Origin of the sequence: Citrobacter sp. RHBSTW-00859 (genome assembly GCF_013729795.1) — a bacterium.
Lineage (GTDB): Bacteria > Pseudomonadota > Gammaproteobacteria > Enterobacterales > Enterobacteriaceae > Citrobacter > Citrobacter braakii.
In genome coordinates this window covers 861,288-976,630 of sequence record NZ_CP056284.1, presented here as the reverse complement: position 1 = coordinate 976,630, position 115,343 = coordinate 861,288, and the positions used below count along the sequence as shown (strand labels likewise).

General features: G+C 52.2%; 100 protein-coding genes, 1 tRNA gene, 1 other RNA gene and 1 pseudogene (1 of these 103 only partly in view). 27 read left to right on the top strand and 76 right to left on the bottom strand.

The genetic code is table 11. The annotated features are described in order from the left end of the window. The 11 genes from recB to rppH all read right to left on the bottom strand — a co-directional run. Positions 1 to 337: the 5' end (the start) of an exodeoxyribonuclease V subunit beta gene (recB, locus tag HV302_RS04915; protein WP_181626987.1), read on the bottom strand. It extends 3,209 nt beyond the left edge of the window; the window shows 337 of its 3,546 coding nt (coding positions 1-337); it begins with the start codon at positions 335 to 337; its stop codon lies off the left edge, out of view. Further along, complete coding sequence (ptrA, locus tag HV302_RS04910; RefSeq protein ID WP_016157372.1) at positions 330 to 3,218, bottom strand: pitrilysin; 2,889 nt, start codon at positions 3,216 to 3,218, stop codon at positions 330 to 332. Before ptrA ends, recB begins: the two co-directional genes overlap by 8 nt. Before the next feature lie 185 nt (positions 3,219 to 3,403). After that, on the bottom strand, positions 3,404 to 6,766 hold the full coding sequence (recC, locus tag HV302_RS04905) for an exodeoxyribonuclease V subunit gamma (protein WP_181626986.1): 3,363 nt from the start codon (positions 6,764 to 6,766) through the stop codon (positions 3,404 to 3,406). 12 nt (positions 6,767 to 6,778) lie between these two features. Next, on the bottom strand, positions 6,779 to 7,102 hold the full coding sequence (locus HV302_RS04900) for a prepilin-type N-terminal cleavage/methylation domain-containing protein (protein WP_181626985.1): 324 nt from the start codon (positions 7,100 to 7,102) through the stop codon (positions 6,779 to 6,781). After that, positions 7,087 to 7,494 (bottom strand): DUF2509 family protein, encoded by a 408-nt coding sequence (locus tag HV302_RS04895; protein ID WP_181626984.1) that lies wholly within the window; start codon positions 7,492 to 7,494, stop codon positions 7,087 to 7,089. The genes HV302_RS04900 and HV302_RS04895 overlap by 16 nt, the downstream gene beginning before the upstream one ends. After that, positions 7,491 to 8,054 carry a prepilin peptidase-dependent protein gene (locus HV302_RS04890; protein WP_016154273.1) on the bottom strand — a complete coding sequence of 188 codons (564 nt, stop codon included), beginning with the start codon at positions 8,052 to 8,054 and terminating at the stop codon, positions 7,491 to 7,493. Before HV302_RS04890 ends, HV302_RS04895 begins: the two co-directional genes overlap by 4 nt. After that, on the bottom strand, positions 8,045 to 8,515 hold the full coding sequence (locus HV302_RS04885; RefSeq protein WP_181626983.1) for a prepilin peptidase-dependent protein: 471 nt from the start codon (positions 8,513 to 8,515) through the stop codon (positions 8,045 to 8,047). The genes HV302_RS04890 and HV302_RS04885 overlap by 10 nt, the downstream gene beginning before the upstream one ends. 182 nt (positions 8,516 to 8,697) lie before the next feature. Further along, on the bottom strand, positions 8,698 to 9,492 hold the full coding sequence (gene thyA, locus HV302_RS04880; protein ID WP_003033990.1) for a thymidylate synthase: 795 nt from the start codon (positions 9,490 to 9,492) through the stop codon (positions 8,698 to 8,700). A gap of 6 nt (positions 9,493 to 9,498) precedes the next feature. Further along, entirely contained in the window at positions 9,499 to 10,374 is an 876-nt protein-coding gene (lgt, locus tag HV302_RS04875; protein ID WP_016157378.1) for a prolipoprotein diacylglyceryl transferase, read from the bottom strand. Between the two features lie 164 nt (positions 10,375 to 10,538). Then, entirely contained in the window at positions 10,539 to 12,785 is a 2,247-nt protein-coding gene (gene ptsP, locus HV302_RS04870) for a phosphoenolpyruvate--protein phosphotransferase (protein ID WP_181626982.1), read from the bottom strand. 12 nt (positions 12,786 to 12,797) lie between these two features. Then, entirely contained in the window at positions 12,798 to 13,328 is a 531-nt protein-coding gene (gene rppH / locus HV302_RS04865) for an RNA pyrophosphohydrolase (protein WP_003825602.1), read from the bottom strand. Positions 13,329 to 14,012: 684 nt separating this feature from the next. Between rppH and mutH the strand changes: the two genes are divergently transcribed. From mutH to HV302_RS04845, 4 genes are all read left to right on the top strand, one after another. Continuing rightward, positions 14,013 to 14,708, top strand: coding sequence for a DNA mismatch repair endonuclease MutH (mutH, locus tag HV302_RS04860; protein WP_181626981.1), 696 nt, complete (start codon positions 14,013 to 14,015; stop codon positions 14,706 to 14,708). Positions 14,709 to 14,782: 74 nt separating this feature from the next. Next, positions 14,783 to 15,496 (top strand): TerC family protein, encoded by a 714-nt coding sequence (locus HV302_RS04855; protein WP_016154277.1) that lies wholly within the window; start codon positions 14,783 to 14,785, stop codon positions 15,494 to 15,496. 144 nt (positions 15,497 to 15,640) lie between these two features. Further along, positions 15,641 to 15,859, top strand: coding sequence for a lipoprotein YgdR (gene ygdR, locus HV302_RS04850; RefSeq protein WP_000758660.1), 219 nt, complete (start codon positions 15,641 to 15,643; stop codon positions 15,857 to 15,859). A 106-nt stretch (positions 15,860 to 15,965) separates the two neighbouring features. Then, complete coding sequence (locus tag HV302_RS04845) at positions 15,966 to 17,006, top strand: NADP(H)-dependent aldo-keto reductase (RefSeq protein WP_181626980.1); 1,041 nt, start codon at positions 15,966 to 15,968, stop codon at positions 17,004 to 17,006. A 100-nt stretch (positions 17,007 to 17,106) separates the two neighbouring features. Here the strand turns inward: HV302_RS04845 and lplT are convergent, their stop codons facing one another. Together lplT and aas are read right to left on the bottom strand one after the other, a co-directional pair. Next, positions 17,107 to 18,312: a lysophospholipid transporter LplT gene (gene lplT, locus HV302_RS04840; protein ID WP_016154279.1), complete on the bottom strand. Its 1,206-nt coding sequence runs from the start codon at positions 18,310 to 18,312 to the stop codon at positions 17,107 to 17,109. Further along, on the bottom strand, positions 18,305 to 20,464 hold the full coding sequence (gene aas, locus HV302_RS04835; protein ID WP_016154280.1) for a bifunctional acyl-ACP--phospholipid O-acyltransferase/long-chain-fatty-acid--ACP ligase: 2,160 nt from the start codon (positions 20,462 to 20,464) through the stop codon (positions 18,305 to 18,307). The genes lplT and aas overlap by 8 nt, the downstream gene beginning before the upstream one ends. A 598-nt stretch (positions 20,465 to 21,062) precedes the next feature. Here aas and galR point away from each other — a divergent pair. Then, complete coding sequence (galR, locus tag HV302_RS04830; protein WP_016157382.1) at positions 21,063 to 22,091, top strand: HTH-type transcriptional regulator GalR; 1,029 nt, start codon at positions 21,063 to 21,065, stop codon at positions 22,089 to 22,091. Positions 22,092 to 22,104: 13 nt separating this feature from the next. Continuing rightward, on the top strand, positions 22,105 to 23,115 hold the full coding sequence (locus HV302_RS04825) for a LacI family DNA-binding transcriptional regulator (RefSeq protein ID WP_181626979.1): 1,011 nt from the start codon (positions 22,105 to 22,107) through the stop codon (positions 23,113 to 23,115). A 51-nt stretch (positions 23,116 to 23,166) separates the two neighbouring features. Here the strand turns inward: HV302_RS04825 and lysA are convergent, their stop codons facing one another. Beyond that, the gene (gene lysA / locus HV302_RS04820) at positions 23,167 to 24,423 is read right to left on the bottom strand and encodes a diaminopimelate decarboxylase (protein ID WP_016154282.1); all 1,257 of its coding nucleotides are present in this window, start codon (positions 24,421 to 24,423) and stop codon (positions 23,167 to 23,169) included. A 118-nt stretch (positions 24,424 to 24,541) separates the two neighbouring features. Here lysA and HV302_RS04815 point away from each other — a divergent pair, with 118 nt between their 5' ends. Then, a complete protein-coding gene (locus HV302_RS04815; protein WP_181626978.1) occupies positions 24,542 to 25,477 on the top strand; it encodes a LysR family transcriptional regulator in 936 nt (311 codons plus the stop codon). Here the strand turns inward: HV302_RS04815 and HV302_RS04810 are convergent. After that, positions 25,449 to 26,156 (bottom strand): aspartate/glutamate racemase, encoded by a 708-nt coding sequence (locus HV302_RS04810; protein WP_047414387.1) that lies wholly within the window; start codon positions 26,154 to 26,156, stop codon positions 25,449 to 25,451. The genes HV302_RS04815 and HV302_RS04810 overlap by 29 nt on opposite strands. A gap of 137 nt (positions 26,157 to 26,293) precedes the next feature. On the opposite strand from HV302_RS04810, the gene HV302_RS04805 reads away from it, so the two are divergent. After that, a complete protein-coding gene (locus HV302_RS04805; protein WP_065554331.1) occupies positions 26,294 to 26,620 on the top strand; it encodes a cupin domain-containing protein in 327 nt (108 codons plus the stop codon). A gap of 144 nt (positions 26,621 to 26,764) precedes the next feature. On the opposite strand, the gene kduD is transcribed toward HV302_RS04805, so the two are convergent. From kduD to HV302_RS04785, 4 genes are all read right to left on the bottom strand, one after another. Beyond that, on the bottom strand, positions 26,765 to 27,526 hold the full coding sequence (kduD, locus tag HV302_RS04800) for a 2-dehydro-3-deoxy-D-gluconate 5-dehydrogenase KduD (RefSeq protein WP_016154286.1): 762 nt from the start codon (positions 27,524 to 27,526) through the stop codon (positions 26,765 to 26,767). A 57-nt stretch (positions 27,527 to 27,583) separates the two neighbouring features. Further along, a complete protein-coding gene (gene kduI / locus HV302_RS04795) occupies positions 27,584 to 28,420 on the bottom strand; it encodes a 5-dehydro-4-deoxy-D-glucuronate isomerase (RefSeq protein ID WP_016154287.1) in 837 nt (278 codons plus the stop codon). Between the two features lie 484 nt (positions 28,421 to 28,904). Next, positions 28,905 to 30,083, bottom strand: coding sequence for an acetyl-CoA C-acetyltransferase (locus HV302_RS04790; RefSeq protein ID WP_006686936.1), 1,179 nt, complete (start codon positions 30,081 to 30,083; stop codon positions 28,905 to 28,907). A gap of 102 nt (positions 30,084 to 30,185) precedes the next feature. After that, entirely contained in the window at positions 30,186 to 31,070 is an 885-nt protein-coding gene (locus HV302_RS04785) for a LysR family transcriptional regulator (protein WP_047357807.1), read from the bottom strand. A gap of 101 nt (positions 31,071 to 31,171) precedes the next feature. Between HV302_RS04785 and HV302_RS04780 the strand changes: the two genes are divergently transcribed. Both HV302_RS04780 and HV302_RS04775 read left to right on the top strand, forming a co-directional pair. After that, on the top strand, positions 31,172 to 31,627 hold the full coding sequence (locus tag HV302_RS04780; RefSeq protein ID WP_016154290.1) for a multidrug/biocide efflux PACE transporter: 456 nt from the start codon (positions 31,172 to 31,174) through the stop codon (positions 31,625 to 31,627). A gap of 142 nt (positions 31,628 to 31,769) precedes the next feature. Further along, positions 31,770 to 32,999 (top strand): amino acid permease, encoded by a 1,230-nt coding sequence (locus HV302_RS04775; protein WP_029139645.1) that lies wholly within the window; start codon positions 31,770 to 31,772, stop codon positions 32,997 to 32,999. Positions 33,000 to 33,052: 53 nt separating this feature from the next. Here HV302_RS04775 and rcnR read toward each other — a convergent pair whose 3' ends face one another. Beyond that, entirely contained in the window at positions 33,053 to 33,325 is a 273-nt protein-coding gene (gene rcnR / locus HV302_RS04770) for a Ni(II)/Co(II)-binding transcriptional repressor RcnR (protein WP_016154292.1), read from the bottom strand. A 120-nt stretch (positions 33,326 to 33,445) separates the two neighbouring features. On the opposite strand from rcnR, the gene HV302_RS04765 reads away from it, so the two are divergent. Further along, on the top strand, positions 33,446 to 34,333 hold the full coding sequence (locus tag HV302_RS04765) for a nickel/cobalt efflux protein RcnA (protein WP_181626977.1): 888 nt from the start codon (positions 33,446 to 33,448) through the stop codon (positions 34,331 to 34,333). A 45-nt stretch (positions 34,334 to 34,378) separates the two neighbouring features. Here the strand turns inward: HV302_RS04765 and HV302_RS04760 are convergent, their stop codons facing one another. From HV302_RS04760 to HV302_RS04730, 7 genes are all read right to left on the bottom strand, one after another. Beyond that, positions 34,379 to 35,761 carry an amidohydrolase family protein gene (locus tag HV302_RS04760; RefSeq protein ID WP_094168799.1) on the bottom strand — a complete coding sequence of 461 codons (1,383 nt, stop codon included), beginning with the start codon at positions 35,759 to 35,761 and terminating at the stop codon, positions 34,379 to 34,381. 12 nt (positions 35,762 to 35,773) lie between these two features. Beyond that, on the bottom strand, positions 35,774 to 36,724 hold the full coding sequence (locus HV302_RS04755) for a carbamate kinase family protein (protein ID WP_047499340.1): 951 nt from the start codon (positions 36,722 to 36,724) through the stop codon (positions 35,774 to 35,776). A 26-nt stretch (positions 36,725 to 36,750) separates the two neighbouring features. Further along, the gene (locus tag HV302_RS04750; protein WP_016154296.1) at positions 36,751 to 38,301 is read right to left on the bottom strand and encodes a hypothetical protein; all 1,551 of its coding nucleotides are present in this window, start codon (positions 38,299 to 38,301) and stop codon (positions 36,751 to 36,753) included. A 117-nt stretch (positions 38,302 to 38,418) separates the two neighbouring features. After that, positions 38,419 to 39,837, bottom strand: coding sequence for a DUF1116 domain-containing protein (locus HV302_RS04745; protein ID WP_016154297.1), 1,419 nt, complete (start codon positions 39,835 to 39,837; stop codon positions 38,419 to 38,421). Then, positions 39,837 to 41,384 (bottom strand): acyl-CoA synthetase FdrA, encoded by a 1,548-nt coding sequence (gene fdrA / locus HV302_RS04740; RefSeq protein ID WP_181626976.1) that lies wholly within the window; start codon positions 41,382 to 41,384, stop codon positions 39,837 to 39,839. Before fdrA ends, HV302_RS04745 begins: the two co-directional genes overlap by 1 nt. After that, positions 41,362 to 42,150, bottom strand: coding sequence for a DUF2877 domain-containing protein (locus HV302_RS04735; protein ID WP_181626975.1), 789 nt, complete (start codon positions 42,148 to 42,150; stop codon positions 41,362 to 41,364). Before HV302_RS04735 ends, fdrA begins: the two co-directional genes overlap by 23 nt. A 126-nt stretch (positions 42,151 to 42,276) precedes the next feature. Further along, the gene (locus tag HV302_RS04730) at positions 42,277 to 42,882 is read right to left on the bottom strand and encodes an ankyrin repeat domain-containing protein (protein WP_016157395.1); all 606 of its coding nucleotides are present in this window, start codon (positions 42,880 to 42,882) and stop codon (positions 42,277 to 42,279) included. A 391-nt stretch (positions 42,883 to 43,273) separates the two neighbouring features. Here HV302_RS04730 and HV302_RS04725 point away from each other — a divergent pair, with 391 nt between their 5' ends. Next, positions 43,274 to 44,203, top strand: a complete 930-nt coding sequence (locus tag HV302_RS04725; protein WP_046276120.1) for a LysR substrate-binding domain-containing protein — start codon at positions 43,274 to 43,276, stop codon at positions 44,201 to 44,203. Positions 44,204 to 44,245: 42 nt separating this feature from the next. On the opposite strand, the gene HV302_RS04720 is transcribed toward HV302_RS04725, so the two are convergent. The 7 genes from HV302_RS04720 to HV302_RS04690 form a co-directional block, all read right to left on the bottom strand. Continuing rightward, positions 44,246 to 44,518, bottom strand: a complete 273-nt coding sequence (locus tag HV302_RS04720; protein WP_016157396.1) for a GNAT family N-acetyltransferase — start codon at positions 44,516 to 44,518, stop codon at positions 44,246 to 44,248. Between the two features lie 11 nt (positions 44,519 to 44,529). Further along, positions 44,530 to 44,760 (bottom strand): 4Fe-4S mono-cluster protein YjdI, encoded by a 231-nt coding sequence (gene yjdI, locus HV302_RS04715; RefSeq protein ID WP_016154303.1) that lies wholly within the window; start codon positions 44,758 to 44,760, stop codon positions 44,530 to 44,532. Between the two features lie 82 nt (positions 44,761 to 44,842). Continuing rightward, positions 44,843 to 45,349 (bottom strand): poly-beta-1,6-N-acetyl-D-glucosamine biosynthesis protein PgaD, encoded by a 507-nt coding sequence (gene pgaD / locus HV302_RS04710; protein WP_049041934.1) that lies wholly within the window; start codon positions 45,347 to 45,349, stop codon positions 44,843 to 44,845. Beyond that, positions 45,346 to 46,680, bottom strand: coding sequence for a poly-beta-1,6-N-acetyl-D-glucosamine synthase (pgaC, locus tag HV302_RS04705; protein ID WP_016154305.1), 1,335 nt, complete (start codon positions 46,678 to 46,680; stop codon positions 45,346 to 45,348). Before pgaC ends, pgaD begins: the two co-directional genes overlap by 4 nt. After that, positions 46,677 to 48,698 carry a poly-beta-1,6-N-acetyl-D-glucosamine N-deacetylase PgaB gene (pgaB, locus tag HV302_RS04700; protein WP_016157399.1) on the bottom strand — a complete coding sequence of 674 codons (2,022 nt, stop codon included), beginning with the start codon at positions 48,696 to 48,698 and terminating at the stop codon, positions 46,677 to 46,679. Before pgaB ends, pgaC begins: the two co-directional genes overlap by 4 nt. A 9-nt stretch (positions 48,699 to 48,707) precedes the next feature. Further along, on the bottom strand, positions 48,708 to 51,170 hold the full coding sequence (gene pgaA, locus HV302_RS04695; RefSeq protein ID WP_181626973.1) for a poly-beta-1,6 N-acetyl-D-glucosamine export porin PgaA: 2,463 nt from the start codon (positions 51,168 to 51,170) through the stop codon (positions 48,708 to 48,710). A 329-nt stretch (positions 51,171 to 51,499) separates the two neighbouring features. Then, positions 51,500 to 52,197, bottom strand: a protein-coding gene (locus HV302_RS04690) for an IS1 family transposase (RefSeq protein ID WP_223429336.1) whose coding sequence is annotated in 2 segments (ribosomal slippage) — positions 51,500 to 51,948 and positions 51,948 to 52,197 — 699 coding nt in all. Because the reading frame shifts where the segments join, the coding sequence is not laid out codon by codon here. 710 nt (positions 52,198 to 52,907) lie between these two features. On the opposite strand from HV302_RS04690, the gene HV302_RS04685 reads away from it, so the two are divergent. Next, complete coding sequence (locus HV302_RS04685) at positions 52,908 to 53,444, top strand: GNAT family N-acetyltransferase (protein ID WP_016157400.1); 537 nt, start codon at positions 52,908 to 52,910, stop codon at positions 53,442 to 53,444. 228 nt (positions 53,445 to 53,672) lie between these two features. Here the strand turns inward: HV302_RS04685 and vexE are convergent, their stop codons facing one another. The 12 genes from vexE to actS all read right to left on the bottom strand — a co-directional run bounded on the left by vexE (position 53,673) and on the right by actS (position 69,160). Then, a complete protein-coding gene (gene vexE / locus HV302_RS04680; protein WP_181626972.1) occupies positions 53,673 to 55,655 on the bottom strand; it encodes a Vi polysaccharide transport protein VexE in 1,983 nt (660 codons plus the stop codon). A gap of 19 nt (positions 55,656 to 55,674) precedes the next feature. After that, the gene (gene vexD, locus HV302_RS04675) at positions 55,675 to 56,979 is read right to left on the bottom strand and encodes a Vi polysaccharide ABC transporter inner membrane protein VexD (RefSeq protein WP_016154310.1); all 1,305 of its coding nucleotides are present in this window, start codon (positions 56,977 to 56,979) and stop codon (positions 55,675 to 55,677) included. Between the two features lie 22 nt (positions 56,980 to 57,001). Further along, on the bottom strand, positions 57,002 to 57,697 hold the full coding sequence (vexC, locus tag HV302_RS04670) for a Vi polysaccharide ABC transporter ATP-binding protein VexC (RefSeq protein WP_016157403.1): 696 nt from the start codon (positions 57,695 to 57,697) through the stop codon (positions 57,002 to 57,004). Between the two features lie 25 nt (positions 57,698 to 57,722). After that, positions 57,723 to 58,517 carry a Vi polysaccharide ABC transporter inner membrane protein VexB gene (gene vexB, locus HV302_RS04665; RefSeq protein WP_181626971.1) on the bottom strand — a complete coding sequence of 265 codons (795 nt, stop codon included), beginning with the start codon at positions 58,515 to 58,517 and terminating at the stop codon, positions 57,723 to 57,725. A gap of 9 nt (positions 58,518 to 58,526) precedes the next feature. After that, positions 58,527 to 59,594, bottom strand: a complete 1,068-nt coding sequence (gene vexA, locus HV302_RS04660) for a Vi polysaccharide ABC transporter protein VexA (RefSeq protein WP_181626970.1) — start codon at positions 59,592 to 59,594, stop codon at positions 58,527 to 58,529. 45 nt (positions 59,595 to 59,639) lie between these two features. Further along, complete coding sequence (tviE, locus tag HV302_RS04655) at positions 59,640 to 61,376, bottom strand: Vi polysaccharide biosynthesis glycosyltransferase TviE (protein ID WP_016154314.1); 1,737 nt, start codon at positions 61,374 to 61,376, stop codon at positions 59,640 to 59,642. Continuing rightward, entirely contained in the window at positions 61,376 to 63,871 is a 2,496-nt protein-coding gene (tviD, locus tag HV302_RS04650; protein ID WP_181626969.1) for a Vi polysaccharide biosynthesis protein TviD, read from the bottom strand. Before tviD ends, tviE begins: the two co-directional genes overlap by 1 nt. 29 nt (positions 63,872 to 63,900) lie before the next feature. Beyond that, positions 63,901 to 64,941 carry a Vi polysaccharide biosynthesis UDP-N-acetylglucosaminuronic acid C-4 epimerase TviC gene (gene tviC, locus HV302_RS04645; protein WP_181626968.1) on the bottom strand — a complete coding sequence of 347 codons (1,041 nt, stop codon included), beginning with the start codon at positions 64,939 to 64,941 and terminating at the stop codon, positions 63,901 to 63,903. 2 nt (positions 64,942 to 64,943) lie between these two features. Continuing rightward, entirely contained in the window at positions 64,944 to 66,221 is a 1,278-nt protein-coding gene (tviB, locus tag HV302_RS04640; RefSeq protein ID WP_016157409.1) for a Vi polysaccharide biosynthesis UDP-N-acetylglucosamine C-6 dehydrogenase TviB, read from the bottom strand. Positions 66,222 to 66,478: 257 nt separating this feature from the next. Further along, entirely contained in the window at positions 66,479 to 67,006 is a 528-nt protein-coding gene (locus tag HV302_RS04635) for a Vi polysaccharide biosynthesis protein TviA (protein ID WP_046274927.1), read from the bottom strand. 1,242 nt (positions 67,007 to 68,248) lie between these two features. Next, positions 68,249 to 68,322: transfer RNA gene (locus HV302_RS04630), tRNA-Gly, on the bottom strand. Positions 68,323 to 68,401: 79 nt separating this feature from the next. Continuing rightward, entirely contained in the window at positions 68,402 to 69,160 is a 759-nt protein-coding gene (gene actS, locus HV302_RS04625; RefSeq protein WP_046274955.1) for an amidase activator ActS, read from the bottom strand. Between the two features lie 166 nt (positions 69,161 to 69,326). Here actS and idi point away from each other — a divergent pair, with 166 nt between their 5' ends. Then, entirely contained in the window at positions 69,327 to 69,875 is a 549-nt protein-coding gene (gene idi / locus HV302_RS04620) for an isopentenyl-diphosphate Delta-isomerase (RefSeq protein WP_019077626.1), read from the top strand. An 85-nt stretch (positions 69,876 to 69,960) separates the two neighbouring features. Here idi and lysS read toward each other — a convergent pair whose 3' ends face one another. From lysS to xerD, 5 genes and pseudogenes are all read right to left on the bottom strand, one after another. Continuing rightward, the gene (lysS, locus tag HV302_RS04615) at positions 69,961 to 71,478 is read right to left on the bottom strand and encodes a lysine--tRNA ligase (protein ID WP_005123357.1); all 1,518 of its coding nucleotides are present in this window, start codon (positions 71,476 to 71,478) and stop codon (positions 69,961 to 69,963) included. Between the two features lie 9 nt (positions 71,479 to 71,487). Next, positions 71,488 to 72,586 (bottom strand): peptide chain release factor 2 gene (gene prfB / locus HV302_RS04610; RefSeq protein ID WP_100250065.1). Its coding sequence is split into 2 segments (ribosomal slippage): positions 71,488 to 72,510 and positions 72,512 to 72,586, totalling 1,098 coding nucleotides; the frame shifts between segments, so codons are not numbered across the junction. Positions 72,587 to 72,803: 217 nt separating this feature from the next. Continuing rightward, entirely contained in the window at positions 72,804 to 74,537 is a 1,734-nt protein-coding gene (gene recJ, locus HV302_RS04605; protein WP_181626967.1) for a single-stranded-DNA-specific exonuclease RecJ, read from the bottom strand. Positions 74,538 to 74,542: 5 nt separating this feature from the next. Then, positions 74,543 to 75,255 (bottom strand): annotated as a pseudogene (gene dsbC, locus HV302_RS04600) (bifunctional protein-disulfide isomerase/oxidoreductase DsbC). Positions 75,256 to 75,278: 23 nt separating this feature from the next. Beyond that, entirely contained in the window at positions 75,279 to 76,175 is an 897-nt protein-coding gene (xerD, locus tag HV302_RS04595; RefSeq protein WP_181626966.1) for a site-specific tyrosine recombinase XerD, read from the bottom strand. Positions 76,176 to 76,288: 113 nt separating this feature from the next. Here xerD and fldB point away from each other — a divergent pair, with 113 nt between their 5' ends. Next, positions 76,289 to 76,810 carry a flavodoxin FldB gene (gene fldB, locus HV302_RS04590; protein WP_016154347.1) on the top strand — a complete coding sequence of 174 codons (522 nt, stop codon included), beginning with the start codon at positions 76,289 to 76,291 and terminating at the stop codon, positions 76,808 to 76,810. A 100-nt stretch (positions 76,811 to 76,910) separates the two neighbouring features. Here fldB and HV302_RS04585 read toward each other — a convergent pair whose 3' ends face one another. Continuing rightward, the gene (locus HV302_RS04585; protein WP_047357821.1) at positions 76,911 to 77,318 is read right to left on the bottom strand and encodes a protein YgfX; all 408 of its coding nucleotides are present in this window, start codon (positions 77,316 to 77,318) and stop codon (positions 76,911 to 76,913) included. Beyond that, positions 77,299 to 77,565, bottom strand: a complete 267-nt coding sequence (sdhE, locus tag HV302_RS04580) for an FAD assembly factor SdhE (protein WP_016154349.1) — start codon at positions 77,563 to 77,565, stop codon at positions 77,299 to 77,301. The genes HV302_RS04585 and sdhE overlap by 20 nt, the downstream gene beginning before the upstream one ends. A 257-nt stretch (positions 77,566 to 77,822) precedes the next feature. Here sdhE and ygfZ point away from each other — a divergent pair, with 257 nt between their 5' ends. Then, positions 77,823 to 78,803, top strand: coding sequence for a tRNA-modifying protein YgfZ (ygfZ, locus tag HV302_RS04575; RefSeq protein WP_181626965.1), 981 nt, complete (start codon positions 77,823 to 77,825; stop codon positions 78,801 to 78,803). A gap of 79 nt (positions 78,804 to 78,882) precedes the next feature. On the opposite strand, the gene trhA is transcribed toward ygfZ, so the two are convergent. Then, positions 78,883 to 79,542 carry a PAQR family membrane homeostasis protein TrhA gene (gene trhA / locus HV302_RS04570; protein WP_016154351.1) on the bottom strand — a complete coding sequence of 220 codons (660 nt, stop codon included), beginning with the start codon at positions 79,540 to 79,542 and terminating at the stop codon, positions 78,883 to 78,885. Between the two features lie 163 nt (positions 79,543 to 79,705). After that, positions 79,706 to 80,017, bottom strand: coding sequence for a N(4)-acetylcytidine aminohydrolase (gene yqfB / locus HV302_RS04565; protein ID WP_016154352.1), 312 nt, complete (start codon positions 80,015 to 80,017; stop codon positions 79,706 to 79,708). Between the two features lie 52 nt (positions 80,018 to 80,069). On the opposite strand from yqfB, the gene HV302_RS04560 reads away from it, so the two are divergent. Both HV302_RS04560 and bglA read left to right on the top strand, forming a co-directional pair. Further along, positions 80,070 to 80,798 carry a MurR/RpiR family transcriptional regulator gene (locus HV302_RS04560; RefSeq protein ID WP_003838265.1) on the top strand — a complete coding sequence of 243 codons (729 nt, stop codon included), beginning with the start codon at positions 80,070 to 80,072 and terminating at the stop codon, positions 80,796 to 80,798. Between the two features lie 121 nt (positions 80,799 to 80,919). Then, the gene (bglA, locus tag HV302_RS04555; protein ID WP_049269298.1) at positions 80,920 to 82,353 is read left to right on the top strand and encodes a 6-phospho-beta-glucosidase BglA; all 1,434 of its coding nucleotides are present in this window, start codon (positions 80,920 to 80,922) and stop codon (positions 82,351 to 82,353) included. A gap of 94 nt (positions 82,354 to 82,447) precedes the next feature. On the opposite strand, the gene HV302_RS04550 is transcribed toward bglA, so the two are convergent. The 8 genes from HV302_RS04550 to HV302_RS04515 form a co-directional block, all read right to left on the bottom strand. Beyond that, positions 82,448 to 83,191 carry an SDR family oxidoreductase gene (locus tag HV302_RS04550; protein ID WP_016154354.1) on the bottom strand — a complete coding sequence of 248 codons (744 nt, stop codon included), beginning with the start codon at positions 83,189 to 83,191 and terminating at the stop codon, positions 82,448 to 82,450. 61 nt (positions 83,192 to 83,252) lie between these two features. Further along, positions 83,253 to 86,126, bottom strand: a complete 2,874-nt coding sequence (gene gcvP / locus HV302_RS04545; RefSeq protein WP_181626964.1) for an aminomethyl-transferring glycine dehydrogenase — start codon at positions 86,124 to 86,126, stop codon at positions 83,253 to 83,255. 176 nt (positions 86,127 to 86,302) lie between these two features. Continuing rightward, on the bottom strand, positions 86,303 to 86,692 hold the full coding sequence (gcvH, locus tag HV302_RS04540; RefSeq protein WP_003026965.1) for a glycine cleavage system protein GcvH: 390 nt from the start codon (positions 86,690 to 86,692) through the stop codon (positions 86,303 to 86,305). A gap of 25 nt (positions 86,693 to 86,717) precedes the next feature. Further along, positions 86,718 to 87,812 (bottom strand): glycine cleavage system aminomethyltransferase GcvT, encoded by a 1,095-nt coding sequence (gene gcvT / locus HV302_RS04535; protein ID WP_181626963.1) that lies wholly within the window; start codon positions 87,810 to 87,812, stop codon positions 86,718 to 86,720. Positions 87,813 to 88,264: 452 nt separating this feature from the next. Then, entirely contained in the window at positions 88,265 to 89,467 is a 1,203-nt protein-coding gene (ubiI, locus tag HV302_RS04530; protein ID WP_181626962.1) for an FAD-dependent 2-octaprenylphenol hydroxylase, read from the bottom strand. Positions 89,468 to 89,606: 139 nt separating this feature from the next. Beyond that, the gene (gene ubiH / locus HV302_RS04525; RefSeq protein ID WP_019077635.1) at positions 89,607 to 90,785 is read right to left on the bottom strand and encodes a 2-octaprenyl-6-methoxyphenyl hydroxylase; all 1,179 of its coding nucleotides are present in this window, start codon (positions 90,783 to 90,785) and stop codon (positions 89,607 to 89,609) included. Then, positions 90,782 to 92,107 carry a Xaa-Pro aminopeptidase gene (gene pepP / locus HV302_RS04520; RefSeq protein WP_047357826.1) on the bottom strand — a complete coding sequence of 442 codons (1,326 nt, stop codon included), beginning with the start codon at positions 92,105 to 92,107 and terminating at the stop codon, positions 90,782 to 90,784. The genes ubiH and pepP overlap by 4 nt, the downstream gene beginning before the upstream one ends. 24 nt (positions 92,108 to 92,131) lie before the next feature. After that, a complete protein-coding gene (locus HV302_RS04515) occupies positions 92,132 to 92,710 on the bottom strand; it encodes a YecA/YgfB family protein (protein ID WP_181626961.1) in 579 nt (192 codons plus the stop codon). Between the two features lie 167 nt (positions 92,711 to 92,877). Here HV302_RS04515 and zapA point away from each other — a divergent pair, with 167 nt between their 5' ends. The 3 genes from zapA (at position 92,878) to HV302_RS04500 (ending at position 94,048) form a co-directional block, all read left to right on the top strand. Beyond that, the gene (zapA, locus tag HV302_RS04510; RefSeq protein WP_003026980.1) at positions 92,878 to 93,207 is read left to right on the top strand and encodes a cell division protein ZapA; all 330 of its coding nucleotides are present in this window, start codon (positions 92,878 to 92,880) and stop codon (positions 93,205 to 93,207) included. Between the two features lie 41 nt (positions 93,208 to 93,248). Beyond that, a non-coding RNA gene (gene ssrS, locus HV302_RS04505) (6S RNA) lies at positions 93,249 to 93,432 on the top strand. A 19-nt stretch (positions 93,433 to 93,451) separates the two neighbouring features. Continuing rightward, entirely contained in the window at positions 93,452 to 94,048 is a 597-nt protein-coding gene (locus tag HV302_RS04500) for a 5-formyltetrahydrofolate cyclo-ligase (protein WP_181626960.1), read from the top strand. Between the two features lie 381 nt (positions 94,049 to 94,429). Here HV302_RS04500 and serA read toward each other — a convergent pair whose 3' ends face one another. Continuing rightward, the gene (serA, locus tag HV302_RS04495; protein ID WP_016154363.1) at positions 94,430 to 95,662 is read right to left on the bottom strand and encodes a phosphoglycerate dehydrogenase; all 1,233 of its coding nucleotides are present in this window, start codon (positions 95,660 to 95,662) and stop codon (positions 94,430 to 94,432) included. A 271-nt stretch (positions 95,663 to 95,933) separates the two neighbouring features. Beyond that, the gene (rpiA, locus tag HV302_RS04490) at positions 95,934 to 96,593 is read right to left on the bottom strand and encodes a ribose-5-phosphate isomerase RpiA (RefSeq protein ID WP_016154364.1); all 660 of its coding nucleotides are present in this window, start codon (positions 96,591 to 96,593) and stop codon (positions 95,934 to 95,936) included. 170 nt (positions 96,594 to 96,763) lie between these two features. Here rpiA and argP point away from each other — a divergent pair, with 170 nt between their 5' ends. From argP to HV302_RS04465, 5 genes are all read left to right on the top strand, one after another. Next, entirely contained in the window at positions 96,764 to 97,657 is an 894-nt protein-coding gene (gene argP, locus HV302_RS04485) for a DNA-binding transcriptional regulator ArgP (protein ID WP_003825477.1), read from the top strand. Positions 97,658 to 97,883: 226 nt separating this feature from the next. Further along, positions 97,884 to 100,028 (top strand): methylmalonyl-CoA mutase, encoded by a 2,145-nt coding sequence (gene scpA, locus HV302_RS04480; protein WP_181626959.1) that lies wholly within the window; start codon positions 97,884 to 97,886, stop codon positions 100,026 to 100,028. Further along, the gene (gene meaB / locus HV302_RS04475) at positions 100,021 to 101,016 is read left to right on the top strand and encodes a methylmalonyl Co-A mutase-associated GTPase MeaB (RefSeq protein WP_181626958.1); all 996 of its coding nucleotides are present in this window, start codon (positions 100,021 to 100,023) and stop codon (positions 101,014 to 101,016) included. The genes scpA and meaB overlap by 8 nt, the downstream gene beginning before the upstream one ends. 10 nt (positions 101,017 to 101,026) lie before the next feature. Continuing rightward, complete coding sequence (scpB, locus tag HV302_RS04470) at positions 101,027 to 101,812, top strand: methylmalonyl-CoA decarboxylase (protein ID WP_016154367.1); 786 nt, start codon at positions 101,027 to 101,029, stop codon at positions 101,810 to 101,812. A gap of 24 nt (positions 101,813 to 101,836) precedes the next feature. Continuing rightward, on the top strand, positions 101,837 to 103,303 hold the full coding sequence (locus HV302_RS04465) for an acetyl-CoA hydrolase/transferase family protein (RefSeq protein ID WP_181626957.1): 1,467 nt from the start codon (positions 101,837 to 101,839) through the stop codon (positions 103,301 to 103,303). Here the strand turns inward: HV302_RS04465 and srsR are convergent. The 3 genes from srsR to argO all read right to left on the bottom strand — a co-directional run bounded on the left by srsR (position 103,300) and on the right by argO (position 105,834). Beyond that, a complete protein-coding gene (gene srsR, locus HV302_RS04460) occupies positions 103,300 to 104,196 on the bottom strand; it encodes a LysR family transcriptional regulator SrsR (RefSeq protein ID WP_016154369.1) in 897 nt (298 codons plus the stop codon). The genes HV302_RS04465 and srsR overlap by 4 nt on opposite strands. A gap of 186 nt (positions 104,197 to 104,382) precedes the next feature. Beyond that, complete coding sequence (locus tag HV302_RS04455) at positions 104,383 to 105,105, bottom strand: oxidative stress defense protein (RefSeq protein ID WP_029139653.1); 723 nt, start codon at positions 105,103 to 105,105, stop codon at positions 104,383 to 104,385. 93 nt (positions 105,106 to 105,198) lie between these two features. Continuing rightward, the gene (gene argO, locus HV302_RS04450; RefSeq protein ID WP_003027005.1) at positions 105,199 to 105,834 is read right to left on the bottom strand and encodes an arginine exporter ArgO; all 636 of its coding nucleotides are present in this window, start codon (positions 105,832 to 105,834) and stop codon (positions 105,199 to 105,201) included. Between the two features lie 200 nt (positions 105,835 to 106,034). Between argO and dctP the strand changes: the two genes are divergently transcribed. Next, the gene (dctP, locus tag HV302_RS04445; protein ID WP_019077644.1) at positions 106,035 to 107,081 is read left to right on the top strand and encodes a TRAP transporter substrate-binding protein DctP; all 1,047 of its coding nucleotides are present in this window, start codon (positions 106,035 to 106,037) and stop codon (positions 107,079 to 107,081) included. A 41-nt stretch (positions 107,082 to 107,122) separates the two neighbouring features. Here dctP and HV302_RS04440 read toward each other — a convergent pair whose 3' ends face one another. The 8 genes from HV302_RS04440 to HV302_RS04405 form a co-directional block, all read right to left on the bottom strand. Next, entirely contained in the window at positions 107,123 to 107,983 is an 861-nt protein-coding gene (locus HV302_RS04440; protein WP_019077645.1) for a small-conductance mechanosensitive channel MscS, read from the bottom strand. 191 nt (positions 107,984 to 108,174) lie between these two features. After that, entirely contained in the window at positions 108,175 to 109,254 is a 1,080-nt protein-coding gene (gene fbaA / locus HV302_RS04435; RefSeq protein WP_003027029.1) for a class II fructose-bisphosphate aldolase, read from the bottom strand. An 88-nt stretch (positions 109,255 to 109,342) separates the two neighbouring features. Next, a complete protein-coding gene (gene pgk, locus HV302_RS04430) occupies positions 109,343 to 110,506 on the bottom strand; it encodes a phosphoglycerate kinase (RefSeq protein WP_003027032.1) in 1,164 nt (387 codons plus the stop codon). Between the two features lie 39 nt (positions 110,507 to 110,545). Further along, positions 110,546 to 111,574 (bottom strand): erythrose-4-phosphate dehydrogenase, encoded by a 1,029-nt coding sequence (gene epd / locus HV302_RS04425; RefSeq protein WP_016154379.1) that lies wholly within the window; start codon positions 111,572 to 111,574, stop codon positions 110,546 to 110,548. Positions 111,575 to 111,861: 287 nt separating this feature from the next. Then, on the bottom strand, positions 111,862 to 112,572 hold the full coding sequence (locus HV302_RS04420; RefSeq protein WP_103928577.1) for a nucleoside/nucleotide kinase family protein: 711 nt from the start codon (positions 112,570 to 112,572) through the stop codon (positions 111,862 to 111,864). Then, positions 112,569 to 113,078 carry an MltR family transcriptional regulator gene (locus HV302_RS04415; protein WP_103284204.1) on the bottom strand — a complete coding sequence of 170 codons (510 nt, stop codon included), beginning with the start codon at positions 113,076 to 113,078 and terminating at the stop codon, positions 112,569 to 112,571. The genes HV302_RS04420 and HV302_RS04415 overlap by 4 nt, the downstream gene beginning before the upstream one ends. Before the next feature lie 15 nt (positions 113,079 to 113,093). Next, complete coding sequence (glpX, locus tag HV302_RS04410) at positions 113,094 to 114,065, bottom strand: class II fructose-bisphosphatase (protein ID WP_019077647.1); 972 nt, start codon at positions 114,063 to 114,065, stop codon at positions 113,094 to 113,096. Further along, positions 114,062 to 115,339, bottom strand: coding sequence for a zinc-binding dehydrogenase (locus HV302_RS04405; protein ID WP_016154383.1), 1,278 nt, complete (start codon positions 115,337 to 115,339; stop codon positions 114,062 to 114,064). Before HV302_RS04405 ends, glpX begins: the two co-directional genes overlap by 4 nt. Between the last annotated feature and the right edge of the window lie 4 nt (positions 115,340 to 115,343).

The following is a 115,343-nucleotide window of genomic DNA, read 5'->3' as shown; positions in this document are numbered from 1 at the left end:
ACTGAGCGGCCTGTTTTTTATCGGCGATTTCATCTAACAAACGGGCATATAGCGGGTTGTCGGTCGTTTCACGCAGGCAGGCAATTCGCAGTTCATGAATGTTGCTACGAATTCGACCACGCAACTCTTCGGTGGCCGCCTCGGTGAAGGTGACCACGAGCAGTTCTTCAACGGTCAGAGGACGAGGAAAGGCGGCAGAGCCGCCCAGTCCAAGCAGTAAACGTAAATACAGGGCGGCGATGGTAAAGGTTTTACCGGTGCCCGCAGAGGCTTCAATCAGGCGCTCGCCCGTCAGGGGCAAGCGCAGTGGATCAAGGGACTCAGCGGCATCATTCATTCTTATCACTCATCAGGGGTAAGGTTTGCTGCAACGCGCTGACGGTCTGCCACACTTTCCAGCCTTCCGGGTGCACATATTCTGCTTTCCCGTTCTGACTGCCGGAAACCTGTGACAGTATCGCCATGCCTTGCGGCTCAACCACCGCCTGATGGAAGAAGTCGGCAAGTTTTTGCGGCGTCAGCAGTTTAATCTGAGCCACTATTTTATCACGTGAATCGAAGCGCATATTGCCGCGATCAAAATCTTTGCTTAACTGTGAGGCTTCTTCCCCCAGCGTTTGCGGCGCCTGCAGCATTTGCGCAATAATCGCCTGCTGAATTTGCGCAAACTCTTCAGGTTTCATCGCCCGCAGCTTCGCTTCCGCCGTCGGGAAGAACGCTTTATAACGCTCCCAAAGATAAGACGGCTGCTTATCATTGCTTTGCAGCAGGAACCCCATTCCCCACTGACGGCCGATACTCATCGGGAAAGCAAATACAGCGTAGCCTAACTGCTCTTCAGTACGCAGTTGATTGTAGAACCACGGCTGAACAATCTGCCCTAACATGGCGCTGTAGGCTGAACTGGCGTATTCATCGTATCCGGTTGGCACAAATACCGCCGCCAGCGCGGAGTCCGTGCTACTGCCTGCTTTTTCAAAGATGACGGACTGCTTCTTGTCCACAACCACATCTTTATTGCGACACCACTGTGACCCGTTAGCGCCAAGCTGTTGTTGGATATCCCGCGCCATGGTCGTCGCCTGAGCGGCGCTCATATTACCAATTACCAGGAATTCAGGCCGCGCACCGGTTTTTAAGGCGTCGCGGTACGCCATCACCTCTTTCAGGGTGATAGAAGGCAGTAGTTTACGGCGCTCATCGCGTGAGAAGTACGGCACCTGAGAAAGCATTTGCACAGGCATAATTGCCTGATCGTAGGCTTTACCCTTCTCTGCAGAATCCATCATCTGGGCATACCAGGATTTCGCCTGTTCCAGCTGTTCATCCGTTGAGGTGTAGCTGAAATAGCCGCTCAGCAGAGCCTGAAAAAGCTGCGGCAGACGTTGGGTGTAGCCGTTGGCGTTAAGCATCAACCCATTGTTAGCGTTGGTAGAGAAACCAATTCCACCTACCGACGCCTGGTTGCTTAACTGATCGAGCGCAATCCCCGCCAGGTAATCGTTAAGTGCGAATAATACCTGGTTGCGAGCGCTGTCCATGGCCTTCGGGTTACGCAGGATCACGCTGACGTCAGCCTTCGGCTCACTGGCAAAATACTGGCTCGGCGCATACACCACGCGTAGATCCGGCTCATCAACGATCAGTTCCGGGTGAGCGTATTTTTTATCCGTTTTAATCAGCGTGAAATCATCCGGAATGTAGGGGTTCAACTCCGGTAACGACAGCGCAATGCCCTGCGCTTTTTGCTGCCAGTCGGCAAAGGTTTTGTCGCTGATTTTATCCACCTGGTAAGGCGCATCGACAAAATAAGCGGTTTTATTATGCGGTTCTTTCGCACTGATATACCAGATACGCGCATTCTGTGGCGTCATCATTGCCAGGCGTTGCTCAACGGCTTTCACATCGTACTGGTCGGCAATATTCACCGCATCCAGCGTATGTTCGACAGGAACGCGGATCATGGTATCAGCCAGCCATTCCACGTAGTCCATATCACGGGTGATGGAGGGATAACGGAAATCGAGATCCAGTACGTGCGCCAGTTCGTCAAAATAGCGTTTATCGACGCCTTTATCGCGTAACAGATTGAGATAACTGAATATTGCCGCAACAACTTCATCGCGGTTCGCCAGCCCTTTGTCGGTTAACGTCGCGGAAATGGCTAACACGCCGCTGTTCCCATTGACCACCGGATCGGAATCCGCACGAATACCTTCAACCAGTCCCTGCTTTTGCAGCCAGTCAGACAACGTGCCAGGGCTACGATTACCAATCAGATAGGTCACCAGCTCATCGGTTTTACTGCGGAACTGCGCGCTGTTGTTATCGATACGAAACTCGACGCGCAGTACTTTACGCGGCATTGCCGGAACATAGTGGATGATGACGCCCTTTTGCGCGTCGGTGACTACCGGTACGGTAATTTCAGGCTTTGCGATATTTCTGTTCGGTACGCGTCCAAAGGTGTCAGCAGCTATCCGCGCCAGCTCTGGCAGGGGCTTATTGCTATAAATCACCGCCTTCATCAGGTTCGCGGAGTAGTACTTTTCATGAAATTTTTGTAATGCCTGCACCACCGGGTTTCCCGGTTTATCGCTTAATGTCTCGAGATTTCCGCCGGAGAAACGCGAGCCAGGGTGCGCCGGGTTGATGGTCTCAGCACTCACCTGCGCCATACGCATCCCGTCTCGGGTGCGCGCCAGCGTCAGCTCGGAGTTAACCGCGTTACGCTCACGATCGGCATATTTTTTATCCAGCAACGGATCGGCAATAGCGTCTGCCAGGCGATCCACCGCCCCCACCAACGCGTCGTTTTCGACTTCAAGATAGAAGGCCGTACGGTAAGGCGCGGTGCTGGCATTGTGGCTGCCGCCGTGCATTTTCAGGAATTCAGCCAGACTGTCCGGCTGCGGGTATTTTTTCGAGCCCATCAGACACATGTGTTCGAGATAATGCGCCAGCCCCTGATGCTCGTCCGGATCTTCCAGCGAGCCCACGGGAACCACCAGTGCAGAAAGGGATTTCACGGCCTGAGGATCGGATACCAGCAACACGACCATGCCGTTATCAAGGCGCACGGCCTGATACTGGCGGGTGTCTTTATCGCTTTTACGGATGGTTTCAGCTAAAGGCTGCCAACCGGTATCTGCCTGACTTACGGGAACCCAAAGGGCGACGAACAACAGTAATGCGCTGAACCAGGTGCTGCGGGGCATTCACAAACCTCATCATTAACGTATTCACCTGTTCACAGCAAAGCACGCATAAATACGTGGTCTGAACAGGGCAAGACTATGTGCTGAACGAGCCAGCATCCTCTCTTTGTAAGAATCAGTCCGTGACAGAATGCGCATCATAGTGGAAGCCATCGAACTGCGCAATTTTTATACAATCATCATGACTAATTAAAGCGAAAAATCGGTAACAGGTAGCGCTGAGACTGTAAAACAATGGTCTCCAGCGTAGCCGCATCCAGCTGACGCCAAAGGCGCTGATACCAGATATCATCACCTTCACCCCGTACCATCATGTTACCTTCATAGGCCTGCAGAAACTTACTGCGCGCTTTTTGCAACGTTGCATCGTCATCTAACATGGCATCATTTACGGCGTCATAACAGGTTTTTATCCAGGCGCCGCCGCTTTCGGGCAATACCAGCAATGGTGACGACATGCCTTCCCGATACCCCTCAACGAGCTGCGACAGGTACAGCAGCGCCTGCTCTGCATCCAGTGGCGGAAAACGCCATTCCCCGTCTTTACGCAGGAACAACCGGCTCTCTCCCGTACCGCCACTGGCACAATAGACAAGATGTTCCAGCCAAAGTTGCACACCCTGCGCAATGCTTATCAAAGATGGGCGCCAGCGCAACAAACCGTCCTCTTGCACCTGTGGCAGCCAACCGGTGATTTGCACGCCGTTACAGTTAAGATCGATTTCCATACTCTGGCAGGGCTGACGACAGGCGATAATGCGTTCAGCCAGCGACTGCATCTCCTGACGCTGCGTATCCCACAGAATTTCGCCAAATGGCCCATAGGGAAGCGTGCCCGCCGCACGAAAACGGCGAAACAGTTGTTCAGCATCCTTCTCTTCAACCAGCGTGTTAAGCAATTGCTGATTAAGCTGATAGCGGGTTAATCCTTCAAGAGTGAACGGTTCCGTTTCCGGGATCTCACTTTCTTCAGAGCGGAAGTTGACCCTCAGCCGCATCTGGAAAAAAGCCCTTACCGGATGAGCCCAAAATCGCTGCAGCGTTTCCAGCGTCAGCGTTTCAGGCATCTCAAAGGGAAGCGTCTGGACAAAATCCGTGTGCGCTTTTCCTGACAGGCTCGCCGCAGGCAGCCATTCCCGGGCATAGCTTTGCTGTTCGCCCGGCAGATAGTTTTGTGCATCAAAGGGCATACGGGTATGCAAACGGGTAATGTGTGCTTTTACCCGGGCCTCGCTTTGATCGCAGGTCAATGATTCATCGCCCGGCAGATAGTGGCTTTGCCCGATGTAGTCCATCAGTTCCTGCACCAGTACCGACGGGAAGCGCTCGCTGTTGTCCTGAATGGAGCGGCCAATGTAGCTGATGTAGAGCGTTTGCTGTGCTGAAATCAATGCTTCAAGAAACAGGTAGCGGTCATCATCGCGACGGCTGCGATCGCCCCTCATCGGTTTTTGACTCATCAAATCAAAGCCCAACGGCGCAAGCTGACGCGGATAAACGCCATCGTTCATACCCAGCAGGCACACCACCTTGAAAGGAATAGAGCGCATCGGCATCAGCGTACAAATGTTAACTGGCCCCGCCAGGAAGCGCTGGCTAATGCGCTCCTGGTCAAGACGCTGGGCCAGCTCATCACGCAATAGAGAAAGCGGTATGGCATCACCATACTCAGCCCCCAGACCTTCAGTGATAATGGCCTGCCACTGCTGTTCAATCAGCGTCATCGCCGCTTCGGTATCTGCATCCGGCAGGAAGAAATCATTAAGCATGTCCCGACAAACGGGCAGCCACTCTTCCAGCGGGCGCTCCTGCGCTAACCCTCTACGCCAGAGATTGAGCTGCATCAGCAACGAGGCCAGATGCCCTACCAGCTCGGCAATCAAACCGTTGGACTCATCGTATGGCAATACCGATTGCCACTCGCCCTGCGCGCTTTCCATCGCGTAGCCGAGCAGCATGCGCGTTAAACCAAATTGCCAGGTATGCTGACCTGTAGGCGGAAGTTCCAGTTCACGCACGTTATCGTCGTCAATTCCCCAGCGAATCCCGGATTCATTGACCCATAACCGAAGATAGCGCAGCCCTTCTTCATCGATATTGAAACGCGCCGCCAGCACGGGCACATCCAGTAATGCCAGCACATCCTCTGAGACAAAACGGCTATCCGGCAGCGACAGCAGGCTAATAAAGGCCTGTAAGACAGGATGAGACTGGCGCGCCCGACGGTCGGAAATCGCATAAGGTAAGTAACGCTCAGCTGGCGCGCTGCCAAAGACCGACTGAATAAATGGGCTGTAGCTGTCGATATCCGCCACCATCACAATAATATCGCGCGGCGTCAGCGTGGGATCCGCTTCCAGCATTGCCAGCAGGCGGTCATGAAGAATTTCTACCTCGCGCTGTGGGCTATGACAAACATGGAAAGTCACGCTGGTGTCGTTTAGTTCAAGTCGTCGTTTATTGTCGCTACGCGAATACTCTTCAAGCGTAACGCCCGCCACGGCATGACTTTCAAGTTCCAGAATATCCGATTGAATATTATGCAAAAGATTGTCAGGCGTAATATCGACAAACGCATCCAGCTCCTGACTATTTTCCAGTTCTGAAATCAAATAAATGTAATCGCGCCCCAGTTTGCCCCACGAGGCCAGCATCGGGTTGCCCACATCCTGTTCACCATCGCTGTTAAACAATCCTTCGGCTTTCTGACTATCGCGAAACAGCGGCAGATGGCGTTCTTCAAAGCTGTGCCGACGCTGACGCGCCATCAGCTTCGCCAGCCAGGCGGGATCTTTTATATCTCCCCAGTAGTAGCGACAAGGGTTGGTAAACAGCAGATGAATATCAATGTGCTTGCCCAGCGCCTGCAATGCCTGCAAATAAACCGGCGGCAGCGCTGAAATGCCGCAAATAAAGACGCGAGAAGGCAGTCCCTGCGGGCACTCGGACGCACTTTCCAGAGTCTGAATAAATCGTTGGTATAAATTGGCGCGATGCCAGCGCGGCTGGCCCAATTCCTCGGTGTGTTCCACCAGCGCTTTCCACAACGGCGCCTGCCAGGCCTGAGATTCGCCGAGTCCCTCAACCAGTCGCCCGGCTTCCCACTGGGTCAACCACTCAGGTCGATAGACTAAATACTGGTCGAAGAGGTCAGCAGCGCGCGAGGAAAGCTGAAACAGCTTACGTTTATCGGTGTCGTCCGTCAGATAGTGGCGCAGCAATGCGAAGTCATCGCCATCCAGCAATTGCGGCAACAGCGTCATCAACTTCCAGCTCATGCTCTGTTTGCTGAACGCGCTCTCTTTCGGGATATCCGGCAGCACGCGCACAAACATATCCCAGATAAAACTCGCGGGCAGCGGAAAATCGATGTTGGCGGCAATACTAAACTTCTGTGCAAGGGTCATTTGTAGCCACTGCGCCATACCGGTACTTTGAACCAGGATCATCTCAGGTTCAAAGGGGTCGTCCAGCCGCTCGCGCTCAACGATAAATTCCATTAACGCTTCCAGCACATCCAGACGATTGGAGTGGTAGACCCTTAACATAGCGACTCCTGACTACTGACGATTCGGGCAATGCAGACGCGTCATCTGACCTTGCCTGCCCAAGGGTGAAGAAATTTTAACGTTGATGCTGACACATCCCGCGCTCGTTGTCTGCATTCGGTTAACCTGCCAGTTCAAAGGCGATGAAAACTGATACATCTGGGTTTGCTGCCAGGCGTGACGCCAGAGTTGCTGATACTGGTTTCTGATGATAAAGCTGTTCATCAGCGCCCGCTGGTATCCTGACAGCGCGGTCACAATCATGATCATCAGCACCATTGCCAGTATCACTTCCGGCAGGCTAAAGCCACGCTGTCTGTTCAGGGGATCTGACATAGTGCCTGCTCCTTTAGCGGACAAAAATCGCTCCAGCCATGCACCGAATATTCGATATTGTCATCAATAATCGCCCCCTGCCGCCATAACGATACCCCTTCATAATGGACTATTAGCAGCACGAAATTATTAGTAAGCAGTCGCAGGCAAACCGCGGCAACCTGCGTGGTATAACGCCGACACTGTACGGCGAGTTGTAAGCGCCAGGGCTGCATACGCCCCCATTCCATCGCGGATTGCACCACCGCCTGGCGCTGCAGAGCCTGACTTTGCGTGACCACTCGCGAAGCAAAACGGGACTCCTGCCTGCTAACGCCTTGCAGCAGAAGGCTACCGAGCACCAGCAGTAACAGGACCATCGCTAAAGATGAAACGCCCCGCTCACGGTTCACAGGTTGAATCCTGTCACGCTGTAGACTGCTTCAATAACCTTTTGTGGTTCGGCATTGTTCACTCCGCGCAAACGCAGCGTAAGGAGCGGGGAATATCCGCTGATATTCAGACGTTCGACCTGAAATGCCTCAATCTGTATCGTGGCTGGATCGGTCATTTTCTCCCACCCTTTTCCATTGCAGTCCGTTACTCCCCGCAGGGTCTCCAGTACCTTGTCCTGTAAACGAAATCCAATCGTATCGGCCTCTTTCGCGGGACTGCTCTCCCAAATGCCGTTGCTATTGGCATCCCAGCGCGCAATGACACAGTCGCCCTTAGCCGATATCTCCAGCCCTTCTCCGACACAGTTTCCGCGGCAGTACCCTGCCCGCTGAAGATGCTTCGCCACGGTGTATACCCGCTGCCATATTTCATCTTCAAGCGCTAACTGGCGCGTGTTGCGCAGGATCTCTCGCTGCAGCGCGGGTAAAAATCGCGCTGAGCTAAGCAATAAAACGCTGCTAATCGCCATAGCAATCAGCACCTCCAGGAGTGAAAAGCCCCGTTCATTTACTGACATAACCTGGCCTCATCTTTCTCGCAAAGCCTGATTCGCCCCCAGCCAGACACCACCACGCGCCATTCCCCTGTCGTATTTTTCAGGCGAATATGTCCAGCCCATGCCGTATTGCGCAGACCCAAAAAGGCCAGTGAAGGCGTTATCTCTGCCATTTCGACATCGTCCCAGGGCGGTGTAAAAACCAAGGGCGAAACGGGTAGACACGTGGTTTGCACAGCAGCAGAGCTGACAAAACACCAGGATGTGCCATCCCGAATCACGCTGATGACGTGATCGCGGTTACGCCAGTTAGCATCTTCACGCAGTTGCAGCAGGTAATCTCGCACCTGAATGGCGGTTTGCCATAGCCGCTGTTGCTGTTGCCAGCGCTGCCAACCATACAGCCCCGAGGCGCCAAGCGCCGCGACGATCAGCATCGCAATCAGGGTTTCGAGAAGCGTGTAGCCGTGTTGTTTTTTCATGTCGCCAGTATGGCGTGAGGAAAATGAATAACGAGCGGGAAATTCGGTTTCTACGGCGAGCTACGAGGAATATTTGTCGCGTTGCAGGTCGTTGCAATATTTCAGGAACCCACGCCGAAGAACGCGATTTGAGACAAAAAAACCGACGCACACGGGCGTCGGTTGTGACAGCATGAAGCCGGTTAGATAGCCACTGGCGCTTTAATACCAGGATGCGGATCGTAGCCTTCAATTTCGAAATCTTCGAAGCGATAGTCAAAGATAGATTCAGGCTTACGTTTGATGACCAGCTTCGGCAGCGCGCGCGGTTCGCGGCTAAGCTGCAGATGCGTTTGATCCATATGGTTGCTGTACAGGTGCGTGTCGCCGCCGGTCCAGACAAAATCACCCACTTCCAGATCACACTGCTGCGCCATCATGTGTACCAGTAAGGCGTAGCTGGCAATGTTAAACGGCAAACCGAGGAACACATCGCACGAACGCTGATACAGCTGGCAGGAGAGCTTGCCATCCGCCACGTAAAACTGGAAGAACGCGTGGCACGGCGCCAGCGCCATTTTATCCAGCTCACCGACGTTCCATGCAGAAACGATAATTCGGCGAGAGTCCGGGTCATTTTTGAGCTGGTTTAACACCGTGGTGATCTGGTCAATATGGCGACCGTCTGGCGTAGGCCACGCACGCCACTGTTTGCCATAAACCGGGCCCAGATTACCGTTTTCATCCGCCCATTCGTCCCAGATTGAGACGTTGTTTTCATGCAGGTAGGCAACGTTGGTGTCGCCCTGCAAAAACCACAGCAGTTCATGAATGATCGAGCGTAAATGACAGCGTTTAGTCGTAACCAGCGGGAACCCTTCCTGCAGATTAAAACGCATCTGATGACCAAAAATGGAAAGTGTTCCGGTTCCGGTACGGTCGTTTTTCTGTGTGCCTTCATCCAGCACTTTTTGCATCAGTTCTAAATACTGTTTCATGGTTCCTCAGGAAACGTGTTGCTGTGGGCTGCGGCGGTACGCCCAAACCATCATAATAATGCCTGCGACAATCATCGGGATTGAGAGGATCTGTCCCATGCTGATGTACTGTACCCAGGTGCCGGTAAACTGCGCATCCGGCTGGCGGAAGAATTCAACGATAATACGAAACGCGCCATAACCAATCAGGAACAGACCGGATACCGAACCCATCGGGCGCGGTTTACGAATGTACAGATTAAGAATGATAAACAGCACAACGCCTTCCAGCGCCATCTCATAAAGCTGTGAGGCATGGCGCGGCAGCGAGCCGTAGGTATCAAAAATAGACTGCCATTGCGGGTTAGTTTGCAGCAGTAAAATGTCTTCGGTACGGGAGCCCGGGAACAGCATGGTGTACTTGAAGTTCGGATCAACGCGTCCCCACAGCTCACCGTTGATAAAGTTGCCCAAACGCCCTGCGCCCAGACCAAACGGAATCAGCGGGGCAATGAAATCAGAAACCTGGAAGAACGAACGCTTGGTGCGTTTGGCGAAGATAATCATCACCAGGATCACACCAATAAGCCCACCGTGGAAGGACATCCCGCCGTCCCAAACGCGGAACAGATACAGCGGGTTATCGAGGAATAACGGGAAGTTATAGAACAGTACGTAACCAATACGCCCTCCAAGGAAAACCCCGAGGAAGCCCGCATACAGTAGATTTTCTACTTCATTTTTGGTCCAGCCACTGCCCGGACGATTAGCACGGCGCGTCGCCAGCCACATCGCAAAAATAAACCCCACCAAATACATTAAGCCGTACCAGTGAAGCGCGACGGGTCCGATTGAAAAAATGACCGGATCGAAATCCGGAAAATGCAGATAGCTACTGGTCATCTGTCACCACAAGTTCTTGTTATTTCGCTGAAGTCAGACAGCAATTGATAAGCGCGCCTGCATAATGCAGGCGCTCCAAAGGTGCGAATGATAGCACATGGGGATCGCAGCGGATGCCTATTACAGTTAAAAGATATGTATACCTACTGTTACCAGCCCTCGATTCACAATCCCCCGCGAATCAGTCCCCCCATGCCACGGCGTTCCATAAAAGCCGCCACCTGATGGCGTACTTCTGTCGCCATCTGCGCTTCCAGGCTGCGTTGCGCCAGCGTTTGCGCCTCATCAAAATCGATATGGCGCAGCAGATATTTAACGCGAGCCACGGAACGACCGTTCATCGACAAATGGCGAAAACCCAGGCCGATCAGAATGGCCACGCACATCGGGTCGCCCGCCATTTCACCGCACAATCGCAAATCGATACCGCTTCTTTCGGCTTCCTGCGCAATCATCGCCAGCACACGTAACATGCCCGGATGCAGGCTGTCATAAATGCTGGCCACCCGTGTATTGTTACGATCGACAGCCAGAATGTACTGAGTGAGATCGTTGGTTCCGACCGAGATAAAGTCTATCCGGTTTATCAGATGCGGCAGCATAAACACCATCGACGGGACTTCCAGCATGATGCCAATGCGCGGTTTTGGGATCGCGTAGCCGATCATCTCTTCCACTTCGCGTCCGGCGCGTTCAATCAAACGTCGCGCTTCGTCCACTTCATCAATGCTGGTGACCATCGGCAGCAAAATGCTCAGGTTGCCGGTTGCCGCGTTGGCACGCAGCATGGCCCGAACCTGGATCAAAAAGATCTCCGGCTGATCGAGCGTTATGCGGATCCCACGCCAGCCAAGGCACGGGTTCTCTTCACTGATCGGCATGTAGGGCAGTTGTTTATCGGCGCCGACATCCAGCGTACGCAGAGTCACCGGCTTGTCGTTAAACATTTGCAGCATGCCCTGATACTGCGCAACCTGTTCTTCTTCCGAAGGAAAACCGCTTTGCAGCATGAACGGGATTTCGGTGCGATACAGGCCAATGCCGTCGATCCGGCTCCCCAGCTTCTCTTCATGCTCCGGGCTGAGGCCCGCATTGAGCATCACCTTCACGCGCTCGCCGCTTTTCAACTGTGCAGGCTGGTTGACGTCATCTTCCGCCAGGCGGCTCAGCTCAATTTCTTCACTGATAAGACGCTGGTATTCCTGGATCAATACCGGCTCTGGATCGACCAGCAGTTCACCGCGATAACCGTCCACTACCAGCGTACGGCGATGTAACACCGATGGCTGGATATCGGCCCTCATGACGGTAGGGATACCCAGCGCACGAACCATAATAGCCGCATGAGAGTTGGCCGCGCCGTCCCGGACAACCACACCGACTAAGCGGTCCTGAGGAAGTTCCGCCAGCGTGGTGGCGGAAAGCTCATCCGCCACCAGCACAAAACGTTCCGGCCAGGTATTCGGCCCCTGGATCGAGTCGTCAAGATGGAACAGCAGACGCTGGCCCAGCGCGCGTAAATCTCCGGCCCTCTCTTTGAGGTAGTTATCACTCAGCGCGGCAAACTGTTCGGCAAACTTTTCAATGATCGTTTTAACGGCCCACTCGGCCACCGAACCGTTATCCACTTCCGCAAACAGCTCACGGCGCAGACGAGTATCGGAAAGCAAGTGTGAGTAGAGATCAAAAATCGCCGCCGTTTCTTTTTGCGCCCCAGCGGTAAAGCGTTTGCTGTAGCGGCGGAATTCATTCGCCGCCTCTTCCAGCGCACCGGTGAGTCGCTCGCGCTCAAGCACCGGATCCAGCGTTGAAGCCTGATAGACCTGCTCCATCAGCGGCAGCGTCGCATCCTGCCAGCCTTCGGCTATTGCCACGCCAGGGGCGGCGGGCAATGCGCGGATGCGCGTTTGCCGGTATTGGCCGAACAGCGCGTTAAGCTGCGACTGCGAAAGAATCGCCGCCATTTGCGTAGCGAGCGTGACGAGGAAAGACTCTTCACTTTCATCGTACTGGCGCAATTCGCGCTGCTGGACCACCAGCACACCTAACAGCTGACGGCGCTGAATAATCGGTACGCCTAAGAACGCACGAAAGCGCTCTTCTTTTACCGAAGGGATGTATTTAAAGCTGGGATGTTTTTGCGCATCGGCGAGGTTGATAGGTTCCGCCAGCCTGCCAACCAGGCCAACGATACCTTCATCAAACGCGAGTGCGACAGTACGACCACGCGGTTTCTTCAGTCCCCGGGTCGCCATGAGGTAATAACAACGTCGATCGTGATCGGCCAAGTAAACCGAACAGACCTCTGTATCCATCGCAAGACAGATGTCGGTAACCAGAATATTCAGCGCTTCATTCAGACGCGGAGCACTGGCCACCTTTTCGACTATTTCGCGCAGGCGGGTGAGCATAATTTGCGTAGCTTAACCTCTTTTACGTCTGTACGCAGGTGCGCTTTGCGGCTTAGGAGTGCTCTCCTGAAGCGCCATGACAACACTTGCGAATTCTTTCATCACCCTGCGATAGACATCGCGTTTAAATGACACCACCTGTCGAACCGGATACCAGTAACTCACCCAGCGCCAGCCGTCGAACTCAGGTGTACTGCTGGTTTGCATATTGATTTCAGCATCGCTGCTGACCAATTGCAGAAGAAACCATTTTTGTTTCTGGCCGATACAAACCGGCTTCGTGTCCCAACGCACCAAACGTTTCGGTAACTTGTAACGCAACCAGTTACGAGTAGAAGCAAGGATCCGTACATCTTTACGACTAAGACCCACTTCTTCAAAGAGTTCCCGGTACATCGCCTGCTCTGCTGTCTCTCCTGCATTTATCCCACCTTGCGGGAATTGCCAGGAGTGCTGACCAAATCGCCGGGCCCACATGACCTGCCCCTGGCGGTTACAAATTACTATCCCTACATTCGGGCGGTAGCCATCGTCATCAATCACCGGACTACCTCAATATAAACCTTATATACAAACGATTGTTTCACACTCCAGAGAGGCGGTAAACCACTCTGTTAAGGGCGCGATACTCTAATAACAATTGAATAACTCACAGCTAAGGGCGGAGTTATAAACAGAAGAAGGGCAAGCAAGGCGATTTTATTCACCTTTTCTGTGGATATAGTTGTGAAGAAGTACGGAATTACTATGGGAAAACCCAGAACAGTCCGAATAAGACATTCGTCACATATCAAAAATAGTCTTCTATATTCATAAAGTTAAAACCGTTCAGCGCAAATAAACCCATAGAAACGTGACGTATATCACGCACACGATCTTCAGGCTGATGAAAGATCGACCAGCGTTGGTTTTATCCACAGATTATGCCAATAAGTTAGGCACAATTTGTGTGAAAATTCGATTTTCGTCGCACGTCAAGGCTGTAAATTGAAACAGTAGTGGGGGTTTTTCACAGTTATCCCATCTTTCTGTGGATAACATGGTGTAAGATCCTGTTCATTGTCAGTGACCAGAATTGGAAAACCCGCTTCGCTGTTGCGCAACTCTGCGTATGTGAATCTAAAAACCAATATAAATCATAGAATTGAATAAAGCATGTGGAAAAAGATAAACTCTGTCCACACGGTATAAAATCTTTGCTCATTTTTTCACCTAAGGGTTAACCCGATGTCAGAACTCCATCCGCTGCTTTCTCCCCCTGAATCTGAAGCCCAGTTGTTGAGTCAGGCACGGCAGCTTTCGGGCTACGCGCTGGGAGAGTTGGCGGCAATGGCGGGACTCGTCGCACCCAAGGATCTCAAGCGCGATAAAGGCTGGATTGGCGTACTACTGGAAATCTGGCTTGGCGCCAGTGCGGGCAGCAAACCGGAACAGGATTTTGCGGCGCTGGGCGTGGAGCTGAAAACAATCCCAGTGGATAGCCTTGGCAGACCGCTGGAAACCACCTTTGTGTGCGTGGCACCGTTAACCGGCAATACCGGCGTTACCTGGGAAACCAGCCATGTGCGGCACAAACTTAAACGCGTTCTGTGGATCCCGGTAGAAGGCGAACGCAGCATCCCGCTGGCTGAGCGCCGCGTCGGTTCTCCCCTGCTGTGGAGCCCGAATGAAGAAGAAGACCGGCAATTGCGTCTGGACTGGGAAGAGTTGATGGACATGATAGTGTTAGGCCACGTCGAACGCATCACTGCCCGCCATGGGGAAGTGCTACAGCTGCGTCCTAAAGCCGCCAACGCCCGAGCGCTTACCGAGGCCATTGGCGCCCATGGCGAACCCATCCTGACCCTACCACGCGGTTTTTACTTGAAAAAGAACTTCACGCGCGCATTGCTTGAGCGACATTTCTTGTTCCAGGCGCAATAGCACCGTCCGGTCTTTCACCCGCCGCGTTACGGGCCTATAATTACCGCTTCTTTTTTTTGGCAGGACTTTGTTCGATGTTATTTGCATGGATAACCGATCCTAACGCCTGGCTTGCGCTCGGTACGCTGACGCTGCTGGAGATCGTTCTTGGGATCGACAATATTATTTTCCTCTCTCTGGTTGTAGCCAAACTCCCGACAGCGCAACGCAATCATGCCCGACGTATTGGGCTTGCGGCGGCGATGATCATGCGTCTGGCACTGCTCGCCTCTATTGCCTGGGTAACGCGTCTGACAAACCCGCTATTCGAAGTGTTTGGCGAGGCAATATCAGCGCGCGACCTGATCCTTCTACTCGGGGGATTGTTCCTGATCTGGAAAGCCAGTAAGGAGATCCACGAATCCATTGAAGGTGAGGAAGAGGGGCTGAAAACCCGCGTTTCCTCTTTTCTGGGCGCGATTGTGCAGATCATGTTGTTAGACATAATCTTCAGCCTGGATTCCGTGATTACTGCGGTAGGCTTGTCCGATCATCTGTTTATCATGATGGCGGCAGTGGTGATTGCCGTGGGTGTGATGATGTTTGCTGCACGCCCGATTGGCGATTTTGTCGACCGCCATCCTTCGGTAAAAATGCTGGCGCTCTCGTTCCTGATTCTGGTCGGTTTCACGCTAATTCTGGAAAGTTTCGACGTCCACGTTCCGAAAGGATATATCTATTTCGCCATGTTCTTCTCTATTGCGGTAGAGACCCTGAACCTGTGGCGTAATAAAAAAAATCCGCTCTGATGAAATCCATCGCTCCCCGCACGGGGAGCGAATGCGCGCCACACCTACCTCTTCTCACAGTTTAAGATTTTACTGCTTTCGCCATGCACAACTTCGCGTTATTACTAAACTATTGTCAGATGCAGGCCATGTGAGGATAAGCAGATGAAAAAATGGGCAGTTTTGATTTCCGCCGTAGGACTGGCTTTTGCCGTTTCCGGATGCAGCAGTGATTATGTAATGGCGACAAAAGATGGTCGAATGATCCTGACCGATGGAAAACCAGAAATTGACGATGATACCGGTCTGGTGAGCTATCACGACCAGCAAGGCAATGCGATGCAGATTAATCGCGATGATGTGTCTCAAATCATTGAACGCTGATGGTTGAGGTCAGCAGCGCGCTGGCCTTAACAATTTTACTTCCCTTTTTCTCTTCCCTCAGCCATTTTTATAATCCTTATGTCGTGATTATAAAAAGGAAACGGCTATGCAATATCACCGTATACCCCACAGCTCGCTTGAAGTCAGTACACTGGGGCTGGGCACAATGACGTTTGGTGAACAAAACAGCGAAGCCGACGCACATGCACAGCTCGATTATGCCGTAGAACAAGGCATAAATTTGATCGACGTTGCCGAGATGTATCCGGTACCGCCGCGTCCTGAAACCCAGGGTCTCACCGAAACCTACGTAGGTAACTGGCTCGCCAAACACGGCAGCCGTGAAAAGCTAATCGTTGCTTCTAAGGTGAGTGGACCTTCACGTAACAACGACAGCGGTATTCGACCGAATCAGGCGCTGGACCGTAAAAATATTCGTGAAGCGCTGCACGACAGTCTGAAAAGACTGCAAACCGATTACCTGGATCTGTATCAGGTTCACTGGCCGCAGCGCCCGACCAACTGCTTTGGTAAGTTAGGCTACAGCTGGACGGACTCTGCGCCAGTCGTTTCGCTGCTGGATACGCTGGACGCGCTGGCAGAGTTTCAGCGCGCGGGGAAAATTCGCTACATCGGCGTGTCCAATGAAACCGCGTTTGGCGTGATGCGCTACCTGCACCTGGCGGACAAACACGATCTGCCGCGCATCGCCACCATCCAGAACCCCTACAGCCTGCTGAATCGCAGCTATGAGGTTGGACTGGCGGAAGTGAGCCAGTATGAAGGCGTTGAACTGCTGGCCTACTCTTGCCTTGGCTTCGGTACATTAACCGGTAAATACCTGAACGGCGCGAAGCCAGCCGGTGCACGCAATACGCTGTTTAGCCGTTTCACGCGTTACAGCGGTGAGCAAACGCAAAAAGCCGTTGCGGCCTATGCGGATATCGCGAAACGCCATAATCTGGATCCTGCGCAAATGGCGCTGGCATTCGTGCGTCGTCAGCCGTTTGTCGCCAGCACCCTGCTGGGAGCCACGACGATGGAGCAGCTAAAAACCAACGTTGAAAGCCTGCATCTGGAGTTGAGCGAAGAAGTACTGGCAGAGATTGAAGCGGTGCATCAGGTGTATACCTATCCTGCACCGTGACGGTTAGTGCCTGATGGCGCTACGCTTATCAGACCTACAAATTGCTGCTCTCTGTAGGCCTGATAAGGCGACGCTGCCATCCGGTACATTCATTGTTCACTCATCTCGTACCAGGCTGGCGGCGCTGCCAAATCCACAGCGCCGCAATCGCCAGCGCAAACAGCGCGCCGAATCCAATACCAATCGCTACCGCCGGGATCCCCACCAGCACTGCCAGTGAGTAAATCCCAAGCATCAGCAGCATCGCGCTGTTTTCGCCCAGGTTTTGCACCGCGATCGCATTACCCGCACCAACACTTTTCTTGCCCCGCTCCTGCAGCAACGCATTCAGCGGTACCACAAAGAAGCCACCTGACACGCCGATAAGCATCAGCAACGCGTAAGCCGGAAGCAGCGCATGCTGAAGTGAGAAAATCAGCACCACGACGCCAATCAGGATCCCCGCTGGCATACAGCGCGACACGGTTTCCAGCGTCACCAGCTTCGCTGCCGCCCCCGCGCCTACGACAATCCCAATCGCTACCATAGCATTGAGGTAGGTCGGCGTAGCGTTATCGGTGATGCCGAGCGCCACCGGAACCCACAGCACCAGCAGAAAACGCAGCGTGACGCCCGCGCCCCAAAAAAGGCTGGTTCCGACCAACGAAAAACGGGTTTCACCGTTGCGCCACAGCGAAGAGGCGGCGCAGAAGAAACTGCGCGTCATTTTCCCCAGATGCCAGGATTGGCCAGGACGAGCCGCGGCCAGTTTCGGGATGTACAGGTTAGCCACCACGGCGCCAGCATAGGCCAGCGCACAGGCAGAAAGTGCGGCAATCACATGCCAGTCGGCCAGAACGCCGCCGGCGACAGAACCGAGCAAAATCGCGGCGATGGTGGAGGCTTCCATCAGGCCGTTGGCTTTCACCAGTTTGTCACCGGTGGTCAATTCACCGAGAATGCCATACTTGGCCGGTGAGTACGCGGCCGCGCCAATCCCCACCAGCGTATACCCGAGAAACGGATTAATGCCGAAGCAAATACTCGCCGCGCCCAGCAGTTTCAGGGCGTTCGCGAACATCATCACTCTGCCTTTGGCAAAGCTATCCGCCACCTGTCCAACAAATGGCGCAAACAGGATGTAAGCGCCCACAAACACCATTTGCAGGATTGGCTGGCTCCAGTCCGGATAAAATTGTTCCTTCAGCAGCGCCAGCGTGGCGAACAGCAGCGCGTTATCGCCAAACGCCGACAGAAACTGCGCGGCGATGACGGACATCATCCCTTTGGACCAGATTGAAGTGTTAGTGTGCGCTGACTCAATCATGTTGTTTTTCCGGCTCATCGACCCAGCTTTTCAGCGTAACAAAATCCGGCTTACCGCTGCCGAGTAATGGGAGTTGCTTCAGGTGGCGAATATCACGCGGTACGGCAAGTTCAGGCACGCCATGCGCTCGCGCATACTGCTGTAGTTTTTCACGCGTGAGTTCGCTGTCGGTAGTGAACAGCACCAGCGCCTCACCTTTGCTGGCATCGCTCTTGATCGCCGTGGCGTGCATTTTGTCTGCAGATACCGCCAATGCCAGTTGCTCAACCATTTCCAGCGAGACCATCTCTCCGGCAATTTTAGCAAAACGCTTGGCGCGCCCCTGGATCTGTACAAAGCCGTTTTCATCAAAGCGGACGATGTCTCCGGTGTCATACCAGCCGCGCTCAATCTCACCCTGCGCATTTTCTGCCGTCGGCACTTCCAGCACGCCAGGTTTTTCGACGCGCAAATAGCCGCTCATAATATTCGGGCCTTTCAGTTGTAAACGCCCACCGTCCTCAATACCCGGAACAGCCAGCAGTCGGGCATCCATGCCAGGCAAGATGCGCCCTACCGTTCCTGATTTTGCCGCCATCGGCACATTGATCGACACAACCGGCGCACATTCCGTCACGCCATAGCCTTCAAGGACGCGCAGGCCAAATTTCTCCTGCCATAGCTGCTTTGTGCTGTCTTGCAGTTTTTCCGCGCCTGCCACCACATAGCGCAAGCGGTGGAAATCGTACGGGTGCGCGAAACGCGCATAGTTACCGAGGAACGTTGAAGTACCAAACAACACGGTGCAGTTCCGGTCGTATACCAGCTCCGGCACAATGCGGTAATGAAGCGGGCTGGGATAAAGAAACACTTCCGCACCGGTCAGTAGCGGCGTGAATAATCCCACCGTCAGGCCAAAGGAGTGGAACAGCGGCAGTGCCGACATAAAGCGGTCATCGGCGGTGAAATCGGCAATTGTTTTAATCTGCTCAACGTTCGCCAGAATACTCTTGTGGCTGTGGACCACGCCTTTCGGATGGCCTTCCGAACCAGACGTAAAGAGGATCACAGCAGCCTCTTCCGGCTGCTGTTTCACCTGCGCCAGATGCGGTGCCAGCAGATGTGAGAAAATCCACAGCTTATCGCTCAACGTCACATCGGCTTTTAAATCTTCCAGATAAACCCAGCGTACCTGGGTGAGCTGTTCCGGTAGATGCCAGAGTTTGCCTTTATCGAGAAACTGTCGGGAAGTGAAGATCGTTTTGATTTCAGACGCAGTAATGGCGCTGGTTAACCCTTTCACGCCCGCCGTGTAGTTCATCATGGCCGGAATGCGTCGACGCGCAATGGCTCCAAAAATGACCGCCGCGCTGATCCCCGCATTTGGCAGCATCAGGCCGATTTTTTCACCTTCGGCGCTGTATTTTTCCAGAATACGGGCCACAAAGAGCGTCTTAGTCAGCAGTTTGCGGTAGCTGTCTGGCGTAAAGTTAACATCTTCAATGCAGTTTTTGCCCGCGCCAAAACGGTATTTTGCCGCCAGCAGCGACTCGTATAGCGTTTCACGCGGGCGTACCGCCATGCGTGCTTCCATCATAATTTGATGCAGCATTTCACCGGCGATTTTGCGGCGATCGCGCGCTCGCGGGGCTTCCGGCATTGGCATTTGAGTCGGCGGTAGAATGTGCAGTTGGATACGCGGGAAGAATCGCTGTTTAACCAGACCTTTCAGGCGGCTGAAGTGGGAAAGCTCTGCTCCCTCAATGCGGACAGGAACGACCGTCGCTCCCGACTTCGCGGCGACAAACCCGGCACCGTCATATATTTTCATCAACGAACCGGTGGTCGAAATGCGTCCTTCGGGAAAAATCACCACCGGACGGCCCTGCTCGACCAGACGGACCAGATGCTTAATCGACATCGGTTTGGTTGGGTCTAACGGCACGAAGTCAATCAGCGGGGTTAGCCAGCGCATATACCATTGCTGGCTGATCGAGGTGTAAACGGCGAAGACGGGACGAATCGGTAAAAATAGCGCCAGTAGGATGCCGTCTATAAATGAGACATGGTTGGGAGTGATTAGAACGCGTTCTCCCTGTAGCGCGCTGACATTGCCCGTGACGCGAACGCGGAAAAGCACGCGAAACAGATTACGAAAAAAGCCAAATAGCATCTCAACTCCCTGTGCCATTAATTATAGAAACATTAATGGTGGGAGAGTATACGAGTTGGGGAATGGGCGCGACAGGTAAACAGGTAAATACAGTCCGAAAAAAAACCTGCGCATCCGCGCAGGTCGGTGCAAGAGACAGGTACGAAGTGCGTACCGAATAATCTCACCAATCAATACCTCTGGGATCTTGATTGTGGTCGTCAGCAGCCAGATACGCCAGTACGAAAACGCAAAGGAATGAACCCAAATGCAACGAGTTGTGTAAATTATCGGTTACTGTTACAGATAGGCTGAAGGCAAAAAAAAACCTGCGCATCTGCGCAGGCTGGTGTAATTCTAGTGATCAACCCGAAAGTTGATTTCACCTATCAATACCTCTGGGATCCCAACTTTAGCAATCCGCTCAGTTCTCCCACCAGCGAACAATCGCAACAGCACATCGCAAAGTGTAAGCAAAAATTAGCATTTTCTATTTTCTGTCTTACTTCGCTCGCGCGCGCTCACATTTGCGAGGTCCTGACGGGCAATCTGCTTGAACAGCCAGCCATTTTCCGTAACACTGACGGAATGTAAGCGTTTACCCACAACAGGTACTATCATGGCGACCATAAAGGATGTAGCCCGACTAGCTGGTGTATCAGTCGCCACCGTTTCTCGAGTGATCAATGATTCCCCCAAAGCCAGCGAAGCATCGCGTCTGGCCGTAACGAGTGCAATGGAATCACTCAGCTACCACCCCAATGCGAATGCGCGTGCACTGGCGCAACAATCCACTGAAACCATCGGTCTGGTCGTTGGTGATGTGTCCGATCCATTCTTTGGGGCAATGGTTAAAGCTGTCGAGCAGGTGGCCTATAACACCGGGAATTTTTTGCTGATTGGCAACGGCTACCATAATGAACAGAAGGAACGTCAGGCGATTGAACAGCTCATTCGCCACCGCTGCGCGGCCCTTGTTGTCCATGCCAAAATCATCCCGGATGCGGATTTGGCTTCATTAATGAAGCAAATCCCCGGCATGGTATTGATTAACCGAATTCTGCCGGGATTCGAACAACGCTGCGTTGCCCTCGATGACCGTTTCGGCGCGTGGCTCGCTACCCGACACCTTATTCAACAGGGCCATACGCGCATTGGCTACCTGTGTTCCAATCACAGTATTTCTGATGCGGAAGATCGTCTGCAAGGCTATTACGACGCGCTGGCGGAGAGCAATATACCGGTAAGCGATCGACTGGTGACGTTCGGCGAACCGGATGAAAGCGGTGGTGAACAGGCCATGACTGAGTTACTTGGTCGTGGCAAAAACTTCACTGCGGTAGCCTGCTACAACGACTCAATGGCGGCTGGCGCCATGGGCGTATTGAATGATAACGGCATTGATGTGCCGGGAGAAATCTCGCTGATTGGCTTTGATGATGTGCTGATTTCCCGCTATGTGCGCCCACGTCTGACCACGGTACGCTATCCCATCGTGACGATGGCAACCCAGGCCGCCGAACTGGCGCTCGCGTTGGCGGAGAAGCGACCCGCACCTGAAATTACCCACGTCTTTAACCCAACTCTGGTGCGTCGCCATTCCGTTTCGGCGCTGACAGAGCCGGGGAACTCATCGTCAAACGATTAACCAGGATTGCGTCATGACTACGATGTTGGACGTTTCACGACACGCAGGCGTCTCAAAAGCGACCGTTTCGCGCGTACTAAATGGAACGGGTCAGGTAAAAGAGAGCACGCGCCAGAAAGTGTTCAAGGCCATGCAGGCACTCGATTATCGGCCCAACTTTTTAGCGCGCTCTTTGGCGAATCGCACCAGCAACAGCATTGGCCTGGTGGTTTCCACATTTGATGGATTCTACTTTGGCCGCCTGCTGCAACAGGCCTCGCGCCAGACGGAGTCTCACGGCAAGCAGTTGATCGTCACCGATGGTCACGACACGCCGGAGCGTGAGCAGGAAGCCGTGCAAATGCTGGCCGACAGGCAGTGCGACGCCATTATTCTCTATACCCGCTATATGAGTGAAAAGGCGATTATGTCGCTGATGAACAGCATTGCGATGCCCTTGCTGGTCATCAACCGTGATGTCAGTCAGGCCCGCGATCGCGCGATTTTCTTTGAGCAGGAAGACGCGGCGTATCAGGCGGTCAATTATCTGATCTCGCAGGGGCACAGCGATATTGCTTGTATCACCGTGCCAGGCCATACGCCTACCGGTAAATCCCGCCTGATGGGGTATCGTAAGGCTCTGGAAAAAAACGGTATTCCCTGGGATCCTGATAAGGTTAAATACGGCGACTCCACGATGACGCGAGGCTATGAAGCCTGTCGAGAACTGCTGGAGGAAGGGGTGAAATTCAGCGCCCTGTTCGCCTGTAACGATGACATGGCATTAGGTGCATCAAAAGCGTTACATCAGGCCGGACTGAGGCTCCCGACGGACGTCTCGCTGTTTGGTTTTGATGATGCGCCCAGCGCCAAATGGCTGGAACCGGGGTTATCTACCGTTTATCTGCCGATTGATACCATGATAACCACGGCAATCGACCAGGCTATACGTCTGGCCAACGGTGAGAGCGTGGAGCCGATCCCTCCGTTTACCGGCAAACTGGTATTACGTGACTCAGTAACGCTCGGACCGTACTTTAAGTAATATGAAAAAGAGCCGGATGGCGACGCAAGCACCTTATCCGGCCAGCTTTACTCAGATTAATTCCAGCGCTAACAGCTCATCAATGGTCTGGCGACGACGAATCAGTCGCGCCACGCCGTTATCAAACAAGACCTCCGGTAGCAGCGGGCGGCTATTGTAGTTTGACGACATTGACGCTCCGTACGCCCCGGTATCATGCAAAACCAGATAATCACCCGGCACCACCGCAGGCAACAGACGGGTTTCCACATTTCCGCCTTCCTGCTGGGTAAACACGTCGCCTGATTCGCACAGCGGTCCGGCCACCACGGTCTCTCGTTGAGGAGTTTGTTGCAGAGAACGACCATCTCCCGCCAGCGCGGAGATATGGTGATAGCTACCGTACATGGCCGGGCGCATCAGATCGTTGAAGCCCGCATCGATCAGCACAAAGTGACGGCTGCCCATCTCTTTTACGCTGCGCACCTGCGCCACTAACACACCAGCTTCCGCGACCAGAAAACGCCCTGGTTCGATCTCCAGTTTGACGGCATGGCCCAGATGACGCGCAATACTATCGCGCGCGGCGTTCCACAATCCAAAATAGTGATCGGTGTCGATCGCCTCTTCACCTTCGCGATACGGGATTGATAAACCGCCGCCTGCGGAGATCGCCTCCAGATCCTGACCAAATTCCACCACCTGACGCACCATCGCGCCGCACACCTGCTCCAGATGCGCGTAGTCCACGCCAGAGCCGATATGCATATGAATACCTACCAGCTTCAGCTTATAGCGCTGAATTACCTCCAGCGCCGCCGGAAGATCGCTGTACCAGATGCCGTGCTTGCTGTTCTCTCCCCCGGTATTGGTTTTCTGACTGTGTCCATGCCCAAAGCCAGGGTTTACGCGGAGCCACACGCGATGGCCCGGCGAGAGCTGGCCCAGTTGTTCCAGCATATCGACCGACCCGGCATTTACCGGAATGCTCAATTCATGCACCCGGGCGAGCGTCGCTTCATCAATCATATCGGCGGTAAAGACAATCTCATCTTTGCCCGGTACAAAACCTGCCGCCAGCGCGCGTTCAATTTCGCCAAGCGAGACGGAATCGACCTTCACGCCCTGCTCGCGCATCAGGCGCAAAATATGAATATTCGAACATGCCTTCTGGGCAAAACGCACCACGTCAAACTGACTCAGTTTGGCAATCTGCGCGCGAATAATCTGCGCATCATAGACCCACACCGGGCAGCCGAATTCGGCAGGCAGGCGCAACAGGTTGTCGGCGGTCAGGTCAGTGTCTGTGTTGTTGAGTGGGCGTGGCATGGCGTGCTCCGGTATTGGCTTTTTTATGATTACGCCACAGCTCAAAAAGAATAAAAAATATCGTTTTATCTTGAGTCTATGCAAAAATGATATGGATTAGCTCATTCGAGGATTGCTTATGCCCGCGGTTAACCTGCGCCACATTGAAATTTTTCACGCCATCATGACCGCTGGTAATCTGACGGAAGCCGCGCGCATGCTACATACCTCGCAGCCCACCGTCAGCCGTGAACTGGCCCGATTCGAAAAAGTCCTGGGATTAACGCTGTTTGAACGCACGCGTGGCCGACTGCATCCAACCGTGCAAGGCTTACGTCTGTTTGAAGAGGTACAACGTTCGTGGTACGGCCTGGACAGAATTGTGAGCGCCGCCGAAAGCCTGCGCGAATTTCGTCAAGGTGAATTGTCGATTGTTTGCCTGCCGGTATTTTCGCAGTCCTTTTTACCGCCGCTGCTGCAGCCATTTCTTGCGCGCTATCCGCAGGTCAACATTCAGATAGTGCCGCAGGAGTCACCACTGTTGGAAGAGTGGCTGTCGGCGCAGCGTCACGATCTGGGGTTAACGGAAACGCTGCATACGCCTGCCGGAACGAAACGCACCGAATTGCTGGCGCTGGATGAAGTGTGCGTACTGCCGCAGGGGCATCCGCTGACCGATAAAGCGGTATTAACGCCGCAGGATTTTCAGGGAGAGAACTATATCAGCCTGTCGCGGACCGACAGTTACCGTCAGCTACTGGACACCCTGTTTAACGAACATCAGGTGAAGCGCCGCATGGTGATTGAAACCCACAGCGCCGCTTCAATTTGTGCAATGGTGCGGGCGGGCGTGGGGATCTCGGTGGTAAACCCACTGACCGCGCTGGATTATGCCAGCAGAGGAGTGGTTATCCGCCGCTTCAGCATTTCGGTACCCTTTACGGTCAGCCTGATCCACCCACTTCATCGCCCTGCCTCGGCGCTGGTCGATGCTTTTACGGCGCATCTGCAAGCCCAACTCCCGAGACTTATCGATCCGCTGGAGGCTATTTTGTATCCACAGACGAAAGCATAAACGCCACCGCATCTTGCGCATGGATTGCCGCGGTGTCGAAAACCGGTAATGGACTTAGCTCGGCTGGAACCAGCAGACCAATCTCGGTACAGCCAAAGATAACCCCTTGAGCGCCCTGTTTAGCCAACTGATCAATTACGCTCAGGTAGTAGTCGCGGGAAGCGTTGCTGAACTCACCGAGGCACAGCTCGTCGAAAATAATCTGGTTTATTTTCTGACGGTCATCAGCCTCAGGAATAAGCGTGCTAATACCAAATTCAGTCTGTAGGCGTCCGCGGTAAAAATCCTGCTCCATGGTGTAGCGCGTACCCAGTAGCGCCACGTTGTTCAGCTGCTGTTTTTGTATGGCCCGACCCGTCGCATCGGCAATATGCAGGAACGGCACGTCACAGGCGGTTTCAATCGCCTCAGCAACTTTGTGCATGGTGTTGGTACACAGCACAATCCCTTCCGCTCCAGCTTGCTGAAGCCCTGCGGCGGCCTGCGCGAGGATCTCCCCAGCCCGCTGCCAGTCACCGCCAGACTGACAGGCTTCGATCTCGTGAAAATCTACGCTGTGCAACAGAATCTGTGCCGAGTGCAGGCCACCCAGACGCTGTTTTACCCCTTCATTAATGAGTCGATAATAAGGAATGGTGGATTCCCAGCTCATACCGCCTAACAGACCGATCGTTTTCATCATTTCCCCTGATTTGTTGTTATCTCTCCAGTGAACCAAAGATGTGATCAACTTTCCACATCTGTTGGCGTGCATTTCTTTTTTTAATTTTCTGATATAGGTTTAATGAAACATTGTTTTAATTACTGGAAGGCCAGATGTTTATTTTTCATAAAGAGACCACCCTTGAAGATCTGGGCAATGGCGTTACCCGACGCATTCTTGCTCACGACGGTAAAATGATGGCGGTTGAGGTGAACTTCGAGCAAGGCGCGATTGGTCCGATGCACAATCATCCGCATGAGCAGCTGACTTACGTTTTGTCTGGGGAGTTTGAATTTACCATCGGCGAAGAAATGCATGTCGTTAGGGCAGGCGATACCCTATATAAACAGCCCAACATTATGCATGGCTGCGTCTGTTTAAAACCGGGAACGCTACTCGATACCTTTACGCCCATGCGCGAAGATTTTCTGCCTGCGTAATTTTATCTGTTCGTAATCTGCCTGGCGGCATAATGTTGTTCCAGAGGGAATGAATATGTCGCCTCCGGTGTATTGCTACATTCACCTTATGTTTAACCGACAAAACCTGCCAAAGGGCAGGGTTTGTCAGTTCTGGAAAGCAGATTAACGCGCCAGCCAGCCGCCGTCTACCGCAACGGTATAGCCGTTGATATAGTCAGATGCGCTGGATGCCAGGAACACAATCGGCCCCATCAGGTCACTCGGCAGACCCCAACGACCCGCCGGGATACGATCGAGAATTTCTGCGCTACGCTGCTCATCAGCGCGCAGCTGTTGAGTGTTGTTCGTCGCCATGTAACCCGGCGCAATTGCGTTGACGTTGATGTTATGTTTGGCCCACTCGTTCGCCATCAGGCGGGTGACGCCCATTACGCCGCTTTTAGACGCGGTGTAAGACGGCACGCGGATCCCGCCCTGGAAAGAAAGCATAGAAGCGATGTTGATAATTTTGCCGCCGTTACCCTGAGCGATAAAGTGCTTCGCCGCGGCCTGAGACATAAAGAACACGCTCTTAATGTTCAGGTTCATCACGTCGTCCCAGTCTTTTTCGCTGAAGTCGATCGCATCGTCACGACGGATAAGACCTGCGTTGTTGACCAGAATATCGATATGACCGAATTCTGCCACTGCGCGCTCCAGCAGCGCCGGAATGCCGTCAATTTGACGCAGGTCGGCGGTCAGACTTAAAAAACGGCGCCCCAGCGCGGTCACGCGTTCGATAGTTTCCGTCGGTTCAACGATGTTGATCCCCACGATATCGCAGCCCGCTTCAGCCAAACCCAACGCCATACCCTGACCCAGGCCAGTGTCACAACCGGTCACAACGGCGACCTTACCTTCAAGAGAGAATGCATTCAAAATCATTGTAAATCCTTAATTTTTTATAATGCCCGCCGCAGCAGGCACGGCTATCGCCCGCAACTAGCGCAGATCTTTGACCGCTACATGGTCCATATCATCAAAGACCTGGTTTTCGCCGACCATGCCCCAAATGAACGTATAAGCTTTTGTGCCAACGCCGGAGTGAATTGACCAGCTCGGCGAAATCACCGCCTGCTCGTTGTGCATCACAATATGACGCGTTTCCTGAGGCTGCCCCATCATGTGGAAGACGCAGGTATCTTCTTCCATATTGAAATAGAAATAGACTTCCATACGACGTTCATGGGTATGACACGGCATGGTGTTCCACAGGTTACCCGGCGCCAGTTCGGTCAGACCCATGCTCAACTGGCAGGTTTCCAGCACATCCGGCACAAAATATTTGTTGATGGTACGACGGTTACTGGTGAGGTCATCGCCCAGCGTCACTGGTGCAACGTCTGCTGGCGTGACTTTTTTGGTTGGATAAGTCGTGTGGGCCGGCGCGCAGTTGTAGTAAAACTTCGCTGGTTTCGCCGTATCGATGCTGGCGAATACCACTTCTTTGGCCCCTTTCCCGACGTACAGCGCGTCACGATGACCAATTTCATAGCACTGGCCGTCAACGGTAATCGTGCCCGGGCCACCGATGTTAATCACCCCCAGCTCACGACGCTCGAGGAAGTAGGTTACGCCCAGCTGTTTGCCGACTTCGCCACCCACAGAGACGGTTTTGGCCACTGGCATAATGCCGCCAACAATGATGCGGTCAATGTGGCTGTAGACCATGGTGTATTCATCTGCGACAAACACTTCTTCGACCAAAAACTCATTACGCAGCTCCTGAGTATCCAGGGTTTTCGCGTGCGCACTATGGATGCTTTGTCTTACGTCCACATTTACCTCCAGTGATAAATTGACCGTGAATGCTTAAACGAATAGCAAAACGCTGTTCCGTTTTATCTTATGCACTCATGATATCCCTCCCGGAATGGGTTTTCAATTACAAATAAAACAACGTTTCACTTTTTCTGCATCTTATTATCAAAAGTGTAATTGCGATCACGCTAGCGCATATAAATCGCGGGAACGGCTTCAATAAAATTATTTAAAACAATTAGATAGATAAAAATAAACAAGAGTAGTTCATGAGGGGTAGGGATAAGACATTGAAAATACAGCCAGCCTCACATGCCGTTCACACACCTTTTCTAACAAAGTGCGCTGTTAATCACATGAAATGAAACACCGTTTTGATACGTTAGCAGAGTTTAGAGTGTATGTTTCTGTAACTGGCCTTGCCCTCCTGTTGGAGGGCTTTTTTATAGATGCAGGGGATATACAGCGGGAAAGGCGTTTAAGCAGAGAAAACTTCGGGTGGTTAATCTCGCTCGATAGCGAGCGCCACACCCTGACCACCGCCGATACATAACGTTGCCAGGCCCTTGTGCGCCCGACGCTTCACCATTTCATGCACCAGTGAAACCAGAATACGGCAGCCAGATGCGCCAATCGGATGACCGAGCGCAATGGCTCCGCCGTTCACATTCACTCGCCGTTCATCCCACTCCAGCATTTTTCCAACGGACAATGCCTGTGCGGCAAAGGCTTCGTTGGCCTCGATAAGATCAACATCAGCCAGTTGCCAGCCCACACGCTCAAGGCAACGGCGCGTCGCGTACACCGGCGCAATTCCCATGAGCGCGGGATCGACCCCGACGCTGGCAAAGGCACGAATGCGGGCCAGCACCGGCAAATTCAGCTCCTGGGCCTTAGCCTCGCTCATCATCATCACCGCAGCGGCGCCATCATTGATGGATGACGCGTTGCCCGCGGTTACTGAACCGAGCCTGTCGAAGGTCGGATCCAGACGCGCCAGCCCTTCTGCGCTGGCATCGGTGCGCGGCTGTTCGTCGGTATCCACCACGAACGATTGCCCATTACGCTGCGTTACCACCGGCACGATTTCATCTTTAAAGCGCCCGGCGTCAATTGCCATCCGCGCCTTGTGCTGCGAATGCAGTGCGTAGGCATCCTGTAGTTCACGGCTGATGCCATATTCCCGCGCCAGATTTTCCGCGGTAACGCCCATATGGTAATCGTTGAAAGCGTCCCACAGGCCGTCATGCACCAGGCTGTCGACCAGTTGACTGTTGCCCAACTGTGCGCCGGTACGGCTATCAGTAAGGACATGCGGCGCACGGCTCATATTCTCTTGTCCGCCCGCAATCACAATGTCGGCTTCGCCGCACTGGATAGCCTGGGTCGCCAGATGCAGCGCTTTCAGACCCGAGCCGCAGACATCGTTAATGGTGATGGCGGAGACGGTATTGGGTAGCCCACCATTGATGGCGGACTGACGCGCCGGGTTTTGCCCGGCACCTGCGGTAAGCACCTGTCCGAGGATCACTTCATCCACAGCGTGAACGTCCACGCCCGTGCGCTCCAGTAACGCCCTGACTACCATGCTACCTAATTCAACGGCAGAGTGGCGCGCCAGCGTCCCCTGGAAGCAGCCGATCGGTGTCCGTAACGCCCCGACTATCACAACCTCTTTCATCACCACCTCAGCGCAAAATAACACCGCAATAGTAGATGATTGTTAAAAAGAGTTATCAAGGTTGTTTAAAAACGGTGATTTTTATCACAAAGGAAATTCGTATCATTTATTGGTCATCTGAACGCCACTCTGCTGTAAATGGTCGCGCAGCCAACTTCCCGCCACGCCAGGCGGTGATTTCTTATTCCACAGCAGATCGATAGAGATAGCCTTTGGCCAGCCAGGCAGCATCAATTGAACCAGCGGTTTTTCTGCCGCAAACTCCTCCACCAGCGCACAAGGGAGCGCGCACCAGCCGAATCCCTGCACCGCCATACTCAGCAGCAACAAATAGTTAGGCGCCGACCAGACGGGGCCGCGCGCCACGTTGGTGCCGCTCTCCAGATAGGTATTCAGCCGCAGCTCTCGCCAGGTATGTAGCTGTTCCCACTGCATTTTTTCTTGAGTCGCCAGTGGATGTGATGCCGCAACGTATAATCCCATCCAGGTTTGCATCGGCAGACGCGTGACGCCCATGTCGGTCGGGTAATCCTCCCGCGCTTCGATCAACCCAACCTGAGCACGTCCTTTTTGCAGCAGATCGATAACGTCTTCATCTTCGCCAATCAGACATTCAAACTCGGTATGGGGAAACTTGTGGTCAAACTGCACCATCAATTCTTCCAGCACATCCGGATGCAGCGTGTCAGACAAAACGAAGGTCAGACGCGCTTCCGTTTCACCCGACAGCGAAATCGCTGCCTCATCAAGACGTTCGCTGGCCGTCAAAATTGCCTGCACATAGCCCAGCACCCGCTTACCTTCTTCGGTTAGCGTCGGCTGACGTGATGAGCGGTCAAACAGCGCAAAACCGAGATCGGCTTCCAGATGCGCAATGGCCGTGCTGATGGTGGACTGACTTTTACGCAGCCGCCGGGCCGCAGCAGAAAATGAGCCGCAGGAAACGGTCTCCACAAATGCCGTTAACGCTTCAGGGGAGTAACGCATGAACTATCTACTTTATCGATGGATACTATCTTTTATATATCACATAAAACGATAAAATTGCCACCATTCCGTTATCCGGGCATCAAAGAAGGTTTTAGATTATGCAACACGATACAGTCCAACGCCGCTCGTTACTGGAGCGAATTTTTCATGCCGTCTGCTTTGAAGGCATTGCCACCGCGATCCTCGCACCAACCACCGCATGGTTGATGCAGCGCTCGGTGCTGGAAATGGGCGGACTGACCATTCTTCTCGCCACGACGGCGATGATCTGGAATATCATTTATAACGCCCTGTTTGACCGACTGTGGCCGTCGCACCTGGTAAAACGTACGGCTAAAGTGCGGGCATTCCACGCCTTAGGCTTCGAGAGCGGTTTTATTGTCATCGGGGTGAGCATCGTGGCGTATGTGCTGAACGTCAGCCTGCTCCAGGCATTCACGCTGGAAATAGGTTTCTTCCTGTTCTTCCTGCCATACACCATGTTCTATAACTGGGCTTATGACACTTTACGCGAGCGCGTTATGAAGCGTCGCCAGCAGCGCGTTACTGCCTGATAATTCAAACAATAGCCGGAATCTTCTCGGTTCCGGCTTTTGATCCATTCACTCGCCCGCTTGTTGACACCTCCCCCAGCCCCTGCCATTTGTGGTAAATTGCGCTTCTTTTTGTTTATTTTATAGTTGATACGTTCAAATAATGTCGAAATTTTGGTCAAAAGAAGAGACTCTCTGGAGCTTCGCACTATATGGGACTGCCGTCGGCGCAGGAACCCTCTTCCTCCCCATACAGCTGGGTTCTGCAGGCGCGGTGGTACTGTTTATCACCGCACTCGTCGCCTGGCCTTTAACCTACTGGCCGCACAAGGCGCTGTGCCAGTTTATCCTGTCCTCAAAAACCTCGGCAGGTGAAGGGATTACTGGTGCAGTTACGCACTACTACGGCAAAAAGATAGGCAGCCTGATCACGACCCTCTATTTTATTGCCTTCTTTGTGGTGGTGCTGATCTACGCCGTGGCGATAACCAATTCACTCACTGAACAACTGGCAAAACATATCGCCATCGATCTGCGTGTTCGCATGCTGGTCAGTCTTGGCGTGGTGCTGGTGCTGAACCTGATTTTTCTGATGGGCCGACAAGCAACCATTCGGGTAATGGGCTTTCTGGTGTTCCCGCTCATCGCGTACTTTTTGTTCCTTTCGCTCTACCTGACCGGAAGCTGGCAGCCAACGCTACTCACCGGCCAGATGTCTTTCGATCAGCACACGCTTCATCAGGTTTGGATATCTATTCCCGTGATGGTTTTCGCTTTTAGCCATACGCCAATTATCTCGACGTTCGCCATCGACCGACGTGAGAAATATGGCGAGCAGGCCATGGGTAAATGCAAAAAAATCATGAAGGTAGCCTACGTCATCATCTGCCTGAGCGTGCTGTTTTTCGTCTTCAGCTGTTTGCTTTCGATTCCGACAAACTATATCGAGGACGCGAAAAATGAAGGGGTGACCATTCTGTCAGCGCTATCGATGATGCCAAATGCACCTGCATGGCTGTCGATTTCTGGGATCATTGTCGCCGTCGTGGCGATGTCAAAATCGTTCCTCGGCACCTACTTTGGCGTGATTGAAGGGGCAACCGAGGTGGTAAAAACATCGTTGCATCAGGTGGGAGTGAAGAAAAGCCGGGCCTTTAACCGCGCCCTGTCCATTATGCTGGTTTCGACCATTACGTTTATCATTTGCTGCATTAACCCTAATGCAATTTCAATGATTTACGCGATTAGCGGGCCGCTGATTGCCATGATTCTGTTTATCATGCCGACATTATCTACCTATCTGATCCCGGCGCTAAAGCCGTACCGTTCAGTGGGTAATCTGATCACCCTGATTGTCGGTCTGCTGTGCGTATCTGTGATGTTTTTTGGCTAGAACGTGTTTTTAACGGCTCATTCATCAGTATGTGGATGAGCCGTTAAACTGACTTATTTGATGTACGAATCGAGCACCTTCAAAACCACATCCAAATCTTCTTCGCGCTTAATTTCATCGCCCTGATGCACAATGTGCTCGGTCAGATGACCTTTAATCACCTCGCGCATTAACCCGTTTACCGCACCACGGATCGCCGCTATTTGCTGCAATACCGCCGCGCATTCATGCGGTTCATCCAGCATGGTTTTCAACGCCGCTACTTGCCCCTGAATCTTACTGGCTCGGGCTTTCAGCTTTTGTTTGTCGCGGATCGTATGTGACATAGCAATACCTTTTCAACGTCTGGCTGTAGCGACAATACCATCGTCATTCTACTGGGGGGTAGTATTTAATACTGGGGGGGAGTAGAATCTGGCAAAATTAAACAACGAAGAATCATTCTCATGGGTGAGTTTTCTACGCTTCTTCAGCAAGGCAACGCCTGGTTTTTCATTCCCAGCGCGATTCTATTAGGAGTGTTACACGGTCTGGAACCGGGGCATTCCAAGACGATGATGGCGGCCTTTATTATTGCCATTAAGGGGACCATCAAACAGGCGGTGATGCTGGGGCTGGCGGCAACGCTGTCGCATACCGCAGTGGTATGGCTGATTGCGCTCGGCGGGATGTATATCAGCAAAGCGTTTACTGCCCAGGCCGTTGAGCCGTGGCTGCAGTTTGTCTCGGCGATTATTATTCTCGGGACCGCATTCTGGATGTTCTGGCGAACCTGGCAGGGAGAACAGAACTGGCTGACCCAGACGCATCATGACCACGATCATGAGCATCACCATGATCATGATGACCATCACCACCATCATAACCACGGTGAAGCTCACCACCATCATCACGAACATGACCACGATCATAACCATGCTGCGTTAGCAGGGCTGAGCGAGGGTTCAAAAGCGTATCAGGATGCCCACGAGCGGGCACATGCTACCGATATTCAGCGCCGCTTTGCAGGCAAAGAGGTCACCAACGGCCAAATATTATTTTTTGGTCTGACCGGCGGGTTGATCCCCTGCCCTGCCGCCATTACGGTACTGCTGATTTGCATCCAGCTCAAAGCCTTCACGCTGGGTGCCACCATGGTGCTGTGCTTCAGCCTCGGGCTGGCGCTAACGCTGGTAACGGTGGGCGTGGGAGCGGCAATCAGCGTGCAGCAGGCGGCCAAACGCTGGAGCGGATTTAACACACTGGCACGCAAAGCCCCCTATTTTTCCAGCGCGCTTATCGCGATGGTCGGCTTATATATGGGGATTCACGGCTATATGGGTATCGTCGGTTAACGAGCAGAGAGCGCAGCAGCGATTGCCGCTGCGCATCAAACCAGGCTAGCTTGCGACGTTCCCCCACACCAGTTGGCCTTTATGGAAGGTCGCGGTGCGTGGGGAGATTCGCGCGACCGCTTCCGCTGAGCAGGAGGCATCCACCAGTACAAAGCTGGCTTCATCCTGCGCCTTCGGCCAGACGCGCTCACCTTTATCGTTAAGCGGCAGCACATCGCCGGTGGCGAGGAACAGCGCCCGCGACAGGTTGAGTTCATTGGGACGAATATAGAGCTGCGCGTACAGATTCGCCTTCTCCAGCATGTCTCCAAGCCCGTACGGCGACCAATGGTCAATCACACTGTCGGTCCCGGTAATCACTTCCACGCCTTTGTCACGCAGCTGCTTGAGCGGCATATGCAAGGTACCGATCGGCACCGTCGAGGCAATGGTAATCTGCTGCGCCGCCATGCGGCTCGCCAGCGCATCCACCTGCTGTTCGTTCAGCGTCGCCAGCGCAAATGCGTGGCTGATGGTCAGTTTGCCCTTCAACTGCGGCGTTTTCTCCACCGTTTCCACCATGTAATTCACCGCCGCAACGCCCGCCGGGCTGGTTTCATGCAGATGGATATCCACGCCTTTATCGTAATCCAGCGCAATCTGGAACATGGTGTCGAGGGATTTTTCCATCGCCCCGTCCACGCTGGTTGGGTCCAGACCGCCGACGTAATGCGCCCCCGCCTGCATTGCTTCACGCATCAACGGTTCAGACTTCGATAACAGCAGGCCATGCTGCGGAAACGCCACGATTTCACAGGCAAAACCCGGCTGGCGACGCGCCAGCACCGCCTGCAGATTTTCCAGGTTTTTCAGCCCGGAAACCGGTTCGATATTGCAGTGGCTGCGGGCGATCGAGGTGCCCTTTGATTGCAGCAGATCGATGAGCTTTTCCGCGCGCTCCTGCGTGTATGGCTGGAGTTCAGGTAGCAGCTTTTGCTCAAGGCGGATCATATCCTGAATGGTGGTGCCAGCCGGGCGATTCAGCGAACGCCAGGGACCGCCGTAAAAGGTTTTATCCAGATGGATGTGCATGTCGCGCATGGCGGGCAGCATCAGCTTTCCACCCGCATCGTAGTGCGGCAGCGTCGCATCCGGATGCTGCTTATTCTCACGCAGGGCAACAATTTTCCCGTCCTGAATTTCAACGGTTTGCAGCGCGGTACGGGTATGCACCACCACCGAGTTTTCGTAATCAAACCCCGCTTCCAGCAGGACGTTATCCAGGTAATAGTGCTTATCGTTAATCGTCATTGTGCTCTTCGTCCCGCAGGTGTTCCCGACAGGATTAGCAGCATACGCGACTGGAGCCACTGCGCCAAACAGCGCGGCAGCGGTCACCATTTTTCCGCTCTGACTTAAAAATTCACGGCGGCTGTTACTTTCCTTCATTCACATTTCCTCTCAGGAATGGACAATATGGGTGCCCGTTTCGCCGCGCAGTGCGGCCGGCAGGCATTCCGGCGTGGTGATGATCACTCGCTTACCGCCACGCGCCAGGAACGCCAGACTGGCAACGATTTTGGGTAACATGCTCCCCGGCGGGAAATGTCCCTCCTGCATGTAACGGGTCATCGTTGCGACATCCACCGTATCCAGCGCCTGCTGGTTGGGTTTGCCAAAATGAATACAGACCTGCTCGACGCCGGTGGTGATCACCAGAATGTCAGCGCGGATCTCCTGCGCCAGCAGAGCCGTGGAGAGATCTTTATCAATCACCGCATCCACGCTCTGATAATCCCCCTGATCGCTACGCACCACCGGGATCCCGCCGCCCCCCGCGCCAATCACCACAAAACCTTGCTGGGTCAGCGTTTTGATCGCCTCAGCCTCGACAATACGCTTCGGTTCCGGAGAGGCGACGACCCGGCGGTAGCCGCGTCCCGAATCTTCAACAAAGCGCCAGCCCGGATTGACCCGCTGCAGTTCATCGCGCTGCGCTTCGCTAAAGAACGCGCCGATAGGCTTGGTCGGGTTAGCGAAGCCCGGATCGTTTTTGTCGACCTCCACCTGCGTGACCACCGTAACCGCCTTCTGCTCACCACGCCGCGCCAGGCGGTTGTTCAGCGCCTGTTGGATCAGATAGCCGATCCCGCCCTGCGTATCGGCGACGCAGTTTGCCAGCGGGGTGAGCGGCAACCCTTCACGCTCATGCGCAATTTCCGCACGCCGTAGATCCAGCCCCACCTGCGGCCCGTTTCCGTGCGTCAGCACAATGTTGTAGTCCGATGCCAACATCTCCAGCACCGTATCCGCCACAGCTTTCACCGCTTCAGCCTGGTGCTCAATCGACTGGCTGGCGTTATCTTTGATAATGCTGTTGCCGCCAATGGCAACGACCACAAGTTCTTTCATAGTGTTATCTTCCGCTTACAGGCGATTCAGGTCGTTTTCGTCGGTTCCTGCTCAGGCGCAGTCACCGCTTCACGGCTATCAAGAACATGCTTGAGGACAAACATGCCGCTCATCATCAGGTAGGCCACAACAAACATCATCGAACTGCCTTCTGCAAAGCCAACCGCCGGAGAGTGAATCACACCAAACAGCGATAACAGCGCGCCAAAAGCTGCGGCAATCGCCCCACGCAGCGGCTTATTCATAATGGCGAAGATAGCGACGCAGCCCCACAGCATACTGGCCAGCGGCGCGCCGCTTCCCAGATGCACCAGCCCATCGTAATAGACACCTTTGCTGTGCAGCAGGTCGCTACCCAGTTTCCCCGCGGATGTTCCGGCGGCGCCCATCACGCTGTTGACGATGGTCAACGCCCAGTTAGCGATCCACGGGAACAAGCAGATAAAGATAACGGGAACCTCAACTTTGGGCGTCTCTCGCACCACCTGGTTGGCGGTCACCACGCCGATAAACACCAGAATCGGCACTATCGCAGTCATCGGAATAATCGCGAGCATAAACGCCCCCAGCCCAAACAGCGGTACCAGGAACATGGTGATGCCTGAAGCGAGGGTATAACCGATGCTGGCCCCCATCGCTTTCCAGCCCGCATGCCCAACATATACGGTCACCGGGAATGGGTTGCCCAGCATGCAGCCGAGCATGGAGGCAAAACCGTTCGCCATCATGACCTTACGGGTGTTGTACTCATCCCCCGCCGCATGCGCACTTTCAATATTCTCAAGGTCAAAAATGTAGTTCGCCAGACCCAAAGGAACCGCAGAAGCCAGGTACGGCAGCGCGTGCGGCAAACCCTGCAGGAAGCTGTCGACATGGATTTCCGGCGGGTTGAAGCCAAAGGAAGACATCGAAGATTTAATGGCTTCCGGGCTTTGCAAACCGGAGATCCACGCCAACGCTGTACCGGCAATCAGCAGCAGCAAACCGGTGGGGATGCGGGCAAAAATCGGCTTCTTACCGAACCAGTTAATGAAGATTAACAACAAGACGATGAAAGAGACGGTCGGCGCTTCAAATGCCTGCAGCATCGGGTTCATCGCCAGCAGCAACAGTCCCAGACCGGACAGACAAGAAAGTAATACCGTACGCGGGATCATCTTGCGGATGGTCTCGCCCAGGAAGGAGCCGCCGACCAGGATCAACGCTTCGACAAAGCACCACACCAGAGCTATCTGGATAGCAAAGTTGGCATCTTTGGTTTGCTGATATACCGGCATTAGCACCAGGAAGGTCACGGTAAAAATTGACGGTGCGCTCGGCCCGGACGGCAGCGCCGTCACGTCTTTACGCCCGGTGTGCTTTGCCATCTGCAGGCCAAACCAGGCGTAGCAGACGCTGGCCACCAGCACCGCCAGACCAAAGGCAGGCGCAATGCGACCATAGACAATTTCGGTAGGGATCCCGACGACAAAAATGAGCAGCCCCATCATTGTCAGCAGGTTAGTCAGGTTGTTGGTCATCAGCCCAAAGTAAGCAGCCCAGTCACCACGTTTCCATTCTAGTTTTATGCTGTTCATGGAATATCCTTAACAGGTTAAGCATCGTTTGCGATCCCGGGGATCGCCCAGCCCTGCAGGTAAGCAACGTTTTTTGCTTCGCTACTGTGGGGCTAACAGCGTTAGCCCCGATTGTTGTTATTGGCAGTAGCGGTCGCGCCAGTTGAGGATCGCCTTTTCAAAACAGGCGAACGGCGGATGGACTATTCCGGCGCCGATCATGCCGATCCCCGCATCTTTGTGCGCAATTGCGGTGTTAATCACCGGCAGAATGCCGGTGCTACCCACGCGCGTAATGTCGATAGCGGTCGGTACGCCCATAAAACCAAGTAACGGAATAGTAACGTTGGGGTTTTCGCCGAGAGTGATTTCACGCATCTGGCGAGAGAAATCGACCGCCTCTTCAACCGTACCGCCCACCAGCGCCACGATGGCCGGTGCCGTGGCCATGGCAAAACCGCCGATGCCGTAGGTTTCGGTAATTGCGCTATCACCGATATCACGTCCGGAATCTTCGGGCTTATAGCCCGCAAACATCGGGCCAATCACCTGCTGCGCCGGACCGGTAAACCACTGACCCGGTAAGCCGCTGATGCGCAGACCGAATTCAACGCCGTTACGCGCCATCGTCGTGACTACGGTGCTGTATTCGATCCCGTGTGCGGCGTCCATTGCGGCTTTACACATCGCCATCCAGGTCGGTCCGGAGAAGTAATCGCTGCTGAGGACGAACTCGAATACCTCACGCTGCTGCTCAACCGGATAGCCGGTCTGAATAATCCACGGCGTCAGTGCCTGTATCAGTAGCGCCGTCCCGGCATTGTTGCGGTTATGACACTCATCGCCCATGTGCAGCGCCTGCGCCAGCATCAGGCGCAGATCGATTTCGCCCGCCAGCTTCATGGCGTCGCGCAGCATCGGTCCCATCACATCGCGCATCCAGTTCAGGCGATCGATAACGCTCTGATCGTTCGCGCCCATGCGCAGGATCTTCGCCATCTGCTCGCTCATATTGGTATATGCGCGGTTGCCGTAGGTTTTGTTCTCGACGATGTGCATAAACATCGACGCCGACGTCACACCCGCCATCGAACCGACACAGTCATGCTCGTGGCACGGTGAGAAGATGATTTCACCCGAGGCGGCCAGGTCGGCGGCTTCATCCAGATCTTTCGCCAGTCCTTCAAACACCAAAGCCCCGGTGACCGCGCCCTTCATTGCGCCGCACATTTTTTCCCAGCAGATGGGCGGTCCGGCGTGCAGGATGGTGTTGCGGGTCATGCCCGGCACGACGTTGATCGCCTGGTCATAGCCAATCAGCACCGGATGCGACTGGATAATGCGTTCCAGCGCCTGCTGGTTAGCGGCAGCGATTTTGTCAGCCAGCGGCGAATCGGCAATTTCGTCCAGTGCGGCCACGACCTGCATGTTGCCCTGGCCCGGCGGCGTCCAGTCGAGCTGGGTCACGGGAACATTCTGCTTTTTCAGGTCATCGCTGAACATCGCGATGCCGACGTTAATCACGTTCAGCGGCTGGTTAAACAGTGTCTGGCTCATCAGGCTTCCTCCCCTTTACAGATAAATTCACGCGCCAGCAATCCGGTATTGGTGCTACTGCTCGCCCAGATCACGCCTGCATCGGTCAGCATCTGGCACTGTTTTTCCAGCGACGGCGTATCGAGATCGGTTCCCAGCACGTAGCCGAGGATCTCAAGCGGACGCCCCTCTGCGGCGGCGATCGCTTTGGCTTCGACGATCGCCTCGATCATCACGCCAACCGGATCTTCATGTGATCCATATCCAAGAACGAAGTCCATAACGATCACGCCGACTTCAGGATCGCGTGCTTCCTGCAACAGACGACTAATGCGGTTGGTTGGATCGATCATCGGATGCGGTTTACCGTTGGTAAAATCGTCATCTCCGAAATCAAGGAAGGTATGTCCCACGCTGCGGTTGAGATCTGTCAGGCGAAAAGCCGGATCCGGATGAATGTTGCTGTAAACTTCCGCATGTTTTTCCATGGCAGCAAACATCGCCTCATCGCACAGCGTGCCGCCACAGAACAAGCCGCGAATGTACTTTTGCTGCGGGGTCAGGCGGGCGCGGACCTCTTCAATCAGCGGCCAGTTGAGCGGATGCAGATCCAGACTCTCTTTTTTCACGCCAGTCAGCAGTACCGCTTTCAGCGCCGCCTCTTTAGTGCCGCGTGCAAACAGCAGACCGTTTTCATCCGCAGGCGCGGCTTCACGTCCGAGGAAACACACCACGACGGGCTTATGGCAGGCGCGCGCACGTTCCAGCACCTTGCGCGCCACTGTTGGCGCAGGAGGTTTGGAGATAAGCGCGATGATCTCGGTTTGCGGATCGGCCTCCAGCATGCCAATCGCGTCAAGCATCATCAGGCCGCCAATCTTTTCGCTCAGATCGCGCCCACCGGTGCCAATCAGTTGGGAAATCCCGCCGCCAAACTCGTGAATGCGTACGCTCAGCTCCTGGCTACCGGTACCGGAGGCGCCAACAATTCCGATGTTGCCGCGACGCACCGCATTGCCAAAACACAGCGCCGCGCCGTTAATAATGGCGGTTCCGCAATCGGGCCCCATCATCAGCAGCCCTTTTTCATGCGCCAGCTGCTTGAGCGCCAGTTCGTCTTCAAGAGAGACGTTGTCAGAGAACAGCATCACGTTGAGGTTATTTTGCAGCGCCTGACGCGCTTCACGCGCGGCAAACAGACCATTGACCGAGATCATCGCCAGGTTGCTGTCAGGAACATGCTTCTTCGCACTGGCGAGCGTGGCATAGCGCGCTTCATGCTGCCCCCCCTGCTCTTTATGCGTAAACAAATCTTCAATCGCCACCAGCGTCTGATCGTTCGCCGCCTCGCTGGCGCCTTTAATGACAATCATCAGGTCGCCACTTTTCGCCTCTTCAAGTTCAGGCGTGAGCAGACCGAGATTCTTCAGTACGCCCTTATTCATTTCTGTCGCCATAGCCACGAACGCCTGCTCAACGCCATCGAGCTTATTTGCGCGTGTGGAGATAGACATCAGTGAGACAGAATCAAAATACGTGTTCTTTTTAACAACTATCCTGATCGACATAATTCCCTCCGGACCTGTGGCTCAGGGCGCAGGCATCCGCCATGCCATACAGCATGTCGCAGCCAGAACTTGAGCCGATATTTTTAATGTCAGTAATATATTGCGTAGAAACGGGTTGTTGCTCAGTAATAATATGGTTCAGCAGCCGTCCGACGCTTTCCCGATAACGTTGATGAAAGGCTTCCTCTAGCGTTATTTTGCTGAGTAGCGTGGTATTATTTCCGGCACGTTGTAAGGCTGCTAAAAAATCATCACGATATTTCCCCAGCGGATGTCCAGGAATAAATAAAATAGTGCTTAAACCCACTAAATAGTCATCAGATGAGGGCGTCAGACCAATCCCCAGACCAATTAAATGGCTGACCGCTGTAGAGATATTTTCTCCTGTATGCAACGCCGCCAGTAATGTTTGTCGGCGATTAAGTAATTGGCGGGTGATTTCCAGATAAAACGGGTTATCCCCCTGGTACAGAAATAATGTGTCAGCGCTTCTTAGCTGTTGGCGGATAACCTCTTCCCAGCGCAGCCAGCGGATTGCAGCAAGGCTTATTGCATCAAGCCTCCACCGTGGTATGCGCCACGGCAGACAACCGGAAGTTTCTATCCATTTATCGTTGCCAACGGCTATCCCCGATTCGGTAAAACTGACTCTCTCACCGGGGTGAAACAGTTCTTCACAATGCGTCAGCGCCAGCCGACAGCTGTTAGGCGCGTTATCACTACCTTCACTCAGTAACGCCAGCAACCGCTGCTGTTCAGGTATCAACAGGTTTACCGCGCGGGAAAAAACCTGTTCAACCCGTCCCGTTCCCCGGAAAGCGAGAAACGCGCCGTCTGCGGTTAGCGCCCGTACGCATCGCCGTGATGGCGTAGCGATAGTAGCGCTCCTCTGTCAGGCTCCGGCCGCAATCAGCAGCTCGGCAATTTCGTGGTATCCTTTCTCCCGCGCCAGCTCCAGCGGGGTTTTACCGTATTTATCCGTCATGTGCGGGTTTGCGCCATGGTCGAGCAGCAGCTTGACGATTTCCTGCTGTTTCGCGCCGCCGTCATTAAGCACGATGGCTTCCAGTAACGGCGTCCAGCCGACAAAGTTGGTATGATTAACATTGATATCGGTACGCAGCAGCAGTTCGCGCACGATCTCTACATGACCTTTTTCGCTGGCTGGCGTAATACCGACGCCGCCAAAACGGCTCAGGCAATTGAGATCGGGGTTGGCCGGTAATACGGTACGCAGCAGCGTTAAATCGTTAGTCAGACAGCTAATCAGGAATGGATTAAAACAGGTTTGATCCTGTTTATTAATATCGGCACCGGCAGCAATCAATAAAGAAACACAGTCATAATGTTTATTCAGGCTGGCAATAATTATGGCAGTGCGCCCCTGGCGGTTAGTGGCATTAATATCCACATTTTTTGCCAGGCAGGATTTTAATCCATCGGCATCACCCTGCTCTGCCGCCAGCAGAAATTCAGTAATGAGTTCTTTCTCTGACATAATCGCTCTCCTGCAGTTTTTTAGACTTTTTAAATATCCGATAAGCTGAGAATAGCAACAGAGTGCAGAGAATAATATCCGCTTAAATTTCATTCATCGTAAGCGTGTCGATTATTGAATCAAATTTAACAATGAGAACAAAACGTGCTGTAGTGCAATCTTTTCCTTATGACAGAGCCGCTTTTAGCCATTAATCAGTTGTCAGGAAAATCAGGCGTGATGCTACACGGATAGCGGCCTGCAATTAATATACAGAAGTGTGATTGCCTTCAAATCAATTGTAAAACTAGTGTTAAATTCTGTTCAAAACTGATTGCTCTGCATAAGGATTACAAATACATTCAACAATCATCGCGTCGCGGATGCGCGTTTGTCGCCGGAGGGGAGGAAGATGAATTCAATTTTTACCGAGGAAAACCTGCTGGCATTTACGATGGCAGCCCGCTACAGCAGCTTCAGCAAGGCGGCTGAGGAACTTGGCTTAACCACATCAGCAATTAGTTACACCATTAAGCGCATGGAGGTGGGGCTCGACGTGGTGCTGTTTACCCGCAGTACCCGCAGCATTGAGCTGACCGAGTCCGGACGCTATCTGTTTCGCAAGGCGACCGACCTGCTCAACGATTTCCACGCCATCAAGCGCAGTATTGATACCATTGCTCAGGGCATTGAAGCCCGGGTACGCATCTGTATTAATCAACTGTTGTATACCCCTCAACATACGGCACGACTGCTGCAGGTACTCAAGAAACAGTTTCCAACCTGCCAGATAACCGTCACCACCGAGGTGTATAACGGCGTCTGGGATTCGATCATTAACAACCTCGCCAACATCGCTATCGGCGCGCCGGATACGTTACTGGACGGCGGGGGGATTGATTACACCGAGATCGGCGCGATCCGTTGGTCGTTTGCGATTGCCCCGGATCATCCGCTGGCTTTTATGCCTGAACCGATTTCTGAGAGCCAGCTGCGCCTGTACCCGAACATCATGGTGGAAGACACCGCGCACACCATCAACAAGAAGGTCGGCTGGCTGTTACACGGACAGGAGTCGATTCTGGTTCCTGATTTTAATACCAAATGCCAGTGCCAGATCCTGGGTGAGGGCATCGGTTTTCTGCCGGACTATATGGTACGCGAGGCGATGGAAAAGTCGTTGCTGGTCACGCGGCAGATCCACAACCCGCGTCAGGATTCAAGGATGCTGCTGGCGACCCAGCATTCGGCCACCGGTCGTGTAACCCAGTGGATTAAAAAAGAGTTTGGCCCACAAGGGGTATTGACGGGAATTTATCAGGATTTGCTGCATCGGGAGTGATGCGCCGGACGGCGGTCATGCCTTCCGGCGTACGTAAGATTATCAGGCGCGAATATCGTCATACTCGCGGGTTTTATCAAACTCATGTTTGGCAAACGGGCACAGCGGAATAACTTTGCGGTTTTCGGCGCGCATTTTCTCCACCACCTTCGCCACCAGCAGTTTACCGACCCCCTGGCCTTTCAGGCTGGGGTCGACATCGGTATGTTCAATGATGCTCAGATGCTCACCCGTCGGCACGAAGACAATCTCGGCAACCTGATTGCCTTCGGCATCGTTAACATAAAATTTGTTGTGGCCTGCAAGAATTTCCATGGTCCCCTCACTCATTTCTGGCGATATTTCAGCGCACCGCTCGGACAGGTATCAATCACTTTAATGACCGTCGCGACATCCACTTCATCCGGAATGATCCACGGTTTACGCTTCAGGTTAAAAAGCGCTGCGCTTCCCCGGACGCAGTTGCCCGAATGTTGACATATCGCCGTATTGAAGTAGACGTCAATCTTCTCGCCGGTATAGGCCCGGTAACCGGCATCCAGTAGTTCCTTATCCACGACATTGCCTCGCATTTTTTTATTGTCTGGGTCTAATCATAGACCTGTGCGAGGCTGAAGGAAGCAGCTGAAAGTAGAAATATCACTCAGGCCTTTTCTGCCACGACGGCTGCGGCTCAGGCGGCAAATACTCCAGCATCGCAGGCGTCGGCGGCGGTAGACGGTTATCGGCGATGTCCCTGTCCACATCGATATGACTGATTTCACCACTTTCATGATGGTGAACCGTCAGCACCCGCGCTTTGTTCAGCTCTGTCACCAGTTCCCGGGTAATACGTAAACTTTCCGCCAGCTCATGATCTTCCAGTCCGGGCCTGCGACTGCGACGTTCCACCCGAAAACGAAACTGGTTGTACTTTGCCCAACCAATCAGCACCAGTCCGTTGACCAGCGCGACAAGGATGTAAAACGTGACCGTATCCAGCGTGGTGAAAAAGGGTCGCACGCCTATATAAGGTGAGTGCGCCAGAGCGGTGATCAGCCCTTTATAGATCAAATATAAAAAGCCAACCCAGGCAAAAAGCGTTAACAGCACGTCAATGATGCGCGGCAGCAAACGCTGCTCCGTAAAGATCAGCGGCTGGCTCATGATTCGATCCTCCCAATTCCACGATCGGGACTCACCCAACGCGCCCTGCCGCGTTTGCGTTTGAGCATTACTTTCGGGAAAGCGACCAGCGTGGTGAACAGGCTTAGCATCCAGTACACCACCGGGAACCAGATAATCCAGAACAACGACGCGCCAATGCCTTTTTCATAGCGCCGCTCTATCATCAGACTCACCGCAAACTGCAGCAAGCACACCACACCGAGGATAAGCCCAGTAAAGGCCGGCGGGAACAGATGTTGTACATACAGCGAGTCCGGCATCGGGATCATCAGCCCTAACAGGAACAGCACGATACTGATCGCATAGGCAAACGCCCAGGTGGTAGAAAAACAGAACTCAAAAAACAGCGGCCACATACGGCGATATTCCCATGACCACAGGCGGCGCATGTTCACGATAAACACCTCCGCACCGCCTTGCGCCCAGCGCAGTCGTTGTTTCCATAACCCTCTTAACGTTTCAGGCATCAGGATCCAGCACAGTGCGCGCGGCTCAAAGAATATCGACCAGTGGCGCAATTGCAGCTTCCAACTGATATCGATGTCTTCGGTGATCATGTCCGGGCTCCAGTAACCGACCTCGGCCAGCGCGCGACGACGAAACGCAGCAACCACGCCGGAAACGGTAAAGATCTGCCCATAAACTCGCTGAGTGCGCTTAATCAAGCCGATAATGGAAGAAAACTCCCCGACCTGCACCCGACCGATTAAGGTGGAGCGGGTTCGAATACGTGGGTTCCCGGTCACCGCACCGACGCGCGGGAACTGGATCAGCGGCGCCACAATATAGGCAACGGCATCACGGTCCAGTAACGCATCGCCATCAATACACACCAGGTAATCACTGCGCGCCGCTGCTGCCCCGGTCTTGAGCGCCAGCGCTTTGCCCTGGTTTTCAGCCAGATGAATCACCCGCAGACTGGGGTATTCCACCGCCAGTTGTTCCAGCACGTCGTGGGTGTCATCCGTTGAACCATCGTTGATGGCAATCACTTCAATATTTTTATATCGCTGCGCCAGCGCGGCCTCAATGGTTTCGCGCGCATTGATCCCTTCGTTAAAACAGGGGATCAGAATGGAAACCAGCGGATTCCCCTCCAGCGTCGGTGGCGGTGTGTCATCTCCCCATTTCCAGTGACGCTCACGGTAGAACCAGAAATAGACCCCGCCGCTTATCCACAAAGCAGACATAAACAAGGGCCAGAAGAAGACGAAGTTCAACATCACTTCACCTGTAAAGATGACCGCCACGCCAAACGGCAGGCTGAACATCAGGCAAAGTATCAGGAAAGCAATTATGCGATCGGTCATTTTTGCGGGTACCAGTATGAGGAGAACGTCGAGCGAATCTCTGACATCTCAGGTTTGTCGCTGATGAAATCATCCGGGTAATAGCCGTAGTTACCCGCACCGCTTAATTTCAGCTGGCGCATCCATTCGGCTATTTGTTTTCCGCTGATTTCAGCCTCGTCCCCGGATTTACGCCAGTCTCGTGCCTGTAGTTCAAACACGGTTTTGTCCAGCGCGCCGGGCGTTTGTGCAACGGCATTCACTAATCTGTCGAGCCAGGCGTTGGCATCATTAGCCGGGATCTGCTCCATGAAAGGCATCGCCATCGGTGCCGTCCAGTCATAGGTATTGAGGAAATCATTCAGGTTCTGCGCAAACCAGGCTTCACTCTCCGGCTCCAGTACCGGCATCGCGTAAATATTGCGCGCCGTTTGCACCTGCGGACCGCGAATATTACGCACCGCCTGAGTCAGTTGTTTGGTGAAGTCGATCAGCACCTTACTTTTCAGTCGCGTCCAGCGCTCGAACGCCTGTGGATTGCTACGGATTTGCTCAATGCTTCCGGGAAGCCCTGCGGCGCGGTAGGCAGCCAACGCCTCCGGTGACGCGTCTTCAAAGTCCGTCAGGAAAGCATCGTCATGGAACAAAATCCCTTTGAAGCTGGCGTGTTTGGCCAGGTCTTCATAGATTTCAGTGATGCGCTGACGCGCTTCGCTGCTCCAGGGAGACAGACGGACATAGTTCTCGCGGTTGATCGCTGTACGTCCCGTTTTCGGATCCCAGGCGGTTACGCGTGGGATGGAAGCGTCGAGATCGAAAGCCAGAACCGGCATCCAGGCATACACCGTCACCCCTGCCCGCGTTTGTAACTGCCAGGAGATATAGTTAAAGAGGTCGGCACGCATCGGCAGCCAGCGGTTAGGGAAATAGAGCTCGCGAATATTTCCGTCGCCCTGCGGATCGGCGTAGGCCTGCAGGAAGACATGAGAAATACGCATGTCATAAACGCGCTGGATAAGCTTGTCGATGTTTCGCTTCTGCTGAGCAGGGTCCTTGTCATACACGTAATCCAGATCGACATGCATCACGCGCATCGTCTGCGGTTCACGTACCTGAGCGACCTGGCTGGCAAAGCGCTTAAGAGAGGGGTTATCAGAGATTAGCACGCGCGGGATGTCATCAAGAAACGCGGCATTCGCCAACCCTTCGTTGAGCGTGAAGGCCATCTTATAGCCATGCTCTTTAGCCAGGTTTAACGTTGTGCCATTGGCCGCACCGTACGGCCAGACCCACGCGCGCGGTGATTTCCCGGTCACCGATTTGATCTTGTTGGTGATGAGAGAGATATCCGCGTTTATACGGCGCGTGTACTGTTCATCCGTTTCGTAAGTGCCGGTTTTCTTATCATACAGGCGGTTCGCCACCGCCGGTTCTTTACTTCCCTGCGGGTTGGCTTGTGCACCGAAATGCGAATTCCAGGTGTGCGCACCGACTTCCACCAACGGTGATTTGCCCATCTCTTCGACCATTTTCCAGGTGGCGAATTTATCTCGCGCCGTCATTAAGCCGCCAAAATCGACTTTTTTGTTGGCGGGAGCATCAACCCAACTCCCCACCGGCGCCCAAAGCGCAGGCCAGTTGTAGGCTTTCAGCAGCGGCCAGACGCGGGTATAAAAACTGCTATATCCGTCATCAAAGGTGAGTAAGACCGCTTTTTCTGGCAACACGATTTTACCGTCATGGGCGTCCAGGATTTGCTGCACGCTGATCGGGTTATAGCCATTATCACGCAGCCAGGCCATTTGGTCGCTCAACGCGCTGGTGCGCACAGAAAGATAGCGCTGGTCGGCGGCACCATCCTCGACATCGTGGTAGCCGAGCACCAGGAAGCTATTTTTCGGCCACGGATGATCCGCCGTCAGCGGCGTTCTCTCTGCGGGAGGAACGTAGCGAGGCGTTGTATTGTGCGCGCTACTGCACGCGGTAATCATCAACCAGCCAGCGATTAATGCGCTAAGCCACAGGCATCTTTTCAGCATGAACAATCCTTAAAACCTGACATTTAAATCGAAAGCGAGGGAGATATTCCGCTCACGTTTACCGTCGTAGGGGCGTTTATCCCAAATCAGCATCACCCCGCCATCTACGACGTTGTTCCATTTGAGCCGTTGTCCGTATCCCACCTGAACGATGGCACCAGCGTCCTGGCCTTGCTGCCAATAGCCACCTACACCAGCCAGACCTTGCTGCGTCCACACGGTGTCATAATGGCGGTAAAGAACCTGCTCCGCGCTCAGACCAGGTACCACAGAAAAATCACTCTTCGGGTTGTAATACGGCACATTCTCTTTGGTGTTGGTGCTCCCGCCGATGCCCGGGGTAAAGTCCAGGGTGAAGCGCGGCGTTGTCCACATGCGCTCTTTTCCGCTGAGTCCGTATTCGATGCGATCGTTACCGTCTGAGAAATGTGATGCGGCAAACGACAGTTGATATTCACGTCGTTCGTTTTGATACCAGCGAACAAACATATCGCCGCCGTTGGCATACACGCCGCTACGCAGCGCGCGCAGTGGCGTATTACGCGACAAGCGCTCGGCCGAACCGCCTACGCGCCAGTTGTCATTGAAGTCATGCCAGCCGGAAAGACGACCGCCAATTTTCTGACCATCGCCATAATTTCGGCCAGAGACTTCCATTTCTGCCCAGTAGTCGCGGGAAGTCCATTCCGCCCCCGCCGCCAGATCGCGGCTGATGCCTTTACCTTCCTCAAATTCGCCAGTAGCAAAGTTGAATCCAGTAAACAATCGCCAGTTGTCGTTAATTGGCGGACTGTAAATGGCAGTATTGATGTTGAAGTCATTCTTACCGCTGACCGGGCTATCGGACGAGATCCCTTGTGTGCCGCTAATGCGCACTTCCGACATTTTGTGGACATCACGAATACGCGCGAGGCGTAGCGTCGCTTCATCATCCGGGCTACGAGCAATGACATCATCCGTCAGTTCATCGGCCTGCCTCCATTCCTGGAGATCCAACGCAACATAAGCCTGCTGACGTTCCAGTTCCAGGTTACTTGGCTCAATCACTTCCGCCAGCTTCAGCTCTTTCTCCGCCGCATGCGGCAAGCCACGCGCTTCAAGAACGGAGGCATAAGATATGCGCAGCCCCTGGTTACCTGAACCTGTTCGCGCCAGATGCTCTGCGAGCTTTTCAGCCTCAGGTAGTTCATTGGCAGCAATATAATATTGCGTCAGCATCGACTGTCCGAGCAGCCAGTTATCGTTAGGCTGTGGCGTTGGCGAACCATAGATGCGTCGCAGGTACGGACTCTCTTTGATTAAGTTTTCGGCCTGTTTTTTAGCGGCATCAAAGTTTTCATTATCGATATGCGCGTAGAACAGATCCTGTTGATCCTCAGGACCAAGCGGCGTAACGGGAATCGGTCCATTCGGGTAGTAGATGCTCATCAGCATCGCTTCGGTTTTTTCTGGCTGGCGTTCGCTTAACCATGCCGATGCTACCCAGCGTTTTGCGTAGTTTGGCACTTCGCCGCTCGCAGAAAGCGATTCGTATTCCTTAATCACTTCAGACGTTCGCTTACGAACCAGCAAAGCCCCCATGCGGTCAATTCTCGCCCGACGGACATCATTCTGCGCGGATGGCTCATCCTTCCAGGCAGCCAGCAACTGGTCATAGCGGGCCAGCGCTTTATCCGCCACGATAAACCGCTCTTCTTCATTACGTGCAGACGTATAGGAGGAGCGTACCATTTCGGCGGCCGCATCAAGCTCAAGGCGGCGCTTCACAGGATCTGCCGTAGGCACTACCTCCGCCATATTTAAGGCGGGTCCGGAAACACGGTTTGCTGACAGAGCAGACAGCAGCGTAGATTTTGCATTTTTGTTGCCAGGATCAACGTCATCCGCCTGGCTGGCAACCAACAGCGCGTCCCAGTTTTTTCCCTGAGAATGATATACGTAGGCAAGTAGCGCATCGGAGTCAGCCCCCGGATGTGCCTGTGCCCATTTATTCGCTTCAGTAAGGGCTTGCTGATTGTAGCGAGCATCTGCCAACGTCATTATCCAGCCGGTGCGTATGTCAACGTTGTCAGGCTCTTCCTGTAAAACGCTTTCCCATACCGCCAATGAATCATTCCAGTTTTTCTGGTTACGGTACGCACGTGCAGCGGCGACTTTGCCGCGCGCAGGCACATCCATCTGCCCACGATAGCGCTGCCAGATTTCAATAGTGGCTTTATCGTTGTTATCAACCCAACTGGAAACTTGCAGCCAGTCGGCAACCTGATTTGGCGTTAGCGCGCTTTGCTTTCCCTGATCCTCTAGATAACGCAATAACGGTGCACTATTACCACCCCGCGCTTCAATAACCAAAGCGTCATAATCTGATGTCGCTGCAGAGATTTGCATAGGGAAAAGAACGCTTGCCGTAAATAAACAGCTTAAAGACTTAAAACGTTTAATGAAGTTGGCATGTCGACGCATACTTAACATATCTGCCCTTATAACTTACATCAGAGTAAAAATAAGCGTTTTCAATATATTACAGTCAGTTACTTACGATACCCGACCATGTAAGATGCAATGCCGCTTATTTTGCAATAGGGTTATGAAGCAATTAATTCTTTCGTCTTATTGACTACCCGCGCCTCGCCCTCTAATCGTGGGAAAGCAGGCGTAAACTCGAAAATTTTATCACTCAGCGTAGTTCGTGGCTATGCGATACGAAAACTCTTAGACAAAAAAGTATTTTAGACTAAATAATCCTAATACTCTTGGGATTGAATTCTGGATTTAGATTAAGTTTGGGTAATGACTCCAACTTACTGATAGTGTTTTATGTTCAGATAATGCCCGATGACCTTGTCATGCAGCTCCACCGATTTTGAGAACGACAGTGACTTCCGTCCCAGCCTTGCCAGATGTTGTCTCAGATTCAGGTTATGTCGCTCAATGCGCTGAGTGTAACGCTTGCTGATTACGTGCAGCTTTCCCTTCAGGCGGGATTCATACAGCGGCCAGCCATCCGTCATCCATACCACGACCTCAAAGGCCGACAGCAGGCTCAGAAGACGCTCCAGTGTGGCCAGAGTGCGTTCACCGAAGACGTGCGCCACAACCGTCCTCCGTATCCTGTCATACGCGTAAAACAGCCAGCGCTGACGTGATTTAGCACCGACGTAGCCCCACTGTTCGTCCATTTCCGCGCAGACGATGACGTCACTGCCCGGCTGTATGCGCGAGGTTACCGACTGCGGCCTGAGTTTTTTAAGTGACGTAAAATCGTGTTGAGGCCAACGCCCATAATGCGGGCGGTTGCCCGGCATCCAACGCCATTCATGGCCATATCAATGATTTTCTGGTGCGTACCGGGTTGAGAAGCGGTGTAAGTGAACTGCAGTTGCCATGTTTTACGGCAGTGAGAGCAGAGATAGCGCTGATGTCCGGCAGTGCTTTTGCCGTTACGCACCACCCCGTCAGTAGCTGAACAGGAGGGACAGCTGATAGAAACAGAAGCCACTGGAGCACCTCAAAAACACCATCATACACTAAATCAGTAAGTTGGCAGCATCACCTAAGTTTGCATGACGAAACCTTGTGACGATGATAACTATTGCTGGTTGGCATAGCTACACCGCGCAACTGTTTGCATGGTAACTATTGTGTGCGGATAGAGAAAGTTCTGATAATAATGCCCCTGATAACAACAAAGATAACAATGTAAATAATATAACCTAATTTTAAGTTTCGAACAGGGTCGATAAAATGAAATTAAAGGTACAGTCATAAGCAGAACTAAGTACAGTAAAAAAAACAGTAAAAACTCAATAAAATCAAATGACTTCTTGACCTATCCTAGAAATCTACCAAAATTGGTATTTTGGTATCCGCCATAATACGTGCGCGAAGAATTGTGCATTGCTCAACTCGCTAAAGTATTTACCAACCTTGCGTATTATTGACAGTATCAACCACACCCCGTTTACCCTTACAATTTGAAAGCTTATTTACATTGAAAATAATTTATATACCCTAAATAATTCGAGTTACATGAAGGCGGCAAGTGAGTAAATCCCCAGGAGTTTAGCGAACTATGTGACTGAAGTGAGCTAGCGTAGCCAAGGTACATGCAGCTTAAAGAATGACGGGTATAGACACATAATTTTTTGCACTTACCTTCCCTCCAGCCTTTGAGGTAATTTGGACAAAGATGCCAATGGGAGCTGGTCAATGAAAATCGTTAACGCTGAAAAAAAACACATCCCCGCCATACGCGATATCTACGCCCATCATGTTAATCACGGTACCGGCAGCTTTGAAACTGACCCGCCGGATACCCGCGAGATGCAGGATCGTCTGGAAAAAATCCGCAGTCTGGGACTGCCATGGGTTGTCGCATTGCAAGAAGATAAGGTCATCGGGTATTGCTATCTCACCCGTTACCGCGAGCGTTATGCCTATCGCTATACCCTCGAAGATTCGATTTATATTGACCCGACGGCACAGCGTCAGGGGGTGGGAAAAGCGTTGCTACGCCATGTAATTGAGTGGGCTGAAACGCAGGGTTATCGGCAGTTGATCGCTATCGTCGGCGACAGCAATAATCAGGGATCGCTGAAAGTCCATCAGCAGGCCGGATTTACGAAAATAGGTACGCTGACGAACATTGGATTCAAGCATGGGCTCTGGCTTGATACGGTATTAATGCAACGCAGCCTGGGTACAGGTAACAGTACGCTACCAGCGGATTTCGATGCCGCTATTTAACATTGCTAAGGGATGACTTCAGGATACTGTCTTCTGGTAATCCTCAGACAAACAGAACCACAATCAGGTATAACGTAGCTATTATATAATTCTCCATTTTTCAGCTCGTTAGAACGAAAAAAGCACCCGAACGTTAATAAACGGATGCTTTCTAAATAGAATAACTCAGTTTTACTTAACGGGCAGCCCCGCCTGGTGCGCCAAAGGCATCGCGGGGCAAACGTCTTTTCAGCCCGAAGATGATTCATCCCTGCGCGTGATATTTCGCCAAATCCCCCCCGACAGTCTCAGATTTTCAGGCCCGCTATTCAGGATTTGGGTTACACATTTCAGGTAATTGTCTTTCCAGCGCTCAATAAAAGAAGACTGGCTTTCGAACCTCTGCGGATCGACCATTTTCTCCAAAACAAAATGGATGCGCCCGTCTCGCCACACCGGAACACCAAATACGGTGGGTAGGTGCATTTTCCAGGCAAGTCGAGAGCAAAAGGTGGAGTAGGTAATCTGCTGGCCGAAAAAGTCGATAGTCGGCGCGCTCAAATTCAGCGCGCCGTCGATCGCCACAACAAGCGACTGCCCACTATGTAAGGTCTGTATGCAGGCCCTGACCACGTCCGCTTCGCTTTTGTCACTAACCGAAATCAACCGCTCACCGTAGCCCCCTTTGAGCACGCCAGGCGTGGAAGCCACCCATTTGCTGTTCATTTCCAGCAAGGAGAGGATCATCGGCCCGGCATACATTGCGCCCATATGAGCCGATACAACAATGCAACCACGCTTATCGAGCTGCAGACGTTGGAAAAACTGCTCGACATGCGATATATCGGCCAACCGATACATCGGTTCGTCGGCCTGCTCTCCACGGCATTCAAGCCAGTCGAGGAGATAATTATCGGCAAGATACCCCCACTTCGCCCGGCGTTCCCATTCATCGCGCTCGATACCGGACTGTCTGCCGGCAACTTCCCATGCCCAGTCAAGGCGCTCAGGCGGTAGATTAACGGCAGATATTTGCCCATCAAGCGCCAGCAGCCCCTCTTCGAATGACTGAGGCAGATGGCTTGCTCTGGCCTGAATGTAGTGCTCAAAGACGCTTTCCGCTTCGCTTGTTTTCCCCGCCTGTAACAACGCCGCCGCGGCATAACGGTTCCATTTACTGGTCGCCCCTTTTTCCCTTGCCAGTTGTACAAACTCATCGCTGGCAGCAGCGTATTGCCCAACCTGGCGCAGTGCTCGGGCATACATGGCTCTGACATAAGGAAGATCAGGATGAGTCGCGAGCGACTGCTGCAGTAACGGAATGGCTTTCTCATTCTGACCCGTTCTGATTAAGGCATCGGCATACAGGGTCACGATCCGTAAATTATCAGGGTTAAAATCCAGGGCATGACGCCAATGCTCAGCGGCCTGAAGTTTCGCTTCCCGGCTGCGACCGGATTGATAGTAGGCAAGCCCCAGGCTACGACGCAGCGCCGCACCATCCAACCCACGGGCTAATGCGGACCCCCCAGTCTGAATGGCTTCCTGATATTTACCGACAGCGCACAGCGTATCAACCGCCAGCCCCGCCGACTCCTGCTTTTCTAACGCGAAGAAAGGGAGCAATGCGCGGGCCAGGTCATGATCTTCTGGTAGGCGGCTTTTATTTAAGAAACGGAGGCAGGTCTCAATCATATCTCCCCGCGGGGGAACTTCCTGCGCCTGTGTTCTGGCCAACGAGATTGCCTGTAACTCTTTATCCACCAGCGTCAGGCTGCGCAAATGGAGGGCAAAAATTTTGCTATTGCCCGAAAAAGCGAGCCATGCCCGCTCGGCTAAGTCAGCAACAGTCGCATATTGTTTACTCTTAAGCAGCACGCTTGCGACCAGCAGGACATCCTCCGGCTGGCACACATTCACCGCCAGCAGTTTGTTAACCACCTGTAGTACAGCGTCCCGATGATGTGATGCCAGCGGCGAAATAACCCAGCGTCGCAATAAATCACGGCTATTCTTTGCTGTCAGCACACGGTCGGACAACAAAGTCAGCGCGGCATCTGTTTCATCTTTACGCAAACACGCGATAGCGAAGAGAATAATGTTTTGCTCATTTCCAGCACTATCTCGCACTTTTTCGGGATGCTGCCCGAAATAGTGACATAGCCCCTCCCAATCCTCTTGTTTGAGCAGGGTGGTTGGCGATTTTTTTTTACATGTAGAGTGCAAGCTCATCGTATTTCCTTACTCCGCCTTATTCACGCATCCGCCTGATAGTTATCAGGAGAGAAGTCACCAGGTACGCGATGCCCAGCAACACGAAGAACAGTAACCACTTTGTTCCATCGGCATAGCGAGTGGTGTCAGACACCACCATCGGTTGAGAAATGATCAGCAAATACCGTCTCTCACGTAACGCTTGAAGCTTCCCTTGCTGTAAGGTCTGTAAGGCAGATTCCCAGCGTGTTTTGGCGATCTCACTCTGCAGGCGAAGATCTTCAAACAGGGACAGGCTTTCTGAAGAGCCTTGCGACCCTAACTTATTTGACAGGCGGTTACGTTGTTCGCCGATCTGCTTTTCCAGGACCTTGATTTTGGCCGACAGGCGAGGAATAAGGGGGTTCTGATCCAAACCATTAGCCATTAGTTGCGCGTATTCCGCTTTCGCCTCCGCCAACTGCGTTTCAAAGCCAGCAATTAATTGATAAATCGCGGTCACGGTTTCCTGCGGTTCAATATCTTTTTGTATATGCTGTATTTTTAGCAATTCAAGCCGAGCTGCCCCCAGATTTTCCTGGGCCGATTTAACATCGTTTTCCAGCCATAAAATTCGTTCCTGCTGCATCCGCGCTGAAACGGTATTAACGTGCTGTTCAGCAAAAGCCAGAATGCGCTGGGCAAAAAACTCAGCCTGTTTCGCACTCCGCGCCTTGACGTTTAAACGCAGCATGCCCTGTTGAATATCGACAGCAACCGAGACTTTCGATAAATAGTAACGATAAGGATCATCATTAATACCCAGCGGCGCGTGGTAGCGGGAAAATAATGCGATATCGTCTTGCGCGAAATAAGATAAAAAACCGAGCTCTTTTTCCATCCGCTCCATCATTTCTTTCGAAAGTATAAACTCGCGAACCTGAAAGCCCTCCGACATCTCATTGCCTGCACCAAAGAAAGCTGTTCCAGAAAAATTATCCTGGCTGGCATCAGTTTGCACAATAAAGGTGGCATCCGCGCTATAAAAACGCGAAGTTAATAGCCACGACATAAGCATAATAACCAGCAGCGGCAAAGCAATATAAAGAAAGAGCCGACGTAGCGATTGTTTGGCTTGCTGAACACGTCGCTCTTTAATAACCAATGACGCTCTACGGACGGAATCAGCATCCGTCGCGGACCACCCGGCATCTGGGCGATGATGACTTTTCGCATCGGCCGTTTTTTCCGTCTGGCGAAGGGAGCGTTCATTCTCTTTTTGTTGTAGTCGCGAGGCTCGGCTTTCTTCTGCTACCTTCGCCCTTTCCTCTTTCCATTTTTTAATACGTTCTGAATTTTCCACACTCTATCCGTATATTTTCTAATTATATATCAAAGGAATAATCATCAGTTTGAATCGTCGCCTGATTTGACTGATATTGTTCAAAAAGCGCAGATGCTTGTGCTAAATCTTCACACATCGTAATTTTTCCATGCAGCAGTACGCCAAACGCATGACAGTGTTCTTTAATAAGCCGAGGGTTGCGCGTTAGCACAATCAACCCTTTCTGTTGCAGCTCATAAGCTAGTGCCGCCTGCATACGCAACTGTGTGGCATTATCCCCGGTGTACAGCTTGTCATCGGCAATATAAAGGCGGCAGGGAAGCAGTAAATTAATGGCAAATGCCAGATGCGCTTTCATCGTGACAGAATATTCACTCACCCTGTCGGTATAGCGCTGTTCAAGCTGGGTCAATTGATAGCAGAAATGTGAAAATTCATCGCCATCCAGGCCATAAAGACTGGCCATCATGCGCGCATTCTCTTCGCCGGTTAACCCCGGCAGAACAAAAGCATTTGCCCCCAGTGGGAGCGCATCACCCCGTAGCCCAATAAAATCCCCTTCATCAGGAGCATCTATACCGCACAGCAATCGGGTTAGCGTCGTTTTGCCTGAACCAGGGGCCGCCAGAATACCGATATGCTCATGGTAATCCATGACAAAATCTGTTTTATCAAGGACCACCCGCGGGCCCTTATCAGACTCAAAATAGCGTGTACAACCTAATAAACCGAACACGAACGCGTCTCTCCTGAAGCTAAAGTCAGTGATTTTCAGTGTCACAAATCAGGTGAAAAATGATGCCCGCGAGGAATAACGTTGCGGAAAATGCCAGAGGGTAAAGAGGTTCAAGGTACAAGGAGTTATACCCCTCAAACATTCCTTCTCTGACTATCTCATTAGCATGAAGTAGAGGGTTCCAGCTGAATATGCTTAATAATGAATAGGGCAATTCATTCGCCGTATAAAAGACAGCTGAAATCAAAAACATCGGTCTTAGCACTACAGGAACGGCTTTGTAGACCAGCGGAAACCGTTCAGACAGTGCGTCACAAAAGTAACCAAACGATAATCCCAGAAGCCATGCGATAACCATCCCTTCAAAAATCAGGATCGGTTTCTGGGCTTCCCAACGGGAGAAGATAAGAAAGTTAATTAATGAAACAATAATATAAATGATAACCGCATTAACAAATTCGACTGCGGCAAGAGCAAAAATCACATGTCTTTTCTTAACCTGCGAGACAACCGCCAACGATGTAAAGAATGAACGGGTGCGCATGGTTGCGGTAATGGTATAACGAAATAACAGATACGGTAATATACCTGCAATAACAAAGCTGATATCGTCAGTGAATATTGGCACGGTGCGATTTAAATATTGAAAAGAAATAACGGTAATGGTTATCCATACCAATGGTACGGCCAGCACCATTATATAGTTTAGCAAATTATCGTTATAGCGTGTTTTGATATCGCGTGACATTAACAAAATGATTAACTCACAGACGGTAATGAGTTTCATAAAATAATAAGTATTATTTTTCAAAATATTCATATGGCGACGTTAGAAAGAATTAGAACCGCGGATCAAAAAGCTATCGAATGCGGCTTTCACCTTAGCGAAATCAGTCAAAGAGGCGTTCGAGATATAGATAACATCGCCGTCTTCTACCCGCATGGCCTGTGCTAAAAACACCGAGTCAGGTTGGCTCATATCGACATGATAGATATTCAGCTTACGCATCTGCTGTTTCGCCTGTTCCGCTTCGTCACGCTTGTACAGAAAAACCGCCTGCGGGTCGGCTAGATTGTCGTTTAATCCTTTCGCCAGCGCCAAAGCATCCACTACGCTGGAATGACGCTGAACCAGAGCATGTTTTCCCTGAACACCCGCCGCGCCGAGCACATTAACATACTCGGTCACTTGACGCAGAGTGATACGGTCATCCGGCTGTAAGACAATATCCAACCCGGGATACTGATAAATATCTGACAGTCGCGCATTGAAATAATGCTGCTGGCGCGTCACGTGAACTTCCATCATCTCTGCGCTGGTATTTTCTACTGCCGCCGCCGTTGCCAAAAAATGACTAAGACGATTCATACTCTGTTCGAGAGGGTAGCGACCCGTTTTCCCGCTGCCCTCGACCGTCACCATGGCTCCGGTGCGGGCGGTAAGCGTCACCAGCACCTGAGGATTCAGGACAACGCGCGAAAGTCGCTTTCTGATCTCTTCAGCCAGTTGTGTCACATCCAGCCCGGTAACCGGAATGATCCCGGCATAAGGCACCTGAACGATATTACCGTCAGTCACAAGAATATTTTCAAAATCCGCCCGGTCGCCGCTCGCGTTATTGGATAAATACCCCGCCCCGCCCGAGGATAAAATAGTGATATGCAGCACATCGCCTTTAGCCAAAGATGTCCAGTGCCAATTATTTTGGGCAAAGACCGGATCGACAATAGTTTTCGGCACAGTATCGGCATCACTCAGTTTTAATGTCGGCGTGACTTCGACCAGATGATAATGAGGATCGTCCTGATTAATCAGGCTGGATTTAAATACCGCCCTGGGAATAGTGCATCCCGAAAGCAGAAAAAACGTCGTTAATAATATAATAATTTTTTTCATAACTTATTTTATAAATGAAATAGCTGAAAAAATGCTGCCCATTAATTAACGAGGCTGAGAGGCAATGGTTTGTACAAACGTTCCCACCATATGTTCCACGGTGAAGCGTTCTTGTAAAAATGACTGCGTCTGTTGGCAAATACCGGTTCTGCTGCGCCATAAATTGACCAACTGTTCTGCATAGCGGCAAGCCTGGTCAAGATTGACCGTCTGTGCATCATCAAGAATGAAACCCGAAACACCCTCAATAAAGCATTCTGCCGATCCACCTGCAGGGGTTGAAATCACCGGCACCCCGACCATTTGTGCTTCAATGAGCACATTGGGTAGCCCTTCATAACGCGAAAACAAAATGAATACGTCCATTTTTTGCAGCCAATACCCCACGTCACGCGAGACGCCAACGAATAGTATTCTCTCCAGAATCCCCAACTGTTCGGCGCGTTTCTGCGCTTCAGCGCGCAAATCACCATCGCCTACCAGCACAAAGCGTGTGGCGGGGTGGTGCTGTAAATAGCGTGCTGCAAAATCAATCCATGCAAAAGGGTTCTTATCGCCTACAAAGCGGAAAACGCCACCAATAGTCGTGTCCGCATCCTGTGTTTTTTGCGTAAACTGCTGCCAGATTTTATGTGGCACCTCAGAAGAGGGTTCGGTAGATGGCGGTAAGACGCCGTTATATACAACCTGGAAGTGCTTCGCCTCCAACTTTAGCCAGTCGGCATAATGGCGGGTCACACAATGGTTGTTACTCATAAAATCAACGCCAGGCACGACCGCCAGCGCCTGGTAGAGAGGCTCATATTCCGGCTTGAACAGACGCTTTCTCACCACCGGCGGTAAGCCACGTAATCCCAGTTGAATTCTGGGCACGCCAGCAATCAGCGCTGCAAGCGCAATCATCAGACAAGCGCCATCCTGCCAAACGGAGAGATAATCCAGCTTGCGCTCGCATAAGTGGGGGACCAGATGCTTGATACCGTAGTTACACACCGGCGGCAGATGAGAGAGCAATAAGCGCAACTCCGGAGATTCTATTGTCGTATCGTCAAAGAAGTTTCCGGTAATCTTCGCGATTTCAAGCACCTCGACCTGTTCTTCCAGCACTTCTTTCAGGAAAAAGTCTTGCCTGAGTTCCGGTGCCAGGGAGCGAATAATGAGCTCTACCGGCTCTTCTACTTTCAGGCCGCCAATTTTCCCCTGTTGCCGATATTTTCTGGCGATCTCAATAGCCAGCCTGGAAATCTGACGCTCTGCACCGCCGCTACCTAGCGAGCCTGTACAGAGCGCAAGGCGACCAAAAGATCCGACGGGAAGCTGCCGCGGCTGACGATTTCGATAGAACAAGATGGCATGCTTCATTGCAATAATACGGGTGTTGGTCCCCACAGGGATCGCTTCCCCTTCAAGGCGTTCAAGCAAATCGCAGATCTTATTTATTTTGCCTAAATAATTGTTATATTTTTTCTGCACGCCGGTGCTAACCTTTTTAAGAATTAGCTGCGCATCTTTGGCTAGCCCCGTATTATATAAACGACGCGCATACTCATAACGTGCTTCATCATTGTTTTGTGCAATCAGCGTTTCGTAGAGAGCGTATGCACGCGCCGTTTCATTGAAATCATGAAGAAATTCTGCTTTTTTTAGCATCGCTAATGAAGTTAAAGCCTCAGCCGGTAATTCGCTGTCAATTAACGCAACAGCTTGCGCAAGCTTCTTCTCTTGTTTCAATGTTAAAAGCGTTTTCCCTAGCGCAGCTAACTTTTCTTCCTGCGTAATCATTACGACTTCCCTGATGTATTTTTTTGTAATGCGGTTATGCAGGTCGAGATCTGCCTTGTCACCGGCTCCGTTGGTCCATTCACTTTCTCCAGTCGCTGCCAATACTGCAAAGCCTGGGTGTAGTCGCGTAAATGCATTGCGTTTAATGCGGCATATTTCAAGGCATAGGCATTTTCACTATCAAAAACGAGTAATTTTTTCGCATAATCTAGATGTTCATAAGACGCGATAGTGCTACCGCCATCCTTCAGTGACTCATTAAATAATCTGATAATTTGCTTATATTCACGCATCAGGCGAGAAACATCAGGATCAATTCGTTTCAGGCTAATCAATACAGACAATGCTTCATCCAGACGCCCTTCAGTTTTCTTCTGGCGTACATATTTAAGGGCTCTGGTTGCAACATTGCGACACTCTTTCTCAAACAGCTCGTTCATCGAGGCATTCTGGAATGATGGAGAAATGCTCATGACGTTAGCAATCAAATCAATGAGGAACGGAATGTCGTTAATATGACGTATACTGCGTAACATAATCGACTGCAGGCTGGTAATATTCGAATTACGAATCAAGGTCATATGGGCCAACGTGCACGCGTCTTTCCAGGCACCAAGATTCACCAGCGTTCTTGCACAATATACGGTGCTAACGGGGTCGAACTCCAGAAGTGGCCACACTATTTTCGCCCCTGCCAGGATATTTTCATAATCCTCACGCTCATACATTTCTCTTAATTTCTCGCGCCATGCCATTTTAACTTCATTATTAAAGCGAGAAATACGTGCATGGGGATAAACCATAAATGCAGAGTAGCTGTAGACCAGCGAAGTACTCAGTGAGACAAAATCATCAACCGAATGTAGCGACAGCGCAGTATTGTTCCATGCCTCAAAAACGTCGTGGAGTTTATCTTTATACGAGGTGCTAAGCGCCTGATGATAGCTCATATTCTTGATGCAGAAAGCTGTGCGGATAACGAGACCGGTATCATGAATCGTCGACAATACCGTCAGCGCAAATTCTGACTCATGGCGGAGTAGCTGCTCGAGCGCATTCATGAAAATCAATTCATCACTGAATTTGATTGCCAAAGATAACGCTGTTTCCATAAACGCATCATTTAGGCGCTGCGATTGAATGCCGGCATGGAAAGCTTCGGAGAATGCGTTGCCATCATTGAAATATTGCGTGCTGCTCAGGAAATTAACCCATCCGCTTTGGGTTTCAGGATTCAATAACAGTACACGTTTCCAGTATTGATATGACTTATCAAACAGCTTTAAAGCATCGGCTGAGCCGGCGGCAACGGTAAGGACTTCTTCATCTTCAATTTCATTGGAAAGCATCATCTCGGCCGTCGATAAGGCTTCCCGCCAACGCGCTAATCCATGCAGAGACCTCAGCCGACAACGTAATGTACTGTCCGTCGTACCGATAATTTTCTCAACATCACTAATATCCTGATAAGCCTGTTCATAATAACCTAAACGGCTGAAGATTACGGACCGAAGTTGGATTAGAACAGGCTCTTGCTGCTGATTTCTTAATGCGGCAAAAAGTTGCTGTGATGCAGTAATAATGTCGCCATCGGCAAGCAGCTTAGTGATCGATAGGGTAATCTCACGTATTTGGTCCTGTTTCTCTTGTCGCCCCTCATCAAGATGATGATTAGTATTATTGATCACTCCCTTAAAAATAGCCGCAACGATCGCATCACCAAACATGTCGGTATAATGAGTAAGATCGTCGCCATTTTTTTCCAGGGCTCTTTTCTGTCCCCACTTTTCCATCAAATTTGTCGGATTAACGCAGGGAATATCCATCCTGGTGGCGATGGTCTCGACATTTTTAATCAACCGACTGCGGGACTGAATGACGGTTCCAGCACGAGTCACGGCATCAACATGGGTCATAAACATAACGCGATCGCGACCAAGCAGCTGAACGATTTCCATCATATCCTGTTCGATAGCATGCTCATCCATCTGCTCGACATTGATATTGCTTAATAAGGCACGATCGTCTTCCGACATTCCGGCAAAACAGGGATCGTCTTTGAGATAGGCCAGCAGTTTGTGTTGATTTCCTTGCGTGGCCAGCGACCAGTACACACGCGCCCGCTCTGTTTGGCTAAAAAACTCATAGAAATGACGAGTTAAATAATTTATTTGTAAGCAGAACCCATAGGCCATAATCTTCTTCTGACTTGAAATCTCAACGATATAGAAATCAGAACGACTATGAATGTCGGTGTTTGAATAATTTATGGCAGGTCTAAAAATAAAAGGCCGGACCTTTTCAGGAATATCTATCAAGCCTAAAATAAAACGAACCTGCTGTAATGCCTCGCTGCTTGTATGCGTAAAACCATATATTCTTTTAAAATTAGCCTTGAAATTAAAATAAGGCTGAGCTCGTTTTACCGGACTCACAATACGGCAACTACCAATGGCTGTAAGCGTAAACATCCCTGACGATTTCATTAAATTCATCCACGTGAAAGGAAAGTGAGTAGTTTTACTCAGGAATACAAAGCAGTCTTTTTATCGATATACCATTTTAGAGTCTGCTTAAGTCCTTCTTTGATATCAAACTCAGGCTCATATGAAAGAAATGTTTTTATTCTGGTAATATCTGCCTGACTATGCTTAACGTCACCGTCACGAAAATCTTTATAAATTGGTTCAGCACTAATTTGTTCGTCCCGCCATAAATTCAACCCATCGCGGATGAGATAATAAAGCTCATTTAGCGAAGTTCTGTCTCCAACAGCCACATTATAGATTTTATTTTTTGAGGCTAAATCATTAGTCGTTGCTGATAATAAATTGGCCTGAATCACATTTTCTATATAGCAAAAATCCCGGCTTGTTGAACCATCGCCATTGATATAAATTGGTTCATCTTTAAGAAGCGATAGTATCCAGCGAGGAATGACTGCAGAGTATGCTCCGTTAGGGTTTTGGCGGCGGCCAAATACATTAAAGTAGCGCAGGCCAATAGCGTTAAAATCATAGCTGCGAGCAAACACCTCGGCGTACAATTCATTGACGTATTTTGTAACCGCATACGGGCTTAATGGCCGGCCGATCCGGTCCTCAATTTTAGGTAAATCGGGATGGTCACCATAAGTACTACTGCTTGCGGCATAGGTGAAACCAGATACATGTGCATCTCTCGCCGCCGTCAACATATTTAAAAAACCATCAATGTTAGCGCTATTTGTCGTGATAGGATCCTGCAAGGAACGTGGTACGCTTCCCAGAGCGGCCTGATGTAAAACGTAATCGACATTCTCACAAACAGCCTGACAATCGGCAAACGACCGGATATCCCCATGAACAAAGGTAAACCGCGACCATTGTTCTTCACTGACAGCGGCACGCACATCCTCTAAATTATGTTGATAGCCAGTTGAAAAGTTATCCAACCCAATTACTGTTTGATTTAAATAGAGTAGTTCTTCTAATAATCCAGAGCCGATAAAACCTGCTACGCCAGTAATAAGCCAACGTTTTGGTTCAAGAACGAGTTGTATTCTTAATTCATCATAGGCTGTCATGATTATAACCTCACATCTGACTGCTCAGGCGAAAGGATATACTTCAAATCATAAAGCACATGTTTATCTTTTCCAAAGCCACGAATATCAGTACTCCCCATCTTCTTAAACTGCTCATGGCCAACGGCAACAATAATGGCATCATAAGAAGCCGCCTTGATTTCCGATACAGGTATAATCCCGTATTCCTCTTCGACTTCCTCAGCATCCACCCAAGGGTCAAAAATATCAACATTACAGCTGTAATTGCCCAACTCTTTTACAACATCGATAATGCGGGTATTCCTGATATCCGGGCAGTTTTCTTTAAAGGTGAACCCCAGAATCAGAACGTTAGAACCCTCAACATTAATCCCTTTTTTGATCATGGCTTTGATCAACTGTCCCGAAACATAGTTACCCATATTATCGTTCAGTCGACGACCCGCGAGGATAATTTCCGGATAGTAACCGATGCCCTGAGATTTATGAGTCAGATAATAGGGATCAACGCCAATGCAGTGACCACCAACCAGTCCAGGACGGAATGGCAGGAAGTTCCATTTACTTCCCGCTGCTCGCAGTACGGCTTCAGTGTCAATCTCTAATCGGTTAAAGATAATCGCCAATTCATTTACCAGCGCGATATTGAGATCGCGTTGGGTATTTTCAATCACCTTTGCCGCTTCCGCGATCTTAATGCTTTCCGTTTTGTACGTTCCTGCCGTGATGATCTGTCGATAGATCTCATCAACCAGACAGGCCGTTTCTGCAGTTGAACCTGAGGTAATTTTCTTGATAGTTGTCAGACGATATTTTTTATCGCCGGGATTGATGCGCTCTGGGCTATATCCGACAAAGAAGTCTTTGTTAAATGTCATCGCTGACATACGCTCAAGGATCGGCACGCATTCTTCTTCAGTACACCCTGGATATACCGTAGATTCATACACCACGATATCCCCCGGCCTCAGTACTTTGCCAACAGTTTCACTTGCCATAATCAAAGGGGTGAGATCTGGTTGCTTATAATCGTTGATCGGCGTCGGGACGGTAATGATGTAAAAATTGCATTCTCTGATTTCATCAATTGATGAGGTAAACGTCAGATGGCGAGCATCACGTAGCTCTTCTTCTGTGGTTTCGAGATTGACATCGATCCCTTCTTTTAGCTCAAGTATACGTTTATGATTAACATCAAAACCAACCACCTGACGAATTTTCCCAAATTCAGCAGCCAATGGTAAGCCAACATACCCGAGTCCAATAATGGCAATTTTTACATCATCTTTGCTGATCATTACTGATAAGTCCCTTATTTAATAATTATTAACTTTAAATAAATCCCAGATGTTTTCTGGAACGCTACCGCCCCTGACGTTCTTAGCCAGCGTATCTATTCTTATCGAAATCACGACAGTTTCTAGTCTAAGCAAGGCTAGAAATTTTATATTTCCTAATTTTAGTTAAATGGAGGTCGTATGCAGTATCCGTTCTAAAACAACAATTAAAGATCGGATCTTTAATTGTAATTCTTAATGAGAAAACGCATAGTTTTTTATTCTGGCAATAGAAGATATCGAGGGTCTCGCACGCCGAATTTAAGAGCGATTTCTTTTCTCCAACGATACAATGTTGACGGCGAGTTCATAAATCTATCCTGAAGCTCCTCCATACCGCTTTCGGTTAAGAAGTACTTCATCTTCATGATATCTTTGTTGCTAATCTTAAAGTTACATTCCCTTCGCCCTGCCGTTATCTTGTCACCATTTCGTCGATATAGGCTTATTTTCTTAATCATCTCCGACACAGATGTTGAGGTATCGAAAACAGCAATAACATTTTTGATATTATCCAACCAAAAAAGAGCCAAAGGCATCAACCGTGAGCTGGAAATGATGATTATGATTTTATTGATATTTTTATTCCGTGAGAAAAAAACCAAGGTGCTACGTAAGCTATATTGATTAAGATTCACGAATAAATAATTTCTTTCGTTTGTAATCAGTGACATTTCATCAATAACACTAGCGACACCCCCCCCAAAGTAAATATCATTAGGTGGCCAGAAATGTTGATACTTCATGAAGCCTCCATAACCTCAAAAAACTCTATTTCATCCATGGAAAGGTAAGTGTCTACTTTTAAGCACACCGCCCCTCTAAAAAATACCTAACAATCGAGTAATTGATTTTATTAATATTGCTAAATACATGAGATGAACTTTTACACAACAAGGATGTGATATCAACCCCTCGCCATTCATAGCTAAAAGCTATCAATCACTCATTCTTAGATTTGAATTACTAATGGATATCGGCATTTTAATACGATTATTGGTTGTATTATTAGCACTACCTGTGAAACCGCACTTTCATCTTTTATTCAAAATGAGAAAATTCTCAAAACACAAGGAAACATTTTCTTACAAATTACCAGCATACATACTGGGGTTAAAGGTAGCCTGACTGAATTGTCACCCATGTCTCTACCTTTAAATTCTTAGCTATACCGTGTGAGATTTTAATCAGTACAACTGAAGTCTATCTAACTATATTTGCTATATTTTTCAACAACAATGACAGAATATACACAAGGCTAACGAGCCCCCCGGCATAGCAAGCATTCAAAATGGTACAAAGTACTAAAGTAATTCGTATATTTTTGTGTATCTACATAATTTCGTTACCGGATAATGAGAACAAAACTAGTCACCTTAAGAAATTATTACTAATGATAAAACTCCTGAAGATATTTTTAACAAAATAGATGTCCACCATGTTTATCCAGGTAAAATCCTACCAAGTCTAAACCATTTAAAACCAGTTACTAACGATTAGAGAAAATTGACCTACGAAAAGGCCACATTACTTATTTATGAAGGATGACTAATCTTATATCGTGTTCAAAAAAAGATAACTATGGAATTATAATCTAACAATTAACTACGTGACCTGTATTAACGTTGATATATTTTCAGACAGACAATAAAACATACTCCTTAAAATTTCTTAAATAAATTCAATTGATTGATAGTTGATTTTTTGTACCACGGGGGAAATGCGATATTTAAGACACCAGTATCGCGAATTGAAAGGATTAACCAGCATATACAAAGCTCTACTATCCGAGAGCGTCAAAGATTTCTCTTTGGCCCCTGTGGATAGTTAGTTTCATATGAGGTATCTCCCGCCAGGGGGGCCTATCGTCTCCCACAATCGCTTTAGCCTGCATAGTCGTGCATTGAGTCTGTCTGACCGTTAAACAAAGAAACACATTGAGATTACGAAGGGTAATTGAATCGGGAGAGTCAGTGAGAAGTAAGTCGTGGAGCGGGCGAAGGGAATCGAACCCTCGTATAGAGCTTGGGAAGCTCTCGTTCTACCATTGAACTACGCCCGCATTGGAGTGCGTAAGGGATTATAAACCTTACGCTCTTCTTGGCAAGGGACTAACTGACTGACTGGCGATTAATTCACCGTCAGCATTTTGGCTTACTGCCCTTTGGTGGCAAATAACGCAGCGGATCGATAGCCGTCGCCCGATAGCGGATCTGGAAATGCAGCCGCACCGTGGTCGCATCCGAGCTGCCCATCGTCGCGATCTTCTGCCCGGCTTTCACGTTTTGACCATTGTTCACCAACATGGTGTCATTATGCGCATACGCAGTGATGTAGTCCTCACTGTGCTTAATCATAATGAGATTACCGTAGCCCCGTAGCTGATTACCGACATAAACCACCTTCCCGGCTCCGGCGGCATAAATCGGCGTACCGCGCGCAGCTGAGATATCAATGCCTTTATTGCCGCCGTCCGCGGTTGAATAAGGCAGAATCACTTTACCGCTGGCAGGCCACTGCCAGCAGCGCTGTCCTACCGGTGGCCAGGAGGACTGCGGTACGGACGAAGATGGTCTGACCGCCGCCGTTTTGGTTGAGGATTTCGTCGTTGTTTTGCCAGAGCCTGAACTGGTTTTCGCGCCACCGCTGACCTTCAGCTTTTGCCCCACTTCAATGGTATAGGGCGGTGAAATATTATTCAGGCGTGCAAGCTCTTTTACGCTGGTCCCGGTGGCGCGCGAAATACGGTATAGCGTATCTCCCCGCTTCACGGTATACACGGAGCCGGAATAACTTCCTGTATCAGACGACTTGCTCCCGGAACAGCCTGCTAACAGCAGACCGACACACAGCAGCATCGCGATACTCAGGCCATTTTTCTTCAGGCGTCCTGCACTCAAAACAATACCTCGCAACATTTTCAGACGCTTTATCATAGCAGCCAGAAACCGGATGCCAAATCATATCGCGCAACGAAGCGTCGACTCTGGCATTTCACACCCTCTGTTAATCATTCTGACTTAATAGAGCATATAATGTGAATGCTTAAGATTGATGGTGGACGCTATGCGACAGGAACATGTCATTTTATTGAATGAGCAGGGCCAGCCCTGTGGAACACTGGAAAAATATGCGGCGCATACCGCCACAACCCCCCTGCACTCTGCTTTCTCATGCTGGATATTTAACGAGCAGGGTCAACTGCTGGTCACCCGCCGTTCGCTGCACAAAAAAGCCTGGCCAGGCGTCTGGACCAACTCTGTCTGCGGTCACCCGCAGTTGGGTGAAACCACCGAAGCCGCTATTAACCGCCGGGCTTGCTTCGAGCTGGGTGCAGACATCGACTCGCTCAGCCCCGTGTATACTGATTTTCGTTATTGCGCCACGGATCCGAGTGGAATAGTGGAAAACGAAGTATGCCCGGTTTATGCCGCACATATCGTCAGTGAGCTACAGCTAAACCCAGATGAAGTGATGGATTCCCAGTGGAGCAATCTTGAGGATGTTTTAAGCGGGATTGACGCGACGCCGTGGGCTTTTAGCCCGTGGATGGTAATGCAGGTTTCAGACGTTAAGGCACGAGAGTTACTGCGCAAGTTTGCCAACGGGAATTGATTGCCTGACGGGGCTACGCCCATCAGGCCTACATAACGCATCGTAGGCCTGATAAGGCATCAGCCGCCATCCGGCATTTTACATATTACTTAACCGGGCGCATCGCCGGGAACAGGATTACGTCGCGGATAGTATGGCTGTTTGTGAACAGCATAACCATACGGTCGATACCAATGCCCAGGCCCGCAGTCGGCGGCAGACCGTGTTCCAGAGCGGTAACATAGTCTTCGTCGTAGAACATCGCTTCGTCGTCACCTGCATCTTTGGCGTTAACCTGATCCTGGAAACGCTGCGCCTGGTCTTCTGCATCGTTCAGCTCGCTGAAGCCGTTACCGATTTCACGTCCGCCAATGAAGAATTCGAAGCGATCGGTGATTTCCGGATTTTCATCATTACGACGCGCCAGCGGAGAAACTTCTGCCGGGTACTCGGTAATGAAGGTCGGTTGAATCAGGTGCGCTTCTGCAACTTCTTCAAAGATTTCGGTCACGATACGGCCCAGACCCCAGCTCTTCTCAACTTTGATGCCGATAGATTCCGCAATCGCTTTTGCAGAATCGAAGTTATCCAGATCGGCCATGTTGGTTTCCGGACGGTATTTCTGAATCGCTTCGCGCATCGTCAGTTTTTCGAACGGCTTACCAAAGTCAAAGACTTCTTCGCCGTAAGGCACTTCAGTCGTTCCCAGAACGTTCTGCGCCAGCGTACGGAACAGCGATTCGGTCAGTTCGATCAGATCTTTGTAGTCCGCATAAGCCATGTAGAGTTCCATCATAGTGAACTCTGGATTATGGCGAACAGAGATGCCTTCGTTACGGAAGTTACGGTTAATTTCGAATACGCGTTCGAAGCCGCCAACCACCAGGCGCTTGAGGTACAGTTCCGGCGCGATACGCAGGTACATGTCCAGATCCAGCGCGTTATGATGGGTGATAAACGGACGCGCTGCCGCCCCGCCAGGGATCACCTGCATCATCGGGGTTTCTACTTCCATAAAGCCACGACCAACCATGAACTGGCGGATACCAGCCATAATCTGTGAACGCACTTTAAAGGTATTGCGGGATTCATCGTTAGAGATGAGGTCCAGGTAGCGTTGACGATAGCGCGCTTCCTGATCCTGCAGACCGTGGAATTTATCCGGCAATGGGCGCAACGCTTTCGTCAGCAGACGCAGCTCGGTGCAGTGGATAGACAGCTCACCGGTCTTGGTCTTGAACAACTTACCTTTCGCGCCGAGGATATCGCCCAGATCCCATTTTTTGAACTGCTCGTTGTAGACGCCTTCCGGCAGATCGTCGCGAGCAACGTACAACTGAATGCGGCCGCCAACATCCTGCAGCGTAACGAATGATGCTTTACCCATAATACGGCGGGTCATCATACGGCCAGCAACGGAAACCTCAATGTTCAGCGCTTCCAGCTCTTCGTTTTCTTTCGCGTCGAAGTCAGCATGCAGTTGGTCTGAGGTATGATCGCGACGGAAATCGTTCGGGAAGGGGATCCCCTGCTCGCGCAGGCTCGCCAGCTTCTCACGGCGCGTTTTCAGTTCATTGTTAAGGTCGGCTACCGCGTCAGCGCCCTGTACGTGTTGTTCAGACATGTTGGTTCCTCATAACCCTGCTTTCAAACTTGCTTCGATAAATTGATCCAGGCTGCCATCCAGCACCGCCTGCGTGTTGCGGGTTTCAACCCCAGTACGCAGATCTTTGATGCGGGAGTCATCAAGGACATAAGAACGAATCTGGCTACCCCAGCCGATATCCGATTTAGTATCTTCCATCGCCTGTTTCTCGGCATTCTTCTTCTGCATTTCCAGTTCATAAAGCTTCGCTTTCATCTGCTTCATGGCCTGGTCTTTGTTCTTGTGCTGGGAACGGTCGTTCTGACACTGCGTCACAATCCCGGTCGGGATGTGGGTGATACGCACCGCAGATTCGGTACGGTTAACGTGCTGACCGCCCGCACCAGAAGCGCGATAAACGTCAATACGCAGGTCCGCCGGGTTGATATCGATATCAATATCATCGTCAACTTCCGGGTATACAAACGCAGAGCTGAACGACGTATGGCGACGACCGCCGGAGTCGAACGGGCTTTTACGCACCAGGCGATGTACACCGGTTTCAGTACGCAACCAACCGTAAGCATATTCGCCAGCAATTCTGATGGTCACGGATTTAATACCCGCCACTTCACCTTCAGATTCTTCAATAATTTCAGTCTTAAAGCCGCGCGCTTCAGCCCAACGCAGGTACATACGCATCAGCATGCTTGCCCAGTCCTGTGCTTCCGTACCGCCTGAGCCAGCCTGAATATCGAGATAGCAATCTGCGCTATCATATTCACCGGAGAACATACGACGGAATTCCAGCTGGGCCAGCTTATCTTCCAGCGTATCAAGTTCTGCTACGGCTTCGTTAAAGGTTTCTTCGTCGTCGGCTTCTACAGCCAGTTCCAGCAGGCCGGAGACATCTTCCAGGCCCTGGCTCATCTGATCGAGCGTATCGACGATGGCCTCAAGGGAGGAACGCTCTTTACCCAGCGCCTGCGCGCGTTCGGGTTCGTTCCATACGTCCGGCTGTTCCAGCTCGGCGTTTACTTCTTCCAGACGCTCTTTCTTGGCATCATAGTCAAAGATACCCCCTAAGAACGTTAGAGCGCTCCGTGAGGTCCTGAATGCGGTTATTTACCGGATTAATTTCAAACATTGTCTGATTTCTTTTATTGGACTAGTCAAAATGCGGTTATAAGAGCGGGATTGTAACTAATCCACACCCTTTTTTATAGCGAATATACACATCATCCTTCAAGCTGCCTCTTTGTTGGCTGCGCGATTTCTCCCCGGTCACGTACTACTCGTACGCTCATGGATACTCATCCACTTGCCGCCTCGATGCAGCTTGAATGATTTTGTGTAAAGTGACGCTAAAGTGGCCAGATATTATCGATTATAATCTGCAGGCTGCGGTTGCCGCGAAACTCATTGATATCCAGTTTGTAGGCAAGCTGAACTTCGCGAACACCGTTATCCGGCCAGCAGGTGGTATCAACGTTAAACGCAATACCGTCCAGCAACGGTCCACCACCGACGGGCTCCACCATCACCTTCAGATGACGCTCACCGACCAGACGCTGCTGGAGCAGACGGAAATGCCCGTCAAACAGCGGTTCCGGGAACATTTGTCCCCACGGTCCGGCATCACGCAGCATTTGCGCGACCTCCATGGTCATCTCCGCCGCGCTCAGAGCACCGTCTGACACCACTTCGCCCTGCAGTAAGGCGGGGTCCAGCCACTCGGTTACCAGTTCGCCGAAACGCTGCTGGAAACGCTCAAACTGCGCCTCTTCCAGCGACAAACCCGCCGCCATAGCGTGACCGCCAAACTTGAGGATCATACCTGGATGAAGAGTGTCCAGGCGCTCCAGCGCATCGCGCATGTGCAACCCCTGAATCGAGCGCCCGGAGCCTTTCAGCGTACCGTCACCGGCCGGGGCAAACGCAATTACCGGACGGTGAAAGCGCTCTTTAATACGCGATGCCAGAATCCCCACCACTCCTTGATGCCACTCGGGATGATACATCGCCAGACCGCCCGGTAGCGTATCGCTACTGCGCTCCAGCTTTTCACACAGAGTCAGCGCTTCAGCCTGCATACCCTGCTCGATCTCTTTACGCGTCTGGTTGAGTGCGTCCAGCTCATTGGCCAGCACACGTGCTTCACCAATGTTGTCGAACAGCAACAGCGCCACACCAACGGACATATCGTCCAGACGCCCCGCTGCATTCAGCCGTGGCCCGAGGGCAAAACCTAAATCACTGGCAGCCAATTTGAGTGGGTCGCGATTGGAAATCTCCAGCAGCGCTTTTATACCAGGGCGGCACTTTCCGGCACGAATACGGCTTAAGCCTTGCCACGTCAGAATACGGTTATTGGCATCCAGCGGGACCACGTCGGCCACCGTGCCAAGCGCAACCAGATCGAGCAAATCCGCCAGGTTCGGCGGCGCAATTCCTCGTTCATCAAACCAGCCTTTGTCACGCAGGAAGGTGCGCAGCGCCAGCATCAGATAGAAGGCCACGCCAACGCCAGCCAGCGATTTAGACGGGAATTCACAATCGTGCAGGTTAGGATTGATGATCGCTTCAGCGCCCGGCAGCGTGTCCCCTGGCAGATGGTGATCGGTCACAATGACCTGGATCCCCAGCGTTCTGGCATGTTCAACACCCGCGTGGGACGAGATGCCGTTGTCGACGGTGACAATCAGTTGAGCGCCTCGGGCATGGGCCTGATCAACGACTTCCGGGCTTAAGCCATAACCGTCTTCAAAACGATTAGGCACCAGGTAGTCCACGTTACTGCAGCCCAACGCGCGCATCGCCAGAATGCTGAGCGCGGTGCTGGTCGCGCCATCGGCGTCAAAATCGCCGACCACGATGATTCGGGTTCCTTCGCGAAAAGCGTTATAGAGGATTTCAACCGCTTTTTCGACACCGTTCAAATGCTGCCACGGCAGCATGCCTTTCACACTACGCTCAAGCTCCTGCGCGCTGCGCACGCCGCGGCTGGCGTATAAACGGCGCAGCAATGGCGGCAAGTCGGCAGGTAGCTCGGCGGTCTCGTCGGCTTCACGCCGACGAAGTTGTATCTGTTGTTTCACGCGAATTATTTACCGCTGGTTTGTTTTGCATGTGCGTCGAGGAATTCTTTCATCTCTTTCGGGCCCTGATAGCCAGGCACTACATAGCCATTGCTCAGCACAATCGCCGGCGTACCGCTGACGCCGAACTGTACGCCCAGCGCGTAGTGGTTAGCGATGTCCACATTACAGGTCGCTGGCTTCACATCTTTGCCAGCCATGGCGTCGTCAAAGGCTTTGTTTTTGTCCTTCGCACACCAGATAGATTCATATCCTGCTCGGCCTGGCTTTCCAGTCCCTGACGAGGGAAGGCCAGATAGCGTACGGTAATCCCTAACGCATTGTAGTCTTTCATCTCTTCATGCAGCTTGTGGCAGTAGCCACAGGTGATGTCGGTGAAAACGGTAATGACGTGTTTTTCCTGCGGCGCTTTGTAGACGATCATCTCGTTTTCCAGCGCGTTCAAATGCTTCATCAGCAGTTGGTTGGTGACGTTTACCGGGCTTGCACCGCTCACGTCATACATCGGTCCCTGAATAATATGTTTACCGTCTTCGGTAACGTACAACACGCCGCTATTGGTCAGTACAGTTTTCATGCCCGCAACCGGAGCAGACTGAATCTCGGTACTCTTAACACCCAGCTTCGCTAATGACTGGCGAATCGCCGCATCGTCTGCATGTACCATGCCGGAAAACGCCGTCGCCAGCAGGGTGAACATCATAAAACGTTTTTTCATAACCTATCCTTTCCTGTCAGCACTCACGCTCGCGGGTGATGCTGTTGATGTAGTTGCCGCAAGCGCTCCGTTGCGACATGAGTATAAATCTGCGTTGTCGAGAGGTCGCTATGCCCCAGTAGCATCTGCACCACGCGCAGATCAGCGCCATGGTTGAGCAGATGCGTGGCAAACGCATGCCGCAGAACGTGCGGGGACAGCTTTTCGCTGTCGATTCCAGCCAACACAGCATAGTGTTTGATACGATGCCAGAAGGTTTGACGAGTCATCTGTTGCGCCCGCTGGCTGGGAAACAGCACATCTATTGATACACCGTTGAGCAACCACGGACGCCCATGCTCCAGGTACGTTTCCAGCCAGTACACCGCCTCCTCACCTAACGGGACAAGGCGCTCTTTATTACCTTTACCGATCACCCGAACCACGCCCTGACGCAGGCTGACGTCACTCATCGTCAGCCCCACCAGTTCAGACACGCGCAGGCCTGTGGCATACAATACTTCCAGCATGGCTTTGTCGCGAAGTTCCAGCGGTTGTTCTATCAGCGGCGCCTGCAGAAGTCGTTCGACCAGTGCTTCGCTGAGATCTTTGGGCAGACGCTGCGGAAGTTTAGGTGATGCAAGCGAGGCGCTGGGGTCATCTTCGCGATATTTTTCACGGTACAGATGCTGAAAAAAACGCCGCATTGCACTGAGCAAGCGTGCGGAACTGGTGGCTTTATATCCCCCATCCATCCGCTCAGCCAGCAATGCTTGCAGGTCATCACTCTGCGCGGTCGCAAGCGAGGCGCCGCGGTGATGTAGCCATTCAACAAGCATGGTCAGATCGCGACGATACGCACTTAGCGTGTTTTCCGCCAGATTTCGTTCCAGCCACAGGGCATCAAGAAACTGCTCGATGCGTGCCAGATCCTGTTCCACTCGCGCCCCTTATTTCACTCTCATTTTTGATGCATTATGCCTCATTGTGCCGAGAATGCGGCGATTCTGTTACACTACCCGCAACGCTACAGCAGAATTGAGATGTTTACGTCATGAACATGGGTCTTTTTTACGGTTCCAGCACCTGCTATACCGAAATGGCAGCAGAAAAAATCCGCGATATCCTGGGTCCCGAACTGGTGACACTGCACAACCTCAAAGATGATTCCCCGACCTTAATGGAGCAGTATGACGTGCTCATTTTGGGTATCCCGACCTGGGATTTCGGTGAAATCCAAGAGGACTGGGAAGCGGTCTGGGAGCAACTGGACGACCTCAACCTGGAAGGCAAAATTGTTGCGCTTTACGGTATGGGCGATCAGTTGGGATACGGTGAATGGTTCCTGGATGCGCTGGGTATGCTGCACGATAAACTGGTCACCAAAGGCGTAAAATTTGTTGGTTACTGGCCAACCGAAGGGTATGAATTTACCAGCGATAAGCCCGTCATTGCCGATGGACAGCTGTTTGTTGGCCTGGCGCTGGATGAAACAAACCAGTACGATCTCAGCGATGAACGCATTCAGGCCTGGTGCGAGCAAATCCTTGGTGAAATGGCCGAACACTGGTCCTGATAACCATTTTGCCGGATGTAGGCGTAAACGCCATATCCGGCCTACATGCCGCACCGAACCGTAGACCTTAACGCTACACGCCATCAGGCATTCATCAGCATTATCCCTGCCTCGCCTGTTGCAGTATTAACCGCCGCAAATCCCGCCACTCCGCGTCATCCATACTGTCTGCCGCCAGCCACAAATGCTGACGTTTTCCGGCATCGGAACGTAAACGCAACATCATGCCTGTTTTGACCATCCAGGGTGCGCTAGCAATAGTCCACTCTTGCCCTTGCCAGCGCAGACGACCGTCCATCAACAGCCGAATCTCGCCCTGACAGGCATTGATTCGGCGCTGGCTACGGACGCTATCGAACACCACCAGAGAGAGCAGAACCAGCCATAATGGGGTGTAGCTCAATGGCCAGGGCATCAATAAAATAAATACCGCGACCAGCCCATGAATGAGCAACGAAAGCCATTGCGCGCGCCATGAAACGCGTAAATCAGATTGCCACTGGACCACGTTCCCGATTCCGTGTCTGGATAAGTCGCACCATCTGCTCTAGCTGAGCATCAGCCGGTTTCCCATGATTCATCAACCAGTTAAATAAGTCTGGATCATCACATTCTAGCAGACGGATAAAGATACGTTTTTCTTCATCACTTAAGCTGTCATATTCATGTTCGAAAAACGGCATGATCGAGATGTCCAGCTCACGCATACCGCGACGGCATGCCCAATGAATACGTGCTTTGTTGTTAATATCCATGTTCTTCTTCCTGTCTCGCGAAAACGAAGTATCCCGCTATTGTAACGTGTTTTTCCCTCATATTTACGGGAATATCAGCAAACGGAAGCGTGCTCGCTAAATAAAACCACATTAAGTCAAAGGATTCAGCATTTTTGGATGTCTCCTCGCAAAGCTTAATATATGGCACAAATAGCCTGTTTAAACCGCTTGCAATGGGCCATAGCTCTTTTACCATTAGTCATTATCACTGCGTTAAGCAAATCAGGACATTAATTATGGCTTTTATATCTTTTCCTCCTCGCCAGCCTTTCGCGTCAACGCGCTTGCCTCTGACGCTAATGACGCTCGATGAATGGGCGCTCGCCACCATCACCGGTGTCGACAGTGAGAAGTATATTCAGGGTCAGGTCACAGCGGATGTCAGCCAGATGACCGAGCATCAGCACGTGTTGGCAGCACATTGTGACGCCAAAGGTAAAATGTGGAGCAACCTGCGTCTGTTCCGCCAGGGTGACGGTTTTGCATGGCTTGAGCGCCGTAGTCTGCGCGATGCGCAGCTCACCGAACTGAAAAAATATGCGGTCTTCTCGAAGGTGGCGATTGCCCCGGACGACGAGCGCGTACTGCTGGGCGTCGCGGGATTCCAGGCGCGCGCAGCGCTGGCCAATCTCTTTAGCGAATTACCAAACAGCGATAAACAGGTCATTACTGAAGGTTCTTCCACCATATTGTGGTTCGAACATCCCGCTGAGCGTTTCCTGCTGATCGTTGATATTGCAACGGCGGAAACCCTGGTAGAGAAGCTGCGCGGTGAAGCGGAGTTAAATAACAGCCAACAGTGGCTGGCGCTGGATATAGAAGCAGGTATTCCGGTGATTGATACTGCCAACAGCGCACAGTTTATTCCGCAAGCCACCAATCTGCAGGCTCTGGGCGGGATCAGCTTTAAAAAAGGCTGCTATACCGGTCAGGAAATGGTTGCTCGCGCAAAATTCCGCGGAGCCAACAAACGTGCCATGTGGACGCTGGCAGGTGCGGCCAGTCGGGTACCGGAAGCAGGTGAAGACCTGGAGCTGAAAATGGGTGAGAACTGGCGTCGTACCGGCACCGTACTCACCGCGGTGCAACTGGCGGATGGACAGGTACTGGTGCAGGTTGTGATGAATAACGACATGGAAGCCGACAGCGTGTTCCGCGTTCGTGACGACGCGAAAACGCTGCATATCGTACCGCTGCCGTATTCGCTGGAAGAGTAAATCGCCGGGTGGTGACTTTATCTTACCGGGTCGCGCGTTTTAAAGACCTGGTAAGCACAGCACCGCTGGGTAATAATAATTACGCCTGCCCCACGTACAGGTAGATCGCCAGGAAATGGCAAACGCTGCCACCCAGCACAAAGCCGTGCCAGATCGCATGGTTGTATGGAATGCGCTTACAGACGTAGAAAATAACGCCCAGCGAATACACCACACCACCAACTGCCAGCAACGTCACACCACCCACCGCCAGCTTAACCGCCAGTTGATACACCACAATCAGCGATAGCCAGCCCATCGCCAGGTAGGTTACCAGCGACAGGACCTTAAACCGGTGCGCAATGGTCAGTTTGAATAAAATACCGAGCAGCGCCAGGCTCCAGATAACAATCATCAGTCCACGTGCCAGCGGCGAATCCAGCCCCACCAGCAGAAATGGCGTGTAGGTCCCGGCAATCAGCAGATAAATCGCGCAGTGGTCGAACTTTTTCAGCCAGACTTTCGCTCTTTGATGGGGGATCGCGTGATATAAAGTTGAGGCAAGGAACAGCAGGATCATGCTGCCGCCATACAGGCTATAGCTGGTTATCGCCATGGCGCTGGCGTTGGTATCCACTGCCTGAACCAGCAACAATACCAGTCCGACAATCCCAAACACCAGCCCGATACCGTGACTGATGCTATTGGCTATTTCCTCTGCCAGCGAATATCCCTGCGCAATTAATGGCTTCTGAACCATATTTTACTCCCGAGAAACGAACACTATCGTGATTGCTCCTCTAGCGTAACTGAGAATGGTTCCAGTGAACACCTGTTAGCTAAAATATTTGCCAGCTAAATAATAATCAATATAAATCATGACATTATATTTTAATATTCAGCTAACAGGCGTACCGTTAAAATCAAAGACATTTAAAATCAATCACATAAAATTGTGTTTGATCCGGGTAAATCTCGGCAATCACGTGTTTAAGTTCTTCTAGCGTCATGTTTTCCTGGCGAGCATGTTTCTCCGTCAGCGTATCCAGCGTGACGGTTGAGGTGCCAACAACCTCAATCGTGCAGAAGTACCCCTCATCTTCGAAGCGCCCAACCCGTAGAATGTCACCGGCTTTGAAGTGTGATTCGGACTCGTCACGAATCGTAATGGTTTTGCGTCCGGCCAGAATGTCATCCTGGAAACGCTGAAAAAAAGTGATGTCATTTGGCTGCATGTTATTATTCCCTGTAGATGAAGTCTGATGAGTGAGTTTTGCCATTGTGAGTATGTTCTCCCACGCTGCCATCGCCAGTCTCAACAATCTTGAGATGCTGGTCTACAACTATGTCATCAAAAACCGTGACAAAGTCATGTACATGACCATTCGCGAACTTGCGGATGCCGTGGGCGTTTCCACCACCACCGTACTGCGCTTTTGCCGCAAGCTTAAGTGTGAAGGTTACTCAGAATTTCGCGTACGCTTCAAATTATATTTAGAGCAGAATGAACCGCAACAGGCTAATTTCGGTGCCAGCGAAATTATCAGCTTCTTTAAAGGCGTTAATAACGACGAGTTCGACAAATTACTCGATCAGGCTGTTGATATTATATTATCTTCCGAGCGTATTATATTCGTCGGGGCGGGAACATCCGGAGCTCTGGCAAAATATGGCGCTCGTTTTTTCTCAAACGTCGGAAAATTTAGTAACCACATCGATGACCCTTATTTCCCGGTAACTAATGATATGGCCAGAAACGCGCTGGCGATCGTGCTTTCCGTTTCTGGAGAAACCGAAGAGATCCTACGCTTTGCCAGCCAGTTCAGTCTGCATAACTGTAAGGTTCTGTCGGTCACCAGCCATGAACATTCGCGCCTCGCGAAACTTGCCGACTTTAATCTCTCCTGGCACGTTCCACAGACACGCATTGCCGGGGTATACGATATAACCACGCAGATCCCCGTTATTTATATTCTGGAATCACTCGGTCGCAAGCTGGCGAAAAGAATAGCGTAAAAAAAACAATATGTTTTTTTGATGTAACAAATCACATTAACGCTATTTTGTTATATCGTGACATTTATCTTTCCTTTGTTAGACTCAAAATCAGATTGTATTAATTTGAGACTGAGCGCAGATGAAAAAACTTACCTTACCAAACGATTTTTTATGGGGCGGCGCGGTTGCGGCGCATCAGGTTGAAGGCGGCTGGAATAAAGGTGGCAAAGGGCCCAGCATTTGCGACGTACTGACCGGGGGGGCACACGGCGTTCCGCGAGAAATCACTCAGGACGTCGTGCCAGGTAAGTACTACCCCAACCACGAAGCCGTCGATTTTTACGGTCATTACAAAGAAGACATTAAGCTGTTTGCCGAGATGGGCTTCAAATGCTTCCGTACGTCAATTGCCTGGACCCGTATCTTCCCTAAAGGGGACGAAACCCAACCAAACGAAGAAGGGCTAAAATTCTACGACGACATGTTTGATGAACTGCTGAAGTACAATATCGAACCGGTCATCACCCTTTCCCACTTCGAAATGCCTCTACACCTGGTTCAACAGTACGGTAGCTGGACCAATCGTAAAGTCGTTGATTTCTTTGTCCGTTTTGCTGAAGTGGTCTTTGAGCGCTACAAGCACAAAGTCAAATACTGGATGACCTTCAACGAAATCAACAACCAGCGTAACTGGCGTGCACCGCTGTTTGGCTATTGCTGTTCCGGCGTGGTGTATACCGAGCATGAAAACCCGGAAGAGACCATGTACCAGGTGCTGCACCACCAGTTCGTGGCCAGCGCTCTGGCGGTGAAAGCCGCACGTCGCATCAACCCTGAAATGAAAGTCGGCTGCATGCTGGCAATGGTCCCGCTATACCCGTTCTCCTGTAAGCCTGAAGATGTGATGTTCGCGCAGGAATCGATGCGTGAACGCTATGTATTCACCGACGTTCAACTGCGCGGCTACTATCCATCTTATGTACTGAACGAGTGGGAGCGCCGCGAATTCAATATTCGAATGGAAGCTGGCGATGAACAAATCCTGCGTGAAGGCACCTGCGACTATCTCGGATTTAGTTACTACATGACCAACGCGGTAAAAGCGGAAGGCGGTAGCGGCGATGCTATTTCCGGTTTTGAGGGCAGCGTGCCGAACCCGCACGTCAAAGCATCCGACTGGGGCTGGCAGATTGATCCGGTCGGCCTGCGTTACGCCTTATGCGAACTGTACGAGCGTTATCAGAAGCCATTGTTTATCGTTGAAAACGGATTTGGCGCTTACGACAAAGTGGAAGAAGACGGCAGCATCCACGATGACTACCGCATCGACTATCTGCGCGCCCACGTCGAAGAGATGATGAAAGCGGTAACGTATGACGGCGTAGATCTGATGGGCTACACGCCGTGGGGCTGCATCGACTGCGTCTCGTTCACCACCGGCCAGTACAGCAAACGCTACGGTTTTATCTACGTGAACAAACACGACGACGGCACCGGCGATATGTCGCGCTCGCGTAAGAAAAGTTTTGAGTGGTATAAAGCGGTGATTGCCAGCAACGGCGAGAATCTGTAATTTTTTGCCGGATGGCGCTGCGCTTATCCGGTTTACGGGAACTGAACCTGTAGACCAGAGCAGACATTTACGCCGCCATCCGGCAAGCAACGTATTACTTCCCGCCGGCCAGCTCCAAAAAACTGCCCGTGACGTAAGACGCCTTCTCACTCAGCAGCCAGGTAATCGCCTGCGCGACCTCTTCCGGTTGTCCGCCGCGCTGCATAGGCAACATGGATTTCACGCGATCCACCCTTCCCGGCTCGCCGCCTGACGCATGCATTTCCGTGTAGATAAGACCGGGTCGCACGCAGTTCACGCGTATCCCCTGCGCCGCAACCTCCAACGCGAGGCCAGTGGTAAGCGTGTCCACCGCACCTTTTGAGGCTGCATAATCAACGTATTCGAACGGAGCGCCAAGCCGTGACGCCGCCGAAGAGACATTCACAATCGCCCCGCCCTGACCGCCGTGCTTAAACGACATGCGCTTTACCGCTTCCCGACAACACAGAAAATAGCCGGTAACATTAGTCGCCAGGACGCGATTAATACGCTCAGCGGTTAGGCTTTCCACCGTGCTCTGTTCAAACAAAATCCCGGCATTGTTCACCAGAGCAGTCAGCGGCTCGCCCTCGCGGTCAATGGACTCAAACATCGCCCCGACCTGGCTTTCATCGCTGATATCTGCCCGCAGAGCAAACGCCTTTCCTCCCGCAGCGGCGATATTGTTCACCACCTCCGTTGCCGCACGAATATTGTGATGAAAGTTAACGGCGACCGTGTAACCCTCTAGCGCTAACTGCAGCGCGGTTGCCCGACCAATACCGCGACTGCCTCCCGTAACCAGTGCTATAGCCATCACTATTCTCCCCAAAAATAAAGGCGCCGAAGCGCCTTTAAAAGATAGCTGAATCAGTCGATTACTGATAATCGCTCAGCGGCACGCAGGAGCAGAACAGGTTACGGTCACCGTAAACGTCATCAAGGCGTTTCACGGTCGGCCAGTATTTGTTCGCTACGCCCGCCGGGAAGACGGCGATTTCGCGGCTGTAACCGTGATTCCACTCCGCGACCAGCTCATTTTGCGTGTGCGGGGAGTTAACCAGCGGGTTATCTGTAAGCGACCATTCACCGGCTTTCACGCGATCGATCTCTGCGCGGATTGCCAGCATCGCATTGATAAAGCGATCCAGTTCCACTTTGCTTTCCGATTCAGTCGGTTCCACCATCAGCGTACCCGCTACCGGGAACGACATGGTCGGCGCATGGAAACCGTAATCGATCAGACGCTTGGCAATATCCAGTTCGCTGATGCCGGTCTCCTCTTTCAGTGGGCGAATGTCGAGAATACATTCATGTGCCACGCGACCATCGCGACCGGTATACAGCACCGGATAGGCATCTTTCAGACGGCTGGCAATGTAGTTAGCGTTAAGGATCGCCACCTGGCTTGCCTGCTTCAGACCTTCTGCGCCCATCATACGGATGTACATCCAGCTGATCGGCAGAATGGATGCGCTACCGAACGGTGCCGCAGAAACCGCGCCCTGACGGGTGAGCATCCCTTCAATCTGTACTACGCTATGACCCGGCACGAACGGCGCCAGATGCGATTTAACACCGATTGGTCCCATACCAGGGCCACCGCCGCCGTGCGGAATGCAGAATGTTTTATGCAGGTTAAGGTGAGAGACATCGGCACCGATAAAGCCCGGTGTGGTGATCCCAACCTGAGCATTCATGTTCGCGCCATCAAGATAAACCTGGCCGCCAAACTGGTGCACAACGTCGCACACTTCACGGATCGTTTCTTCATACACGCCATGAGTAGAGGGATAGGTCACCATGATGCAGGAGAGGTTTTCACCCGCCTGCGCCGCTTTTTCACGCAGATCGCCAAGATCGATGTTGCCGTTCTTATCACAGGCGACAACCACTACCTGCATACCCGCCATCTGTGCGGAGGCCGGGTTGGTACCGTGGGCAGAGGCCGGGATCAGACAGATATCGCGATGGCCTTCGTTACGGCTTTCGTGATAATGGCGAATCGCCAGCAGACCCGCATACTCGCCCTGCGCGCCGGAGTTCGGCTGCATGCAGACTGCGTCATAACCGGTCAGTTTTACCAGCCATTCGGAAAGCTGGCCGATCATCTGGTGATAACCTTCTGCCTGCTCTGGCGGGCAGAACGGATGCAGTTCAGCGAATTCCGGCCAAGTGATAGGGATCATCTCGGCGGCAGCGTTCAACTTCATGGTGCAAGATCCCAGCGGGATCATTGCCTGGTTCAGGGCCAGATCTTTGCGCTCCAGCGAGTGCATATAACGCATCATCTCGGTTTCGCTGTGATAGCGATTAAACACCGGATGGCTGAGGATCGCATCGTCACGCAGCATACTGTCCTGAATGGAACGGCTATCGAGCGCCACGTCTTTGTCCAGCGTTTCGATGTTCAGACCGTGGCTGTCTCCCAGCAGAACATTGAACAACTGCACCACGTTTTCACGGGTGGTGGTTTCATCGAGCGTAATACCTACCGCGTTATGGATATCGCTACGCAGGTTGATTTCTGCCGCTTCAGCACGCGCCAGTACCGCAGCCTTATCGGCCACTTCAACACACAAAGTGTCAAAGTAGTGCGCATGACGCAGCTTCAATCCTTTCTGTTGCAGACCGGCTGCCAGAATATCGGTCAAACGATGGATGCGATTAGCGATGCGTTTCAGGCCAACCGGGCCATGATAAACGGCATACAGGCTGGCGATGTTGGCCAGCAGAACCTGCGAGGTACAAATGTTGGAGTTCGCTTTCTCGCGGCGGATATGCTGTTCGCGAGTCTGCATCGCCATGCGCAGGGCGGTATTACCCGCTGCATCTTTGGAGACGCCGATAATACGGCCTGGCATGGAGCGTTTGAATTCGTCTTTAGCGGCAAAGAATGCCGCGTGCGGGCCGCCGTAGCCCATCGGTACGCCGAAGCGTTGCGCAGAGCCGAAAACGATATCCGCGCCCTGTTTGCCCGGTGCAGTCAGCAGCACCAGCGCCATAAAGTCGGCAGCGACGCTGACCACTATTTTACGGGATTTCAGCTCAGCCATCAGGGCGCTGTAGTCGTGCACTTCACCGGTGGTGCCAACCTGCTGCAACAGCACGCCGAACACATCCTGATGATCCAATGCTTTTGCCGCGTCATCAACAATGACGTCAAAACCAAAAGTTTGCGCACGAGTACGCACTACGTCCAGCGTTTGCGGATGAACATCAGCCGCCACAAAGAAACGGTTGGCGTTTTTCAGTTTGCTGACGCGTTTGGCCATCGCCATGGCTTCAGCTGCAGCAGTAGCTTCATCCAGCAGAGAAGCGGAAGCCATGTCAAGGCCGGTCAGGTCCAGCGTCACCTGCTGGAAGTTCAGCAATGCTTCCAGACGGCCCTGGGAGACTTCCGGTTGATACGGGGTGTAGGCGGTGTACCAACCCGGGTTTTCCAGCATGTTACGCAGGATAACCGGTGGCAGCTGCACGGCGGTGTAGCCCATGCCAATGTAGGACGTGAAGCGCTTGTTACGCCCGGCGATGGCTTTTAATTCAGCCAGCGCAGCGTATTCGGTCGCCGCCTCGCCCATCTGTGGCGGGGTTGCGAGCTGAATGTCTTTCGGCACAATCTGGCCGATCAGCGCGTTTAACGACTCGGCGCCAACCGCATTCAGCATCTCTTGCTGCTGCGCGGCGTCCGGTCCGATGTGGCGTTCAATGAAAGCGCCGCTATTTTCAAGCTGGCTTAACGTCTGTGTCATGGGCGATGGTTCCTGAAACGTGCAGTGAATCGTAGGTGTCTCTACTTACCTGAATACGCAAAAAATTCGCGTTGCAGGAAGGCGGCGACGCAGCACATCCCCAGGAGCTTACATCAGTAAGTAACTGAGGTGTGCAAGGAAGCCAACACACCTGCAACGTGAAGAATGAAGCGTATTTATTCGTCTTCTAACAAAGCTTCATATGCAGTCGCATCCAGCAGCGATTCAATTTCGCTTTCATCGCTGGCTTTGATTTTGAAGATCCAGCCCCCTGCATACGGCTCGCTGTTGACCAGTTCCGGGGAGTCGCTGAGCGCGTCGTTAACCGCAACAATCTCACCGCCTACTGGCGCATAAATATCGGATGCCGCTTTTACGGATTCCGCAACAGCGCAGTCATCGCCCGCGCTGACGGTTGCGCCAACTTCGGGCAGGTCAACGAAAACCATGTCACCTAACAGCTCCTGAGCATGTTCGGTGATCCCAACGGTGTAAGAGCCGTCAGCTTCTTTGCGCAGCCATTCGTGTTCTTTGCTGTATTTCAGTTCTGCAGGTACGTTGCTCATCAATCAATCTCCAAAAAAGGATGAATTACGCGACGGCTTTGCCGTTACGCACAAAAACAGGTTTAGTCACTTTTACCGGCATTTCGCGGTTACGGATCTGTACGATCGCGGTCTCACCAATACCCGCAGGGACACGCGCCAGCGCGATGCTGTAACCCAGGGTTGGGGAGAATGTTCCGCTGGTGATAATGCCTTCCTGCTGATTGCCGGAAGCATCGGTGAAACGCACCGGCAGTTCATTACGCAGTACGCCTTTCTCGGTCATCACCAGTCCGACCAACTGTTCGTGGCCTTTTTCACGCTGCATTTCCAGCGCTTCCCGACCGATAAAGTCGCGGTCAGTCGGTTCCCACGCGATGGTCCAGCCCATGTTGGCCGCCAGCGGGGAAATGCCTTCGTCCATCTCCTGACCGTACAGGTTCATGCCAGCCTCCAGACGCAGCGTGTCGCGCGCGCCAAGACCGCAAGGTTTGACACCTGCTTGTACCAGCGCACGCCAGAAGTCTGCCGCCTTTTCACTCGGCATAGCAATTTCATAGCCTGCTTCGCCGGTATAACCGGTGGTTGCGATAAACAAATCACCCGCCTGAACGCCGAAGAACGGCTTCATGCCTTCTACCGCCTGACGCTGCTCGTCAGTAAACAATGTGGCTGCTTTTTCCTGCGCGTTTGGCCCCTGCACCGCAATCAGCGACAGATCGTCTCGAACGGTGATGTCGATGGCGTAAGGTTCAGCGTGTTGGGTAATCCAGGAGAGGTCTTTTTCGCGGGTGGCGGAGTTTACAACGAGGCGGAAGAAATCTTCAGTGAAGTAGTAGACAATCAGGTCATCTATCACGCCGCCCGAAGCGTTGAGCATACCGGAGTAGAGGGCTTTCCCCATCTTCGTTAGCTTCGCGACGTCGTTTGCCAGCAGATAACGCAAGAACTCCCGGGTGCGGCTACCGCGCAGGTCGACGATGGTCATATGTGACACATCAAACATTCCGGCATCGGTGCGAACAGCATGGTGTTCATCAAGCTGAGAACCGTAATGCAGTGGCATCATCCAGCCATGGAAATCTACCATGCGCGCGCCACATAGCGTGTGTTGTTCGTACAAAGGAGTCTGTTGAGCCATCTTTTCCTCGTTGAATAAGCGGGGCTACCAACTCTTTCGCGGTGAAATTTTCGCCACGAAACCCAGCACCGCAGCCGCTCCAGGGGCCACGACGCAAACGTTCTCTTTGTCTTGAACTTACCACCGAAACAGACGCTAAACCATAAGGCAAAATTAACCATCACATTAGCTTATGGCCAAAAACAGCAAAATCACCGGCAGAACAAAACCACATCCATACGGCAAATAATCAGAATAAAAAATAAATACAAGCTGGAATTAACAGCACCAACCAACATTAAATGTGGAAAAATTGTCAAAAATGGCGTTATGAAAAAAACGTAATATTAAAAAAACTAATGCGAAAAAAGGCGTGGAATTAGATTATTTCAAATGAGAGAAGCACCCCGGCGCGCAGGCCGGGAGTGGAAAGTGTGACGGGTCTCAAACTCTTAAGATTGTCCTTACGGACGCTAGCGTAACCACTCAGGAAGATCGTTCAGTCCCATCGCCTGGCGGATGAGCTGTGGTTTTACGCCTGGCAGGGTATCGGCCAGTTTCAGACCAATATCACGCAGCAGTTTTTTCGCCGGATTCTCGCCTGCAAACAGTTCACGAAAGCCCTGCATACCGGCCAGCATCATCGCTGCGCTGTGCTTACGGCTGCGCTCGTAGCGGCGCAAATAGAGATACTGACCAATATCTTTGCCCTGACGCTGTAGCCGCTTCAGCTCATCGATCAGCTCCGCCGCATCCATAAAGCCAAGGTTAACCCCCTGACCCGCCAGCGGGTGGATGGTATGCGCCGCATCCCCCACCAGCGCCAGACGATGAGCAGCGAACTGGCGGGCATAGCGTCCCGTCAGCGGAAACGCCTGACGCTCGCTTTCAAGGCTGCATAGCCCCAGGCGATTATCAAAAGCGATATTCAGCGCCTGATTAAACTCGTCAACGCTTGCCTGCTGCATGCGATCTGCTTCCTGCGGCGAGAGCGACCAGACGATAGAGCACAGGTGCGGGTCACTGAGCGGCAGGAACGCCAGGATCCCCTCACCGTGAAACGCCTGCCGCGCAACCGCGCCGTGAGCTTCCTGCGTACGGATAGTCGCCACCAGCGCATGATGACGGTAATCCCAGAAAGTGAGCGGAATATCCGCTTTGTTGCGCAACCAGGAGTTAGCGCCATCGGCGCCGACCACCAGGCGAGCTGTCAGCATTGCGCCATCTTTCAGGGACAGAAATGCCTCATTCTCACCCCAAGCTACCTGCTGTAACTCAGCGGGCGCCATCAGCGTAATATCCGCTGAACGCTGTGCTTTTTGCCAGAGTGCGTAATGGATCTCTGAGTTTTCAACGATGTGGCCTAAATGGCTGTAGCCCATGCTCTGGTCATCAAACGCAATACGCCCAAAGCTGTCTTTGTCCCAGACTTCCATGCCGTGGTAGCAACAAGCGCGACGGGCAACAATGTCGGACCAGACGCCCAGTCGGCTAAGCAGTTTTTCACTGGCGGCATTAATGGCCGATACGCGAAGCTGAGGAGGTGCATCCGCCGCCAAAGGCGGCGGAACATGTTGTTCTAACACTGCAACGCGCAACCCGCTGCCCTGCAAGCCGCAGGCAACTGCCAGTCCCACCATGCCGCCACCAACAATTGCTACATCAACACTTTGCACTGTTTGCTCCTGAAAATAGGACAATCAAAAACCGTAGGCCGGATAAGGCAAAGCCGCCATCCGGCATTACTTCCGCGACATTGCCTGATGGCGCTGCGCTAATCAGGCCTGCTTTTTTAATTCGGCCTACAGGTTATATCTATCGCGCAACCCAACCGAGGGTCCGCTCCGCCAGCGCATCGCGCGCAGGCGTGAATAATTCCATCGCCATCAGCCCGACATTACGCCCAACGACCAGCGGGGCCCAGCGATTGGCAAACAAATACACCAAATTGTTGGTCACACCAATCGTCGTTTCGCGATCGCGTTCGCGGCGCTGCTGATAGTGTGCCAGCACCGCATAATCACCGATATCTTCCGCGCAATTTTGCGCCTGCGTCAACGTCTCAGCCAGGCTCATCACGTCGCGCAGACCAAGGTTGAAACCTTGTCCGGCAATGGGATGCAGCGTCTGTGCTGCGTTCCCCACCAGCACAGTACGATGGGTAATGGCTTTTTGCGCCGAGGTTAATGAAAGCGGATAAGCGTTGCGTTTACCGGCCTGGGTAATACGCCCCAACCGCCAGCCAAACGCAGTTTGCAGTTCGCGGCAAAATTGTTCGTCGGACCAGGCCATAATCTCATCCCGCCGCTCCAGCGGATGGCACCATACCAGCGAGCAGCGACCATCAGACATCGGTAGCATTGCCAGAGGACCATATTGCGTAAAACGTTCAAACGCTCGCCCGTCATGCGCAACGGAGGTCGTGACGTTGGCAATCACCGCCAGTTGTTCATAGGGTTGTTGCTGCCAGTCAACGCCGCAGGCGGTAGCCAGCGCGGAGCGCGTGCCATCGGCGGCCACCAACAGGCGACCATTAATCATCTCACCATTTTCCAGCGTAACCTCAACGCGTTCCTGCGTGCGTGACACGCTGGCTACACGGTCGGGGCAGTGCAGCGTGATGCCCGGCGCTTTACGCAGCAGCGCAAACAAACGCAGCCCGACATCGTGCAGTTCTACCACCTGGCCCAGCGCCGGAATACGGTATTCCTGCGCATCCAGCGTCACAAATCCGGCATGGCCGCGATCGCTGACGTGAACCGTTTTGATCGCCGTTGCGCAATCGGCAATCGCCTGCCATACGCCAATTCGCGCCAGCTGTTGGCAGGTCCCTGCCGCCAGCGCGATCGCCCGGGCGTCAAACCCTGGATGGCGGTCAGTTTCAGGTTCGCTCGCTTCTATCAGGTGAACAGGCAGAGTCCCGTGGCTGAGCTGAGAAATGGCCAGCGCCAGCGTCGCACCGACCATACCACCACCAACGATAATCACGCTCATTGCAGTCGCGCCGCAGCCATTAAGGCTTCAATGTCATCCGCTTTCTTCACCACGCTGGCGGTCAGGTTCTCATTGCCGTCCTCGGTGATGAGGATGTCATCTTCAATACGAATGCCGATACCACGATAAGCAGGCGGCACATCGGCGTCCGGTGCGATATACAGCCCCGGTTCGACGGTGAGCACCATTCCTGGCTCGAGAATACGTGAGCGGTCCTGACCATAAACGCCAACGTCGTGCACATCCAGTCCCAGCCAATGGCTAAGACCATGCATAAAGAATGGGCGATGCGCATTTTCGGTAATCAGTTGGTCGATCTCGCCGTGCAAAATGCCAAGCCTCACCAGACCCGTAATCATGATGCGCACCACTTCGCCGGTGACTTCCTGGATGGACGTCCCCGGGCGATACAGGCGCAGGCTGGTCTCTAATGACTCCAGTACGATGTCGTAGATTTCACGCTGAGCAGGGGAAAATTTGCCGTTTACCGGGAAGGTACGCGTAATGTCGCCCGCATAACCTTTGTATTCACACCCGGCGTCAATTAACACCAGATCGCCATCGCGCATTTCACTTTCATTTTCGGTGTAATGGAGAATACAGCCGTTTTCGCCGCTGCCGACAATCGTGTTATAGGATGGGTAACGCGCGCCATGGCGAGTAAACTCGTGGTGAATCTCCCCTTCCAACTGGTATTCAAACATTCCCGGACGGCATTTTTCCATCGCGCGGGTATGCGCCAGCGCACTGATCTCTCCAGCACGGCGCATGACCGCAATTTCTTCTGCTGATTTGAACAAGCGCATTTCATGGACCATTGGACGCCAGTCGATGATCGCGGCGGGTGCGTGCAGATTTTGTCTGGAGCCTTTACGCAGTTTATCCAACGCCGTGCACACAATCTCGTCTGCCCAGGCATATTCGCCCTGCGCGTGGTACACCGCGTCCAGGCCATTGAGCAACAGGTGCAGCTGTTGGTTGATTTCACTGAAGGCCAGCGCCCGGTCAACGCCGAGTTTTGCCGGTGCGGCATCCTGGCCCAGACGGCGGCCAAACCAGATCTCAGCCGTCAGATCGCGAACCCGATTAAACAAAACGCTGTGGTTATGAGTGTCATCACTTTTAATCAGCACCAGCACGGCTTCCGGTTCGTTAAAACCGGTGAAGTACCAGAAATCACTGCTTTGGCGGTACGGGTATTCACTGTCCGCGCTGCGCGTCGCTTCAGGCGCGGCAAAAATCAGCGCGGCGCTGCCAGGCTGCATTTGTGCCAGTAAAGCCTGGCGACGACGCTGGAATTCTTGCTGAGATATCTCGCTCATCACACTCTCCTTTGCGTTTCGTTCTTAGTGCAGAGTCGGTTTACGGACTTCCGGCGCGGTCGGCTGCTGACGCGTAAACGTGTCATGACACAGCAAGGCGGCTACGCGCACGTATTCGATAATCTCTTCGAGCGACATTTCCAGCTCTTCCTGATCTTCGTCTTCGTCATATCCCAACTGAGCGATATTGCGCAGGTCGTCAATCGCTTCACCGGTTTCACCGGTCACTTTGTCGAGCTTTGGCTGCGTAACGCCAAGGCCCAGCAAAAAGTGGTTTACCCACCCCGCCAGCGCATCGGCACGCTCAAACACGCTAACGTCGTCGCCTTCAGGCAGATAAAGCTGAAAAAGGAAACCGTCGTCCTCGAGGGCATCGCTGGTGGCAGAGTGCATTTTCATCAGTGCCTGAGCCAGCTCGTGACCGAAGGCCAAACCTTCGTTCGTCAGGTCGTGCAGCAACGGCTGCCATGAGCTGTCATTGTTGCCGCCGCAAATCATCCCGCTGATCAAGCCGTGCATTTCGGCCGGGGTTAATCCAGCCCCTTGTTGGTTCAAAAACTGGCTAACGTCGTTGTAGCCAGGCATTTCGTTCTGTATAGACATAAGCATTCGTCATCAAAGGGAGGAATATTCATGGTATGCTACCACTTTGGGCCCTGGTGGACCAGAAAAGGGCTTGTATCTTGATACCAGGGTAGCTATAGTGTCGCCCCTTCGCGGACCCAAGGTCTGGAGACGAAGGCAGCGCAGTCAATCAGCAGGAAGGTGGCATGTCTGCACAACCCGTCGATATCCAAATATTTGGCCGTTCACTGCGAGTGAATTGCCCGCCTGAACAAAGGGATGCGTTGAATCAGGCTGCGGACGATCTCAATCAGCGATTGCAAGATCTGAAAGTTCGCACTAGAGTCACAAATACTGAGCAGTTGGTTTTCATCGCCGCGTTGAACATCAGCTATGAATTAACTCAGGAAAAAGCGAAGACGCGTGAGTACGCGGCGAGCATGGAACAACGTATTCGGATGCTACAACAGACCATCGAACAGGCGTTGCTTGATCAGGGTCGCATAACCGAAAAAACGGGCCAAAACTTTGAATAACACTTTTCGGTTTACTGTGGTAGAGTGACCGTGAAGACAAAATTTCTCTGAGATGTTTGCAAGCGGGCCAGTCCCCTGAGCCGATATTTCATACCACAAGAATGTGGCGCTCCATGGTTGGTGAGCATGCTCGGCCCGTCCGAGAAGCCTTAAAACTGTGACGACGCATTCACCTTGAACCAAGGGTTCAAGGGTTACAGCCTGCGGCGGCATCTCGGAGATTCCCTTCTACCTGGCAACAGCCATGACACTACTTTCTGAACTCCCTTTATCCCGGCAAGAAATTCGTCAACTGATTCGACAGCGTCGTCGCGCGCTGACCTCTGAACAGCAACGACACTACGGTCAGCAAGCCGCGACCCGAATGCTCAGTTTTCCCCCTGTTGTACTCGCGCATACTGTGGCGGTATTTCTCTCGTTCGATGGCGAACTCGATACCCAGCCGCTGATAGATCAACTGTGGCGAGCGGGCAAGCGCGTTTACCTTCCGGTTCTTCATCCCTTCAGTCCCGGTAATTTACTGTTCCTGCACTATCATCCGCGCAGCGACCTGGTGACCAATCGCTTAAAGATCCAGGAACCACGGCTTGATGTACGTGACGTATTGCCGCTGTCAAAGCTGGACGTACTGATTACGCCGTTAGTGGCATTTGATGAGGACGGGCAACGCCTGGGCATGGGCGGTGGATTTTACGACCGCACGCTACAAAACTGGCTGCAGCATAAGATCCAACCCGTGGGCTACGCGCATGACTGCCAGTTAGTAGAAAAATTGCCGGTTGAAGAGTGGGATATCCCGCTGCCAGCGGTGGTGACGCCGTCCAAAATCTGGGAGTGGTAGCCGTTTTTTGCCGATTGACAGCGCCGTTTTTTTGACCTAAATTCCTCGGTGAAGGGTGAGGGAGGCGAACCTCCCTCCTGCGTACTCTCTGTTAATATGCTGGCCAAGCGATGATTAACAGGATCAGCAGCATGATGACGTATCTCATCATCGTCCCTTTCCTTTTTAGAGCCCCTGCTTCGGTAGGGGCTTTCCCGTTTCAGCGCTATGCTGCGCCCCTATCGTAAATTCCTTTTATTGCTGTACAACACGCAATGCTGCCTTTAGTTGCCAACTGCGGCAAAGCTCGAAAACAGAATGTATGCGTTACAGAAAGAGATTTTGAGGCAGGGAAATCAGAGGAAAGATGGGCAGGTCAACCGCCTGCCCATGTAGAGGAAATCAGTACAGCAGACGAGCGCGAATGGTTCCCGGAAGGGCTTTCATCGCCAGCAGCGCTTTCTCCGCCACATCTTCATCCGCTTCAATATCGATAACCACATAACCTACCTGCGCTGAAGTCTGCAGATACTGCGCGGCAATGTTGACGCCCTGCTCGGCAAAAATCTGGTTAAGTGCCGTCAGTACGCCCGGACGGTTTTCGTGAATGTGCATCAGACGACGACCACCGTGCAGCGGCAGCGAAACTTCCGGGAAGTTTACCGCAGACAGCGTAGACCCGTTGTCGGAATACTTGGTCAGTTTCCCAGCTACTTCCAGACCGATGTTTTCCTGCGCTTCCAGCGTTGAACCACCAATGTGCGGCGTCAGGATCACGTTATCGAAATCACACAGCGGCGAAGTGAAAGGATCGCTGTTAGTTGCCGGCTCGGTTGGGAATACGTCGATTGCAGCCCCCGCCAGATGTTTAGTCGCTAACGCGTCGCACAGCGCAGGAATATCAACAACCGTACCGCGTGCGGCGTTAATCAGCAGCGCCCCCGGTTTCATCAGCGAAATCTCACGCGCGCCCATCAGGTTTTTGGTGGAGGCATTTTCCGGCACGTGCAGACTGACCACGTCGCTCATATTGAGCAGGTCGGAAAGATGCTGTACCTGTGTGGCATTGCCAAGCGGGAGTTTATTTTCAATATCATAGAAAAAGACATGCATCCCGAGCGATTCCGCCAGAATGCCCAACTGAGTACCAATGTGGCCGTAGCCGATGATCCCCAGTTTTTTACCACGCGCTTCAAAAGAGCCGGTAGCCAGCTTATTCCAAACGCCGCGGTGCGCTTTGGCGTTCGCTTCGGGTACGCCACGTAGCAGTAGCAGCAGTTCGCCAATCACCAGCTCAGCAACGGAACGTGTGTTAGAGAATGGTGCGTTAAACACAGGGATCCCGCGCTTTGCCGCTGCACTTAGATCAACCTGGTTGGTGCCAATGCAGAAGCAGCCAATCGCGACCAGTTTCTCTGCGGCGTCAATCACATCTTCAGTCAGATGGGTACGGGATCGCAGGCCAATGAAGTGGGCATCACGGATGGACTCTTTCAGTTGTTCAGTGTCCAGAGCACCTTTGTGAAACTCGATGTTGGTATAACCTGCTGCACGAAGGCTTTCGAGTGCTTTTTGGTGCACGCCTTCAACCAGCAGAAATTTAATCTTATCTTTCTCCAATGATACCTTTGCCATTTCCCCGACCCTGTCTTTTTTTGTTCAAACTAATGTGTTGTGTGTGGGATTTTCATCCGTCTCTTCAACATATCAAAAAATAATATTGCGGCAATATGAACGTTTGCGTCGCCGTGCTGAAGAAATGTCATTCAACGGGAAATGTCAGAGGAAAATACTGGCGATAACTTTTTCTTTGGAGAGATCGGCAGGACAATATTATAAACGTGACACAAGTCACCAAATTTGCCCTGCCAAAATTTTTTTAACGGGAGAAGACGCTCCCGTCAGATCATTTTACGATAGTTTTCACGCCGTCAGGCGTACCGATCAGCGCGACATCCGCACCACGGTTGGCAAACAGGCCGACGGTTACCACACCTGGAATCGCATTGATGGCATTTTCCAGCGCGATGGCGTCGAGGATCTCCAGACCGTGCACATCGAGGATCACGTTGCCGTTGTCCGTCACGACGCCCTGACGGTATTCAGGACGACCGCCCAGCTTCACCAACTGGCGAGCCACAGCGCTGCGCGCCATTGGGATCACTTCGACCGGCAGTGGGAAGTTACCGAGAATATCGACTTCTTTAGACGCATCCGCGATGCAGATAAATTTCTTCGCCACGGAAGCAATGATTTTTTCACGGGTCAACGCTGCGCCGCCGCCCTTGATCATCTGCATGTGACCGTTGATTTCATCCGCGCCGTCAACGTATACGCCGAGGCTGTCCACTTCGTTAAGATCGAACACGTGGATGCCAAGGCTTTTGAGTTTTTCAGTCGATGCGTCCGAACTGGATACCGCACCTTCAATCTGACCTTTCATTGTGCCCAGCGCATCAATAAAGTGTGCGGCTGTTGAACCTGTACCTACGCCCACAATGGTGCCGGGCTGTACATACTGAAGTGCCGCCCATCCTACTGCTTTTTTCAGTTCATCCTGCGTCATGATCGTTTCGCCTGTGGTGTGAATATGGTGGGAAAATTCACGCGCATTATAGAACATTGTGCAGAAAAATGTCCCCACACCCGCTCGCAAGCGGCGGATTTCGTCTTTACCCAATCAAAAATTGTGTCATAGTGCAGAACAAGCAAAAATTTCAGGAGTGCGTCAAAGCAATGAAACGTCCGGACTACAGAACACTACAAGCACTGGATGCGGTTATTCGTGAACGAGGATTTGAGCGCGCGGCGCAAAAGCTGTGCATCACGCAATCCGCGGTTTCACAGCGCATAAAACAGCTTGAGAATATGTTCGGACAACCGCTGCTGGTGCGTACCGTACCGCCGCGCCCAACGGAACAGGGACAGAAACTACTGGCGCTACTGCGCCAGGTTGAACTGCTGGAAGATGAGTGGCTGGGCGATGAACAAACCGGCTCGACGCCGCTTCTGCTTTCGCTGGCGGTAAACGCCGACAGTTTGGCGACCTGGTTACTTCCGGCGCTGGCTCCGGTACTGGCTAATTCACCGATTCGACTGAACCTGCAGGTTGAAGATGAAACCCGAACCCAGGAACGTCTGCGTCGGGGTGAAGTGGTCGGTGCGGTGAGTATTCAACATCAGGCGCTGCCAAGCTGTCTGGTGGATAAACTGGGCGCGCTGGACTACCTGTTTGTTGGCTCTAAACCTTTCGCCGAGCGTTATTTCCCAAACGGCGTCACCCGTTCCGCCCTGCTGAAAGCCCCGGCGGTCGCGTTTGACCATCTTGATGACATGCACCAAGCGTTCTTGCAACAAAACTTCGACCTACCACCGGGCAGCGTACCGTGCCATATCGTTAACTCGTCTGAAGCCTTCGTCCAGTTAGCCCGTCAGGGAACAACCTGCTGCATGATCCCACACTTACAGATTGAGAAAGAGCTGGAAAGCGGTGAGCTTATCGACTTAACGCCAGGCCTGTTCCAGCGTCGGATGCTATACTGGCACCGCTTTGCGCCAGAAAGCCGCATGATGCGCAACGTCACCGACGCGCTGCTGGCCTATGGCCACAACGTACTGCGTCAGGATTAATTCCTCGAACAGAGGCCGGATAGCGGCGTAACGCCTTATCCGGCCTACAAGCCTTTCCCCTCATTTCATGCTATTCCCGCCACGTCTTTGAAATACATCACAAAATAAAACACGCCACACGGCAAAAAACGACGTCCTGTTGGCTATTTTTTGCTGGCGACAAGCCAAATGAAAAAGCACACCGTATTCGCAAAGATTCAACTTATTGCGTAATACGGAGCAAAAAATGGCAAACGTGCAGGAGTGGCAAACACTCGCCAATAAAGAACTCAGTCGACGGGAAAAAACCGTTGAGTCGCTGGAAAGACAAACGGCGGAAGGGATTACCATCAAGCCGCTGTACACCGAAGCGGATCTCGATAATCTGGAAGTCACGGGCACCCTGCCCGGTCTGCCGCCTTACGTGCGTGGCCCGCGCGCCACTATGTATACCGCGCAGCCGTGGACGATTCGCCAATACGCCGGTTTCTCTACCGCCAAAGAGTCCAACGCCTTTTACCGCCGTAACCTCGCCGCTGGGCAAAAAGGGCTTTCCGTCGCCTTTGACCTTGCCACTCATCGTGGCTATGACTCAGACAACCCGCGCGTAGCGGGCGACGTCGGCAAAGCCGGCGTGGCGATCGATACCGTCGAAGATATGAAGGTGCTGTTCGACCAGATCCCGCTGGATAAGATGTCCGTTTCGATGACCATGAACGGCGCGGTGCTGCCGGTACTGGCGTTTTATATCGTCGCGGCGCAGGAGCAAGGCGTGACGCCGGAACAGCTCACCGGGACCATTCAGAACGATATTCTGAAAGAGTACCTGTGCCGCAACACCTACATTTATCCGCCAAAACCCTCCATGCGCATTATCGCCGACATCATCGCCTGGTGCTCAGGCAACATGCCGCGCTTTAACACCATCAGCATCAGCGGCTATCACATGGGTGAAGCCGGGGCAAACTGCGTACAGCAGGTGGCGTTTACGCTGGCAGACGGTATTGAATACATCAAGGCCGCGCTTTCCGCCGGACTGAAAATTGATGACTTCGCCCCGCGCCTGTCATTCTTCTTCGGCATCGGCATGGATCTGTTTATGAACGTCGCCATGCTGCGCGCTGCACGGTATCTGTGGAGCGAAGCGGTCAGCAGTTTTGGCGCGACCAACCCGAAATCTCTCGCTCTGCGTACCCACTGCCAGACCTCAGGCTGGAGCCTGACCGAGCAGGACCCGTACAACAACGTGGTACGAACCACCATTGAAGCGCTCGGCGCTACGCTTGGCGGCACTCAGTCTCTGCATACCAACGCTTTTGATGAAGCGCTCGGTCTGCCCACCGATTTCTCCGCCCGTATTGCGCGTAATACGCAGATCATCATTCAGGAAGAATCAGAGATCTGCCGCACCGTCGATCCGCTGGCCGGATCGTATTACGTCGAATCACTCACCGATCAAATCGTGAAGCAGGCGCGCACGATCATCAAGCAGATTGATGAGGCAGGCGGCATGGCGAAGGCGATTGAAGCCGGGCTTCCTAAACGGATGATCGAAGAAGCGTCCGCGCGCGAACAGTCGCTGATCGACCAGGGTAAGCGCGTTATCGTCGGGGTGAACAAATACAAGCTGGATAAAGAAGACGACACGTCGGTGCTGGAGATCGACAACGTGAAGGTGCGCAACGAGCAGATTGCCTCACTGCAGCATATCCGCGCCACCCGCGACAATGATGCGGTTAAAGCCGCGCTATCCGCGCTGACCCACGCCGCGCAACAGAATGAAAATCTGCTGGCAGCCGCCGTCAACGCCGCCCGCGTTCGCGCCACGCTCGGCGAAATCTCCGATGCGCTCGAGGCCGCCTTTGACCGTTATCTGGTTCCCAGCCAGTGCGTTACCGGGGTGATTGCACAAAGCTATCACCAGTCCGACAAATCCGCCGATGAGTTCGATGCCATTGTTGCGCAAACCGAACAGTTCCTCGCAGAAAATGGCCGCCGCCCGCGTATTCTGATCGCCAAGATGGGTCAGGACGGCCACGATCGCGGCGCAAAAGTGATCGCCAGCGCCTACTCCGATCTCGGCTTCGATGTCGATCTCAGCCCGATGTTCTCCACACCGGAGGAAATTGCCCGTCTGGCGGTAGAAAACGATGTGCATGTCATTGGCGCATCATCGCTGGCGGCGGGTCATAAGACATTGATCCCGGAGCTGGTCACCGCGCTCAAAGGCTGGGGACGCGAAGACATTTGCGTCGTCGCCGGCGGGGTTATTCCGCCACAGGATTACGCTTTCCTGCACGAGCATGGCGTGGCAGCCATTTATGGCCCAGGCACGCCAATGCTCGACAGCGTCCGCGATGTGTTAACCCGTATCAGTCAGCATCATGATTAACGCCGCCACGCTTGAGGATACCGTCCGCCGCTTGCGACTCGGTGAACGGGCTACGCTCGCCCAGGCGATGACGCTGGTCGAAAGCAATCACCCGCGCCACCAGCCGCTGAGTACGCAATTGCTGGACGCGATTATGCCGTTCACCGGTAACGCCCTGCGTCTGGGGATCACCGGCACGCCGGGCGCGGGTAAAAGCACCTTTCTGGAAGCATTCGGCATGCTGTTGATTCGCCGCGGGTTACGGGTAGCGGTGATCGCCGTCGATCCCAGCAGCCCGGTTAGCGGCGGCAGCATTCTTGGTGATAAAACCCGCATGACGGAACTGGCTCGCGCAGAATCTGCGTTTATACGTCCGGTTCCTTCCAGCGGTCATTTAGGCGGCGCCAGCCAGCGCGCCCGCGAATTAATGCTGCTGTGCGAGGCGGCTGGCTTCAACGTGGTGATTGTGGAAACCGTCGGAGTTGGGCAGTCGGAAACCGAAGTCGCAGGCATGGTGGATTGCTTTCTCTCACTGCAAATCGCCGGCGGTGGCGACGATTTGCAGGGCATCAAAAAAGGCCTGATGGAGATGGCGGATCTGGTCGTCATCAACAAGGACGACGGTGATAACCGTACCAGCGTTGCCATCGCCCGCCATATGTACGAATCCGCCCTGCATATTCTGCGCCGCAAATATGACGAGTGGCAGCCGCAGGTTCTGACCTGCAGCGCCCTGGAAAAACGCGGCATTGAGGAGGTTTGGCAGGCGATAACCGACTTTAAAACGTGCCTTACCGCCAGCGGTCGACTGGAAAAAGTCCGCCAGCAGCAGGCGGTGGAATGGCTACACAAGCAGGCTGAAGAAGAAGCCCTGCATCTGCTGTTTGCCCGGGCTGATTTCGACCGGTATTTCCAGCAGACGCTGCTGGCCGTCAAAAACAATGATCTTTCGCCGCGCACCGGCCTGCGGCACATCAGCGAATTTATCCAGCATCATTACTTTCAATAAAGAGAACATTATGTCTTATCAATACGTCAACGTGGTCATCATCCAGAAAGTCGCGGTCATTGAGTTCAATTACGCCCGCAAGCTCAATGCCCTGAGCAAAGTGTTTATTGACGATCTGATGCAGGCGCTGAACGACCTCAATCGTCCGGACATTCGCTGCATCATTCTGCGCGCCCCGAGCGGGGCCAAAGTGTTCTCTGCCGGGCATGATATTCATGAGCTCCCCACCGGACGTCGCGATCCGCTCTCTTATGACGATCCGCTGCGTCAGATAACTCGTATGATCCAAAAATATCCGAAGCCGGTGATCTCCATGGTTGAAGGCAGCGTCTGGGGCGGCGCGTTTGAGATGATCATGAGTTCCGATCTGATCATCGCAGCCAGTACGTCTACCTTCTCCATGACCCCGGTCAACCTCGGCGTGCCCTATAACCTGGTGGGCATCCACAACCTGACCCGCGACGCTGGTTTTCACATCGTTAAGGAGCTGATTTTTACCGCCTCGCCCATCACCGCTCAACGCGCTATGGCGGTCGGGATCCTCAACCATGTCGTTCCAACCGAGGAACTGGAAGATTTCACCCTGCAAATGGCGCATCACATCTCGGAAAAAGCGCCGCTGGCAATCGCCGTCATCAAAGAAGAACTGCGCGTGTTGGGCGAAGCACACACCATGAACTCTGACGAATTCGAGCGCATTCAGGGCATGCGCCGCGCGGTGTATGACAGCGAGGATTATCAGGAAGGGATGAACGCGTTTATGGAAAAACGTAAACCTAATTTTGTTGGCCATTAATCACGTCCGACGAAGGAGACGGCCATGAAACGGATGAGCGCCGAACAGGCGGCAGAAATTATCCAGCACGATGATATGGTGGCGTTCAGCGGCTTTACCCCCGCGGGTTCGCCAAAAGCGTTACCCACCGCAATTGCCCAACGCGCCTGCGAACGGCATCAGGACGGGCAGCCTTTTCAGATCCGCCTGCTGACCGGGGCGTCAATTGGCGCCGCCGCTGATGATGCACTATCCGCGGCGGATGCCGTTTCCTGGCGTGCGCCTTATCAAACCTCATCTGGCCTGCGCGAGAAAATTAACCAGGGCCAGGTGAGGTTTGTCGATCTCCATTTGAGCGAAGTCGCGCAGATGGTTAATTACGGCTTTTTTGGCGATATCGATGTTGCCGTCATTGAAGCTTCCGCCATTGCGCCGGATGGCCGGATTTGGCTTTCCAGCGGTATTGGCAATGCACCCACCTGGCTGCTGCGGGCGAAAAAGGTGATTATCGAGTTGAATCATTACCATAATCCACGCGTGGCAGAGTTTGCCGACATCGTAATACCCGGCGCACCGCCGCGGCGTAACAGCGTGCCCATATTTCATACCATGGATCGCGTGGGCAGTCAGTGCGTGCAGATAGACCCCAGGAAAGTGGTCGCGGTGGTGGATACCGAGCTGCCCGATGCCGGGAATGCGTCGGATAAAACCAATCCGGTCAGCCAACAAATTGCCGATAACGTCGTCACTTTCCTACTGGCAGAAATGGCGCACAAACGCATTCCAGCAGAGTTTCTGCCCTTACAAAGCGGCGTGGGCAATATCAACAACGCGGTAATGGCGCGACTGGGAGAGAATCCGGATATCCCGCCCTTTATGATGTATTCAGAGGTGTTACAGGAATCGGTGGTGCATCTGCTGGAAATGGGCAAGATCACCGGTGCCAGCGCCTCCAGCCTGACCATCTCAGCCCCGTCGCTACAGAAGATTTACGACAACATGGACTTCTTCGCCAGCCGAATTGTGCTGCGCCCGCAGGAGATCTCCAATAACCCGGAAATCATCCGTCGGCTGGGGGTCATTGCGCTCAACGTTGGGCTTGAGTTTGATATCTACGGCCATGCCAATTCCACGCACGTTGCGGGCGTGAACCTGATGAACGGTATCGGCGGCAGCGGGGATTTCGAGCGCAACGCCTATCTGTCTATCTTTATGGCGCCGTCGATTGCCAAAGGTGGGAAAATCTCAACCATCGTGCCGATGTGCAGCCATGTCGACCACAGCGAACATAGCGTTAAAGTGATCGTGACCGAACAAGGGATTGCCGATCTGCGTGGGTTATCTCCGATGCAGCGGGCGCACACGATTATCGATAACTGTGCGCATCCCCTTTACCGGGACTACCTGCACCGCTATCTGGAAAAAGCGCCCGGCGGGCATATCCATCACGATCTCAGCCATGCGTTCGATCTGCATCGCAACCTTCTCGAGACAGGATCGATGCTCGGTTAACTTGCCGTACCGTCACGATCTTCAGCAATATGCTGGAGCATGGTGCCGGTATAGCGATGATTTTTCAGCGAATAGAGAAACTCCTGCATATACATGGGGCTGCCGGGCGCGTCGAAATACTTTAGCGTCGACGGATTCACCAGCCGCCAGGCAAAATGAGGAATCACCGTCAAAAACTGCCCGCGCTCCACCGCACTAATCTTGGCCATAAAGCTGTAAGGACGGTAGATAATCGTCGGATTGATCCCACAGGGCCGCATATAAGCATCCAGCATCGCCTCAAAGTTGGCGCGATTCTGGAAGCGCATTTGCAGCCAGGGTAGCTCGCGCAGCAGATCCTGCGGCTGTTTCTCTTCGTAGCGCCGGGAAACGAGAAACCCCAGACGCAGCGGAGACAGTTCGCTGATCGCCAGATTTTCCAACTCTTGTACGCGGGGAGAAACGTGCTGTGGCGAGATAATGAAATCCAGTTTGCGGTCGAACAGATTATCAATCACCCCATTCTCACTGAATTCAACGGCCTGGGCCGTCACGCCGTCATATTTATCGCCAAGGCTAATCAACTGGTCAAAAATAATCGTTGGATAAGTATTATCGATACCGATGACGATTTCCCGCGAGCGACAAGAGGCGTTATGAATTTCGTTATCAATGGCAGAGAGGCGCTGATAGACGGGAAACAGCTTCTGATAGAGCTCCTGTCCGGCTTTATTCAGGCTGATGTTGTTATCTTTACGGGTAAACAGCGTATAGCCGATTTGATCTTCCAGTGCAGCAATGCTTTTACCGAAAGGCGATGCGGTCATATGTATTTTTTCTGCCGCTCTGGCGATGTTATTGGTTTGCGCCAGCAGAATGAAATTACGCATCTTTTTCGAGATAAAAATATCCATAGCGTCCCCTTAAAAATCGCTATGGCCTATCCTCATTACCACGAAAAAAAAGACTGGATGTGAGGTCTCATTTTTACAGTTGCTCACAGAAAAACCGGCTGGAATGTTTTATCGGCCTGATGAGACGCGTAAGCATCGCCATCAGGCTAAAATCTTGCCGGATGGCGACTTACGCCTATATCAAGACTACTTATTGGTTACTGTAGGCTCTATCTGGAAGACGACATCAACCTGATCGTCAAACTGAATAACCGGCTGTTCGTAGGTTTCCTGAGCAGAGGTTGCAGGCGCTGCATCTGCTTTCATCATCCGTACCATCGGGCTCGGTTGATAATTGGAAACGTGGTAACGCACACTGTAAACGGGACCCAGTTTGCTATTAAAGCCCGCGGCCAGCTGTTCAGCCTGATGAACAGCATCATCAATCGCCGCTTTACGCGCTTTGTCTTTGTAAGCATCCGGCTGGGCAACGCCCAGCGATACCGAACGAATCTCATTCAGACCGGCCTTCAGCGCGCCATCAAGCAGAGCGTTGAGTTTGTCCAACTGACGCAGCGTGACTTCAACGGTGCGCACTGCACGATAACCTTTGAGGATGCTTTTGCCGTTCTGGTAGTCGTAGTCCGGCTGCGTACGCAAGTTTGCAGCGCTAATGTCTTTCTTCGCTATCTGGTTCTGTTCAAGGAAGGACAGATATTGCGCCACGCGCTCATCGGCCTGCTTCTTCGCGGAAGCCGCATCCTTTGCAGCAACGTTCACTTCAATCGCCAGGGTGGCGATGTCTGGGGTTGCATCTACGCTTGCCGTTCCGGAAGTCACGATGTGCGGTCCATTTGGCAACTCATTTGCCTGTACCGATAGTGCGCTGAATCCGACTAATGCCGCCAGGGCCATTATTTTGAACTTCACGGTCGTTCCTCCATGTTTCATTAATTACCCCAAAACTCAGGGCACATGCAGGCAAGCTTAGCCGATCTCGCTGCGTTGTCCATCAGACAACACTTAGTTGAACAGCGCATGAACGTGCGCAACACCTTCTTTTGCCAGCTGAAAAGCGATAAACCACATCACTAATCCTACCAGCGTATTGATGATGCGCTGTGCTTTCGCAGTTCGCAGACGCGGTGCCAGCCAGGCCGCCAGCAATGCCAGACCGAAGAACCACAGGAACGAAGCGCTGACGGTTCCCAGTGCAAACCAGCGTTTAGGCTCAACGTCCAGTTGCCCCCCCAGACTCCCGAGCACCACAAAGGTATCCAGGTAAACATGTGGGTTGAGCCATGTCACCGCCAGCATAGTAGCGATGATTTTCCAGCGCCCCTGCTTCATCACTTCGGCGCTGGCCAGTTCCAGATTACTGCTCATCGCCGTTTTTAGCGCACCGAATCCGTACCAGAGTAAAAATGCGACCCCGCCCCAGGTGACCAGCGCCATCAGCCATGGCGACTGCATCAGCAAGGCGCTACCGCCGAAGATCCCCGCGCAAATCAGCACTAAGTCACTGATAGCGCAGAGTAAAGCAATCATGATGTGATACTGACGACGGATCCCCTGGTTCATCACGAAGGCATTTTGTGGACCAAGCGGAAGTATCATGGCTGCACCAAGCGCAAGCCCTTGAAAATAGTAGGATAACATGTAAAACATCTCACATAATTGTCTTGTGGGCAGACTATACTGCGCGGGATTCATTAGAGGAAATGGATAATATTAATCAGTAATTAGCATTATTAATAATACCGCGCACACTCCCCTCCATATTCAGTCTCTGACAATAGCGATTGTGCGTTACCCGGGGTATGCTGAAAGATAAATCTGTCTATACCAAAGGAATGGGTATGAAGCATAACGCGAACATTTTTCTCTTCTGTGCCTCGCTGATAGTTACCAGTTTGTGGCCCACTGTCGCCAGCGCAGACAGAACGCTGCGCTATACCGATCACGAGCCATATGGCAACATGCGTACCCGGCTCATAAAAGAGACTTTTTTTCGTGCGATCGAACAAGAGTCGCTTGGACGTTTGAAAATCGACGCTCACTGGAACGGCGAGCTGTCCACCAGCTATGACGCCTTAAAAACGATCGGCCAGGGCAGCGTGGCGGATATGGGGATCGTGGTCCCTGAGTACACGCCCGAACAACTGCCGCGACACCAGATTTTTAAGAGCTTCCCCCTCGGACCGGGCCGTGGTGAAGCGCAGGTTAACGCCTTTCAGCGGATTTTCCGCGAGTATCGCCAGTTTGGTCGCGAGCTGGAAAACAACAATCTGGTGAATCTTCAGTTTTTCCTCGGCTATCCGGTTGGATTTTTTACGACCAGGCCGAACGTCGATTTGGCACAGCTGAATGCAAGCCAATGGCGGACCGCCAGCTTTTGGCATCAATCATTTTTACGCAACGCGGGCGGCGTGCCGGTCAGCATGCCATGGAATGAAAAAATTACCGATGCGCTTCAGACCGGACAGCTTGACGGCCTGATGGTTAACCTCGACAGCGGAGATGATATCCATGCCCAGCGGGCGGCCCCCTATATTCAGCTCTCCCCTTCGCTCTGGCTCGGACACGTTTATCTTCTGGTGATGAATAAAGACGTCTGGGATAGCCTGGACGTGAAAGATCGCGCAGCCATCAATCGGGCCGCCGCCATGACGCAAAAACGTATTGGCGCAGTGCAGGACGCAAGCCTGACCGCAATGGCGAAAAAGATGGCAAAAGAGGGCGCACACGTTCACTACCTGAGCAACAGCGAGCTGAATGCGTGGCAAGCCGCTACCGGGTATCAGCACGTTCAGGCCGAATGGATTGCCCAACAGGAAAGTAAAGGAATAAACGATGTTGGCGAGCTGATGCAGGGTGTCAGCGCAATTCTTAACAAGACGAGATAAATCAACGCCCGCCTCTCTCTGGCGGGCGTTTTTAGCTGAAGTTACTCGGTCGCGTTCTCTTTCACGCGTTTAAAGTTCACATCCATCTGCGGGTACGGGAAGCTGATACCGTTGGCGTCAAACTCGCGCTTAATACGCTCCAGTACATCCCAGTAGACGCTTTGCAGATCGCTGCTGTTGCTCCAGACGCGTACGACGAAATTAATCGAGGAAGCGCCCAGCTCATTCAGGCGTACCGTCATTTCACGGTCTTTTAGGATGCGATCTTCAGACTGGATGATATCAGTGAGGATTTTTTTCACCTGATCGATATCGGAGTCGTAGGCCACGCCGATAATAAATTCGTTACGACGGACCGGCTCGCGAGAGAAGTTAATGATGTTCCCGGCAATGATTTTACCGTTTGGGATCACCACAATCTTACCGTCTACGGTACGCATAGTTGTGGAGAAAATCTGCACGTTAAGCACGGTTCCCGCAACGCCGCCAAGGTCTACATATTCACCCGCGCGGAACGGACGGAACATCACCAGAAGCACGCCTGCGGCGAGGTTGGACAGCGACCCTTGCAGTGCCAGACCGACAGCTAAACCTGCGGCACCGAGAACGGCGATCACGGAGGCAGTTTGCACCCCAACGCGACCCAGCGCGGCAATCAGCGTGAAAGCGATAATACCGTAGCGCACCAGTGCAGAAAGAAAGTCGGCAACGGTGGCATCAATTTTACGCGCCAGCATCAGGCGGTTAACGGTGTTTGATACGATACGCGCCACGATCATACCGATAATGACAATCGCGAGAGCCGCAACGATGTTGACGGCATAGCTCAACAGTAGCTCCTGATTGCGGACCAGCCAGGTGCCCGCACCGTTTATGCTGTCGACAACATTCAAATCTTCCATTCAATATTCCTTTTTTGCTTACCCAAACGGGAGAAATAAAGCCGCCCTAACGGGACTGGCAACCTGACAAGGGTAAACAATAAACTCAGATTTTGCCAAACAGATCACAGAATTCTCTGTCAGCAGCACATTGAAATGGCAATAAAAAAGGCCCGCATTTGCGGGCCTCATGTCACGTTGGACGGCGTAAATTACAGAACGTCAACCGCGTTCAGTTCTTTGAAAGCCTGTTCCAGACGGGTGATCATGGTTGCCTGACCAGCACGCAGCCATACGCGCGGATCGTAGTATTTCTTGTTCGGCTGATCTTCGCCTTTCGGGTTGCCCAACTGACCCTGCAGGTAAGCTTCGTTTGCTTTGTAGTAGTTCAGAACGCCTTCCCAGGTAGCCCATTGGGTATCGGTGTCGATGTTCATTTTCACTACGCCGTAGCTTACGGAGTCTTTGATTTCCTGAGCAGTAGAACCTGAACCACCGTGGAAGACGAAGTTCAGGCTGTTATGCGGCAGGTTATGTTTCTTAGAAACATAGTCCTGAGAGTCGCGCAGGATGGTCGGGGTCAGAACTACGTTACCCGGCTTGTAAACGCCGTGTACGTTACCGAAGGACGCTGCGATGGTGAAACGCGGGCTGATTTTGCTCAGCTCGGTGTATGCGTAGTCAACGTCTTCCGGTTGGGTGTACAGTGCAGAAGCGTCCATGTGGCTGTTGTCCACGCCGTCTTCTTCACCACCGGTGCAACCCAGTTCGATTTCCAGAGTCATGCCCATTTTGGACATGCGCGCCAGGTATTTGGAGCAGATTTCGATGTTCTCTTCCAGAGACTCTTCAGACAGGTCGATCATGTGAGAAGAGAACAGCGGTTTGCCCGTTGCTGCGAAGTGTTTTTCACCCGCGTCCAGCAGACCGTCGATCCACGGCAGCAGTTTCTTCGCGCAGTGGTCAGTGTGCAGGATAACCGGAACACCATAGTGTTCAGCCATCTGGTGAACGTGATGCGCACCAGAGATAGCACCCAGGATTGCAGCGCCCTGAGGAACGTCAGACTTCACGCCTTTACCCGCGATGAAAGAAGCACCACCGTTGGAGAACTGGACGATTACCGGCGCTTTAACTTTTGCAGCGGTTTCCAGAACGGCGTTGATGGAGTCGGTACCAACGCAGTTAACAGCTGGCAGAGCAAAGTTGTTTTCTTTAGCTACCTGGAAAACTTTCTGTACGTCATCACCAGTGATTACGCCTGGTTTTACGAAATCAAAAATTTTAGACATGTTGCGAGTCCTGTATCTTCGGCCTTGGAAAGGGGGCGCGCTCGACAGCGCGCTAATAATTGGGCAGGTTTCCCTGCCCATCAATGTCTTACTTTTTAGCACGCTCTTCGAGCATGGCTACTGCTGGCAGTACTTTGCCTTCCACGAATTCGAGGAATGCGCCGCCGCCAGTAGAGATGTAGGAGATTTTGTCAGCAATGCCGAACAGGTCGATTGCTGCCAGGGTGTCACCGCCGCCTGCGATAGAGAATGCTTCGCTGTCTGCGATAGCATTAGCAACGATTTCAGTACCTTTGCGGAAGTTCGGGAATTCGAACACGCCAACCGGGCCGTTCCACAGAATGGTTTTCGCATTCTTCAGAATGTCAGCCAGCTGCTGTGCAGAAGCGTCGCCGATATCCAGGATCTGCTCGTCTTCTTTTACATCGCTAACGGATTTAAGCGTAGCCGGTGCAGTTTCAGAGAATTCAGTCGCTACGCGAACGTCAGTCGGGACCGGGATATCGCAAGTCGTCAGCAGACGCTTAGCTTCATCAACCAGGTCAGCTTCGTACAGGGATTTGCCGACATTGTGGCCTTGAGCAGCAACGAAGGTGTTCGCGATACCACCACCAACGATCAGCTGGTCAGCGATTTTTGACAGAGAGTCCAGAACGGTCAGTTTGGTAGAAACTTTAGAACCACCAACGATAGCCACCATCGGACGAGCAGGTTCTTTCAGCGCTTTACCCAGCGCATCCAGCTCAGCAGCCAGCAGCGGACCAGCGCAAGCTACGTCGGCGAATTTACCGATACCGTGGGTAGAAGCCTGCGCACGGTGAGCGGTACCGAAAGCGTCCATTACGAATACGTCGCACAGCGCAGCGTATTTTTTGGACAGTGCTTCGTCGTCTTTCTTCTCGCCTTTGTTGAAGCGAACGTTTTCCAGAACAACCAGTTCACCGGCAGCGACTTCAACGCCGTCCAGGTAATCTTTTACCAGGCGAACCGGAGCAGACAGTTTGTCTTTCAGGTAGTTAACAACCGGCAGCAGAGAGAATTCTTCGTTGTACTCGCCTTCGGTAGGACGACCCAGGTGGGAAGTTACCATCACTTTAGCACCCTGTTTCAGGGCCAGTTCGATGGTCGGCAGGGAAGCACGGATACGCGCATCGCTGGTTACTTTCCCTTCTTTAACTGGTACGTTCAGGTCCGCACGGATAAAAACGCGTTTACCAGCCAGATCCAGATCGGTCATCTTAATTACAGACATGGTGAATCCTCTCGTTGATTCATAAAGTTTTGTCGACGCTCAAGCGTCGAGCCTGAAACCAATAGCAGCCATCGCTAACGTTGTGTCGAGCATACGGTTAGCAAAGCCCCATTCATTATCACACCAGACCAGCGTTTTGATCAGGTGAGCGCCACTCACGCGCGTTTGCGTACCATCAACGATGGCGCTGTGCGGGTCGTGGTTAAAATCTACAGAGACCAACGGTAATTCCGTATAGTCAACTATACCATGAAATGCACCTTGTGCTGCTTTTTGCAGCAACTGGTTGACTTCACTGGCTTTTACTGGTTTTTTCACCGTCACGCTTAAGTCGATCGCCGTCACATTTATGGTCGGTACACGCACCGCAATCGCTTCAAAACGATCGTTAAACTGCGGGAAAATTCGCGTGATGCCCGCCGCCAGTTTGGTATCAACCGGAATAATAGACTGGCTGGCCGCTCGCGTGCGACGCAGGTCAGGATGATAGGCATCAATAACCTGCTGATCGTGCATCGCGGAGTGGATCGTGGTGACAGTACCAGACTCAATGCCGTAAGCATCATCCAGCAATTTAATGACGGGTATTATGCAATTCGTGGTGCAGGAGGCGTTGGAAACGATCCGGTGTTCAGCGCGCAGCTGATCCTGATTAACGCCATACACAACGGTTGCGTCGATGTCGTGACTACCAGGATGTGAAAAGAGCACTTTTTTTGCACCAGCGGCAATATGCGCCTCGCCGTGTTCGCGGTTGCCGAAAACCCCCGTACAGTCCAGAACAACGTCGACACTCAGTTCGCGCCAGGGAAGCGCATCGAGCGTTCGCTCATGCAGAATGCGGATCGCGTCATCGCCAACGATGAGCTGGTCACGTTCCTGACGAACATCCCAGGCAAAACGTCCATGGCTGGTGTCATATTTCAACAAATGCGCCATGCCTGCAGCATCCGCCAGTTCGTTGATTGCCACCACGGTGATTTCCGCCCGACGCCCGGATTCATACAAAGCACGAACCACGTTGCGTCCGATGCGACCGAAACCATTAATCGCTACGCGTACGGTCATAGGTCTCCTGCAAGGATTTCTCAGAAACGATGTGGCAGACAGAGTAATGCAGCAAATCGCTCAGGGAAACCTTACCTGTCGCAAACTGCGACTAATTGGTTAATTGTCGAACATTTAATCGACTGAAACGCTTCAGCTAGAATAAGCGAAACGCGGAATAAAAGGAATGATTGTCCAGCCAAAGAAAACAGTTATCTGACGTACATCACATTTTTCCCGCTAAGACCGGGGGAAATTATTCCAGTAAACCGTAATAATCATTACGGCTTAACAGGAATAATTGGCCTTCACGCAATCCGATATTCACCAGATTCCAGCATCTCCAGCGTCAGGTCACCAGGCAGACTCGCTTCCAGTACCCGATGAACATTCGGTCCGTCGGTACGCTCATAAAACGCCTCAGCGTCAGCTTGTGATAGTCCGCCCGCCAGTTTACGACCTACCAGTCGTGTATGGAGCGCGTTGGCAGGAGCACGAATAAACAGCGAGTAATCACAAAACTCAGCTAACGCCCGCCACCTTTCATCATCGCGTAATAACCAGTTTCCTTCCACAATCACAATCGGCGCGATCACTGTTATGGCCGCTTCTACCGGATCGTGTTTTTGCCGGTCGTACTGTGGCCAGGTGCCCTCCCCTTCCCTTATCAGACGTAGATTCTGTGCAAGTTTATCCACATCAAAGGTTTCCGGCGCACCTTTGTATGCTCGCAGGTTATGAGCATCCAGCCAGGTGTTGTAGTGATGGAAGCCATCCATCGGCAGCGTCTGGATCTCCGGCAGGCCAGGATCCTGACGGGAGAGATATTCCCAGAAGGTGGTCAGCGTCGATTTACCCGTACCAGGCGGTGCGCTGAGAAAAACGATCGTTCGTCGCTGCGGGTGAGTGGCGTGTATTTTTGCCAGTTGTTGTAATAACGGTTTGTGGACGTTCTCTATCTCATCATCACGGTAATGTGCTTCAACCTGTAGCCCATTCACCGTTAGTTTGATTTTCACGGCGTTAATTCCTTTAAAATCGCCGTCACTGCCAGTGTCATTGCCGTCTTGACCATTGCGCTAAAGCGCACTTCGGACCACGCAGCAAAGTCGGCAAATTTCATCGACTCCAGCGCACCGTAGAGCGTTGCGTTACGGGTGATACTGTTCACGTTGCTGACAAAATCCCAGGTAATGTCATCGGCAAAACCGGGGATATTATCCTGCTCGTTCAGGTACTTATAAAACTGAGAGAAATGGGTGATGTCGGCATAAAGCCATTTATCCATTTTTCCCAACGCATAAATCAGACGTAACGCAACGTCGATATCGTCAAGCGGTCCACTCTGGGCGAGTAACGGCTTCACTGCATATTCCACGATCTCTTCATCGTTATTAACGAACAGCGACGGTAGAAAGCGCTTAATGCCCTGGAGCAAAATGTTATGTGCCGTCGTCATAAACGAGAGTAAATTATTTTGAGCATCCAGTTGCTCAAGCACATCGTCTTCTGTCAGCGTCGTCATTCGTTTCTCGATAAATCACCATGAATGCAGAGAGTCTATTATATTACACGTTCGATCCGCGCCGCCGATCAGTAAAGTTTGCGTGCGCACACCATTCGCAACCTGTTGGATCCCTTTCACAAGATCGCCACCCGTGACTCCTGTCGCGCTGAAGAGGATCTTATTTCCCCCTACCAGTTCGTCCAGCGCGTAGATCCGGTTGATCGCAACGCCCATTTCCGCGCAGCGCTGATGTTCCTGTGCCGCAATCAGACGATTATCTGCGTTATTTCCTTTCGCTTCACAAAAATCAATCAGTTCAGCCTGCATATCGCCCCCCAGCGCTTTAACCGCACAGGCTGAAATAACCCCCTCAGGCGCGCCGCCAATGGTATACATCAGATCATAAGGATTCTCCTGCATACAGGCCAGCACGCTGGCGGCCACGTCGCCGTCGGACAGAGCAAATACCTTGACGCCAAGCCGTGTCGCCTCGGCAATCGCTGGCTGAAGGCGCGGCTTATCCAGCGTCACCATCCGCAGTCGCTCCAGCGGTTTACCCAACGCCTCTGCCACATTACGCAGATTATCTGCCAACGGCAGCGCCAGATTAATCGCCCCTTTCGCAAACCGATTAACAACCAGTTTTTTCATGTACATATCAGGGGCGTGTAACAAACTACCGCGAGGGGCAAACGCCATGACGGCCAGCGCATTGCTTTGCCCCATAGCCACCATTCGGGTTCCTTCGATAGGATCAACGGCGATATCTACCTCAGGTCCGGTGCCGGTTCCCACTTCCTCACCAATCCACAGCATCGGGGCTTGATCAATCTCCCCTTCGCCAATAACGATGCGTCCGCGAATGGCAATACTGTTCAATGCTTCCCGCATTGCCGTCACAGCCAGACCATCAATCTTGTTTTTATCGCCGCACCCGGTTTGCGGCCAGGCTGCCAGTGCAGCCTGCTCCGTGATACGAAATAGCGGCCATGCCAGCGACATCATATCGCCGCCTCCCCGATATCAACGCCAAAGTGTGCCAAAAGGTATTTTTCTGCCTTTTCATTCCAGATACCGTGCGTCTCCTCCACCAGTAGCGCCAGTTCTTTGAATAATGGGTCAGTTTTCCCTTTCTCGGCAAAATCAGCAATGGCGGTTAGTGGCATGGTAACGCCGTTATATATCAGCTTCTTACCGCCAGGGATCGCCGGTAAATTCAAAACAGTTTCCGGAACTGCATCAAGGCCGCCAATGTGCGTCACCATAAACGACGGTTGCAGTTGGCCAGTTGCACTGAGCGCAATGGCCTCTTTCATATCATCCGTTGAACCACCGGATGTCCCGACAACGTGAGTGCTGTTGTAGTGCACGTTATAAAAATTAAACGGCACTTTGAAGTTACTGTCCGTAGGACCGGCAAAAAAATTCAGGCAACCATCTTCCGCGAGTAAATCATCAGCCATCTCAACAACTGCAGGCACTGCCGCATACACAAAGACATCATCAAAACCTGCGTCATGAGTTAACGCTCGCAGCATCGCTGTCGGAGAATCCATGCCAGTAGTATTCACATAGATGAGCTCAATCCCCTTTTCAGCCGCCAACTCAACGGGCAACAGTTTTTTAGCCTGCGCCAGTCGTGCTTCGTCAATGTCGACCACCACCACCCGCGACGGCTGAATATTCCCGTTAATGGCATAATCTATTGCACCAATACCCATCGGCCCGGCGCAGGCCAGAAGCGCAATGTTCCCCCCTGGCTTAATCCCCATGCGATGCTCATAAACGTAAGGCGTGGTATGAAAATTCGCGTTATACGCGCCAATAATGCAGCACATCGGTTCCGCCAATGAGGCGGCGGCAAAATAAGAGCCGTGGTAAGGCAAAACGCATCCGAGGTTAATCGCCACTTCCGGGATAATCATATATGTCGCATTGCCGCCAAAATATTCATAGCTGTATCCTGCTGAATATCCACTTGGCAATCCCATCGCGGGTTGCAACACAAAACGCTGACCTTTCTTATATTTATCCGTCAGGTTTTTCCCCACCTCAACAATGATACCTGCACATTCATGTCCGGTAATAACCGGATGATTTTCCAGATCGTCCGGTACGCGTTTATGATCGCTCCCCAATGCTGCTGCTTTCCAGGTGGACAAACAAACGCTATCGGATATTACGCTTACTAACAATTCATTATCTGTAATTGCAGGCAGTTCAAACTCGCGGATACGAATATCCTGCTTGCCATATATGGCAGCAACTTTCGTTTTCATATTC

Coding starts and splice junctions, on each gene's coding strand:
- HV302_RS04755 (WP_047499340.1), bottom strand. CDS start 36,724: ATGAAAGAACTTGTGGTCGTTGCCATTGGCGGCAACAGCATTATCAAA.
- HV302_RS04635 (WP_046274927.1), bottom strand. CDS start 67,006: ATGAAGTATCAACATTTCTGGCCACCTAATGATATTTACTTTGGGGGG.
- thyA (WP_003033990.1), bottom strand. CDS start 9,492: ATGAAACAGTATTTAGAACTGATGCAAAAAGTGCTGGATGAAGGCACA.
- pgaD (WP_049041934.1), bottom strand. CDS start 45,349: ATGAGCCAGCCGCTGATCTTTACGGAGCAGCGTTTGCTGCCGCGCATC.
- HV302_RS04405 (WP_016154383.1), bottom strand. CDS start 115,339: ATGAAAACGAAAGTTGCTGCCATATATGGCAAGCAGGATATTCGTATC.
- lysA (WP_016154282.1), bottom strand. CDS start 24,423: ATGCCACGCCCACTCAACAACACAGACACTGACCTGACCGCCGACAAC.
- HV302_RS04845 (WP_181626980.1), top strand. CDS start 15,966: ATGCAATATCACCGTATACCCCACAGCTCGCTTGAAGTCAGTACACTG.
- HV302_RS04790 (WP_006686936.1), bottom strand. CDS start 30,083: ATGAAAGAGGTTGTGATAGTCGGGGCGTTACGGACACCGATCGGCTGC.
- HV302_RS04855 (WP_016154277.1), top strand. CDS start 14,783: ATGTTATTTGCATGGATAACCGATCCTAACGCCTGGCTTGCGCTCGGT.
- srsR (WP_016154369.1), bottom strand. CDS start 104,196: ATGGATATTTTTATCTCGAAAAAGATGCGTAATTTCATTCTGCTGGCG.
- gcvP (WP_181626964.1), bottom strand. CDS start 86,126: ATGACACAGACGTTAAGCCAGCTTGAAAATAGCGGCGCTTTCATTGAA.
- recC (WP_181626986.1), bottom strand. CDS start 6,766: ATGTTAAGGGTCTACCACTCCAATCGTCTGGATGTGCTGGAAGCGTTA.
- HV302_RS04685 (WP_016157400.1), top strand. CDS start 52,908: ATGAAAATCGTTAACGCTGAAAAAAAACACATCCCCGCCATACGCGAT.
- galR (WP_016157382.1), top strand. CDS start 21,063: ATGGCGACCATAAAGGATGTAGCCCGACTAGCTGGTGTATCAGTCGCC.
- HV302_RS04780 (WP_016154290.1), top strand. CDS start 31,172: ATGCAACACGATACAGTCCAACGCCGCTCGTTACTGGAGCGAATTTTT.
- HV302_RS04760 (WP_094168799.1), bottom strand. CDS start 35,761: ATGAAGGAAAGTAACAGCCGCCGTGAATTTTTAAGTCAGAGCGGAAAA.
- vexE (WP_181626972.1), bottom strand. CDS start 55,655: ATGAGCTTGCACTCTACATGTAAAAAAAAATCGCCAACCACCCTGCTC.
- glpX (WP_019077647.1), bottom strand. CDS start 114,065: ATGATGTCGCTGGCATGGCCGCTATTTCGTATCACGGAGCAGGCTGCA.
- meaB (WP_181626958.1), top strand. CDS start 100,021: ATGATTAACGCCGCCACGCTTGAGGATACCGTCCGCCGCTTGCGACTC.
- HV302_RS04500 (WP_181626960.1), top strand. CDS start 93,452: ATGACACTACTTTCTGAACTCCCTTTATCCCGGCAAGAAATTCGTCAA.
- tviD (WP_181626969.1), bottom strand. CDS start 63,871: ATGAATTTAATGAAATCGTCAGGGATGTTTACGCTTACAGCCATTGGT.
- HV302_RS04805 (WP_065554331.1), top strand. CDS start 26,294: ATGTTTATTTTTCATAAAGAGACCACCCTTGAAGATCTGGGCAATGGC.
- argO (WP_003027005.1), bottom strand. CDS start 105,834: ATGTTATCCTACTATTTTCAAGGGCTTGCGCTTGGTGCAGCCATGATA.
- HV302_RS04885 (WP_181626983.1), bottom strand. CDS start 8,515: ATGAAAAAACAACACGGCTACACGCTTCTCGAAACCCTGATTGCGATG.
- HV302_RS04815 (WP_181626978.1), top strand. CDS start 24,542: ATGCCCGCGGTTAACCTGCGCCACATTGAAATTTTTCACGCCATCATG.
- pgk (WP_003027032.1), bottom strand. CDS start 110,506: ATGTCTGTAATTAAGATGACCGATCTGGATCTGGCTGGTAAACGCGTT.
- HV302_RS04550 (WP_016154354.1), bottom strand. CDS start 83,191: ATGGCTATAGCACTGGTTACGGGAGGCAGTCGCGGTATTGGTCGGGCA.
- ygdR (WP_000758660.1), top strand. CDS start 15,641: ATGAAAAAATGGGCAGTTTTGATTTCCGCCGTAGGACTGGCTTTTGCC.
- HV302_RS04785 (WP_047357807.1), bottom strand. CDS start 31,070: ATGCGTTACTCCCCTGAAGCGTTAACGGCATTTGTGGAGACCGTTTCC.
- yqfB (WP_016154352.1), bottom strand. CDS start 80,017: ATGCAGCCAAATGACATCACTTTTTTTCAGCGTTTCCAGGATGACATT.
- ptrA (WP_016157372.1), bottom strand. CDS start 3,218: ATGCCCCGCAGCACCTGGTTCAGCGCATTACTGTTGTTCGTCGCCCTT.
- HV302_RS04465 (WP_181626957.1), top strand. CDS start 101,837: ATGAAACGGATGAGCGCCGAACAGGCGGCAGAAATTATCCAGCACGAT.
- lplT (WP_016154279.1), bottom strand. CDS start 18,312: ATGATTGAGTCAGCGCACACTAACACTTCAATCTGGTCCAAAGGGATG.
- HV302_RS04745 (WP_016154297.1), bottom strand. CDS start 39,837: ATGAGCCAGACACTGTTTAACCAGCCGCTGAACGTGATTAACGTCGGC.
- pepP (WP_047357826.1), bottom strand. CDS start 92,107: ATGAGCGAGATATCTCAGCAAGAATTCCAGCGTCGTCGCCAGGCTTTA.
- fbaA (WP_003027029.1), bottom strand. CDS start 109,254: ATGTCTAAAATTTTTGATTTCGTAAAACCAGGCGTAATCACTGGTGAT.
- HV302_RS04775 (WP_029139645.1), top strand. CDS start 31,770: ATGTCGAAATTTTGGTCAAAAGAAGAGACTCTCTGGAGCTTCGCACTA.
- HV302_RS04440 (WP_019077645.1), bottom strand. CDS start 107,983: ATGGAAGATTTGAATGTTGTCGACAGCATAAACGGTGCGGGCACCTGG.
- idi (WP_019077626.1), top strand. CDS start 69,327: ATGCGACAGGAACATGTCATTTTATTGAATGAGCAGGGCCAGCCCTGT.
- HV302_RS04765 (WP_181626977.1), top strand. CDS start 33,446: ATGGGTGAGTTTTCTACGCTTCTTCAGCAAGGCAACGCCTGGTTTTTC.
- tviB (WP_016157409.1), bottom strand. CDS start 66,221: ATGATCAGCAAAGATGATGTAAAAATTGCCATTATTGGACTCGGGTAT.
- HV302_RS04560 (WP_003838265.1), top strand. CDS start 80,070: ATGTTCTCCCACGCTGCCATCGCCAGTCTCAACAATCTTGAGATGCTG.
- vexB (WP_181626971.1), bottom strand. CDS start 58,517: ATGAATATTTTGAAAAATAATACTTATTATTTTATGAAACTCATTACC.
- HV302_RS04825 (WP_181626979.1), top strand. CDS start 22,105: ATGACTACGATGTTGGACGTTTCACGACACGCAGGCGTCTCAAAAGCG.
- fdrA (WP_181626976.1), bottom strand. CDS start 41,384: ATGTCGATCAGGATAGTTGTTAAAAAGAACACGTATTTTGATTCTGTC.
- HV302_RS04415 (WP_103284204.1), bottom strand. CDS start 113,078: ATGACGACGCTGACAGAAGACGATGTGCTTGAGCAACTGGATGCTCAA.
- zapA (WP_003026980.1), top strand. CDS start 92,878: ATGTCTGCACAACCCGTCGATATCCAAATATTTGGCCGTTCACTGCGA.
- pgaC (WP_016154305.1), bottom strand. CDS start 46,680: ATGACCGATCGCATAATTGCTTTCCTGATACTTTGCCTGATGTTCAGC.
- lgt (WP_016157378.1), bottom strand. CDS start 10,374: ATGACCAGTAGCTATCTGCATTTTCCGGATTTCGATCCGGTCATTTTT.
- gcvH (WP_003026965.1), bottom strand. CDS start 86,692: ATGAGCAACGTACCTGCAGAACTGAAATACAGCAAAGAACACGAATGG.
- HV302_RS04725 (WP_046276120.1), top strand. CDS start 43,274: ATGAATTCAATTTTTACCGAGGAAAACCTGCTGGCATTTACGATGGCA.
- vexA (WP_181626970.1), bottom strand. CDS start 59,594: ATGAAAAAAATTATTATATTATTAACGACGTTTTTTCTGCTTTCGGGA.
- kduD (WP_016154286.1), bottom strand. CDS start 27,526: ATGATTTTGAATGCATTCTCTCTTGAAGGTAAGGTCGCCGTTGTGACC.
- bglA (WP_049269298.1), top strand. CDS start 80,920: ATGAAAAAACTTACCTTACCAAACGATTTTTTATGGGGCGGCGCGGTT.
- rpiA (WP_016154364.1), bottom strand. CDS start 96,593: ATGACGCAGGATGAACTGAAAAAAGCAGTAGGATGGGCGGCACTTCAG.
- HV302_RS04750 (WP_016154296.1), bottom strand. CDS start 38,301: ATGAACAGCATAAAACTAGAATGGAAACGTGGTGACTGGGCTGCTTAC.
- gcvT (WP_181626963.1), bottom strand. CDS start 87,812: ATGGCTCAACAGACTCCTTTGTACGAACAACACACGCTATGTGGCGCG.
- epd (WP_016154379.1), bottom strand. CDS start 111,574: ATGACCGTACGCGTAGCGATTAATGGTTTCGGTCGCATCGGACGCAAC.
- HV302_RS04900 (WP_181626985.1), bottom strand. CDS start 7,102: ATGTCAGATCCCCTGAACAGACAGCGTGGCTTTAGCCTGCCGGAAGTG.
- serA (WP_016154363.1), bottom strand. CDS start 95,662: ATGGCAAAGGTATCATTGGAGAAAGATAAGATTAAATTTCTGCTGGTT.
- rcnR (WP_016154292.1), bottom strand. CDS start 33,325: ATGTCACATACGATCCGCGACAAACAAAAGCTGAAAGCCCGAGCCAGT.
- HV302_RS04810 (WP_047414387.1), bottom strand. CDS start 26,156: ATGAAAACGATCGGTCTGTTAGGCGGTATGAGCTGGGAATCCACCATT.
- ygfZ (WP_181626965.1), top strand. CDS start 77,823: ATGGCTTTTATATCTTTTCCTCCTCGCCAGCCTTTCGCGTCAACGCGC.
- ptsP (WP_181626982.1), bottom strand. CDS start 12,785: ATGCTCACCCGCCTGCGCGAAATAGTCGAAAAGGTGGCCAGTGCTCCG.
- pgaB (WP_016157399.1), bottom strand. CDS start 48,698: ATGCTGAAAAGATGCCTGTGGCTTAGCGCATTAATCGCTGGCTGGTTG.
- trhA (WP_016154351.1), bottom strand. CDS start 79,542: ATGGTTCAGAAGCCATTAATTGCGCAGGGATATTCGCTGGCAGAGGAA.
- scpA (WP_181626959.1), top strand. CDS start 97,884: ATGGCAAACGTGCAGGAGTGGCAAACACTCGCCAATAAAGAACTCAGT.
- tviE (WP_016154314.1), bottom strand. CDS start 61,376: ATGATTACGCAGGAAGAAAAGTTAGCTGCGCTAGGGAAAACGCTTTTA.
- fldB (WP_016154347.1), top strand. CDS start 76,289: ATGAACATGGGTCTTTTTTACGGTTCCAGCACCTGCTATACCGAAATG.
- HV302_RS04730 (WP_016157395.1), bottom strand. CDS start 42,882: ATGTCAGAGAAAGAACTCATTACTGAATTTCTGCTGGCGGCAGAGCAG.
- HV302_RS04720 (WP_016157396.1), bottom strand. CDS start 44,518: ATGGAAATTCTTGCAGGCCACAACAAATTTTATGTTAACGATGCCGAA.
- HV302_RS04515 (WP_181626961.1), bottom strand. CDS start 92,710: ATGTCTATACAGAACGAAATGCCTGGCTACAACGACGTTAGCCAGTTT.
- scpB (WP_016154367.1), top strand. CDS start 101,027: ATGTCTTATCAATACGTCAACGTGGTCATCATCCAGAAAGTCGCGGTC.
- pgaA (WP_181626973.1), bottom strand. CDS start 51,170: ATGTTAAGTATGCGTCGACATGCCAACTTCATTAAACGTTTTAAGTCT.
- argP (WP_003825477.1), top strand. CDS start 96,764: ATGAAACGTCCGGACTACAGAACACTACAAGCACTGGATGCGGTTATT.
- ubiH (WP_019077635.1), bottom strand. CDS start 90,785: ATGAGCGTGATTATCGTTGGTGGTGGTATGGTCGGTGCGACGCTGGCG.
- mutH (WP_181626981.1), top strand. CDS start 14,013: ATGTCAGAACTCCATCCGCTGCTTTCTCCCCCTGAATCTGAAGCCCAG.
- tviC (WP_181626968.1), bottom strand. CDS start 64,941: ATGACAGCCTATGATGAATTAAGAATACAACTCGTTCTTGAACCAAAA.
- aas (WP_016154280.1), bottom strand. CDS start 20,464: ATGCTATTTGGCTTTTTTCGTAATCTGTTTCGCGTGCTTTTCCGCGTT.
- dctP (WP_019077644.1), top strand. CDS start 106,035: ATGAAGCATAACGCGAACATTTTTCTCTTCTGTGCCTCGCTGATAGTT.
- HV302_RS04890 (WP_016154273.1), bottom strand. CDS start 8,054: ATGTCAGTAAATGAACGGGGCTTTTCACTCCTGGAGGTGCTGATTGCT.
- sdhE (WP_016154349.1), bottom strand. CDS start 77,565: ATGGATATTAACAACAAAGCACGTATTCATTGGGCATGCCGTCGCGGT.
- lysS (WP_005123357.1), bottom strand. CDS start 71,478: ATGTCTGAACAACACGTACAGGGCGCTGACGCGGTAGCCGACCTTAAC.